At 73.3% G+C, this 95,585-nt stretch carries 79 protein-coding genes, 1 tRNA gene and 2 pseudogenes; 46 read left to right on the forward strand and 36 right to left on the reverse strand.

Going from position 1 to position 95,585, the window contains the following annotated elements; all coding sequences use genetic code 11:
- Positions 1–43: 43 nt before the first annotated feature.
- From LPA54_RS22300 to LPA54_RS22310, 3 genes are read right to left on the reverse strand one after another with little or no spacing between them, the layout of a single operon-like run.
- Positions 44–805, reverse strand: coding sequence for an amino acid ABC transporter ATP-binding protein (locus LPA54_RS22300; protein WP_306806522.1), 762 nt, complete (start codon positions 803–805; stop codon positions 44–46).
- A complete protein-coding gene (locus LPA54_RS22305; protein ID WP_228980555.1) occupies positions 802–1,728 on the reverse strand; it encodes an amino acid ABC transporter permease in 927 nt (308 codons plus the stop codon). The genes LPA54_RS22300 and LPA54_RS22305 overlap by 4 nt, the downstream gene beginning before the upstream one ends.
- Positions 1,729–1,782: 54 nt before the next feature.
- Complete coding sequence (locus LPA54_RS22310) at positions 1,783–2,772, reverse strand: ABC transporter substrate-binding protein (RefSeq protein ID WP_228980556.1); 990 nt, start codon at positions 2,770–2,772, stop codon at positions 1,783–1,785.
- Between the two features lie 716 nt (positions 2,773–3,488).
- Between LPA54_RS22310 and LPA54_RS22315 the strand changes: the two genes are divergently transcribed.
- The 8 genes from LPA54_RS22315 (at position 3,489) to LPA54_RS22350 (ending at position 11,009) form a co-directional block, all read left to right on the forward strand.
- A complete protein-coding gene (locus tag LPA54_RS22315) occupies positions 3,489–4,712 on the forward strand; it encodes an NADP-dependent malic enzyme (RefSeq protein WP_228980559.1) in 1,224 nt (407 codons plus the stop codon).
- 227 nt (positions 4,713–4,939) lie between these two features.
- Positions 4,940–5,518 (forward strand): phosphoesterase, encoded by a 579-nt coding sequence (locus LPA54_RS22320; protein ID WP_228980679.1) that lies wholly within the window; start codon positions 4,940–4,942, stop codon positions 5,516–5,518.
- The gene (locus LPA54_RS22325; protein ID WP_228980561.1) at positions 5,515–7,071 is read left to right on the forward strand and encodes an alkaline phosphatase; all 1,557 of its coding nucleotides are present in this window, start codon (positions 5,515–5,517) and stop codon (positions 7,069–7,071) included. The genes LPA54_RS22320 and LPA54_RS22325 overlap by 4 nt, the downstream gene beginning before the upstream one ends.
- A gap of 199 nt (positions 7,072–7,270) precedes the next feature.
- Complete coding sequence (locus tag LPA54_RS22330; protein WP_228980564.1) at positions 7,271–8,239, forward strand: zinc-binding dehydrogenase; 969 nt, start codon at positions 7,271–7,273, stop codon at positions 8,237–8,239.
- Between the two features lie 83 nt (positions 8,240–8,322).
- A complete protein-coding gene (locus LPA54_RS22335) occupies positions 8,323–9,729 on the forward strand; it encodes a glycoside hydrolase family 5 protein (RefSeq protein ID WP_228980566.1) in 1,407 nt (468 codons plus the stop codon).
- An 84-nt stretch (positions 9,730–9,813) separates the two neighbouring features.
- On the forward strand, positions 9,814–10,023 hold the full coding sequence (locus tag LPA54_RS22340; RefSeq protein ID WP_228980568.1) for a helix-turn-helix domain-containing protein: 210 nt from the start codon (positions 9,814–9,816) through the stop codon (positions 10,021–10,023).
- Positions 10,023–10,589 carry a Clp protease N-terminal domain-containing protein gene (locus LPA54_RS22345; RefSeq protein WP_228980569.1) on the forward strand — a complete coding sequence of 189 codons (567 nt, stop codon included), beginning with the start codon at positions 10,023–10,025 and terminating at the stop codon, positions 10,587–10,589. Before LPA54_RS22340 ends, LPA54_RS22345 begins: the two co-directional genes overlap by 1 nt.
- A 54-nt stretch (positions 10,590–10,643) precedes the next feature.
- Complete coding sequence (locus LPA54_RS22350; RefSeq protein WP_228980570.1) at positions 10,644–11,009, forward strand: hypothetical protein; 366 nt, start codon at positions 10,644–10,646, stop codon at positions 11,007–11,009.
- A gap of 130 nt (positions 11,010–11,139) precedes the next feature.
- Here LPA54_RS22350 and LPA54_RS22355 read toward each other — a convergent pair whose 3' ends face one another.
- A complete protein-coding gene (locus LPA54_RS22355) occupies positions 11,140–12,054 on the reverse strand; it encodes a PadR family transcriptional regulator (protein ID WP_228980571.1) in 915 nt (304 codons plus the stop codon).
- 147 nt (positions 12,055–12,201) lie between these two features.
- Here LPA54_RS22355 and LPA54_RS22360 point away from each other — a divergent pair, with 147 nt between their 5' ends.
- Entirely contained in the window at positions 12,202–13,050 is an 849-nt protein-coding gene (locus LPA54_RS22360) for a hypothetical protein (protein WP_228980573.1), read from the forward strand.
- On the opposite strand, the gene LPA54_RS22365 is transcribed toward LPA54_RS22360, so the two are convergent.
- From LPA54_RS22365 to LPA54_RS22385, 5 genes are all read right to left on the reverse strand, one after another.
- Positions 13,051–13,230, reverse strand: coding sequence for a DUF6104 family protein (locus LPA54_RS22365; protein WP_058943427.1), 180 nt, complete (start codon positions 13,228–13,230; stop codon positions 13,051–13,053).
- 196 nt (positions 13,231–13,426) lie between these two features.
- Positions 13,427–17,257 (reverse strand): multifunctional oxoglutarate decarboxylase/oxoglutarate dehydrogenase thiamine pyrophosphate-binding subunit/dihydrolipoyllysine-residue succinyltransferase subunit, encoded by a 3,831-nt coding sequence (locus LPA54_RS22370; protein WP_228980575.1) that lies wholly within the window; start codon positions 17,255–17,257, stop codon positions 13,427–13,429.
- A 301-nt stretch (positions 17,258–17,558) separates the two neighbouring features.
- On the reverse strand, positions 17,559–18,851 hold the full coding sequence (locus LPA54_RS22375; RefSeq protein WP_228980577.1) for a HAMP domain-containing sensor histidine kinase: 1,293 nt from the start codon (positions 18,849–18,851) through the stop codon (positions 17,559–17,561).
- The gene (locus LPA54_RS22380) at positions 18,848–19,585 is read right to left on the reverse strand and encodes a response regulator transcription factor (RefSeq protein ID WP_228980578.1); all 738 of its coding nucleotides are present in this window, start codon (positions 19,583–19,585) and stop codon (positions 18,848–18,850) included. Before LPA54_RS22380 ends, LPA54_RS22375 begins: the two co-directional genes overlap by 4 nt.
- A gap of 80 nt (positions 19,586–19,665) precedes the next feature.
- Positions 19,666–20,403, reverse strand: a complete 738-nt coding sequence (locus tag LPA54_RS22385; protein ID WP_228980581.1) for a spermidine synthase — start codon at positions 20,401–20,403, stop codon at positions 19,666–19,668.
- A 148-nt stretch (positions 20,404–20,551) separates the two neighbouring features.
- Between LPA54_RS22385 and LPA54_RS22390 the strand changes: the two genes are divergently transcribed.
- Positions 20,552–21,421, forward strand: a complete 870-nt coding sequence (locus tag LPA54_RS22390) for a rhomboid-like protein (protein WP_308112886.1) — start codon at positions 20,552–20,554, stop codon at positions 21,419–21,421.
- Between the two features lie 9 nt (positions 21,422–21,430).
- Here the strand turns inward: LPA54_RS22390 and LPA54_RS22395 are convergent, their stop codons facing one another.
- From LPA54_RS22395 to LPA54_RS22405, 3 genes are all read right to left on the reverse strand, one after another.
- Entirely contained in the window at positions 21,431–22,075 is a 645-nt protein-coding gene (locus tag LPA54_RS22395) for a GNAT family N-acetyltransferase (RefSeq protein WP_228980582.1), read from the reverse strand.
- A 112-nt stretch (positions 22,076–22,187) separates the two neighbouring features.
- Entirely contained in the window at positions 22,188–22,691 is a 504-nt protein-coding gene (locus LPA54_RS22400; protein WP_228980583.1) for a YfbM family protein, read from the reverse strand.
- Positions 22,692–22,975: 284 nt separating this feature from the next.
- Positions 22,976–23,170 carry a hypothetical protein gene (locus LPA54_RS22405; protein WP_228980584.1) on the reverse strand — a complete coding sequence of 65 codons (195 nt, stop codon included), beginning with the start codon at positions 23,168–23,170 and terminating at the stop codon, positions 22,976–22,978.
- Between the two features lie 330 nt (positions 23,171–23,500).
- On the opposite strand from LPA54_RS22405, the gene lon reads away from it, so the two are divergent.
- Positions 23,501–25,903 carry an endopeptidase La gene (lon, locus tag LPA54_RS22410; RefSeq protein WP_228980586.1) on the forward strand — a complete coding sequence of 801 codons (2,403 nt, stop codon included), beginning with the start codon at positions 23,501–23,503 and terminating at the stop codon, positions 25,901–25,903.
- A 117-nt stretch (positions 25,904–26,020) separates the two neighbouring features.
- Here the strand turns inward: lon and LPA54_RS22415 are convergent, their stop codons facing one another.
- On the reverse strand, positions 26,021–27,235 hold the full coding sequence (locus tag LPA54_RS22415) for a LuxR family transcriptional regulator (protein ID WP_228980587.1): 1,215 nt from the start codon (positions 27,233–27,235) through the stop codon (positions 26,021–26,023).
- A 223-nt stretch (positions 27,236–27,458) separates the two neighbouring features.
- Here LPA54_RS22415 and LPA54_RS22420 point away from each other — a divergent pair, with 223 nt between their 5' ends.
- The 4 genes from LPA54_RS22420 to LPA54_RS22435 all read left to right on the forward strand — a co-directional run bounded on the left by LPA54_RS22420 (position 27,459) and on the right by LPA54_RS22435 (position 33,416).
- Positions 27,459–30,314 (forward strand): M4 family metallopeptidase, encoded by a 2,856-nt coding sequence (locus LPA54_RS22420; RefSeq protein ID WP_228980588.1) that lies wholly within the window; start codon positions 27,459–27,461, stop codon positions 30,312–30,314.
- Positions 30,315–30,477: 163 nt separating this feature from the next.
- Positions 30,478–31,155, forward strand: a complete 678-nt coding sequence (locus tag LPA54_RS22425) for a response regulator transcription factor (protein WP_228980589.1) — start codon at positions 30,478–30,480, stop codon at positions 31,153–31,155.
- Positions 31,152–32,387 (forward strand): histidine kinase, encoded by a 1,236-nt coding sequence (locus tag LPA54_RS22430; protein WP_228980591.1) that lies wholly within the window; start codon positions 31,152–31,154, stop codon positions 32,385–32,387. The genes LPA54_RS22425 and LPA54_RS22430 overlap by 4 nt, the downstream gene beginning before the upstream one ends.
- A gap of 507 nt (positions 32,388–32,894) precedes the next feature.
- On the forward strand, positions 32,895–33,416 hold the full coding sequence (locus LPA54_RS22435; RefSeq protein ID WP_228980592.1) for a MarR family transcriptional regulator: 522 nt from the start codon (positions 32,895–32,897) through the stop codon (positions 33,414–33,416).
- On the opposite strand, the gene LPA54_RS22440 is transcribed toward LPA54_RS22435, so the two are convergent.
- Entirely contained in the window at positions 33,401–34,183 is a 783-nt protein-coding gene (locus LPA54_RS22440; RefSeq protein WP_228980594.1) for a protein phosphatase 2C domain-containing protein, read from the reverse strand. The two genes, LPA54_RS22435 and LPA54_RS22440, sit on opposite strands and share 16 nt — an antisense overlap.
- Positions 34,184–34,563: 380 nt before the next feature.
- On the opposite strand from LPA54_RS22440, the gene LPA54_RS22445 reads away from it, so the two are divergent.
- From LPA54_RS22445 to LPA54_RS22465, 5 genes are all read left to right on the forward strand, one after another.
- Complete coding sequence (locus LPA54_RS22445; RefSeq protein WP_228980596.1) at positions 34,564–37,374, forward strand: nitrate- and nitrite sensing domain-containing protein; 2,811 nt, start codon at positions 34,564–34,566, stop codon at positions 37,372–37,374.
- On the forward strand, positions 37,371–37,865 hold the full coding sequence (locus tag LPA54_RS22450; RefSeq protein WP_228980598.1) for a roadblock/LC7 domain-containing protein: 495 nt from the start codon (positions 37,371–37,373) through the stop codon (positions 37,863–37,865). Before LPA54_RS22445 ends, LPA54_RS22450 begins: the two co-directional genes overlap by 4 nt.
- On the forward strand, positions 37,862–38,281 hold the full coding sequence (locus LPA54_RS22455) for a DUF742 domain-containing protein (RefSeq protein ID WP_228980600.1): 420 nt from the start codon (positions 37,862–37,864) through the stop codon (positions 38,279–38,281). The genes LPA54_RS22450 and LPA54_RS22455 overlap by 4 nt, the downstream gene beginning before the upstream one ends.
- Positions 38,262–38,876 (forward strand): ATP/GTP-binding protein, encoded by a 615-nt coding sequence (locus tag LPA54_RS22460; RefSeq protein WP_228980602.1) that lies wholly within the window; start codon positions 38,262–38,264, stop codon positions 38,874–38,876. Before LPA54_RS22455 ends, LPA54_RS22460 begins: the two co-directional genes overlap by 20 nt.
- 116 nt (positions 38,877–38,992) lie before the next feature.
- The gene (locus LPA54_RS22465; protein WP_228980604.1) at positions 38,993–40,228 is read left to right on the forward strand and encodes a styrene monooxygenase/indole monooxygenase family protein; all 1,236 of its coding nucleotides are present in this window, start codon (positions 38,993–38,995) and stop codon (positions 40,226–40,228) included.
- 64 nt (positions 40,229–40,292) lie between these two features.
- Here LPA54_RS22465 and LPA54_RS22470 read toward each other — a convergent pair whose 3' ends face one another.
- From LPA54_RS22470 to LPA54_RS22485, 4 genes are all read right to left on the reverse strand, one after another.
- Complete coding sequence (locus LPA54_RS22470) at positions 40,293–41,480, reverse strand: C40 family peptidase (RefSeq protein ID WP_228980605.1); 1,188 nt, start codon at positions 41,478–41,480, stop codon at positions 40,293–40,295.
- Between the two features lie 186 nt (positions 41,481–41,666).
- Positions 41,667–41,945, reverse strand: coding sequence for a hypothetical protein (locus LPA54_RS22475; RefSeq protein WP_228980606.1), 279 nt, complete (start codon positions 41,943–41,945; stop codon positions 41,667–41,669).
- A gap of 10 nt (positions 41,946–41,955) precedes the next feature.
- The gene (locus LPA54_RS22480) at positions 41,956–42,690 is read right to left on the reverse strand and encodes a TetR/AcrR family transcriptional regulator (RefSeq protein WP_228980608.1); all 735 of its coding nucleotides are present in this window, start codon (positions 42,688–42,690) and stop codon (positions 41,956–41,958) included.
- A gap of 64 nt (positions 42,691–42,754) precedes the next feature.
- Positions 42,755–43,690, reverse strand: a complete 936-nt coding sequence (locus LPA54_RS22485) for a diiron oxygenase (protein ID WP_228980610.1) — start codon at positions 43,688–43,690, stop codon at positions 42,755–42,757.
- 283 nt (positions 43,691–43,973) lie between these two features.
- Between LPA54_RS22485 and LPA54_RS22490 the strand changes: the two genes are divergently transcribed.
- A complete protein-coding gene (locus tag LPA54_RS22490; RefSeq protein ID WP_228980612.1) occupies positions 43,974–45,191 on the forward strand; it encodes a ferritin-like domain-containing protein in 1,218 nt (405 codons plus the stop codon).
- 108 nt (positions 45,192–45,299) lie between these two features.
- On the opposite strand, the gene LPA54_RS22495 is transcribed toward LPA54_RS22490, so the two are convergent.
- From LPA54_RS22495 to ligD, 8 genes are all read right to left on the reverse strand, one after another.
- Complete coding sequence (locus LPA54_RS22495; RefSeq protein WP_228980614.1) at positions 45,300–46,808, reverse strand: penicillin-binding transpeptidase domain-containing protein; 1,509 nt, start codon at positions 46,806–46,808, stop codon at positions 45,300–45,302.
- Positions 46,805–48,217 carry an FtsW/RodA/SpoVE family cell cycle protein gene (locus tag LPA54_RS22500; RefSeq protein WP_228980616.1) on the reverse strand — a complete coding sequence of 471 codons (1,413 nt, stop codon included), beginning with the start codon at positions 48,215–48,217 and terminating at the stop codon, positions 46,805–46,807. Before LPA54_RS22500 ends, LPA54_RS22495 begins: the two co-directional genes overlap by 4 nt.
- Before the next feature lie 60 nt (positions 48,218–48,277).
- The gene (locus tag LPA54_RS22505; RefSeq protein ID WP_228980685.1) at positions 48,278–49,564 is read right to left on the reverse strand and encodes a HAMP domain-containing sensor histidine kinase; all 1,287 of its coding nucleotides are present in this window, start codon (positions 49,562–49,564) and stop codon (positions 48,278–48,280) included.
- A gap of 32 nt (positions 49,565–49,596) precedes the next feature.
- Positions 49,597–50,418, reverse strand: coding sequence for a hypothetical protein (locus LPA54_RS22510; RefSeq protein WP_228980687.1), 822 nt, complete (start codon positions 50,416–50,418; stop codon positions 49,597–49,599).
- Positions 50,419–50,758: 340 nt separating this feature from the next.
- Positions 50,759–51,022 carry a zinc ribbon domain-containing protein gene (locus LPA54_RS22515; protein ID WP_228980618.1) on the reverse strand — a complete coding sequence of 88 codons (264 nt, stop codon included), beginning with the start codon at positions 51,020–51,022 and terminating at the stop codon, positions 50,759–50,761.
- Entirely contained in the window at positions 51,019–53,307 is a 2,289-nt protein-coding gene (locus LPA54_RS22520) for a HEAT repeat domain-containing protein (protein ID WP_228980620.1), read from the reverse strand. Before LPA54_RS22520 ends, LPA54_RS22515 begins: the two co-directional genes overlap by 4 nt.
- Before the next feature lie 290 nt (positions 53,308–53,597).
- Positions 53,598–54,584 (reverse strand): ATP-dependent DNA ligase, encoded by a 987-nt coding sequence (locus tag LPA54_RS22525; RefSeq protein ID WP_228980622.1) that lies wholly within the window; start codon positions 54,582–54,584, stop codon positions 53,598–53,600.
- Positions 54,581–55,471, reverse strand: a complete 891-nt coding sequence (gene ligD, locus LPA54_RS22530; RefSeq protein ID WP_228980623.1) for a non-homologous end-joining DNA ligase — start codon at positions 55,469–55,471, stop codon at positions 54,581–54,583. The genes LPA54_RS22525 and ligD overlap by 4 nt, the downstream gene beginning before the upstream one ends.
- A 41-nt stretch (positions 55,472–55,512) precedes the next feature.
- Between ligD and LPA54_RS22535 the strand changes: the two genes are divergently transcribed.
- The 3 genes from LPA54_RS22535 to LPA54_RS22545 all read left to right on the forward strand — a co-directional run bounded on the left by LPA54_RS22535 (position 55,513) and on the right by LPA54_RS22545 (position 58,302).
- A complete protein-coding gene (locus tag LPA54_RS22535) occupies positions 55,513–56,742 on the forward strand; it encodes a Ku protein (protein ID WP_228980624.1) in 1,230 nt (409 codons plus the stop codon).
- A 117-nt stretch (positions 56,743–56,859) separates the two neighbouring features.
- Positions 56,860–57,600 carry a VOC family protein gene (locus tag LPA54_RS22540; RefSeq protein ID WP_228980626.1) on the forward strand — a complete coding sequence of 247 codons (741 nt, stop codon included), beginning with the start codon at positions 56,860–56,862 and terminating at the stop codon, positions 57,598–57,600.
- A 159-nt stretch (positions 57,601–57,759) separates the two neighbouring features.
- Complete coding sequence (locus tag LPA54_RS22545) at positions 57,760–58,302, forward strand: GNAT family N-acetyltransferase (RefSeq protein WP_228980627.1); 543 nt, start codon at positions 57,760–57,762, stop codon at positions 58,300–58,302.
- A 44-nt stretch (positions 58,303–58,346) separates the two neighbouring features.
- On the opposite strand, the gene LPA54_RS22550 is transcribed toward LPA54_RS22545, so the two are convergent.
- Positions 58,347–58,667, reverse strand: coding sequence for a trypco2 family protein (locus LPA54_RS22550; protein ID WP_228980628.1), 321 nt, complete (start codon positions 58,665–58,667; stop codon positions 58,347–58,349).
- Positions 58,668–58,789: 122 nt separating this feature from the next.
- Here LPA54_RS22550 and LPA54_RS22555 point away from each other — a divergent pair, with 122 nt between their 5' ends.
- From LPA54_RS22555 to LPA54_RS22575, 5 genes are all read left to right on the forward strand, one after another.
- Positions 58,790–60,508, forward strand: coding sequence for a serine protease (locus LPA54_RS22555; protein WP_228980629.1), 1,719 nt, complete (start codon positions 58,790–58,792; stop codon positions 60,506–60,508).
- Positions 60,505–63,159 carry a serine/threonine-protein kinase gene (locus LPA54_RS22560; RefSeq protein ID WP_228980630.1) on the forward strand — a complete coding sequence of 885 codons (2,655 nt, stop codon included), beginning with the start codon at positions 60,505–60,507 and terminating at the stop codon, positions 63,157–63,159. The genes LPA54_RS22555 and LPA54_RS22560 overlap by 4 nt, the downstream gene beginning before the upstream one ends.
- A gap of 154 nt (positions 63,160–63,313) precedes the next feature.
- Positions 63,314–64,933, forward strand: coding sequence for a VWA domain-containing protein (locus LPA54_RS22565; RefSeq protein WP_228980631.1), 1,620 nt, complete (start codon positions 63,314–63,316; stop codon positions 64,931–64,933).
- Positions 64,930–65,856 carry a hypothetical protein gene (locus LPA54_RS22570; RefSeq protein WP_228980632.1) on the forward strand — a complete coding sequence of 309 codons (927 nt, stop codon included), beginning with the start codon at positions 64,930–64,932 and terminating at the stop codon, positions 65,854–65,856. The genes LPA54_RS22565 and LPA54_RS22570 overlap by 4 nt, the downstream gene beginning before the upstream one ends.
- Positions 65,853–67,085, forward strand: a complete 1,233-nt coding sequence (locus LPA54_RS22575; RefSeq protein ID WP_228980633.1) for an ABC transporter substrate-binding protein — start codon at positions 65,853–65,855, stop codon at positions 67,083–67,085. The genes LPA54_RS22570 and LPA54_RS22575 overlap by 4 nt, the downstream gene beginning before the upstream one ends.
- Before the next feature lie 86 nt (positions 67,086–67,171).
- Here LPA54_RS22575 and LPA54_RS22580 read toward each other — a convergent pair whose 3' ends face one another.
- Positions 67,172–68,137, reverse strand: a complete 966-nt coding sequence (locus LPA54_RS22580) for a type VII secretion protein (protein WP_228980635.1) — start codon at positions 68,135–68,137, stop codon at positions 67,172–67,174.
- Positions 68,138–68,564: 427 nt separating this feature from the next.
- A complete protein-coding gene (locus tag LPA54_RS22585) occupies positions 68,565–69,197 on the reverse strand; it encodes a hemerythrin domain-containing protein (RefSeq protein ID WP_228980638.1) in 633 nt (210 codons plus the stop codon).
- Between the two features lie 150 nt (positions 69,198–69,347).
- On the opposite strand from LPA54_RS22585, the gene LPA54_RS22590 reads away from it, so the two are divergent.
- On the forward strand, positions 69,348–69,629 hold the full coding sequence (locus LPA54_RS22590; protein ID WP_228980639.1) for a hypothetical protein: 282 nt from the start codon (positions 69,348–69,350) through the stop codon (positions 69,627–69,629).
- A gap of 392 nt (positions 69,630–70,021) precedes the next feature.
- On the opposite strand, the gene LPA54_RS22595 is transcribed toward LPA54_RS22590, so the two are convergent.
- The 3 genes from LPA54_RS22595 to LPA54_RS22605 all read right to left on the reverse strand — a co-directional run bounded on the left by LPA54_RS22595 (position 70,022) and on the right by LPA54_RS22605 (position 71,313).
- Positions 70,022–70,243: a CarD family transcriptional regulator gene (locus LPA54_RS22595; RefSeq protein WP_228980642.1), complete on the reverse strand. Its 222-nt coding sequence runs from the start codon at positions 70,241–70,243 to the stop codon at positions 70,022–70,024.
- 396 nt (positions 70,244–70,639) lie between these two features.
- Positions 70,640–71,053, reverse strand: coding sequence for a DNA-binding protein (locus LPA54_RS22600; protein WP_228980643.1), 414 nt, complete (start codon positions 71,051–71,053; stop codon positions 70,640–70,642).
- Positions 71,050–71,313 carry a CopG family transcriptional regulator gene (locus LPA54_RS22605; protein ID WP_228980644.1) on the reverse strand — a complete coding sequence of 88 codons (264 nt, stop codon included), beginning with the start codon at positions 71,311–71,313 and terminating at the stop codon, positions 71,050–71,052. Before LPA54_RS22605 ends, LPA54_RS22600 begins: the two co-directional genes overlap by 4 nt.
- Before the next feature lie 1,006 nt (positions 71,314–72,319).
- On the opposite strand from LPA54_RS22605, the gene LPA54_RS22610 reads away from it, so the two are divergent.
- Genes LPA54_RS22610 through LPA54_RS22625 form a run of 4 tightly spaced genes read left to right on the forward strand, consistent with a single transcriptional unit; the run spans position 72,320 to position 79,438 of the window.
- Positions 72,320–73,813: a class I SAM-dependent DNA methyltransferase gene (locus LPA54_RS22610; RefSeq protein WP_228980645.1), complete on the forward strand. Its 1,494-nt coding sequence runs from the start codon at positions 72,320–72,322 to the stop codon at positions 73,811–73,813.
- Positions 73,810–75,318, forward strand: a complete 1,509-nt coding sequence (locus LPA54_RS22615; protein WP_228980646.1) for a class I SAM-dependent DNA methyltransferase — start codon at positions 73,810–73,812, stop codon at positions 75,316–75,318. The genes LPA54_RS22610 and LPA54_RS22615 overlap by 4 nt, the downstream gene beginning before the upstream one ends.
- On the forward strand, positions 75,315–76,502 hold the full coding sequence (locus LPA54_RS22620; protein WP_228980648.1) for a restriction endonuclease subunit S: 1,188 nt from the start codon (positions 75,315–75,317) through the stop codon (positions 76,500–76,502). Before LPA54_RS22615 ends, LPA54_RS22620 begins: the two co-directional genes overlap by 4 nt.
- A complete protein-coding gene (locus tag LPA54_RS22625; RefSeq protein WP_228980652.1) occupies positions 76,499–79,438 on the forward strand; it encodes a type I restriction endonuclease subunit R in 2,940 nt (979 codons plus the stop codon). The genes LPA54_RS22620 and LPA54_RS22625 overlap by 4 nt, the downstream gene beginning before the upstream one ends.
- On the opposite strand, the gene LPA54_RS22630 is transcribed toward LPA54_RS22625, so the two are convergent.
- A complete protein-coding gene (locus LPA54_RS22630) occupies positions 79,377–80,246 on the reverse strand; it encodes a creatininase family protein (RefSeq protein ID WP_308112887.1) in 870 nt (289 codons plus the stop codon). The two genes, LPA54_RS22625 and LPA54_RS22630, sit on opposite strands and share 62 nt — an antisense overlap.
- 138 nt (positions 80,247–80,384) lie before the next feature.
- Here LPA54_RS22630 and LPA54_RS22635 point away from each other — a divergent pair, with 138 nt between their 5' ends.
- Positions 80,385–80,948, forward strand: coding sequence for an HD domain-containing protein (locus LPA54_RS22635; protein ID WP_228980653.1), 564 nt, complete (start codon positions 80,385–80,387; stop codon positions 80,946–80,948).
- Here the strand turns inward: LPA54_RS22635 and LPA54_RS22640 are convergent.
- Positions 80,936–81,403: an NUDIX hydrolase gene (locus LPA54_RS22640; RefSeq protein WP_228980654.1), complete on the reverse strand. Its 468-nt coding sequence runs from the start codon at positions 81,401–81,403 to the stop codon at positions 80,936–80,938. The genes LPA54_RS22635 and LPA54_RS22640 overlap by 13 nt on opposite strands.
- Positions 81,396–82,091 carry an XRE family transcriptional regulator gene (locus LPA54_RS22645; RefSeq protein ID WP_228980658.1) on the reverse strand — a complete coding sequence of 232 codons (696 nt, stop codon included), beginning with the start codon at positions 82,089–82,091 and terminating at the stop codon, positions 81,396–81,398. The genes LPA54_RS22640 and LPA54_RS22645 overlap by 8 nt, the downstream gene beginning before the upstream one ends.
- A 169-nt stretch (positions 82,092–82,260) precedes the next feature.
- Here LPA54_RS22645 and LPA54_RS22650 point away from each other — a divergent pair, with 169 nt between their 5' ends.
- From LPA54_RS22650 to LPA54_RS22675, 6 genes and pseudogenes are all read left to right on the forward strand, one after another.
- Positions 82,261–82,953, forward strand: coding sequence for an HAD family hydrolase (locus tag LPA54_RS22650; RefSeq protein ID WP_228980659.1), 693 nt, complete (start codon positions 82,261–82,263; stop codon positions 82,951–82,953).
- A gap of 108 nt (positions 82,954–83,061) precedes the next feature.
- Positions 83,062–83,963 (forward strand): annotated as a pseudogene (locus LPA54_RS22655) (radical SAM protein).
- 61 nt (positions 83,964–84,024) lie between these two features.
- Positions 84,025–84,594, forward strand: a complete 570-nt coding sequence (locus LPA54_RS22660; protein WP_228980663.1) for a hypothetical protein — start codon at positions 84,025–84,027, stop codon at positions 84,592–84,594.
- Positions 84,512–85,159, forward strand: coding sequence for a bifunctional 2-polyprenyl-6-hydroxyphenol methylase/3-demethylubiquinol 3-O-methyltransferase UbiG (locus tag LPA54_RS22665; RefSeq protein ID WP_228980664.1), 648 nt, complete (start codon positions 84,512–84,514; stop codon positions 85,157–85,159). The genes LPA54_RS22660 and LPA54_RS22665 overlap by 83 nt, the downstream gene beginning before the upstream one ends.
- 50 nt (positions 85,160–85,209) lie before the next feature.
- Positions 85,210–85,770 (forward strand): class IV adenylate cyclase, encoded by a 561-nt coding sequence (locus LPA54_RS22670; protein WP_228980690.1) that lies wholly within the window; start codon positions 85,210–85,212, stop codon positions 85,768–85,770.
- Between the two features lie 2,388 nt (positions 85,771–88,158).
- Positions 88,159–88,377, forward strand: a pseudogene (locus tag LPA54_RS22675) (recombinase family protein); the annotation flags it as partial.
- A gap of 962 nt (positions 88,378–89,339) precedes the next feature.
- On the opposite strand, the gene LPA54_RS22680 reads toward LPA54_RS22675, so the two are convergent.
- Positions 89,340–89,411: transfer RNA gene (locus LPA54_RS22680), tRNA-Arg, on the reverse strand.
- A 110-nt stretch (positions 89,412–89,521) separates the two neighbouring features.
- Between LPA54_RS22680 and LPA54_RS22685 the strand changes: the two genes are divergently transcribed.
- The 5 genes from LPA54_RS22685 to thrC all read left to right on the forward strand — a co-directional run bounded on the left by LPA54_RS22685 (position 89,522) and on the right by thrC (position 95,232).
- Positions 89,522–89,992, forward strand: coding sequence for a response regulator (locus tag LPA54_RS22685; protein ID WP_308112888.1), 471 nt, complete (start codon positions 89,522–89,524; stop codon positions 89,990–89,992).
- A 267-nt stretch (positions 89,993–90,259) separates the two neighbouring features.
- Positions 90,260–91,342 carry an ArgS-related anticodon-binding protein NrtL gene (gene nrtL / locus LPA54_RS22690; RefSeq protein WP_228980666.1) on the forward strand — a complete coding sequence of 361 codons (1,083 nt, stop codon included), beginning with the start codon at positions 90,260–90,262 and terminating at the stop codon, positions 91,340–91,342.
- Positions 91,343–91,358: 16 nt separating this feature from the next.
- Positions 91,359–92,750 (forward strand): diaminopimelate decarboxylase, encoded by a 1,392-nt coding sequence (gene lysA / locus LPA54_RS22695; RefSeq protein ID WP_228980670.1) that lies wholly within the window; start codon positions 91,359–91,361, stop codon positions 92,748–92,750.
- A gap of 104 nt (positions 92,751–92,854) precedes the next feature.
- Positions 92,855–94,156: a homoserine dehydrogenase gene (locus LPA54_RS22700; protein ID WP_228980673.1), complete on the forward strand. Its 1,302-nt coding sequence runs from the start codon at positions 92,855–92,857 to the stop codon at positions 94,154–94,156.
- A gap of 5 nt (positions 94,157–94,161) precedes the next feature.
- Positions 94,162–95,232, forward strand: coding sequence for a threonine synthase (gene thrC / locus LPA54_RS22705; protein WP_228980674.1), 1,071 nt, complete (start codon positions 94,162–94,164; stop codon positions 95,230–95,232).
- Positions 95,233–95,585: the final 353 nt, after the last annotated feature.

The following is a 95,585-nucleotide window of genomic DNA, read 5'->3' on the forward strand; positions in this document are numbered from 1 at the left end:
GCGCAATCCGGCGACCGGCCCCGTTTCCGGGCATCCGCCCCTTTTACAGCACCTTCGACAGGAACGCCTTCGTCCGCTCGTGCTGCGGGTCGGTGAGCACGTCGCGCGGGTTGCCCGACTCGACGACCACGCCGCCGTCCATGAAGACGAGCGAGTCGCCCACCTCGCGGGCGAAGCCCATCTCGTGCGTGACGACGACCATCGTCATGCCCGACTCGGCCAGGTCCCGCATGACGTCCAGGACGTCACCCACGAGCTCCGGGTCGAGCGCCGACGTCGGCTCGTCGAAGAGCATCAGCTTGGGCTCCATCGCCAGCGCCCGGGCGATGGCCACGCGCTGCTGCTGGCCGCCGGAGAGCTGCGAGGGGTAGTGGCCCGCGCGGTCGCCCAGGCCGACCCGGTCCAACAGCTTCAGCGCACGCTCCCGCGCCACCGCCTTGGACTCGCCCTTCACCTGGACCGGCGCCTCCATGACGTTCTCGACGGCCGTCATGTGGGGGAAGAGGTTGAAGCGCTGGAAGACCATGCCGATGTCCCGCCGCTTCAGCGCGACCTCGTTGTCCTTCAGCTCGTACAGCTTGTCGCCCTTCTGGCGGTAGCCGACCAACTCGCCGTCGACGTACAGCCGGCCGGCGTTGACCTTCTCCAGGTGGTTGATGCACCGCAGGAAGGTCGACTTGCCGGAGCCGGACGGGCCGATCAGGCAGAAGACCTCGCCGGGCGCCACCTCCAGGTCGATGCCCTTGAGGATGTGCGCGGCGCCGTAGGACTTGTGGACGCCCTCGGCCTTCACCATGGCGGTCATGCGGTGCCTCCCTGCCGGCTGGAGAACGACATCAGGTGCGTCTTCACCTTCTGCCAGGGCGTGTCCGGCAGCGCGCGGGAGCTGCCGCGCGCGTAGTACCTCTCCAGGTAGTACTGCCCGACGCTGAGGATCGAGGTCATGATCAGGTACCAGGTGGCCGCGAGGAAGAGCATCTCCACCGGGGCGCCGGACGACTGGCCGATGTCCTGCGCGTTGCGGAGGAGCTCGTAGTACTGCACCGCCGCCACCAGCGAGGTCGTCTTCAGCATGTTGATGACCTCGTTGCCCGTCGGGGGCACGATGACGCGCATCGCCTGCGGGATCACGATGCGGCGCAGCGTCTTGCCGTGGGTCATGCCCAGGGCGTGGGACGCCTCGGTCTGGCCCTCGTCGACCGCGAGGAGGCCAGCGCGGCAGATCTCGGCCATGTAGGCGGCCTCGTTCAGCCCGAGCCCCAGGAGCGCCGTGAGGAACGGCGTCATGAAGTCGGACCACTCGTCCTTGTAGACCGGGCCGAGGTTGATGTACTCGAAGACCAGGCCCAGGTTGAACCAGACGAAGAGCTGGACCAGGACCGGGGTGCCGCGGAAGAACCAGATGTAGAACCAGGCGATCGACGACGTCACCGGGTTCCTCGACAGGCGCATCACCGCGAGGAGGATGCCGCCGACGATGCCGATGGCCATGGACAGGACGGTCAGCAGCAGGGTCTGCCCGACGCCCTCGATGATGCGGTCGTCGAAGAAGTAGTCCGGGATGGCGTCCCAGTTGATCTGGCCCTGCGCGAACGCGTACACGATCGCGGCGAAGGCCGCCAGGGCGAGGACGGCGGTGACGTACCGGCCGTAGTGGCGGACCGGGACGGCCTTGATCGCTTCGGGGCCGGCGGGCGGGACGTCGTCCTCCGGGCCCTTCTTCTTCATGTCAGTTGTCACAGTGGTGGTGCCTTTCAGTGGCCTGTCGGTGCCGGCCGGGAATCAGGAACCGCCGTTGATCTTGGCCTCGGTGACGGCGCCCTGGGCGACGCCCCACTTCTCGAGGACCTTCTTGTACTCGCCGTTGGCGATGACCGCGTCCATGGCGGCCTTGATCGCGTCACGCAGCTGCGTGTTCTTCTTGGCGACCGCGATGCCGTACGGGGCGGCCTCGACCTGCTCGCCGACGATCTGGAAGTCCTTGCCGCCGCCCGAGGTCTTCACGGTGTACGCGGCGACGGGGAAGTCCGAGGAGCCGGCGTCCGCGCCACCCGCGCGCAGCCGGGTCTGCGCCTGCTGGTCGGTGTCGAAGGCCTCGATCGCGATCGCGGGCTTCTTGCCGTCCACGCACTTCTTCGACTCGGCCTTGGCCAGGTCCTCCGAGACGGTGCCGCGCTGGACGACGATCTTCTTGCCGCAGAGGTCGGCCCAGGTCTTGATGCCCTTGTCGACGCCCTTCTTGGTGTAGATGGAGACGCCCGCGTTGAAGTAGTCGACGAAGTCGACGCCCTCGCCGACCTTCTTCCCGGTCTCCGAGTCGATGCCCTGCTGGCGGTCCTTCGTGTCCGTCATGGCCGACATGGCGATGTCGTACCGCTTGGACCGCAGGCCCGTGATGAGGGTGTCGAAGGTGCCGTTCTCGAACTGGAACGTCACGCCCAGCTGCTTGCCCATGGCCTCGGCGAGGTCCGGGTCGATGCCGACCGTCTTGCCCGACGCGTCCTTGAACTCGACCGGGGCGTAGGCGATGTCCGAACCGACCTTGATGACGCCCTTGTCGCGGATGTCCTTCGGCAGCTTGTCCGCCAGGGGGGCGGAGACCGCGGCCGACCCCTTCGTCTCGTTGCCGGAGGCCCCGCTCTGCGTCTGGTCGCCACAGGCGCTGAGCAGCATGGCGCCGGCGACCGCGGTCGCTGCGACCGCGGCGGTCCGGGACGTCCGCGGCGTCCGGGTCTTCGCGGCGGTCGAGCGGGTGGTGGTGCTTGCGGTCATGGTCGGTTTCCTCCGGCGGGTGAAAGGAATGCCAATGGGTCGGGCACGCACCTTCGGGTGTCGCGACCTCGTGTGATTACGGCATCTTGCCATTCGGACCACCCGTAACAAGGGCCTCAGCATGTCAAAATCGGGTAACGGGTGACCCCCGATGCTCATGACACCGGCCCACCACGGCCGCACCTTCTGCGGGATCCCTGCCGCCACGCCGGAAAATCTCCCGTGGATCTCGGCATCCGGACATCATTGCGGCCGCATTCCGGGGCCCAGTCGACTTGTCCAGACATTCGCCTATGAGTCATGTCACCGGGGTGGCGAAGGCCCTGGGCGAATGGCCGGATATGCGGCCCCCCGGCGTGAGCCCCGCGGGCCCGTGCCGGACCCCCTGCCGCGCCGCGATCGGACCCCCGGGCGGACCCGCCTCCGGGTGCCGGGGCGGACCCGGTCGCCCGCGACGATCAGCCGTCCGGGACACTTTCCGTGTGAGGGGTGTCGCGGCGAAACGGACTCGTCGGGGGTGCCCTCCGTCCGGTAAGAAGGATCCTTACACCCCTCATCCGGGGCTCAGGGCGCGTTGTGCGGCGCGCCCGCGCGTACGACCGACTCCCCGCAGGGGCGGGCCAACCGCCCGGGCGGGGGACGTACGCGGTGCCCGCCCACCCCTCCTCACCAGGAGTGGCCACCCTCAGACAATGAAGACTAAAGGGGTCATCCCAATGGCAGCGGAGATCGTCAACCCTCGTAGCGACAGCGATACCGCCAGCGGTACGCAGAACGCTTCGGACGAGCCCTTCGATCCGGCTTTCGCCCTCCACCGGGGCGGGAAGATGGCGGTGCAGGCCACCGTCCCCGTGCGCGACAAGGACGACCTGTCCCTCGCGTACACCCCCGGCGTCGCCAAGGTGTGCAGCGCCATCGCCGAGCGTCCGGAGCTCGTGCACGACTACACCTGGAAGTCGCAGGTCGTCGCCGTCGTCACGGACGGCACAGCCGTCCTGGGCCTCGGCGACATCGGCCCGGAGGCCTCCCTCCCCGTGATGGAGGGCAAGGCCATCCTGTTCAAGCAGTTCGGCGGCGTGGACGCGGTGCCCATCGCGCTCGCCACGACCGACACCGACGAGATCATCGACACCGTGGTCCGGCTCGCCCCGTCCTTCGGCGGGGTCAACCTGGAGGACATCTCGGCGCCCCGGTGCTTCGAGATCGAGCGCAGGCTCCAGGAGCGGCTCGACATCCCGGTCTTCCACGACGACCAGCACGGCACCGCGATCGTCACCCTGGCCGCCCTGCGCAACGCCGCCAAGCTGACCGGCCGCGGCCTGGGCGACCTGCGCGCGGTCATCTCCGGCGCGGGCGCGGCGGGCGTCGCCATCGCGAAGTTCCTGCTGGAAGCCGGGATCGGCGACGTCGCGGTCGCGGACCGCAAGGGCGTCGTCAGCCGCGACCGGGAGGACCTCACGCCGGTCAAGCGCGAGCTCGCCGAGCTCACCAACAAGGCCGGCCTGTCCGGCTCGCTGGAGTCCGCCCTCGCCGGCGCCGACGTGTTCATCGGCGTCTCCGGCGGTACGGTCCCCGAGCCGGCGGTCGCCTCGATGGCGCCGGACTCGTTCGTGTTCGCCATGGCCAACCCGAACCCGGAGGTCCACCCCGAGATCGCGCACAAGTACGCGGCGGTCGTGGCCACCGGCCGGTCGGACTTCCCGAACCAGATCAACAACGTGCTGGCCTTCCCCGGCATCTTCGCGGGCGCGCTCCAGGTGCGGGCCTCCCGCATCACGGAGGGCATGAAGATCGCGGCGGCCGAGGCGCTGGCGGGTGTCGTCGGCGACGAGCTCGCCGCCGACTACGTCATCCCCTCCCCGTTCGACGAGCGGGTGGCCCCGGCGGTCACCGCGGCCGTCGCGGCGGCGGCGCGCGCCGAGGGGGTAGCCCGGCGCTGAGCCGGGAAGCCCGCCCGGCGCCGAGCCGGTGCGCAGTGCGTGACGAGGGCCGTGTCGCATCCCGTGCGGGGGTGCGGCGCGGCCCTCGCGTGCGTCCCGGGCCCGCCGGCCCCCGACGCACGCCAGGGTGCGGGCGGGCACCGGCCGGTCACGCGGAGGTCTTCCTTCCGTCACCGCCGGGTGCTCTGATGCGCACGCCCACCCCCTACCCGCCCCGGGAGGCGCGAGTGAACCTGGTCGTCAACGGAGACGCCGAGAGCGGACCCGGCGGAAGCCCCGACCCCGTCGGCACCCTCACGGGCTGGCAGATCGTCGAGGGCGCCCCGGCGCTCGTCGCGTACGCCCACGGCGGGGGCTACCCCACCGCCAAGGACCCCGGCCCCCCGCGCCGCGGCAGCCGCTTCTTCTCCGGCGGCACCGCCCCCCGCACGATCCTCCTCCAGGACGTCGCCCTGCCCGCCGACGGCGCCACCGGGCACGCCGCCGTCGACGCCGGCCGGGTGCGGTACACCCTCGGCGCCTGGCTCGGCGGGTACGCGGCCCAGGAGGACGGCGCCCGGCTGTCCGTCGAGTTCCGCGACGCCGCCGGCACGCCCGTCGCGCTCAGCGTCCTCGGCCCCGTCACCTCCCGCGAGCGGCAGGGCCGTACCGGACTGGTGGAGCGCGCCGCCACCGCCGCCCTCCCGCCCGGAGCGCGCCGCGCCCGCCTCCTCCTGGTCCTCACCCGGACCGGCGGCGGCACCTCCAACGACGGCTACGCCGACGCGATCACCCTCACCCTGACCGCCACCGGGAGCGCCCTGTGAGCCTCGACCGACGGACCCTGCTGAAGGCCGCGGCCGCCGCGGGCGCCCTCCACACCGTCTGGCCGCTCGGCCCGGGGCTGTCGCCCGCGGGGGCCCGGGAGGCGGCGGAGGCGCTGGGCGCCGTGTACGAGGCCGCGCCGTTCACCCTCGGCGTGGCCTCCGGCGACCCGACCGCCACCGGCGTGCTGCTGTGGACGCGGCTCGCGCCCGAACCGCTCGCCGCCGAGCAGCCGCTGCCCGAGGTCGTCGAGGTCGGGTGGGTGGTCGCCGAGGACGCGGCGCTGACCCGGGTCGTCGCGCGCGGCACCGCCCCGGCCTCCGCGACGCTCGGCCACAGCGTGCACGTACCGGTCGGCGGACTCGCCCCGGGCCGCACCTACTGGTACGCCTTCACCGCCCTCGGCCGCACCAGCCGCGTCGGCCGCACCCGCACCGCGCCGGCCGGGCCGGTGCCCCGGGTCCGCTTCGCCGCGGCCAACTGCCAGGCGTTCCACGACGGGTACTACGCCGCGCACCGCGGCATCGCCCGCGAGGACGTCGACTTCGTCGTCCACCTCGGCGACTACGTGTACGAGCACGGCCCCGTCGGCGGCGACCACGTCCGCGACCACGAGGGCCCGGCCGTCCTGAGCCTCGCCGACTACCGCCGCCGCCACGCCCTGTACAAGGGCGACCCGTCCCTGCGCGACGCCCACGCCGCCCACCCGTGGTTCCTGACCTGGGACGACCACGAGGTCGTCAACGACTACAGCGGCACGGGCGGCGGGGCGCCGTTCCTCCAGCGCCGGGCGGCCGCGTACCAGGCGTGGTACGAGAACATGCCGCACCGCGACCGGTCGGCGACCTCCGCCCTCCCCGACCCGGAGATCCACCGCGTCCGCCGCTGGGGCGACCTGCTGGAGCTGACCGTCCTGGACCTGCGCTCGCACCGCTCGGCGCAGAACCTGCCCGACGGCACCATCCTGGGGCCCGCGCAGAAGGGCTGGCTCAAGGACACGGTCGACCGGGCACCCGAGGGGTGGCACGTCTGGGCCAACTCGATCATGCTGAGCCAGCTGCGGGCCCGGCCGGGCGGCCCGTACATGTTCACCGACCAGTGGGACGGCTTCACCGCGGAGCGGAAGGAAGTCCTCGGCCACGTCCACCGCAGCGGCCTGGAGGACCTCGTCGTCATCACGGGCGACTGGCACTCGGCCTTCGTCGACGACGTGCGCGCCGACTTCGACGACCCGTCGTCGCCGCTGCTGGGTACGGAGTTCACGGCGCACTCGGTCACCTCGGGGGCGTACTCCGCCGACTGGAACGCCGCGAACGGCCCCGTCATGGGCCGCGCCAACCCGCACCTGAAGTACTTCGAGGGCAACCGCTACGGCTACGACGTCTACGAGGCCACCCCCGAGCGGTTCACCGCCCACCTGCGGGTGATCGCCGACCGGCGGGACCCGGCCTCGCCGGTCACCACGCTGACCAGGTTCCACGTCGACCGGGGCAGGCCGGGCTCCTACGAGGACCCCGCCACGAAGGGCTCCCCCGCCCAGTGGCGGCGCGACTGACGGACCGGGACTGACGGACCGGGACTGACCGGACCGGGACTGACGGTCCCGGACCGACGGACCCGGACCGCGACGGCCGGGGCGGTACGCGCGCGGGGCGCCGGACGGTACGCGGGGGCGCGGGGCGGCGGGCGGAGGGACGTGCGTCACACCGGCGCGTGGTTCCGCCGCGTACCGGCCCGCGCCTAGTCTCGGGGCCATGTTCGCTGCCTATGCCGCACGTATCGACCGCGATCAGCCCCTCAACGGCCTGGAGCTGGGCGACCGCCCCGAGCCCGAGGTACGGCCGGGCTGGACCACCGTCACCGTCCGGGCCGCCTCCCTCAACCACCACGACCTCTGGTCCCTGCGCGGGGTCGGCCTCCCCGAGGACAAGCTGCCGATGATCCTCGGGTGCGACGCCGCCGGCGTCGACGAGGACGGCAACGAGGTCGTCATCCACTCCGTCATCGGCCAGACCGGGCACGGTGTCGGACCGCGCGAGCCCCGCTCGATCCTCACCGAGCGCTACCAGGGCACGTTCGCCGAACGGGTCGCCGTGCCCGTCTGGAACGTGCTGCCGAAGCCCAAGGAGCTCAGCTTCGAGGAGGCGGCCTGCCTCCCCACCGCCTGGCTCACCGCCTACCGCATGCTCTTCACCAACGCCGGCGTCCGCCCGGGCGACTCCGTCCTCGTGCAGGGCGCGGGCGGCGGCGTGGCCACCGCCGCGATCGTCCTCGGCAAGGCCGCCGGCCTGCGGGTCTTCGCCACCAGCCGCGACGAGGCCAAGCGGAAGCGGGCCGTCGACCTCGGCGCCGTCGACGCGTTCGAGCCGGGCGCCCGGCTGCCGCAGCGCGTGGACGCGGTGATCGAGACGGTGGGCGCGGCCACCTGGTCGCACTCGGTCAAGTCGCTGAAGCCGGGCGGGACGCTCGTCATCTCCGGCGCGACCAGCGGCGACCGGCCCTCGCACGCCGAACTGACCCGGATCTTCTTCCTGGAGCTGAAGGTCGTCGGCTCGACGATGGGTTCGAAGGACGAGTTGGAGGACCTGCTGTCCTTCTGCGCGGCCACCGGGGTCCGGCCGGTCATCGACGAGGTCCTCCCCCTCGACCGGGCGCGGGAGGGCTTCGCGAAGATGGAGTCCGGCGACCTCTTCGGGAAGGTGGTCCTGACGCCCGTTTCCTGACGAGCCTCTTGATGGACCGCCAGTCCGGCTGATGGGATCTCCGGCATCGCGCGCACGACCACGACGCCATGCCGGAGGTCCTCATGCGAACCACCGTCAGCGCCCTCCTCCTCGCCGCCCTGCTGGCCGCGGCAGCCCCGGCCCCGCAGGGGGCCGCCGGGGCGCCCCCGGGCCCGACCGCCGCGGCCACCGCGCCGGCGGCGGGCATCCCGCCCCTCACCGACGAGCGCGGCCGGACCCTGACCCTGCGCGGCTGGAACGTCGAGGACAAGACCCACCGCGGTGACGCGGCCCTGTCGGCCGTCACCGAGCGCCACTTCCGCGACCTGCGGGCCCGCGGCTTCAACTTCGCGCGCCTGCTGGTCTTCTGGGACGACCTGGAGCCGCGGCGCGGCCGGTACAGCGAGGCGTACCTGGGGAAGATCGAGCGGATCCTCGACTGGGCGCACCGGTACGACATCCGGGTCGTCGTCGACGCCCACCAGGACGTCTTCGGCCCCGCCTTCGGCCACCGCGGCATCCCGGAGTGGGCCACCCGCACCGACGGCCTGCCCTTCACCCCGCACCCGGACGACTGGTTCGCCGAGTATTTCGAACCCGCCGTGCAGCGCGCCTTCACCCATCTGTACGAGGACCGGGACCTGCGGCGCGCCCAGGCGGCGATGTGGCGGGTCCTCGCCGGCCGCCTCGCGGGCCACCCGGCGCTGCTCGGCTACGACCTGATCAACGAGCCGATGGGCGAGCTGCGCGAGGGCGAGGACCTGCCGACGGCCGCCCGCCGGATCGAGCGCGACCACCTGACGCCGCTGTACGACCGCCTCGCGGACGCCGTCCGCTCCGTCGACCGCGACAGCTGGCTCTTCGTCGAGCCCACCCCGATCGTCGGCGAGGGCGTCCCGACGGGGCTGGGCCGCGTCGACGACCCGAAGGTCGTCTACGCCCCGCACTTCTACGACACGGCGATGGAGGCGGGCGCCGACTACGACCCGTCGGCGGGGTGGATCGAGGCGTACGAGGCGGCCGTGACGCGGTACCCGAGGACGTACCGGGTGCCGGTCGTGGTGGGGGAGTGGGGCCCGCTGAACAACGCCCTGCCCAACATGGGCCGCTTCTACCGCGACGCCCTCGCCTCCCTGGACCGCTACAGCTCGGGCTGGGCCGGGTACGTGTGGTGCTACGGCGGGGGGTACTGCGCCGTCGACGAGACGGGCGCCTTCCGGACGAACAAGGAGCGGACGGCCGCGCCCTACGCGGAGGCGGTGGCGGGCCGGGTGCTTTCCCGGAGCCCGGAGCGGCTCGCCTACGTCGCCGGGCGCGGCGGCGCGACGGTCCTCTCGCTCCCCCCGTCGGCGCACGGGTGGCGCGTCACCGTGGAGGGCCGGGCGTGGCCCCGCGCGCAGAGCGTGCCGCCGGGCCCGTCGGTGCGGGTGCGGGTGCACGCCGTCCCGGGTGCGCGGGTGACGGTCGCCGTCACGCCGTCGGGCAGCTGAGCCCCCGCCGACCGGCGCGCCCCCACCCCCCTCCGTCGTCAACTGTGGTTGACGTCGGAGGGGGTGTCAACGTATGTTGACGCCATGAGCGAAGCAACCGATCTCGCCGCACGCGCCGGCGACCGCGACCCCCGGGTGGGGCTGCGGGCGGTGGCCGCGCTGCGGCGGCTGCTGGAGCAACTGGAGGCCGTCCAGGTCCGCGGCGCCCGCGCCCAGGGCTGGTCGTGGCAGGAGATCGCGGCCGAACTGGGCGTCAGCCGCCAGGCCGTCCACAAGAAGCACGGGAGGCGTTGATGTTCGAACGGTTCACGAAGAACGCCCGGAGCACCGTCAAGGGCGCCGTCGCCCACGCGGAGCGGGCGGACGCCGACGGCGTCACCGAGGAGCACCTGCTGCTCGCCCTGCTCGACCTGGACGCCGGCCCGTCCGCAGCCGCCCTCACCGCCCTCGGCGTCGACGGCCGGCGCGCCTCGGTGGAGGCGGCCCTGGCGGAGGCCCGGCGGCGAGGCGGCCTCACCAGGGCGGACACGGACGCCCTGGCCGACCTCGGCATCGACGTCACGGAGATCGTCGCCAAGGTCGAGGCGACCCACGGGGCGGGCGCCCTGGCGGGCGGCCGGAAGGCCGTACGCCCGCGCTCCCGTCGCCGGCCCTTCACCCGCCCGGCGAAGGACGTCCTGGAACGGTCCCTGCGCGTCGCCCTCGGCCGCGGGGACCGCCACATCGGCGACGAGCACCTCCTCCTCGCCCTGGCCGCCCGCCCGGGCGTCGTCGCCGACGTCCTCGCGGACCACGGGGCGACGTACGCCGCCCTGGCAGAGGCGCTGCCCACCGGGAGCGGCGCCGCCCGGCCGAGCTGACCGGGACCGCACGACCGCGGCCGCCACCGACCGAGAGTCCGAGGAAACACCCGCATGCCGACGTCCACGATCCTCCCCGCGCTGCCCTGGTTCCTGGCGGCGGCCCTCTTCCTCGCCTCCGAGGTCCGCGACCGGGCCTCCCGCGGGGGCGGGCGGCGGGGAGGCGTCCCCGCGCCGGCCGGGGTCCGCTGGCCCCGGGCGGGCGCCTTCACCGGCGCCGCCCTGGCCGGAGCGGTCCTCGGCGGCCTGGTCGGTCCGGGGCTCCACCCGGCGTGGGCCGCGCTCCACGCCATCGCCTCGCTGGTGGTGTTCATCGCGCTGACGAGGTTCCTGGGCCGCTCGCCCGGCGCCGGGGCGACCACGGCGCTGTCCGCCCCCGCCGCCGCCTTCTCCTTCCTCCTCCCGGGCTGCCTCGCGTAGGCCGGGGCGCGCCCGCCCGCGGCGTGTCCCGCTGATCCGGCCTGATCGACGAGACACCCCCTGGGTCGGGGCCGCGCCCCCTAGGTCCTGTCCGGAAAGTCCGGCCCAGGCGGGACTTCCCGGACAGGGCCTAGTGGCCCGGGCCGCGCAGCAGGGCCGTGAGGTGGTGGGCCGCCGCCGCGAGGTGGTGGCGGGCCTCGGTCAGCTGCGCGGGCGTCATGCCGTGGTCGCGGGCCGCGTCCCGGACGTCGTCGCGGAAGCGGTCCAGCAGCCGCTCCAGGTCCCGGGCGGGGTCGCCGGCCGTACCGGTGTCCGCGGCCCGCCACCGCTCCGGCTCCCCGTGCCGCTCCCGCCCCTCCGGCTCCCCGTGTCGCTGCGGCCCCGGGTCCTGGGCGGGTGGGAAAAGGCCGCCCAGGCCCTTGGTGAGCTCCGTGAGGCCCTCGCGGACCCCCGCGGGCCAGTCGCCCCGCGAGACGCGCTCCTGCACCCGCTGGGCGACCCGCAGCACCTCCTCGCGGGCTCGTTCCCGGGCCTCGGCCGCCTGGCGCCGCGCGGCCCGCGCCTCCTCACGCGCGCGGCGCGACTCGTCGCGGGCCCGCCGCGTCTGCTCCCGCCACTCCTGCCGGGCCCGCCGCAGCTCCTCCTCGGCGCCGCGCCACGCCTCCCCGTCCGCCGCCGCCCGCGGCCCGCCCGCCGCGCCCCGCACGTCGGTGCGCGGCCCCGCCCTGAGCCCGGCGGCCAGTTCGGCGACCGACGCGCGGATCTCCCGCTCCAGGTCGGCCAGCTCGCCACCGCGCGCCGCCAGTTCGGCGCGCCCCGCCCCGGTGATCGAGTAGACCTTGCGGCCGCCTTCCGAGGCGTGCCGGACCAGCCCCTCCGCCTCCAGCTTCGCCAGGCGCGGGTAGACGGTGCCCGCCGACGGCGCGTACAGGCCCTGGAAGCGCTCCTCCAGCAGCCGGATCACCTCGTAACCGTGGCGCGGGGCCTCGTCGAGGAGCCTCAGCAGGTACAGCCGCAGACGGCCGTGGGCGAAGACGGAGGGCATGGCGCGGGACCTTTCCGGAAGGGGGCGTCGCCGACCGGTCCCGACGCCGCCGGAACGCGGCATATCGCGTCGACCCGCACCACGATATGTCGCGGGACGGGCACGTCAAGGCCGCCGGAATGCGCGAATTGTCCTAGCGTGGGGCGCATGGACGCGACAACGACGGGCGCGCTGCTGCTGTGCCGGGCCGACATCGGCGCGGTCGCCGCCCCGGCGCACCTGCTGGGCGAAGACGTGGTGCTCACCCCCGCGGGCCCCGGCTGGAGCGCCGTCGTCCCCGAGGGGCGCCCCTGGCGCCACGGGGCGGCACCCGTCGAACGCGTCGCCACCGGCTGGGCCACCGCCCTCGCGGTGGGCGCCCCCTGGCCGGTGGTCGCCCTGTGGTGGGACGGCGACCGCGCGGGCTGCACCCTCGCCGCCGGCTTCCGCAGGCCCGTCGACTACACCTGGCTCGCCGACGGCACCCCCGCGGGCGAGGACGAGGCCGTGCTCACCTTCGCCGAACGCCTCGGCCTCGACCCGGTCCTCGACGTCCAGGACCTCCAGGCCCTCACCCGCGACGACCCGGACGCCGACGCCCGGGCCCGCCTGGTGGGCCTCCTCGCCGTCCTCGGCCGCCTCGGGGTGCGGCTCCCGCCGGGCGTCCAGCCCGGCGAGCCCTCGGCCCGCCTGCGTGCCGCCGCCCGCGCCCGCCCCGACGCCCGCACGGCCGAGGGCCGCGGCCTGCGCGACGCCGTACGGGCCGAACTGGACGCCGCCGAGCACGGCAGGCTCGGCCCCTGGCTGCGCGGCCCGCGCGCCCGCGCCCTGGCCGCGGCCCAGCTGGCCGCGGGGCTGCCCCTCACCGCCTGGGCCCTCACCCGCCGCCCGCCCGGCGTCGGCTGGGCCTGCGCGGGGGCGCTGCTCGCCCTCCAGGGCGCGTTGGGGCTCGCGTACGACCGGATGCGCGCGACCGGCCCGCCGGCGGCACCGCCGCGGCGTCCGCCCGGCGGCTGACTACTCGTCGTCCTCGTCGTCCAGCCGCGCCAGCCAGGTCGCCAGCCGCTCGACCGGCACCTCGAAGTCGGGGTTCAGGTCGACGAAGGTCCGCAGCTGCTCGGCGAGCCAGGCGAAGCTGACCTCCTCCTCGCCACGCCGGCTCTCCAGCTCCTCGATGCCACGATCGGTGAAGTACAAGACGGTGCTCCTGATTTGCCCGCGGCCGGTCGGCCGACACTGCCTCCCAGCCTAGGACGGACCACCGGCGGCGCGTGTCGAAGGGTCCCTCCGAGTACGCCGGTACGCCGGCAGGCCCGCACGCCGTACGCCGGAGGGCCCGGCACCCGTGACCAACGGGTGCCGGGCCCTCCGGCCGTGCGTGCGGTGCCGCCGGTCAGACCTCGAAGACCTCGGACACCAGCTGCGCCTGCTCCGCCTGGTGGCGCTTGGCCGAGCCGACCGCCGGGGAGGAGCTGTGCGGCCGCGAGATGCGGCGCAGGCGCTCGCCCTGCGGGATGTCCGCGCCGACCGCCAGGTCCAGGTGGTCGATGAGGTTCAGCGCGATGAACGGCCACGCGCCCTGGTTCGCCGGCTCCTCCTGCGCCCAGATGTACTTCTCGGCGTTGGAGTACTTGGCGATCTCCGCCTGGAGTTCGGCGCCCGGCAGCGGGTACAGCCGCTCCAGCCGGATGATCGCCGTGTCCGTGGCGCCGCGCTTCTGCCGCTCGGCCTCCAGGTCGTAGTAGACCTTGCCGGCGCAGAAGACGACCCGGCGGACGGCGGCCGGGTCGGCCGACGCGTCACCGATGACCGGGCGGAACGAGCCCTGCGTGAACTCCTCCATCTTCGACGCGGCGGCCTTCAGGCGCAGCATCGACTTCGGGGTGAAGACCACCAGCGGCTTGTGGTGCGGGTTGTGCACCTGCCACCGCAGGAGGTGGAAGTAGTTCGACGGCAGCGTCGGCATGGCGACCGTCATGTTGTTCTGCGCGCACATCTGGAGGAAGCGCTCCGGGCGGGCGGACGAGTGGTCCGGGCCCTGGCCCTCGTAGCCGTGCGGCAGGAGCAGCGTGACGCCGGAGGTCTGGCCCCACTTCTGCTCGGCGGAGGAGATGAACTCGTCGACGACCGTCTGCGCGCCGTTGACGAAGTCGCCGAACTGCGCCTCCCACATGACCAGCGCGTCCGGGCGGGCCAGGGAGTAGCCGTACTCGAAGCCCATCGCCGCGTACTCGCTGAGCAGCGAGTCGTAGACGTTGTACCGGGCCTGCTCGTCCGCGAGGTAGAGCAGCGGCGTGTAGTCCTCGTTGGTCTCCTGGTCGACCAGGACCGCGTGGCGCTGGCCGAACGTGCCGCGGCGGGAGTCCTGGCCGGCGAGGCGGACCGGGGTGCCCTCCATCAGCAGCGAGCCGATGGCCAGCGTCTCGCCCATGCCCCAGTCGATCGTGCCGTCGTAGATCGACTGCGCGCGGCGCTGGAGCTGCGGCAGCAGCCGCGGGTGGACGGTGACGTGGTCGGGGATGTTGACCTGGGACTCGGCGATCCGCTTGACGACCTCCTGCGTGACGGCCGTGTTCAGGCCCTCCGCGGGGAAGCCGGCCTGCGGGTCGACGGCCATGCCGCCACCGGGCTGCCCGGTGGCCTCGCGCACCTCGGTGAAGACCTTCTCCAGCTGGCCCTGGAAGTCCTGGAGCGCCTGCTCCGCCTCCTCCAGGGTGATGTCGCCGCGACCGATCAGGGACTCGGTGTACAGCTTGCGCACCGAGCGCTTCTTGTCGATCAGCGAGACCATCGCCGGGTTGGTGAACTGCGGGTTGTCGCCCTCGTTGTGCCCGCGGCGGCGGTAGCAGATGAGGTCGATCACGACGTCCTTGTTGAACGTCTGGCGGAACTCGAAGGCGAGCCGCGCCACGCGGACGCACGCCTCCGGGTCGTCGCCGTTCACGTGGAAGATCGGCGCCTCGATCATGCGGGCCACGTCGGTGGCGTACATCGAGGAGCGCGACGACTCCGGCGCGGCGGTGAAGCCGACCTGGTTGTTGATGACGACGTGCACCGTGCCGCCGGTGCGGTAGCCGCGCAGCTGCGACATGTTCAGCGTCTCGGCGACGACGCCCTGGCCCGCGAAGGCCGCGTCGCCGTGGAGGGCGATGGGCAGGACGGTGAAGTCCGTGCCGGCCTTGCCGATGATGTCCTGCTTGGCGCGGACGACGCCCTCCAGGACCGGGTCGACGGCCTCCAGGTGGGAGGGGTTGGCGACCAGGCTGACCTTGATCTGCTCGCCGTCGAGGCCGGTGAAGGTCCCCTCGGCGCCCAGGTGGTACTTCACGTCGCCGGAGCCGTGCATCGACTTCGGGTCGAGGTTGCCCTCGAACTCGCGGAAGATCTGCGCGTACGACTTGCCGACGATGTTCGCGAGGACGTTCAGCCGGCCGCGGTGGGCCATGCCGATGACGACCTCGTCCAGGCGGGACTCGGCCGCCGAGTCGATCACCGCGTCGAGCAGCGGGATGACGGACTCGCCGCCCTCCAGGCTGAAGCGCTTCTGGCCGACGTACTTGGTCTGCAGGAACGTCTCGAACGCCTCGGCGGCGTTCAGCCGGCGCAGGATGCGCAGCTGCTCCTCGCGCTCCGGCTTGGAGTGCGGGCGCTCGACGCGGTCCTGGATCCACTTGCGCTGCTTCGGGTCCTGGATGTGCATGAACTCGATGCCGGTGGTGCGGCAGTACGAGTCGCGCAGGACGCCGAGGATGTCCCGCAGCTTCATCATCGACCGGCCGCCGAAGCCGCCGACCGCGAACTCCCGCTCCAGGTCCCACAGGGTGAGGCCGTGCTCGGTGATGTCCAGGTCGGGGTGCTTGCGCTGGCGGTACTCCAGCGGGTCGGTGTCGGCCATCACGTGGCCGCGGACCCGGTAGGAGTGGATCAGCTCGAAGACGCGCGCGGCCTTCGTGACGTCGTCGTCGTGCGAGGCGTCGATGTCCTTGAGCCAGCGGACCGGCTCGTAGGGGATGCGCAGCGACTTGAAGACATCGTCGTAGAAGTCGTTCTCGCCGAGGAGGAGGCTCGCCACGATCCGCAGGAACTCGCCGGAGGCGGCGCCCTGGATGACCCGGTGGTCGTACGTCGAGGTGAGGGTCATCACCTTCGAGATGCCCAGCTTGTTCAGGGTGTCCTGCGAGGTGCCCTGGAACTCGGCCGGGTAGTCCATCGAGCCGACACCCATGATCACCGACTGGCCGGGCATCAGGCGCGGCACGGAGTGGACCGTGCCGAGGCCGCCCGGGTTGGTCAGCGAGACGGTGACGCCGGTGAAGTCGTCCATCGTCAGCTTGTTGGCGCGGGCGCGCCGGACGATGTCCTCGTACGCCTGCCAGAACTCGAAGAAGCCGAGCGTCTCGGCCTTCTTGATGGCCGCGACGACGAGCTGGCGGTCGCCGTTGGGCTTGACCAGGTCGATGGCGAGGCCGAGATTGACGTGCTCCGGCTTCACCAGCGTGGGCTTGCCGTCCTTGATCTGGTACGACCAGTTCATGGAGGGCATGGCCTTGATCGCCTGCACCATGGCGTAGCCGATGATGTGCGTGAAGGAGATCTTCCCGCCGCGGGCCCGCTTCAGGTGGTTGTTGATGACGATGCGGTTGTCGAACAGCAGCTTCACCGGGACCGCGCGCACCGAGGTGGCGGTCGGCATCTCCAGCGAGGCGTCCATGTTCTTCGCCACGGCGCCGGCGGGGCCGCGCAGCGTCACGAACTCCGGACCCGCCGCGGACTCCGCGGGCGGGGCGGCCTTCGCGGGCGCCGGCTTGGCGGGCGCCGGCTTGGCGGCGGGGGCCGCGGCGGCGGGCTTCGGCTGGGCCGGAGCCGGAGCCGGGGCCTGCGCGGGCGCGGACGGCGCCGGCTGCGCGGCGGGTGCGGGCTGCGCGGGGGCGGCGGGGGCCTGTGCGGTGGGCGCCTCCGCCGCCGGGGCCGGCGTCACCGTGCCCGCGGCCCCCGAGGCCGCGGGGGTGTCGCCGGCGGGCTCGTCCGCCGAGCCGGACGCGCCCGGCTTGTAGTCGGCGAAGAAGTCCCACCAGGCGCGGTCGACCGAATTTGGGTCCTGGAGGTACTGCTGGTAGATCTCGTCGACGAGCCACTCGTTGGCGCCGAAGGCGGCCGCAGGGTTTTGGCCCTGGCCGTCTTGGTCGGTCGAGATGCTCGAGTTACTGGGGGACTGAGACGACACGGCGGCAACCGCCCTCTTCCGCTTCACAAGGTGATGGACAGCGGGAATCAAGGCTACGCCTCTCCCGGCGGGAGGTGCAGGCCGGGCGTGCCATCGTCGCGCACATCACATCGAACGACGAGTTTCGCGGGAAGAAATGGCGGGAAACAAGCGTGGTTCGGTGATGACCCGCTGTGACCGGGTAGCGCGCGTCGGAGCTGCGGTCACCTGCGGTCCGCACCCCTGACCGGCTCCGTCCCCCTCCGCGCCGGTACGCCGTACTGGTACACGGACGGAGAACGGTTCCGGTTCGAACCCTATGTCAACCGCGCGGTCGGGGAATCCCCGGAAGGGTGACGAGGATGCGGCAGCCGCGCGCCGATTCGGCCACACCGATACGGCCACCGTGCAGATCGACCGCCCAGCGGGCGATGGCCAGGCCCAGCCCCGTACCGCCGTCGCTGCCCGGCCCGTGCGGTGCGGGGACGCTGCCCCGGTTGAACCGCTCGAAGACCTTGTGCCGCTCCGACGGAGGGATGCCGGGCCCGTCGTCCAGGACCTCCAGGTCCAGCGAACCGGGGGAGGAGCCGCGGCGGGCCCGCACCGTGACGCGGCCGTGCGGCGGCGAGTGCTTCACGGCGTTGTCGACGAGGTTCGCCACCACCTGGTGGAGCCGCTCGACGTCGGCGTGGGCGGTCAGCTCGGGCGGGGACACGTCCAGGTGCAGGTGCACGTCCGTACGGGTATGGGGGCGGCCGCCGGCGCCGACGGCGCGCTGCGACGCGGCGAGGCTGGCCTCCTTGAGGACGCCCGACAGATAGGGCCACACCTCGAAGGGGCGGCGGCGCAGCGGGACGACGCCGTTGTCCAGGCGGGACAGGTCCAGCAGCGTCTCCACCAGGCGGCCCAGCCGCTCGGTCTGCGCCAGGGCCGTGCGCATGGTCTCCGGGTCGGCCGCCGAGACGCCGTCCACGACGTTCTCCAGGACGGCCCGCAGCGCGGCGATGGGCGTGCGCAGCTCGTGCGACACGTTGGCGACCAGCTCCTTGCGGTGCCGGTCGACCGCCTCCAGGTCGTCCGCCATGCGGTTGATCGTCTCGGCGAGGTCGCCCAGCTCGTCCCGGCGCCCCGCGCCGCGCACCCGGCGGGTGTAGTCGCCGTGCGATATGCCCTTGGCGACGGTGTTCATCTCGTCCAGCGGCGCGGTGAGGCCGTGCGCCACGAACTGGGTGAGCAGCAGCGTGGCGATCACCGAGAAGACGGTGATGAACCGCAGCTCGGTCTCCGTCCGCAGGGCCACCAGGAGCAGGCCGGTGGTGATGAAGACGGAGACCACGACGAGCGTGCCGAGCTTCGTCTTGATGGAGATGGTGACCGGGCCGAGCCGCCCGCGCCGCCGGGCGCGGCCGCCCGCCCGGCAGCGGCCGCCCGACGGCCGCCCCGCCCCGTGGTCCGCGCCTCGGGGCGTCCCGTGGTCCGTCGCGCGCTCCGTCCCGTGGCCTGACCCGGGGTCCGGCGCCGGGTCGGTCGTCCCGTCGGGTGCCGGGTCCGTCGTGCGGTCCGGCTCAGGGTCCGGGGCCCGGTCCGCGCGAGCCCGCGGGCGGCCTCGGCTCATGGCGCCGGGGTCTCCAGGGCGTATCCCACCCCGTGCACCGTGCGGATCCGCTCGGCGCCGATCTTCCGGCGCAGCGCCTTGATGTGGCTGTCCACGGTGCGGGTGCCCGAGGCGTCCGCCCAGTCCCACACCTCCGCGAGCAGCTGCTCGCGGGAGAGGACCGCGCGCGGGGTGTTGGCCAGGCAGACCAGCAGGTCGAACTCGGTCGGCGTCAGGTGCACGTCGTCGTTCCTGACGCGCACACGGCGCTGGGCGTGGTCGATCTCCAGCTCGCCGAGGCGCAGGATGCCGCTGCGCGGGGTGACCGCGGCCAGGGCGGCCCGCTCGACGCGCCGCAGCAGCACGTGGACCCGGGCCACCAGCTCCCGCATGGAGAACGGCTTGGTCATGTAGTCGTCGGCGCCGACGCCGAGACCGACCAGCATGTCCGTCTCGTCGTCCCGCGCGGTGAGCATCAGGACCGGTACGGGCCGCTGGGCCTGGACCCGGCGGCAGACCTCCAGGCCGTCGAAGCCGGGCAGCATGACGTCCAGGACCATCAGGTCCGGCTGCCACGCCTCGGCGGCGTCGACCGCCGCCGGACCGTCCGACGCGGTCTGGACCAGGAACCCCTCCGCCCGCAGCCGGGCGGAGATGGCCTCCACGATGGTCGCGTCGTCCTCGACGACGAGGACCCGGCGCTGCGTACCCGGCGTGACCGCGCTGCCGGTGTGGCTGGTGTGTGCGTGCTCCATGCCCCGCCCCCGTCGCGTCCTGCGCGAGCTGTAGATCCGTGCGTTCCGGCAACAACATAAAGGCAGCGACCGCGTCCAGGCTACGCGGGGCGAACCCCGAGGTGGACGACGTCCGGTACGCCCCGGGCAACCGCGACCTCTTCGGTCCTTACCCCGCTGAATCCGGCATTCCGCAAGGACGTTTCGAAATCGGCGGACGGGCGGGCGGACCACACGGCGAGGACGCCCCCGGGTCTGAGCCGGCGCGCGCAGGCGGCGAGGCCGGACGGCGAGTACAGGCCGTCGTTGCCCTCCGTGACCGTCCAGTCGGGGCCGTTGTCGATGTCGAGGCAGAGCGCGTCGTAGGCGTCGGTGACCTCCGGGTCGCGCACGTAGGCCACGAGGTCGGTGTGGAGCAGGACGGTCCGGGGGTCGGCGAGCGCCGCGGCGGAGAGGGCGCGGAGCGGGCCCTCGCGGTGCCAGTCGACGATGGCCTGCTCCCGCTCCACGACGGCGATGCGGCCCCAGGCGGGGTCGGCGGCGGCGTGGGCCAGGGAGAAGCCCACACCGAGGCCGCCGATGAGCACGGAGGGCCGGTCTCCGGTGCCACCGGTGCTCCCCGGGTCGCGGCCGCCGTCGGGGGTCCCGCCGGCGGCGCCGTCGGCGGCCGGCGTCCCGCCCAGGGCCCGGAGCGCGGCGTCGACGAGCAGCCGCTCGGAGCGGCCGTCGGAAGTGTCCATGAGGAAGGTGCCGTTGGCGATGATCTCGAAGTGGTCGTCGCGCCTCCGCAGCACGACTTCACCGTACGGTCCTTCACGTCGGTCGAGCGTCACTGGCATGCGCCAAGCCTATGCGGCGCGTGAGGGCCCGCCCTGACCCCGTGTGACCTGCGTCATGGACCGCGGTGCGGTCGGCCGCACGGGGTAAGGGGCCCCGGTGGGCCGGGGCGTTGACGGATGCCGGCGGCCGGGAGGAAGGGGGGTCGCCGTGCGCCTCGACGTGGAGACCCGCGGTACGCCGGACGGAGCCGAGGCCGCGGGGCGGCCACCGGGCCGCGTGCCCCGCCCGCGCGCGCCCGAGCGCACCACCGGCGAGCCGACGGCGGCGCCGACCCGCCCCGCCGCTTCGGTCGCGCCGGTCCCGCCCGCCGTGCCGGTCCCGCCCGCCGTGCCGGTGGCCGCCGCCGTGCCGGTCCGGGCCGCCGCTCCGGTGCGGTGGCCGCGGGGCGGGGCCCGGTGGTGGGGGGCGCTGCTGCCGACACCGACCGGCACGCCGTTCACCTTCGGGTACGCCCTCGTCCTCCTCGCGACCTCGCTCTACGCTGAGTTCGGCGACCCGCGGACCGTCGGCGCGCTGCTGCACGCCTCCAGTACCGACGTCGCCCACCTGTCCCGCGCCCCGGTGGCGGTCCTCCTGGCGAGCGCGCTGTGGGTGGCGGGCGGCCTGTCCTCCCCGTACGCCGTCGGTCTCGTCGTCGTCCTCACGGCGCTGGAGCGGCGGATCGGGGCGTGGCGGGCGGCGGGCGTGTTCGCCCTGGGGCACGTCGGGGCCACGCTGGTGACGCAGGTCCCGGTGGCGGTGTCCGTGGTCGCGGGGCACCTGCCGGTGACGTCCCTGCACCGCCTCGACTACGGGATCAGCTTCGGCGTGCTCGCCTGCGTGGGCGCGCTGTCCGGGCTGCTCGGGCCGGTGGCGCGCGGTGCGGTCCTGGCCTGGGTGGGACTGATGCTGCTGTGGGACCTGGTGGCCTTCGAGGACCCGCCGACGGCCTGGGGCCACGTGCTCGCGCTGCTGATCGGCGTCGCCGGGTGGCCGCTGCTGCGGCGCGCCGCCGGACGGGCCGCGGCGGCGCGGTGACCGGCCGCCCTACGGGGCGGAGCCGTCGCGTACGACACCGGTGAGCGGCCCCTGGTGGTGCCACCCCAGCGAGGCGTACAGGGCGCGGCCGTCGACGGTGGCGCCGAGCACGCCGGTCGCGGCGCCGGCCCGGGCGGCCGCCGTCTGGAGGTTCCGCATGACCAGGCTGCCGAGGCCGCGCCGCTGGTGGCCGTCGAACGTCTCGATCTGGTCGAACACCGCGGTGGGGCCCGTCGGGGCGACCTGCCCGCGGGCGGCGAGCTCCCCGTCACCGGTGAGGACGCGGACGTGGTGGACGCCCTCGTGGAACTCGGTGCGCAGCGTGTACCCGGCCGGCGGCGCGGCCTCGGGGGCGGGGGTCAGCGCGGTGTACATCATGAAGCCCGGGTCGTCCGGGACGGTCCACTGCGGGGTGAGCCACCCGGCGACGTCCTCCGGCTCGGCGAGCACCTTCAGCCAGGCGTACGGCTGGGTGACCGTCTCGCAGAGCTCGCGGACGGCGGCCTCGTCCGGCTCCGGCAGCACATGGCGGAAGACGTGCCGGCTGAGGCCCACGTCGATGCGGTAGCCCCAGGGCTCGACGGCCGCCGGCGGCGTACCGCGCGAGACGGTCCAGCCGCGGACCCACGCCGCGGTAATGGCTGCGTTCTGCATCAGGCCATTACACCGCAGGTGGCGCGCCTCCCACCAGCGGGTTACGGATCGAGAGGATGCCGGCACTCCGTGTGGGCGCGGGCAGGGGCGCGGACGGGGAGGCGTCCGCGCGTCAGTCCAGCCAGACCAGCACCGCGTCCCCCTCCCGCGCCGCGGAGGTGAGGAACGGGACCAGCTCGCCGTAGTGGTGCGTCACGTAGTCGAGGGACTCGCCGCGCTCCCACACCACGCTCGGATACACGTCCGCCCGGGCCAGGTCCTCCGGCCCGACGCCCTCCACCAGCCGGGCCTCGGGCACGGCCGCCAGCGCCTCCGCGGCGGCGCGGACCCGCTCGGGGGTGAGGTAGCGCGGCGGCGCGTACCCCCAGTCGCCGGCCTCCGGAAGCGCCGCCTCGCCGAAGACGACGTCGACCGGGAAGTCGAGCCGCGACAGCAGGAAGTCCAGCGCGTGCCACGCCTTGTCGGTGCTCAGGCAGCGGGCGGCGGCCGCGCCCGGCTCCTCGTCCAGCTCCGCCTCGACCAGCTCGTCGACGAGCCCCCGGGCCCACTCGGGGTCCCCGAGCGCCCGCTCGAACTGCGCCGGTGTCAGCCGTACGTACTCTCCGATCATGCTCATGGACGGATCGTAGGAGCCCCCACTGACAACGGCCCGGGGCCGCGGGCCCGCCGGTCGGCCGGACCGCCCGCGTCACCAACGGTCGATGTCAGGTTCATCCGAATTCTGCACGGCTCGTGTCCGGTGACCGGGGCCGCGCGAAGTAGGTGTGGCCACTTGGCACCCGCAGCCGGTCGGACCGACTCTGCATCCTCGACGGTCACCGTCCATGCCGTCTGCGGGTGTGCGCCACGACGCACGCCCGCAGACGCCGCTTCCCGACTCGGTTGCGAGGGCCGTTCCCCTTACTCGGCCCCCTCGATGACCCCGTGGACGGCTACGCAGTAGTAGATCCCTTCGATGTCCTGCACCACGCCGTTCTTGGCGCGGCAGTCCGCCTCCGAGATGGGACCTGGGTCTGCCATGGACGGTGTCCCACCGATGACGGTGAGCGCCAGAGCGGTGCAGGTCATGACGATGATGGACGCGGTTCGTCGCATGGGCGCCTCCTCCTGGATCACGAGTTGCGCCGAACGTTTCACAGCCTCGACGTCGCTCGGTTTGCCGACGCACCCCCGAAAGAGTGAGTACCTGCGCGCGAGACCCGAGGGTCCTTGATCCCGGTGATCACCCCGACCTGGGGAACCGCTTCACGCACGACCCAACAGACCTGTGCAGCCTCGGACGCACGATTGATCTGACTTCTGCAAGGTCCAGCACTACGAGACAGTCGACAGGTGATCGCTGTGGGCGAACAGCCATCGGGGAACACCCGGGCGCTCACAAGCATTGAGTCGGTACAGCTCAACTTGACTGCCGAAGGGGAGATCATGGCTTCGACGTCCGTACCGCTCACCCTGCCCGTGCTGCCGCTCGACGACGAGGTCGTCCTGCCGGGCATGGTCGTGCCGCTGGACCTGTCCGACAACGACGTGCGGGCCGCCGTGGAGGCCGCCCAGGCCGCCGCCCGGGACGGGAACGACAAGCCGCGGGTGCTGCTCGTGCCGCGGGTCGACGGCACGTACGCCGCGATCGGCGTCCTCGGCACCGTCGAGCAGGTCGGACGGCTCTCCGACGGCGACCCCGGGGCGCTCATCCGCGGCCGGGCGCGCGTGCGGATCGGAGCCGGTACGACCGGACCCGGCGCGGCGCTGTGGGTGCAGGGCACCCGCGTGGAGGAGGCCGTGCCGGAGCCGCTGCCGGGGGCCGTGGCCGAGCTCGTCACGGAGTACAAGGCCCTCGCCACCAGCTGGCTGCGCAAGCGCGGGGCCTGGCAGGTGGTCGACCGGGTCCAGCAGATCGACGGTGTCGCCGCGCTCGCCGACAACTCGGGGTACTCGCCGTTCCTCACCACCGCCCAGAAGGTGGCCCTGCTGGAGACCGTCGAGCCCGTCGCGCGGCTCCGGCTCGCCACCGAGCAGCTGCGCGAGCACCTCGCCGAGCAGGACGTCGCCGAGTCCATCGCCAAGGACGTGCAGGAGGGCGTCGACCGCCAGCAGCGCGAGTTCCTCCTGCGCCGCCAGCTGGAGGCCGTCCGCAAGGAGCTCCGCGAGCTCAACGGCGAGGACGACGAGGGCGGCACGGACGACTACCGGGCCCGCGTCGAGGCCGCAGACCTGCCCGCGAAGGTGCGCGAGGCCGCCCTCAAGGAGGTCGACAAGCTGGAGCGCGCCAGCGACCAGTCCCCCGAGGGCGCCTGGATCCGCACCTGGCTCGACACCGTCCTGGAGCTCCCGTGGAACGAGCGCACCGAGGACCGGTACGACATCCGGGGCGCCAAGGAGGTCCTCGACGCCGAGCACGCCGGGCTCGACGACGTGAAGGAGCGCATCACCGAGTACCTGGCCGTGCGCAAGCGCCGCGCCGACCGCGGGCTCGGCGTCGTCGGCGGGCGCCGCGGCGGGGCCGTGCTCGCCCTCGTCGGCCCGCCCGGCGTCGGCAAGACCAGCCTCGGCGAGTCCGTCGCCCACGCGATGGGGCGGAAGTTCGTCCGCGTCGCCCTCGGCGGGGTACGGGACGAGGCCGAGATCCGCGGCCACCGCCGCACCTACGTCGGCGCCCTGCCCGGCCGGATCGTCCGCGCCGTCAAGGAGGCCGGGTCCATGAACCCCGTCGTCCTCCTCGACGAGATCGACAAGCTCGGCTCCGACTTCCGCGGCGACCCCGCGGCCGCCCTGCTGGAGGTGCTGGACCCCGCGCAGAACCACACCTTCCGCGACCACTACCTCGAAGTCGAACTCGACCTGAGCGACGTCGTCTTCCTCGCCACCGCCAACGTCCTCGAAGCCATCCCCGAAGCCCTGCTGGACCGCATGGAACTGGTCCGCCTCGACGGTTACACCGAGGACGAGAAGGTCGTCATCGCCCGCGACCACCTGCTGCCCCGGCAGCTGGAGCGGGCCGGGCTCGACCGGGACGAGGTCGTGGTCGAGGAGGCCGCCCTGCGCAGGCTGGCCGGCGAGTACACCCGTGAGGCGGGCGTGCGGAACCTGGAGCGCTCCCTGGCCCGGCTGCTCCGCAAGGTCGCCGCCCGGGCCGAACTGGGCGACGGCGAGCTGCCCGCCACGATCGGCGCGGACGACCTGCGCGGGCTCATCGGGCGGCCCCACCACGTACCGGAGTCCGCGCAGGACCCGGCCGAGCGCCGCACCGCCGTGCCGGGCGTGGCCACCGGACTGGCCGTCACAGGCGCGGGGGGCGACGTCCTGTTCGTGGAGGCGTCGCTCGCCGACCCGGAGACGGGGGCGGCGGGGCTCACCCTCACGGGGCAGCTCGGCGACGTCATGCAGGAGTCCGCCCGGATCGCGCTCTCCTTCCTCCGCTCCCACGGCGCGGAGCTCGAACTGCCCGTGACCGGGCTGAAGGACCGCGGCGTCCACATCCACTTCCCGGCCGGGGCCGTGCCCAAGGACGGGCCGAGCGCCGGCGTCACCATGACCACCGCGCTCGCCTCGCTGCTCAGCGGCCGGCTGGTGCGCACGGACGTGGCGATGACCGGGGAGGTGTCCCTGACCGGCCGGGTGCTGCCGATCGGCGGGGTGAAGCAGAAGCTGCTCGCCGCCCACCGGGCGGGGATCACCACCGTGGTCATCCCCAAGCGGAACGAGCCCGACCTCGACGACGTGCCCGCCGAGGTCCTGGACACGCTGGAGGTCCACACGGTGACGGACGTCCGGCAGGTGCTCGACATCGCCCTGGCCCCGGCGACCACCGCCGTGGTGGCGGCGGCCTGACGCCCCGCGCCCGGCACGGGCGGCGACCACCGCCGCCCGTGCCGGCCTGCCGCCCGTGCCGGCCTGCCGCCCGTGCCGGCCTGCCGCCCGTGCCGGCACGGGCGGGGCCGGCTCGCGTCAGGGCTCCAGCCAGCCCCGTGCGGTGGCCCGCGCGCCCGCCTGGAAGCGCGTGCGCGCGTCCAGCGCCTCCAGCAGCCGACTGATCCGGCGCCGCGCGGTGTGGACGTGCACGCCGAGCCGCCGCGCTATGGCCTCGTCCTTCAGCCCGGCGGCGAGCAGCCGCAGCAACTCCCGCTGCTCCGCCCCGCCCCCGGCCCCGCCGTCCCGCCGCAACCCCGCGGCTGCGCCGCCCGCGGACGCCCCGCCCACGACGGCCACCGGAGCCGGACCCGGGCCCCCGGCGGGCGCCCCCGCCGCCCCGGCGCCCGTACCCGCCACCCCGGCCACGCCCGTGTCCGCGGTACCGCCCCCCTCCGGTCCCGTACGCGCGACGCCCGCACCGGCCCCGACCGGCCCCGCCCCCGCCGGCCCGGTGCCCGGACCGGCCGCCGCGCCGGCCCCGGCGCACTCCAGCGGTACCGCCCGTTCCCACACCGCCTCGAAGAGCGGCACCAGCGCCTCCCGCAGCCGCGCGTCGGCGACGACCAGGGCGTACGCCCGCGGGTCGGCCGGGTCCGCCGGGGGCAGCAGCGTCACCCGCCGGTCCACGGCCACCAGCCGCGTCGGCACCCCCGCCGCGACCCGCACCCGCAGCCCCCGCCGCGCCAGCGCCGCCACCGCCCGGGCCCGGCCGGGAGCGGCGAACCCCGCCCGGTCCAGCACCGCCCGCACCTCGACGCCCCGCGCGAGCAGCCCGCCGACGTCCAGGCACGCGTACGGCGGCCGGTCCATCAGCAGCACCTCCCGCTCGGCCCCGGCGATGAGCCGCCCGACCCGCTCGTCGACCGCCCGCCGACCGGTCACCGCCTCCACGCCGCCGGCCCCCGTCCGCGCCGCGGCCGCCCGCTCCGCCGCGAGCCGCTCGGCGGTCGACCGGAGCCGCTCCAACTCCGCCGACCTGCGGTGCAGTTCCTCCTGCCGCCGGTCGATCAGCGTGCGGATGGCGGTCGCCGGCGCGGCGGGGTGGGGCAGCCCGCCCTTCTCCGCGGGGTCCGCGGGCCGGGCGAACCCGTGCTCCACCAGCCGGTCCAGCGCGGTGTGCACCCGCTCACTCGGAAGGTCGAGGAGCAGCGCCAACTCCTCGACTCGTTCGGCCCGTTCCAACAGCAATGCCTCATACGCCCGCTCCTCGGCCTCCCCCAGGCCAAGTGGGGGCATTCCCCCCTTGATCATGGGTCGGATTCTCTTCGGGCCTCCGCCGGACACACAAGTGTGCATGTCCACTTCTCCGCACGCTTGGCTCATTGCCCACCGGTGAGGCGCGCCGCTTGCATGTCCCCACACCACCCGAACGGCTCTGACCAAGCACGTAGGAGGGGTACGAACAGTGCGCGAACCCAGGACGACCTCGGCGAGATCCGGCATACGGAAGGGGGCTGCCGCGAGTGGGGGAGCGGTGCTCGTCGCCGCCGGTCTGCTCGTCACGGCGGTCCCCGCCGCCCACGCCGCCGACACCACCCGGACGGCGAACCCGCAGGCCACCGCGGCGGCACCGGGCGACCCCCGGCCGACCGCGCCGGGGGCCGACCTCATCCCGCTCCCCGAGACCGACACCCCATCCCTCGTCGAGGGCATCCGCGAGCCGGTCGACGCCGGCGCCGCGCCCGCCGACGCGGCGCGCGGCCACCTCGCCGCGAAGGAGAGCCGGTACAAGATCCCCGACCCGCGGCGCGATCTCGCCCCCGTGCGGACCCTGCGGCGCGGCGGTGACGAGACGGTACGGCTCCAGCAGAAGCACCGCGGGGTGCCGGTCCTCGGCGGCCAGTACGTCGTCCGCATGGAGACCGGCGACGGACGCCGCGCCGTGACCGGCACCTCGGGCCGGTACTTCACCGGCCTGACGGTCGGCACCACGCCGGCGGTCAGCGCGGAGACCGCCGTCCGCCGGGCCGTCGGCGCGGCGCTCGACCGGTTCGGCGGCGACCGGCTCACCCGGCCGGGCACCGGCCCGGCCCGGCGCGAGGCGACCGGCGGCCCGGCGCTGCGGGGCAGCTCGGCCGGGCTCGTCGTCATCCCGCGCGGCACGGGCGTCCTCGCCTACCACGTGACCGTGCGCGGCACGAGCCCGGCGACCGGCGAACCGGTCCTCCAGCACGTCTACGTCGACGCGAGGGCCGGCTACCCGCTCCTCCAGCACACCGGCATCAAGACCTTCACCGCCCCCGGCACCACCCCCCGGACCGCCCCCGGCGCGGCCCCCGGGGCCGCCGGCGCGGGCACCCGGCAGCGGGCCGCGGACACGGCGGACGGCGCCGGCGCCGCCACCGGCAGCGGCGTGCGCCTCGACGGGACGAAGGTGCCGCTGAACCTCCACCGGCCGGCCGCCGACGGGCCGTACCTGATGACCGACCTCGCCCGCATGGCCGACGGCAGCAAGAACGCGCTCACCACCTGGGACGCCCGCGACAAGGACGTCCTGGAGGTCCTCGGCGGCTGGCCGGAGGGCATGAAGCCGTTCTCCTCGCCGACCCCCGCGTTCGGGCGGGACGCCACCGACGCCGGCGCGGTCGACGCGCACTGGGCGGCGGGCCAGGTCCACGACTACTACAAGGAGCGGCACGGCCGGTCCGGGCTCGACGGGCGCGGCTCCGCCGTCAACTCCCTCGTCGGCGTCACCCTCTTCGGGATGCCGTACGCCAACGCGTTCTGGGACGGCACCAAGATGGTGTACGGCTCCGGTGACGAGGAGTTCCGCCCGCTCTCCGCCGACCTCGACGTCGTCGGCCACGAGATGACGCACGGCGTCGTCGAGAACACCGCCGACCTCGTCTACGCGGGCCAGTCCGGCGCCCTCAACGAGGCCGTCGCCGACTACTTCGGCAACGCCGTCGACGTCGACCGGTCGGGCCTGTCCATGGACGACCCCGACGCCGGGCTCATCGGCGAGGACCTGTGCCGCACGGCGAAGCCCCGCGAGTGCGCCCTGCGCGACCTGGACGACGGCGCCACCACGTCGGGGAACTTCCTCGGCGTGACCTTCGGCATCGACAACGGCGGGGTCCACCTCAACTCCACGATCTTCTCCGGCGCCCTGTGGGACATCCGCCAGGACCTCGGCGCCGAACCGGCCGACCGGATCGTCTACAAGGCGCTCACCGAGTACCTCACCCCGCTCGACGGCTTCACCGAGGGCCGTGAGGCGGTCGTCGCGGCCGCCCGGGACCTCGGCCTCACCGCCCGGCAGGTCGACACCGTCAAGCGGTCCTTCACCGCGCACGGCATCGTGCGCGGCTGGGAGAGCGCCCTCGGCGTGGACTCGGAGGCCCTGCTCACCAAGGTGAACACCGACGGCACCGAGGTCCAGGCGGGCGGCGGCTGGTGGACGGCGGCCCGGTCCGACGAGGACGGCTCCGAGCCGTACTCCGTCTACGCCGGCCGCGTCGACGGCAAGGGCGCCCCCCGGTTGATGAGCCCCAACGACGGCCGGTACCACGTCAACCCGGCGACCGACGGCCGCACGGTGGTGTGGGCCGCGTACGGCCCCGACAGCGTCGACGTCCTCTCCCGGCCCCTCGCCGGCGGCCCGGTGAAGAAGCTGCTGTCCACCCAGGGCGACGTCCTCAGCCTGCGCGTCGACCGCGGCACGACCGTCTTCGACCTGTACGACGTCCTCGGCGACGGCCGCCACGTCGGCTACCTGCGGCCCGGCGACCCGCGGCCCACGTACGTCGACGGCGCCCGCGACGACACCCTCACCGGCCTGCCCTCCGTCGGCCACGGGAAGATCGCCTACGCCAAGCTGTACCCGGCCGACGGCGACCACCGGCTCGGCGTCGAGATCCTCGACCCGGCGACGGGCCGGACCGTCCTCGCCGAGCAGCTGGGCGAGCCGCAGTCCCTGGGCCGCACCGGGATCAACGCCACCCACGTCTTCTGGCTCAACGACGAGAACCTCGACGACGAGGGCCGGATGACCATCCGCAGGACCGGGCACGACGGCACGGGCACGTACGACATCAGCAGCGAGTACAAGCCGGGCGCGCTCGTCGCCTCGGACCTCACCGTCTCGGACACGGCGGTCACCGTCAGCGCCACCCCGCCCGGCGACGGCTCGCAGGCGCTCGACAACGCGGCCCTGCCGAAGGTCTGGCAGCTCACCACGGACGGCTCGCGCACCCAGCGGGTCTCCTGCAACCGCGGCATGCAGCTCTCCCCGGCGGCCGACACCGGCACCCGGGTGGTCTGGCTGGACGGGACGACCGGCTGGACCGACCTCGTCACCCGTGCCCGCCCGGCGGGCCGCTGCGGCTGACACGGCGACCGGCCCCGGGCCCGCCCCGGTCGACCGGGACGGGCCCCGAGCCCCCGGCACCCCGGGTGCCGGGGGCTCCCCCGCTGTCCGCGACGGCTCCTCGCCCGCGCGGGCAGCGCCTATGCTGAGGGCGCTCCAGAACGCCTGAGTGGGGTCCGTCCGTATGAACCGTTCAGCAGTGCACGTGATGATCGTCGACGACGAGGACCTGATCAGAGAGGGACTCCGGCGGATCGTCGACGGCTTCGACGGCACCCGTGCCGTCGCCGCCTGCACGGGGTCGGAGGCGCTCGGCGAGGCCGTACGGCACCGGCCGGACGTGGTCCTGCTGGACGTGCGGATGCCCGACCGGGACGGACTGAGCGTCCTCGCCGACCTGCGGGCCCTGCCCGAGCCGCCGGTCGTCGCCATGCTGACCACGTTCGACGCCGACGAGCACCTGTCGGCGGCGCTGCGCGGCGGCGCGGCCGGCTTCCTCCTCAAGGACACCGCCCCCGAGCAGCTGGAGTACCTCATCAAGGAGTTGGCGGCGGGCGGCAGCGTCATCGCCCCGAAGGTGGCCCGCACCGTGGTCGACGGCTTCCTGCGCGCCCAGGGCGACGGCTTCGGGGACCGGCCGCCCACCGCCGGGGAGCAGGCCCTCGCGCTGGAGCTGACGGCCCGGGAGCGCGAGGTGCTCGCGCTCCTCGCCGAAGGGCTGTCGAACACGGAGATCGCGCAGCGCCTGTTCATCGGCACGACCACCGTGAAGGACCACGTCAGCACGCTCCTGGCCAAGCTCGGCGTCACCAACCGGGTGCAGGCGGCGGTCCGCGCCCACCAGCTGCGGCTCGTGCGGTGACGACCCGCGCGACCGCCGAGCGGGTCCTCGTGGTCGCCGCGGTGGCCGAGCTCCTCACGGTCGCCGACGCCTTCAGCGCCGTACCCCTCGCCGTCTGCACGGTCGCGCTGCTCGCGCTGCCCCTTCGGCGCCGGCTGCCGATGGCCACCCTCTGCGCGACCCTCCCCTCGATCCTCACCGGGCACCTGTGGCTGCCGGCGATGCTCGCGATGTTCACCGTCGCGTGCGACCGGCCGAGGCCGCGCGTCGCCGCCGGCTGCGGGCTGCTCTTCGCCGCGGCGGCCTGCCCGTGGCCGCCGGGCGAGTTCGCGGCGATGACCCGCGAGGAGGTCCTCACCACGGTGGAGGCGGCCGCGCTGCTGAGCGTGGGCCCCGCCGCGCTGGGGCTGCTGGCCGCGACCCGGGCCGAGCTGCGGGCCCGTCTCGTGGACCTCACGGCCACGCAGCGGCGCGAGCGGGAGCTGGAGTCGGAGCGGGCCGTCGTCCGCGAACGCGCCCGGCTCGCCCGCGAGATGCACGACACGGTCGCCCACCACGTGGGCATCATCGCCGTCCAGTCGGGCGCCCTGCGGGCCGCCGAGGGCGCGGCGGGGGACGCCTGGAAGCGCGACACCGCCGAGAGCATCCGCCGCCACAGCGTCCGGGCGCTGGAGGAGCTGCGCGACATGGTCGGCGTACTGCGCACCTCCGACACCGCGGCCGCCTCCGCCGCGGGCCGCACCGGCCTCGACACCCTCCGGGACCTGGCCGCCGACAGCCTCCTGGACGTGACGGCCGACGTGACCGCCCCCGAGGCGGGGCGGCTGCGGCCGGAGGTGGAGAGCGCGGCTTTCCGCATCGTGCAGGAGTCGCTCAACAACGTCCGCAAGCACGCCCCGGGCGCCCGCGTCACCGTCGTGGTGGCGCCCGCGCCGGACGGGCGCTCCCTGGCGGTGGAGGTGCGCAACGCCCCGCCGCCCCCCTCGGCCGCGACCGGTCCGGCGGCCTCCCCGGCGCAGGGCGGGGCGCAGGTGGCGGCACCGGGGGAGTCCGGGGATCCGGAGCCGGTACCGGGCGGGCCGGGGGAGCGGGAGCCGCTGCCCGAAGGGGCCGGGGAGGCGGTCGCGGAGCTGCCGGGAGGCGGGTACGGCCTGGCGGGGCTGCGGGAGCGGGCCGAGCTGCTGGGCGGCTGCCTGTCGGCACACCCCTGCCCGGCAGGCGGCTTCACGGTCCGCGCCGTGCTGCCCCTCTGAGCAGGCCCGGCACCGGCACGCGACCCGCCCCGGCACGCCCCGCCCCGGTGACCGGCCCGTCGGCCGGTCGGAGGGGGCCGACCGGAGGTTACCCGTCCGCTACGTCGCCCGGCAGGATGGGTCGGCCGGGCTCCGGTGGGGCCGACCACCCCGGCGGAGTCGAGGGGGAGCTTCCACGGGCACGCGCCCGTGGAACGGCACCGGCCGGTGGGGTTCCGGCGCGACGCGGCACCGGGGCAGCGGTGCCGCGCCGCGCCGGAACCGCTCCGCCCCGCCCGGCCCGCCACCGGGCCGCCGCCCCGCCGGCGAGCGCCCCCGGGCCGCACCGCCCGCCATCCCGCCGCGCCGCCGGCCACCGCCCCGCGCCGCCGCCCGGACCGCCCCGGTCCCCCCCGCGCCGCGCCGACCTGCGTGGACGGGTCACCCGTTGCGAAATACTGGCCGGCCGCGGGCACCGACCCCGCGGACGGCAGCAGCACGGCACGACAGCGCGCGAGGGGTGCGGACATGCACACAGGCCCGACGGGGAACGGACCGGAACGCACCGGGAGCGGCGGCGCCGACCCGGAGTTCCTCGCCCTCGAACGCGAACTGGCGGTCTTCCTGCGCCGCGCCCGCGCCTCGTCCGGCGAGATGGCCCGCGAGGTCCACCCCGAGCTGGAGCCCGCCGCGTACGGCCTGCTCGCCCGGCTCGACGACGCGGGCGGCCAGCGCGCGACCGACCTCGCCGGGTACTTCGGCGTCGGCAAGGCCACGATGAGCCGGCAGCTGCGCGCCCTGGAGGAGCTGGGGTTCGTCGCCCGGGAACCCGACCCGGCCGACGGCCGCGCCTGGCTCGTACGCCTCACCGACGAGGGCCGGGACCGCTTCCGCCGGGTCCGCGACGCCCGCCGGGCCCGCTACGTCCGCAAGCTCGCCGGCTGGGACCGCGCCGAGGTCGCCGAACTCGCCCGCCTCCTCCACCAGCTCAACACCCGGGCGGAGGGCGGCGAGCCGGGCGCCCGGCGCGGACCTCAGAGCTCCGCGTAGACCGCCGTCGCGTCGTCGTGGAGCTTCCAGCGCCGCACCCCGCCGGCTTCCGCGTCCCGCTCCTCCAGCGCCCGTACCCGGTCGAGCAGGCCCCGCGGGCCCTCCTTGCGGAGCACGCCCAGGCACTGCGTCCAGTCGCCCTCCCGGAACAGCTCCACCCACCGCGCCGCGCCGTCCGTCAGCGCCGCCAGCGCGCGCACCTCGCTGCGCGGCGTCACGCCGGTCACGGCCCGCGCCGCCACCGACGGGTCGGCGGCGGCCGTGAAGAAGCCGCCGTCGGCGTTGCGGAGCAGGTCCGTCGCCGCGTGGGAGCGCAGCACCTCCGGCGGCACCGCGTCCAACCGGTCGTCCAGGACGGCCCGGACCCCGCCCTCCGGCGACTCCAGCAGCAGGACGGAGTCGGAGAGGACGAGGTGTTCCACCGCCCGGTCGTCCCAGCGCGCCAGGACCACCGTCGCCTGGGGCGTGCGGACGTGAGAAAGGTCACACGTACCGCGGTGGGCGTCCGCGGTGCGCCGGATTGCCTCGGCGAGGACCTCCGTCAGCGTCAGGTCGGTCCGCGAAGTGGACAGTTCGGTCAGCGCGCCGCCCAGGCGCGCGGTGAACCAGTGCACCGAGTGCACACAGCCGTCACCCCCGGAGGGGGGCGTCACACCGTCCAGGACCACCACCGCGCCGCCCCGACCGGACGCGGGGACGGCCGCGGCCGCCCAGTCCTCGTTGGGGCGTTCGGGGTGGCCGGGCAGCGAAGCGGTCCCACTGTGCATGCGCCTCAGTCTGCATGACTCCTCCACACCGCGCACACGGCCCGGCGGGGGAGCGGTACCCGCAGGTCAGGGGGGCGGCGGCGGCCCCGCTCCGGCCCGGGCGCCGCCGAGGGGCCGACATGCGGGCGCGCATACTGCCAAAGCCCGCGCGGAAGGTCCAACCCGGCCCCCGCCCGCGGCCCGCCGACCGCCGGTGCGCGAGTTGTTCGCCAACTCGGGAGTGTTGTTCACTCGTTCGGGTGGCGGAGCGGCCGACGGGTGCTCGCTGCCCAAAAGGGCTGGAATGGTCGGAAGCCGTACCAGGGGTGGGAGCGCTCTCCATGTGTGACCGGTCGTCACCTCTGCTTCAAGGGCGAACGAGTTCAAGAATGTGAGCACCGGTGCAGAAGCGCAGTGACACTCCGGGCGATCCCCACGTTCCGGGCGGCCGCCGCGTACGGGTCCGCAGCCGGCTCGTCGCCGGCGTCGCCCTCGTCGGCGTCACCGTCATCGGCGCCGGGGTCCCGGGGCTGCTCACCACCTCCGCGGACCTGACGGAATCCCAGGGCCTGGTCACCTTCGCCGAGCTGAACCGCCAGGCCGTCACCCTCGCGCACTCCCTCGCCGACGAGCGCGACGAGGTCACGGCGTACGTCGCCGCGGGCCGCGCCGGCACGGAGGGCGACGGCAGCGGCGGCGGCGCGGGTGGCGCGGGTGGCGCGAAGCCGACCCTGTCGAAGACCTCCACCGCCCGCGTGGACCGCCAGATCGAGGAGATCCGCGGCGCCGCCCCCGAGGACCTGCGCCGCGCCCTCGCCGAGGTGCCCGCCCTCCGCCGCACCGCCGTCACCGGCGACGGCACCGCGCTCGCCGCCCACCGCGCGTACACCGAGGTGATCGACCGGCTGCGGGCCCTCGCCGCCCGGCTCGCCGACCGCACCCCCGCCCGCGCCACCGACGGCCCCGGCCGCGCCCCCGCCGAACTGGGCCGCGCTGTCGAACAGGCGTCCGCCACCCGCGGCCTCCTCCTCGCCGCGCTCGCCCTGCCCGAGCCGAGCGGCGGCGACCGCACCGTGTACGACCCGGTCACCGGCCGGTACGTCACCGAGGAGGACCCCGACGCCGCGTCCGCCGCCCGGGCCCGGGACGAACTGGCCGCCGCCGCCCACCGCGCCCGCGTCCGCGAGCAGGTCGCCCTCGCCGACTTCGAGGCCGACGCCGACGCGCCCGCCCGCCAGTCGCTCGCCGCGACCGTCACCGGCCCCGAGGTCAAGGCGGCCGAGGGCCACCTCGCCAAGCTCGCCGACGGCCGCGAGCTGACCCGCGCCGAGCGCAGGACCGACCCCGAGCAGCTGTCCGCCGCGCTCACCGCCCGCATCGAGCAGATGCGCGGCGTCGAGTCGGCCCTCGCCACCCGCCAGATCGAGCGCATGGAGGGGCTGCGGGACGCGGACGTCACCGCCCTGGAGCTGCGCGTCGCGATGCTCGGCGGCTGCCTGCTCCTCGCGATCGGCGTGTCGACGGCCGTCGCCCGCACCCTCACCCGGCCGCTCGCCGTGCTGCGCATCGGCGCCGCCCGGATCGCCGCCGCGCCGGAGGCGGAGGAGCCGATCCGCTTCACCGGCCGCAACGACGAGTTCGCCCAGGTCGTCCGCTCGCTCAACACCCTCCACGGCCACCTCCTGGGCCTCGCCGACCGCGCCGGACGCGACGGCGGGCGCGAGGCCGCGGCCGCCGAGCTGTCCGCCCGCCACGCGGAGCTGCGCGAGGAGACCGAGCGGCTCACGGCCGAGCTGCGGACGCTGCGGCACACCGTCCACCACACCTTCGTCAACCTCTCCCTGCGCACCCTCGGCCTCGTCGAGCGCCAGCTCACCGTGATCGAGAAGCTGGAGGAGCGCGAGCAGGAGCCCGAGCGGCTCGCGACGCTCTTCAAGCTCGACCACATGGCCACGGTCATGCGCCGGCACAGCGAGAACCTGCTGATCCTCGCCGGGCACGAGCACAGCCACGCCCACCAGGGGCCCGTCCCGCTGGTGGACGTCCTGCGCGCGGCCGTCAGCGAGATCGAGCGGTACGAGCGGGTCGCCATCCAGTCCCTGCCGCCGCACGCGTACGTCGCCGGGTTCGCCGCCGACGACGTCAGCCACCTCCTCGCCGAGCTGCTGGAGAACGCCACGTCGTTCTCGCCCCCGGAGGCCCGGGTCCAGCTCTCCGGCTGGCTGCTGGACACCGGTGACGTGATGCTGTCCGTACGCGACAAGGGCATCGGGATCACCCCGGCGCGGCTCGTCGAGCTCAACGCCCGCCTCGCCGACCCCGCCCAGGCCCGCGCGGTCGCGGAGGGCACCGGCGCCGGGGAGGCCGGGGGCGAGCCCGAGGGAGAGGGGCTCGGCCTGCGGGTCGCCGCGCTGCTCGCGGCGCGCCACGGGGCGCGCGTCGAGCTGCGGACCGAGGAGGACGGCGGTGTGACGGCCCTGGTCGTCCTGCCGCAGGCGCTCCTGCCGGACGCCCCCGCCACGGCGGCGTCGCCGGCCGAGGCGCTCGCCGAGGGCATGCCGGTGATGAGCCTGCCCGCGCCGCTGGCGGAGGCCGACTCCGCCGCGCCGCAGCACCGCAGGACCCCCGACGACACCCCGGTGGCCCGGACGGGACACGAGGCGGACTCCACCGCGACCGGGACGACCGGCGAGGCGGCCGCCGAGGACCGGCCCGCCGGGCCGGAGGCGGACTCCACCGCGACGGCCGCCGAGCCGGCGACAGCCCCGCCCACCGAGGCACCCGAGCCCGCCGGGGCCACGGAGCCCACCGAGCCGGCGACGACCCCGCCCGCCGAACCCGCCGAGCCGACGCCCCCGCCCACCCGTCCCACCCCGCCCGCCGAGACCGGTGGCGAGACGACCCTCCAGGTGCGGCTGCCCGCGCCCGGCGGGGAGGGGCACGAGCGGGACACCGAGGACGCCGCGCCGAAGTGGGAGCGGGTCGGGCGGGTCACCGACAAGGGCCTGCCGAAGCGGACGCCGCGGATCGTCGAGACGGCGCCGCCCCCGGCGGAGCGCACCGGCGGCGTGAACGCCGACGAACTGCGCCGCAGGCTCGGCGGGTTCCAGCAGGGTTCGCGGGACGGCCGGCGTGACGTGGAGGCCGAGATCGCGGGTACGGAAGAAGCGGGACCAGGAACGGGGGACACAGTCGAGGAGGCACAAAGGTGAGTGCGACGGCCGGCACCGGAACCCGAGGACTGAGCAGCGGGGCGCAGAACCTGCAGTGGCTCCTGGGCAACCTCGTGGAGGAGGTGCCCGGCGTCCGGTCCGTCGCCGTCGTCTCGTCGGACGGACTGCTCCTGCTGTCATCCGACCCCGACGCGGCACGCGGCCCGGACGACGGCGCTGAACGGCCGCGCGGCCCCCGCGGGTCGAGCGCCGACCTCGCGACGATCGTCTCCGGCATCGGCAGCCTCACCGCCGGGGCGGCCGGCCTCATGGACGGCGGCGGCGTCAAGCAGACCATGGTCGCCATGGAGCAGGGCAGCGTCTTCGTCACGGCGATCAGCGACGGCTCCCTCCTCGGCGTGCACGCCGCCCCCGACTGCGACATGAGCGTCGTCGCCTACCACATGGCCCTCTTCGTGGGCCGGGCCGGACACGTGCTCACCCCCGAACTCCGCAGCGAGCTGCGCCGGTCGCTGGAGGGCGACCGGTGACCGCCCTGTCGGCGGGGCTTCCGGTACGGGGCGAGGGGCGCAGGCCCGCCCGCGTACGGCCCTACTCCCTCACGGGCGGCCGCACCCGCTTCGGGTACGTCCTGCTCGTCGAGACGTTCGTCGCCGCCCTGGAGGCCCCCGACCCGAACGGGACGGCCCCCGCCCGGGAGGACCGGCCGGCCAGGCCCGCCGGGCGGCTCATGCCCGAGATGCGGGCCATCGTGCAGGTCTGCCGCAGGATGCGGACGGTCGCCGAGATATCCGCGCTGCTGCGGATACCGCTGGGCGTGGTCCGGGTGCTCGTCAGCGACCTCGCCGACCAGGGCCGGCTGCGCGTGTACGGGACCGGGCACGGGACGGGGCAGCCCGACCGCGCGCTGCTGGAAAGGGTGCTCCATGGTCTTCGCCGTCTGTGACCTGCCGGAGGAGGAGGCGCCGGCGCCCTGGCAGCTCGACCGCGACCGGGCCCCCATCGCGACGAAGGTCGTCGTCGCGGGCGGCTTCGGGGTCGGCAAGACCACCTTCGTCGGCTCCGTCTCCGAGATCACCCCGCTGCGCACCGAGGCGCTGATGACGCAGGCCGCCGCCGACACCGACGACCTGTCGGCGACGCCGGACAAGGCCACCACCACCGTCGCGATGGACTTCGGCCGCGTCACGCTCGACGACGACCTGGTCCTCTACGTCTTCGGCACGCCCGGCCAGCAGCGCTTCTGGTTCATGTGGGACGACCTGGTGCGCGGGGCGATCGGCGCCGTCGTCATGGCCGACACCCGGCGCCTCACCGACTGCTTCGCCGCGCTCGACTACTTCGAGAGCTGCCGCCTGCCGTACGTGGTCGCCGTCAACCACTTCGAGGGCACGCCGCGGTACGAGGTGGAGGACGTGCGCGACGCGCTCACCGTCCCGCCCGACGTACCCGTCGTGATCATGGACGCGCGGGAGCGTCCCACCGTCGTCGAGTCGCTGCTCGCGCTCGTCGCCCGCGCCCTGGAGCAGACCCCCGCCTGAGCGGCCGGTCCGGCGCCGCGCACACCGCCCGCCACTCCCGGCGCCCCCGCACACCGACACCCCCCGCACCGGCCGCCCCCGGCATCCCGTCACACCAGGAAAGAGGCCCCCTCTCGATGCGCCAGATACTCATCGTCGGAGCCGGCCAGTCCGGGCTCCAGCTCGCCCTCGGCCTCCAGGCCCGCGGCTACGACGTCACCCTGATGTCCAACCGCACGGCCGACGAAATCCGCCACGGACGCGTCATGTCGACGCAGGTCATGTTCACCACGGCGCTGCGGCACGAACGCGATCTGGACCTCGCCTTCTGGGAGGCGCAGGCGCCGCGCATCGAGGGCCTCGGCGTCTCGGTCGCGGGCCCGGAGGGGGCCCGCGCCGTCGACTGGGTCGGCCGGCTCGACGGCTTCGCCCAGTCCGTGGACCAGCGCGTGAAGATGGCCGGCTGGATGGACGCCTTCGCCTCGCGCGGCGGCCGGCTCGTCATCCACGGCGCCGCCGTCTCGGACCTGGACTACTTCTCCCGCGCCTACGACCTCGTCCTCGTCGCCGCGGGCAAGGGCGAGCTGGTGTCGATGTTCGAGCGCGACGCCGCCCGCTCCGCCTTCGCCGAGCCGCAGCGGGCGCTCGCCGTGTCGTACGTCCACGGCCTCGGGCCCCGGCCCGAGCACCCGGAGTTCGACGCGGTCCGCTGCAACCTGGTGCCCGGTGTCGGCGAGCTGTTCGTGATGCCGACGTTCACCACCGGCGGCCGCGCGGACATCCTCTTCTGGGAGGGCGTCCCGGGCGGGCCCCTCGACGTCTTCAAGGACGTCAAGGACCCCGGCGAGCACCTGGCGCTCACCCTGGAGCTGATGGAGCGGTACACGCCCTGGGAGTACGCCCGCGCCACCCGGGTGGAGCTGACCGACGCCGGGGGGACCCTCGCCGGCCGCTACGCGCCCACCGTCCGCAAGCCCGTCGGGCGGCTGCCCGGCGGCGGCCTCGTCCTCGGCGTCGCGGACGTCGTCGTCGCGAACGACCCGATCACCGGCCAGGGGTCGAACTCCGCGGCGAAGTGCGCCGCGAGCTATCTGGCGTCCATCGTCGAGCACGGCGACCGGCCGTTCGACGAGGCGTGGATGCGGGGCGCGTTCGACCGCTACTGGCAGACCGCCCAGCACGTGACGAAGTGGACGAACGCCATGCTGGGCGCCCCGCCGGAGCACGTGCTCGGCCTGATCGCCGCCGGTGAGCGGAGCCAGGCCGTCGCCGACCGCTTCGCGAACGGCTTCGACGACCCGGCCGACTTCGAGGAGTACCTGTACGACCCGGCGGCGACGGCCGCCTACCTGGACTCCGTCGGCGCGGCCTGACACCGCGCCGCACACCGGCGGCGGCCCCGACCCCACCCACCCGCCCGCCGCGGCCGGTGGCGGATCACTCCCCGGCGTCCGGCAGCGGCGGCGGGTCGTAGGAGGGCAGCGGCCGGGCGTCCGCGTCGGGGCGTACGGCGCCCAGCACCGGGTGCGCCGACAGCGGCGACACCCCCACCGGGGCGCCGGGGCGCGGCGCGTGCAGGACTTGGCCGCCGCCCACGTAGAGCGCGACGTGCGTGGCGTCCGGGAAGTACACGACCAGGTCGCCGGGGCGCAGCGAGCGCAGCGGGACCCGCGGCAGGGCCCGCCACTGCTCGGCGCTGGTGCGCGGCACGGTTCGGCCCGCCGCCTCCCAGGCCCGCGAGGCCAGCCCCGAGTCGTCGAAGGACTCGGGGCCCCGGGCGCCGGGCGCGTACGGCTTGCCGAGCTGCTCCGCCGCGTACGCCACGGCGTCGGCGCCCTCCCGGGAGGGCACGCCCTCCGCGGCCGGCACGCCCTCCTCGTCCAGCGCGCCGCCGGCGGTCAGCTCCTGCCGGGCCCCGTCCGTGCGGTCGCGCTCCAGCGCGGCAAGCTCCGCGAGCTGCTCGGCCGACAGGCCCGCGAGGGCCTCCTCAACCTCCCGGAGCCGGGCCCGTGCCTCGTCGTGGGCCCGCTGCCGTGCGGCGATCAGGGCCTGGTGGGCGTCGAGTGCCCGGCGTGCCGCGGTGGCGACGGCGTCGGCACGCTTCTCGCCGCCTTCCAGCCGGGCGACGGTCGCCGCCTGCTCACGGGCCGCGCGCCGCACCACCTGGCCCTGGTCCAGGGCCTGGCGCGGGTCGCGGGTGAAGAGCAGCCGCAGCGCCAGGGGCAGGTCGGCACCTCCCCGGTACTGGGCGCGGGCCAGCTGCCCGGCGGCGGCGCGGGCGCGGGCCAGGGCGTCCCGGGTGCGGGTGAGGTCGCCGCCGAGCCGGTGCGTCTCGGCGGCCTGGGCGGTCAGCCGCTCCTGGGCGGCCGTGTACGTCTCGCCCGCCGCCTCGGCCTCCCGGTACAGCGTCCGCAGACGGGTCAGCAGCTCGGAGACGGGCTCGGTGCCGGGCCCCGAGACGGGTCCCGGGGCGGCCGCCGCGGGCGGAGCGGGGGAGGCGAGGGCGAGGGACGAGGCGAGCGCGAGGACGGACGCCGCCCGCCGGAGCGCCACCCCCCGCCGGAGCGCCACCCCCCGCCGCCGCGCGCTCCTCGCGCGGTACGGCGCCATCCTGCTGATCGACATGTCACCACCTCCGGTCACGGACGCAGTGATGATGGTTCGTCAGATGGGGCGATGAAACGACTATGGGGCCGCCCGGGTCAACGCGTTGACCCCCTCGGGGTAGGACACCGGGCTCTTCCCGCTACGAGCCGTCCCGCCGCCCCGAGCCGGAACGCTCAGCCGTCCCGCCGTCCCGAGCCGAAACGCTCAGCCATCCGCCCGTCGCGGCTTCGACCAGGGCCACCGCACACCGCGCCGCTCGCGACCGGCCGGCTCGTAGGCGTACCGCCAGCCGCGCTGGAGACCGAGCCGGGGCGTGTGGCCGGCGGGCTCGCGCCGGTAGGCGTGGACGGTGGGCGGGCCGCCGCCCTCGTCGGGGACGGGGACCTCGTACCACTTCGGCGGGTGGCCGGTGGGGCCGGTCAGTACCGGCAGGACCCGGCCGTCCAGGGGGCCGCCGTGGAAGGGGGTGTTCTCGGTTCGCACGGCACCAGTGTCACAGCAGGTGGGCCGCCCCGCCCACCACAGGCACCACCCGGCGGGCGAGGGTGCCGACCGGGCCCTCGGCGGTCTCCAGGGCGAGCAGCCCCGCTACCACCCGCTCGGTCTGCGCGTCGGTCGCGGCGGTGGCCGTCAGCAGGGCCACGAGGTGGTCGACGAGCCAGCCGCGCAGCTCGGCCGCGGGCGGGTGCTTGTCCTCGTCGAGCCAGATCAGGGAGGCCGCCTCGACGGCGGCGATCCAGGTGCGCACCATCATCCGCAGCCGCGGCCCGGGGTCCGGCACGCCGAGGTGGACGAGGATCTGCTCGGCGGCGGCGCGCCGCACCTCGTCCACGATCGCCGTCGTCCGGGACGTCTCCGCGACGCTCCCGCCCTGGAGGAGGGCGCTGAACCCGGCGTCGTGCTCGTCGACGAAGCGCAGGTACCGGTCGAGGACCCGGGCGAGCCGCTCGGTGGGCGGGCCCTCGGCCGGCTCGGCGAAGCACAGCTCCAGCCGGTCCGCCGCCGAGCGCAGCGCGGCCTCGTACAGCTGCTGCTTGCCGCCGGGGAAGTAGCGGTAGACCAGCGGCCGGGAGACCCCGGCCGCCTCCGCGACGTCGTCCAACGACACCTCCTCGGGCGCGTGGTGCGCGAAGAGCGACAACGCGGCGGTGAGGAGCTGCGTACGCCGCTGCTCGACGCTCAGCCGTCGGTACGCGGGTGTGGCGGGCGTGGTGGCGGCACGGGTCATGCCCGCAGCGTAACCCCGGTGGCGCGCTGGGTGTCAGGGCGCCGGGGACGGCCGCCCGCCGCGCTCACGCGAGGAGTCCGGAGCTCTGCCATAGCCGCCGCCCGACGCCGCGGAGCACGCCGATGTCGTCGAGGAAGTCGGTCAGGCGGCGGGCGCCGGACTGCATGACCTCGCGGCGGTGGCCGCTCGCCCTGACCTGGGCGACGGCCTCGCGGCGGTCGAGGCCGACGTTCTCGTAGACCTGCGGGTTGACGAAGCAGACGGAGAAGACCCGGGCGGCCTCGCCGCAGCTGACGCGGGTGAACTCCTGCTCCCAGCGGGGCGCCGTGACCATCTGGCGGCGCAGCTCCTCGCGGGCGTATCGGACGTGGCGGGCCTCCTCGACGACGTGGATGCGGGTCACGCCGCGCACCAGCGGCTGGACGCGCTCGTCGGGGAAGGTCAGGCGCTGCATCCAGTCGAGGATCTCCTCGCCGAGCAGCGTCGCCGCGAACGACCCCGGGGTCGTCGAGACCGTCTTCAGCACGCGCGCCATGTTGTGGTAGACGCGCGGCACCGGGTACGCCGGGGCCTCACCCTTCTGGATGAGCCGGGCGAACATCATCGAGTGGCGGCACTCGTCCGCTATCTCGGTGAGCGCGTAGCGGACGTGGTTGCTGGTCACGGACTTGTCGTAGATGTGCCGCACGAGCAGCTGCATGAGGATGATCTCGAACCAGATCCCCAGGGACGCGAGGGACGCCGCCTCGTGGCGGGCGAGGTCCATCCGCTGCTCCTCCGGCATCCGCCGCCACAGCGGGGTGTCGTAGAGGGAGACCAGCTCCGGCGGCCAGAACCACTTGCCGTCCTCGAAGGGCGCGTCCCAGTCGAGTTCGGTGTCGGGGTCGAAGGAGTGCTTGGCGGAGGACTCCAGCAGCCGCGCGGCGACCTGCTCGCGGTCCCGCAGCGGGCCCAGCGCGTCGCGCAGCAGGCGCAGATCGGGTTCGGACACGGTCGTCATGGTCTCGGCCACCTCGCAGTCGGCTTCGGGTTCTGCGGTCGCACCCTTATGAGACTGCCTGTCAGCAAGCCCGTCAATCCCCCCGGCGAGACTTGTTGACCCGACGTCTAGCAAGATGGACGCTGCCCTTGGCACCATCCGAACCCGGGCCCCGGCCCGGCACCCGCACCGCACCCGCACCGCCCGAGCCGCACCCGCCCCGAACCCGCATCGCCCCGAACCCGCACCGCATCCGCACCCCGCCCGCAGCCCGCACCCCGGGGCCGACGCGAAGGAGCCGCCTGTGTCGACGCACGACCTGTACGCCAACGACCCGGGGTCCCCCGTCTGGCAGATCCCCGCCTCCGGCGCCGCCCGCTTCTCCTGGGAGTACGACGAGGGGCGCGCCCGCCTCCTCGCCCTCTACCAGAAGGGCAAGGACAAGCAGTGGGACAGCACCCGCCGCATCGACTGGGAGCTGGAGGTCGACCCGTACGACCCGCTCGGCACGCCCGACGAGGCGATGACGGTCCACGGCACCCGCCACTGGTCGCGGATGACCGAGAAGGACCGCGGCGACCTGCGCCGCCACTACGCGGCGTGGCAGTTCAGCCAGTTCCTCCACGGCGAGCAGGGCGCCATGGTGTGCGCGGCCCGGATCATCGAGGCGGTCCCCGACCTGGACGCCAAGCTGTACTCCGCCACCCAGGCGATGGACGAGGCCCGCCACGCCGAGGTGTACGGCCGCTTCCTCCACGAGAAGATCGGGATGCTGTACCCGATCAACGACAACCTCAAGTCGCTGCTCGGCGACACCCTGCGCGACTCCCGCTGGGACATGCCCTATCTCGGGATGCAGGTCCTCATCGAGGGGCTCGCGCTCGCCGCGTTCGGAATGATCCGCGACACGACGAAGAAGCCGCTGCCCAAGCAGATCCTGGCCTACGTCATGCAGGACGAGGCCCGCCACGTGGCCTTCGGCCGGATGGCGCTGCGCGACTACTACCGGCAGCTCACCGACGCGGAGCGGCGCGAGCGCGAGGACTTCGTCATCGAGGGCTGCTACCTCATGCGCGACCGGCTGCGCGGCGTGGAGGTGCTGGAGAACTTCGGCATCCCCAAGCGGGAGGCCGAGGAGATGTCGGAGCGGTCGGAGTTCCTCCAGCTCTTCCGCAAGCTGCTGTTCAGCCGGATCGTGCCGTGCGTGAAGGACATCGGCCTGTGGGGCGAGCGGCTGCAGAGGGCGTACCTGGACATGGGCGTCTTCGAGCTCGGCGACACCAACCTCGACCGGCTGATGGCGGAGGACGAGGAGATCGCGGAGCGGCTCGACGCCGAACGGTTCGCGGCGGAGGAGGCCGAGCGGGTCGCCGAGGTCGCGCAGGCCGTGGCGGACGGCGCGGAGGCGGAGGGCGGCACGGCGGAGCGCGCCCTCGCCGGAAGCGTCCTGGCGGGAGGCGTCCTCGCGGAGGGCGCCGACGGGGCGGGCGCGACCGCCCGGGGTGCCGGCCCGCGGGAGTGAGCCGGGGGACGCCGCCCGCGCCCGCCCCGAGACGTCGCCGCCCGCGCCCGGCCCCGGACGCGTCGCCGCCCGCGCCCGCCGCGGGGACGGGCGCCGCCGCCCGCCCGGTCAGTCGCGGGCGGCGGACGCCAGCGCCGCCTCCATCACCGTCCGGGCGATGGGCGCCGCGCTGCCGCCCCCGCTGATGTCCTCCCGCCGGGCCGACGCGTCCTCCACGACGACCGCCACCGCCACCGCCGGCCGGGCCGCGCCGTCGGCCCGCGCCCAGCCGATGAACCAGGCGTACGGCGTGCCCAGGTTGCCCACGCCGTGCTGGGCGGTGCCCGTCTTGCCGCCGACCTCCGCGCCCTCGATGGCGGCGTTGCTGCCCGAGCCGCGCTCGACCACGTCCACCATCAGCTGCCGCAGCACCCGCGCCGTGGCCGGCTCCATGGCGCGCGCGTAGGTGCGGTGCGGCGTCCGCCCGACGAGCCCGCCGCCTGCCGTCGTCGTCGACTCCACCAGGTGCGGGTGGGCCAGCTCGCCGCCGTTGGCGACCGCCGCCGCGACCATCGCCATCTGCAGCGGCGTCGCCGTCGTGTCGTACTGGCCGATGGCGGACAGGGCCAGCTGGTCGGGGGTCATGCCGGAGTCGAAGTTGGAGCGGGCCACCCGGGACGGCACGCGCAGGCCCCCGTCGTTGAAGCCGAACCTGCGGACCGCCGCCAGCATGCCCGGCTGCCCGACCCGCACCCCGAGCCGCGCCATCACCGTGTTGCACGACCAGCGGATGGCGTACGCGAGGGAGGCGTCGCCGCAGCCGGTGGCGTCGTTCGGCAGCACCGTGCGGGTGCCGGGGAGCACGTACGGGTCGGGGGTGCCGGTCGGGGCGTCGACGTCCGTGACGACCCCGGCGTCCAGGGCCGCCGCCGCCGTGACGATCTTGAAGGTGGAGCCGGGCGGGTACGTCTGCCGCAGCGCCCGGTTGAGCATCGGCCGGCTCGGCGCGGTGTTGAGCCGCGCCCACGCGGTGGCGACCTCGCTGCCGGTGCCGGAGAGCCGGCCGGGGTCGTACGACGGGCTCGACACCAGGGCCAGGACGCGGCCGCTGGACGGCTCCAGGGCGACGACCGCGCCGCGCCGCCCCGACAGGCCCCGGAACGCGGCCTGCTGGAGCGCGCCGACGATGGTGGTGGACACGTGGCCGCCGGGCGGGCGCTCGCGGCTGATGTCGCTCCACAGGGGGAGCGGGGAGAGGCGCGGGCTGGTGCCGGAGAGGACGGCGTCCTCGGCGTGCTCGACCAGCGTGGTGCCGTACGTCTGCGAGGCGTAGCCGGTGACGGGGGCGTACAGCGGCCCGTCGGTGTAGGTGCGTTCGTAGCGCAGCAGCTGGCCGGTGTCCTTGGAGCCGGTGACCGGCCGCCCGTCGACGAGGATGTCGCCGCGCGGTGCGGCGTACCGGGACAGCACGGTGCGCCGGTTCGCCGGGTCGTCGTCCAGCCGGTCGGCCTGGAGGACCTGGACGCGGGCGGCGTTCGCCAGCAGCGCCACCAGCAGCAGCAGGCACAGCGCGGCGGCCCGCCGCACGGTGCGGGTGCTGCCGGGGCGGGCCAGGTCGAGGTCGCGGGGGAGGGTCACCGGGCGTCCTCCGGTTGTACGGGCGGCGGCGCGGCCCCGGCGGTACCGCCCCCGCCGCCCGCCGCGGCGCCGGCCGGGGCGGCGCCGGGGGCGCGGGCGGAGTCGCTGACGCGGATGAGCAGCGCCACCATGATCCAGTTGGTGACGACGGAGGAGCCGCCCTGCGCGAGGAACGGCATCGCCATCCCCGTCAGCGGGATCAGCCCCGTCACGCCCCCCGCGATGACGAACACCTGGAGCGCCAGGATGGACGCCAGCCCGATCGCCAGCAGCCGCCCGAACGGGTCGCGCAGCGCCAGCCCCCAGCGGTAGCCGCGGGCGACGAGCAGCGTGTACAGCAGGAAGAGCGCGGTCAGGCCGACGTACCCCAGCTCCTCGCCCGCGGTGGCGAGGATGAAGTCGGACTTGGCGGCGAAGCCGATGAGCGCCGAGTGCCCGAGGCCGAGGCCCGCGCCGAACATCCCGCCCGCGGCGAACGCGAAGAGCGACTGCGCGAGCTGGCCGGGCCCGCGGCCCGCCTCGATGGAGGCGAAGGGGTGCAGCCAGTCCTCCACCCGCCCGTGCACGTGCGGTTCGAGCGTCCCCACCACGAACGCCCCGACGCACGCGAGCAGCAGGCCGACGGCGATCCACCCGGTGCGGCCGGTCGCGACGTACAGCAGGATGACGAACAGGCCGAAGAAGAGCAGCGACGTGCCGAGGTCCCGTTCCAGGACGAGCACGCCGACGCTGGTCAGCCAGATCGCCACGACCGGGCCGAGCACCCGCCCGGCCGGCAGCCGCACGCGGCCGAGGGTGCGGCCGGTGTGTGTCAGCGCGGTGCGGTTGGCGGCGAGGTAGGCGGCGAAGAAGACGGCGAGGAGGATCTTCGCGAACTCGCCCGGCTGGAAGGACAGTCCGCCGACCCGGATCCAGATGCGGGCGCCGTTCACGGCGGGGAAGAGGATCGGCACGGTCAGCAGGGCGAGCGCGGCGGCCACCGACACGTACGCGTACCGCTGGAGGAGCCGGTGGTCGCGCAGGAACACCACCACGGCCGCGAAGAGCGCGAAGCCGAGCGCCGACCAGACCAGCTGCGTCGGCGCGGCCCGGTCGGCCGGGGTCTCCAGGTCGAGCCGGTAGATGAGGACGAGGCCGAGCCCGTTCAGCAGGACGGCGATGGGCAGCAGGAGCGGGTCGGCGTACGGGGCGGTGAACCGCACCGCCAGGTGCGCGAGCAGCGCCAGCAGCCCGAGCCCGGCGCCGTACCCGGCGACGTCGGGCGGTACGGCGCCGCTGTGGGCCAGGCCGACGTCGGCGTAGCCGAGGACGGAGCACAGCACGGCGCAGACCAGCAGGGAGAGCTCGACACCGCGGCGCTTGGGCAGACGCACTCCGGGCGGCGCGGGGTCCGGGGTCGCTGCGGTCATGGAGGGCAACGTAGCAAGATAAAAGTGCTATGTCCCTTATGTCGTGTTGTGGCATGCCGGTCAGGTGCCGGCGGGCGCGTCCTCGCCGTCCGCGTCGAAGTCCGTGTACTCCGGCAGTGTCAGCCGGGCCACCGCGCCGCCGTCCGGCGCGTTCGCGAAGACCAGCTCCGCGCCGATCACGGCCGCCTGCCCCCGGGCGATGGTCAGCCCCAGTCCGTGGCCCTTGCTCCCGCTCTCCGTGCGGAACCGCTGCGGCCCGTGCTCCAGGAGGTACGCCGGGTACCCCTCGCCGTGGTCGCGGACCGTCACCACCGGCCCGTCGACGGCCACCTCCACCGGGTCGCGCCCGTGCTTGTGGGCGTTGGCCAGCAGATTGCCGAGGACCCGCTCCAGCCGCCGCCGGTCGGTCTCCACCCGGGCGTCGCGCACGACCCGCACCGTCGCCCCCGCGCCCGCCGCCCGCACCGCGCGCTCGGCGAGCGGACCCAGCGCGTACACGTCGAGGTCCACCGTCTCGCTGCGCGTGTCGAGCCGCGAGATCTCCAGCAGGTCCTCCGTCAGCGCCCGCATCGCCCGCACCCGGTCCCGCACCAGCTCCGACGGCCGGCCCGGCGGCAGCAGCTCGGCCGCCGCCGACAGGCCAGTGAGCGGGGTGCGCAGCTCGTGCGCCACGTCCGCGGTGAACCGCTGCTCGCTCAGCAGCTTCCCCTGGAGCGACGAGGCCATGGTGTCCAGCGCCCCCGACACCGTCGCCACCTCGTCCTGCGGCCGCGTCGGGTCCTTGGTGCGCGGGTCGTTGACGCGCGCGTCCAGGTCGCCGGCGCTGATCCGCCGCGCCACCTGCGCGGTGAGGTGCAGCCGCCGCGTCACCCGGGTCACCGCGAACCAGCCGACGAGCAGGGTCGCCCCGATGGCCAGCACCGAGGACCCGAGGATCGCCTGGTCCAGGCCGCTGATGGTGCGCGCGCTCAGCGAGTAGTCGACGCGTACGGCCAGGGCCCGCCCGTCCGCCGGGCCCGCCGCCCACATCGTGGGCCGGCCCCGGTGGTCGGCGACCATCGTGCCGCGCTGGCCCCGCGCCGCGAGGTCCCGCAGCGACGGCGGCAGCCCGACCGGGTCGACGGACGCGAACGGCGGCAGCGGCTCGCCCGCCTCGTACGCCCGCGTCACGTCCTCCAGCCGGGACAGCGCCTTCTCCCGGGAGGTGTCCACCGTCTGCCGCGTCACCGACACGTGCACCAGCGCGCCGAGCAGCGCCGCCAGCGCGCAGCACATGAGCGTGATGAACACGGCGGCCTTCCACGTCAGGGTCGCCGTCCACGCCGGTCGCCGCGGCACGGCCCGCACCCGCCCGGCCCGCGCCCGGCGCACGCCGCCGCTCACCGGCCGGCCGCCGGGTCGCCGGCCGCCGGGTCGCCGGCGTGCGGCGTCGGCCCGGGGGTGGCCGCCGGACCCGGCGCCGTCTCCCGCTCGGCTTCCGGGTCGGCCTCCGCGGCCCGCTCCGGATCGGGGTCCGGCGGGGCGGCGGGCTTCGGCGGGTTCGGCTTCACCCGGACGATCTCGTCGCGCGTCGGCAGCATCGTCCGCTGCTGCGCGTCCCACGACCAGGCCGTGCGGTACTCGTAACCGGGGATGCCCGCCGACACCGCCCGCAGGATCAGGTCCCGGCCCGCCAGCTCCACGCTCACCAGCTGCTCGACGGTGGCCATGATCCGGGTGAGCCCGCCGTTCTCCGGCAGGTAGCAGCGCACCGCGACCAGCTGGTCGGGCATCGTGATGCCGACGATCAGCTCGTCCCTGCCGTCGCCGGTCAGGTCGCGGTAGTAGGGCTTGAGGACCGGGCAGGCCTCCGGCGCGCTGCCGCACCGGCGGATCGCGCGGGCCGTCTCCTCGTAGATGCCGTCGGAGCCGCTGTACTGGTCGGGGCGGGCGTCCACCTCGGCGCGGACCACCGCCACCGGGTCGACCGCGCGGACGTCGCCGTCCGACACCCGCACCCCGGGGACCCGCTGGGTGTCGCTCTCGCCGTAGTCGATCGGCGGGGCCGTCACCGGCGGCAGGTCGGGCCACAGCCGTACCGGCCCGACGGCCGTCGGGGTGGCGCCCGCGCTCCGCAGCTCGCCGGCGTTCCCGCACCCCGCCAGCGGCACGAGCAGTGCGGCGGCCGCGGCGAGGGGCAGCAGGCGGGTGGCGGCGCGCACGGCGGTGCGGCGGCTGCGGTGCGGGGTCACGGTGGTTCCGGTGCTCCAGTCGACGGTCCTGCCCCGACCCTATTTCGTCCGCGACACGGCCGCCGTCCGCCGGGGGCGGAGGGGGCCGTCGGGGCGCGGGGCCCACGGTAGGCGGCGGGCGTTGCGATGGGCCCTCGACCGTGTAACAGCCGCCCCACACCCGTACCGCCACCCCGGCGCCCGGGGTGCGGCCCCGCGCCGCAACGGAGCCAGGGCGCCAGGGCGCCACGGGCCCCAGGGCGCCACGGGTGCCACCGCGGTACGGGCGTCACCGCCTCACGGGTGCCACCGCGGTACGGGCGCCACCGCCTCACCGCGGGTGTGAGCTGCCTCCGCGGACGCCGCCGTTCCCGGCGAGCCGCTCCGCCTCCGCGGCGGTGATCTTCCGCTCGACGCCGCAGAACGCGCACTGCGTCCGGTACGAGGTGGAGACGGGGAACAGCGGCACGAAGAAGAGCGTGAACTTCGTGACCCGGCGGCGCACCGCGTGCGCCGCCGGGGTGCCGCACCCGCCGCACACCAGGGTCACCGTCGCCAGGTGGTACAGGTACCCCTTGGTACCGAAGACGATCACTCGGGTGCCTCCGTCGCCGGCTCGCCCAGCGCCCGCCGGCACAGTTCCAGCAGCCGTTCGTCCTGGTGGATGTCGTGGTCGCCGGAGACGCCAGCCGAGACGTTGTGCCGCCGGGTACGGGCCAGCTCGGCGCGCAGCAGCGGCTCGGCCTCCGCCGCCGCCCGGCCCGCGGGCCCCAGTTCGGCGAGGCACTCGGCGACGTCGATCCGGGTGTGGCGGTTCTCCCGCCAGGCGGCCAGCAGCACCGGCAGCGTCTCGCCGAGGCCCCCGGTCACCCGGCTCAGCGCCGTCGCCGCGTCGACGCGCAGCCAGACGTCCCGCGCGGTCAGGCAGGCGCGCAGCTCGGGCGCGGCCGCGCGGGCCGACCCGCCGAACGCCCCGAGCACCCACGCCGCCGCCCGCCGGTCGTGCGCGTCCGGCGCCGACAGCAGCGACCGCAGCCGCGGCAGGACGGCGCCGGCGTCGCCCTCGACGGCCCACAGCGCCCGCGCGGCGGCCGTCGCCGTCCCCGCGCGGGGGTCGTCCAGCAGCGGCCGTACGTCCGCGACCGCCTCCCGGGCCGCCGGGCCGAACGCGGCGACCGCCCGCAGCGCCGACTCCTGCACCCACTCGCGGCGGACCGCCGGCGCCCCGCGCAGCACGCGCAGCACCTCCGGCAGCGCCTCCACCGCTCTCCACCCGGCCAGCGCCAGCAGCAGTGGCGCCGACCGCTCGCCGAGGTCGTCGTCGAGCGGCAGCGCGCCGAGCCGCCGGCGCAGCGCCGGCACCAGCGCGGCGCCCGCCTCGCCCAGGTGGGGGAGCGCGTACAGCAGCCGGCCGTCCGTCTCGGGCCGTTCCAGGGCGCGGGCGAGCACCGGCACGGCGCGGGCGTCGCCGGCCCGGGTCAGCGCGAGCAGGGCGCCCGCCGAGCCGGGCCGGCCGCCCATCCACTCCGTGGCCCAGGGCGCGGGGTCCTCGGCGACGCGCGCGGCCAGGTCGTCCGTGGCGGGCCCGGCCAGCGCGAACAGCCCCTCCAGCCAGCTCGCCGCCGCCGCCCGCAGCCGGGGCTCCGGGTCGTGCAGCTGCTCACCCACGAGCCGCACCACCTCGTCGTACCCGCCGCGCCAGGTGCGCACGAGGCCGCCGCACATCCACACGGCGTCGGTCCGCTGGGCGCCGTCGGGGCTGCGCAATTGGGCGGTGATCAGGGCGATGCGGTCGTCGACCCGGTCGTCGAGGGCGCTGTGCAGCGTACGGAGCAGGTCGTCCGCCCACGCCGCGCCGCGGCCCGCCCGCTGCTCCTCGCGCTCCTCGCGCAGCTGCCCCACGAGGGTCGGCGCGGCGGGGCGCAGATCGGTGGACTCCGCCGGCTGGGCGGGGTGCACGGGGTGCGACGTGCCCAACGCGTCCCGTACACCCGGCACGGCCCAGGAGTTGGCCGAATTAAACGCGTTGGCAGGCAAGTTGAGTGGGGTGCGGCCGGGGCCTCCGGCCGCCCCGGGCGGTCCGCCCGGTCCGCAGGGGCAGCCGCCCCCGGGGCCGTCCGCGCCCGTGCACCGGCCGGGCCCGGCCTGCCGCAGCTCGGTGAGGAGGGCGGTGACGGTCGGTACGACGTCCCCCGGGAGCCGCCCGGGAGCGCAGCGGGCCAGCTGGGCCAGGGCCGCCAGCCGCAGCGCGGGGTCCTGCGCCGCCCCGGACAGCCAGCTCAGCCAGCCGGCCGTCTCGTCGCGCAGCGACTCGTACCGCAGGGCGATCCGGCCGACCGCCTCGACCAGCGCCAGGCGCACCTCGGTGTCCGTCTCGACCGTCAGCCGCTCCCGCAGCAGGTCGAGGACCCGGACGGGGTCGCCGTGCAGCGAGGCCAGCGCGCCCGGGACGGCGAGGCGGACCTCCCGGTCCGCGTCCCCGACCAGCGCCAGGAAGACGTCCGCGCCCGCGGCGACCGCGGCGGCGGCCATGGCGTAGTTGGCGGCGTCCTCGAACTCCTCGTCCTCGGGGTCGAGTTCCTCCAGCTCGTCGTCGCCCGACAGGTCGATGCCGCCGATGCTGGCGAGCAGTTCGACCACGCAGCCGCGGTCCTGCACCTCGGGGCAGGCCACGAGTTCCAGCAGGAACGGGATGCACGCCAGCGTCGAGTCGTACACGTCGCCCTGGTGGTGCACCGAGCCGTAGATCCCGTCCAGCGCCGCCTCGCGCTCCGCCGGGTCGTCGGACGCCAGTCCGCGCAGCAGCGCGGGCACGTCGTCGGCCGGGCCGTAGGCATGACCCAGCGAGGCCCAGTCGACTTCGTCGATCCCCGTGAACATGCCTTCCCTCCCCGTGAACCCTGCACTTGGGGGCAATAGTGCACCACACCGCGGATGGCGATGCCCCGGCAATCGGACACGCCTCGGACACGCTCCGGACACGTCTCCACGCCCCTTTTCCTCTGTTCTCTGCCCGGTTATCGCCCGGCCAGCCCTCCGCCCGGCGGCCGCCCCGGCCGCCCCCGCCGACGGCCCGGCGGGCGCCCCGCGGAGGGCGCCCCGCCTCCCCGCGGGGCCCCGCGCCGACACCCGGCGGCCACTCGTGCGGGCGACCGCCGGACGGCCGTCGCCTACCCGCCGCCCCCGCCACCACCCCCGTCGCCACCGGTCCCGTCACCCCCACGCTCGCCGCGCCCGCCGCCGGCGCCGTCCCCCCTCCCCTCCTTGAGGCGCAGCACCGTGGTGACCGTGTGGCGGGTGGTGCCCTGGGCGACCTCCACCTCCAGCGCGGGCGGCACCGACCGGTACGCCACCTCGCCCAGCCCCACCGCCGTCGCCGTGCCGCCCTCACCGGCGGGGAGGGCGCGCAGCACCGCGCCCGCGCGGGCGCGCAGGGGCGGGGGGAGCGGGCTGGACACGACCGGGGTGTCGTCGTCGGGGAGGACCAGCACGAGGGCGGCCGGGCGCTGCGCCGGACCGGTGAAGCCGACCACCACCGCGTCGCGCGTGTCGGTGTGCCGCAGCTTGCGCCACGCGCGCGTACCGCCCTTGTACGGCTCGTCGAGCCGCTTGACGACCAGCCCCTCGACGCCGATGCCGGGCAGCGTGTCGAACCAGTCGCGGGCGGTGTCCGGGTCGGTCGTCATCGGCACCGCCTGGAGCGGCGGGCCGAGCGCGGCCAGCAGGGCGACCAGCCGCTCGCGCCGCCGGGCGTACGGGCGGGGGCGCAGGTCGGCGCCGTCCGCCGCCAGCACGTCGAAGGCGGCGTACGAGGCGGGCAGCCGCCTCGCCAGCGCGGGCGCCCGGCCCGGGGTCGCCGCGGCCCGGCCCTGCACGGCGGCGAAGTCGGTGCGGCCGTCGGTCCAGACGACGACCTCCCCGTCGAGGACGGTCCCCTCCGGCAGCGCCAGCGCCGCCGCCGCCAGGTCGGGGAAGGCGGCCGTGACCAGGCGGTGCGAGCGCGCCTGGAGGACGACCTCGTCGCCCGCGCCCCGGAACAGCACCATCCGGTGGCCGTCGAACTTCGGTTCGTACGCCAGTCGGCCCGGGTCGCGCGGCAGGGTGCCCACCGTCCGGGCGAGCGCCACCCGGACGGGTGGGAGGACCGGCGTCCTCACGGCTCGGGCACCGGCCCCGCGCCCACGTGCTCGACGAGCGGGCGCAGCAGGTCGCCGTACCGCCGGACGCGGGGCGCCAGGTCGCCGAGGAGGAAGACCAGGGCGCCCGGCTCGTCGCACGCCTCGACCTCCTCCCAGGTCACGGGGGTGGAGACGGTCGGGGTGGGGCGGGCGCGCAGGGTGTAGGGGGCGGCGGTGGTCTTGGCGGCGGCGTTCTGGCTGTGGTCGACGAAGACCTTGCCGGGGCGCAGCGCCTTCGCCATCCGGTGCACCACGTGCCGCGGGTGCTCGGCCTCGGCCTCCACCGCGAGCCTGCGGGCGTAGGCGGAGACCGCCTCGGAGGGGGTCGGCTCGACCGGCACGTACAGGTGCAGTCCCTTGGCGCCGGAGGTCTTCGCGTACGCGGTCAGGCCGTCCCGGGCGAGGCGCTCGCGCAGCCACCGCGCGACCCGGCAGCACTCGACGACGGTGGCCGGGGCGCCCGGGTCGAGGTCGAAGACCATCCGGTCGGCGACGGCCGGCTCCCGGGCCCGCCACTGCGGGGTGTGGAACTCGACCACCAGGTTCGCCGCCCACATCAGCGACGGGAGGTCCTCGACGACCACCTGGCGGGCGCCGGGGTCCTCCGACCGGGGGACCGGCGCGGTCCTCACCCAGTCGGGCGTGCCGGGCGGCGGGTTCTTGGTGAAGAAGAGCTGTCCTTCGGGACCGTCCGGGTAGCGCAGGAAGGACAGCGGCCGGTCCCGCAGGTGCGGCAGCAGCGCCTCGGCGACGGTCGCGTAGTAGTGCAGGAGCTCGCCCTTGGTGGTGCCCGTGGCGGGGTGGATGACCTTGTCCAGGTTGCTCAGCGGGAGGCGCCGCCCCTCCACCTCCGTGATCGGCGTCATAGGATGAGAATCCCACGATTCCGGTACGAAAGGGACGAACCGTGCGATCCATCTGGAACGGCGCGATCTCCTTCGGGCTGGTCAGCATCCCCATCAAGCTGGTGAACGCGACGGAGAACCGGTCGGTCTCCTTCCGGCAGGTCCACACCGAGGACGGCGGCCGCATCCGCTACCGCAAGGTGTGCGAGCTGGACGGCGAGGAGGTCCCCTCGGCGGAGATCGGCAAGGCGTACGAAGAGGCCGACGGCACCATGATCCCGATCACCGACGAGGACCTGGCCTCACTGCCGCTGCCCACGGCGAAGACGATCGAGATCGTCGCGTTCGTACCGGCCTCCCAGATCGACCCGCTCCAGATGGACGCCGCCTACTACCTCGCCGCGAACGGCGTCCCCGCCGCCAAGCCGTACACGCTGCTGCGCGAGGCGCTCAAGCGCAGCGACCGGGTCGCCATCGCGAAGTTCGCGCTGCGCGGGCGCGAACGGCTCGGCATGCTCCGCGTGGTCGACGACGTGATCGCCATGCACGGCCTGCTGTGGCCGGACGAGATCCGCCACCCGGAGGGCGTCGCGCCGGACACGTCCGTCACCGTCCGCGACGCCGAACTCGACCTGGCCGACGCCCTGATGGACACCCTCGGCGAGGTGGACATCGAGACCCTGCACGACGACTACCGGTCGGCCGTCGAGGAGCTGATCGCCGCCAAGGCGGAGGGCGGCGTGGACCTCCCGCGCGAGACGCCGCCGGAGAAGGGCGCCCAGGTGATCGACCTGATGGCGGCGCTGGAGAGCAGCGTGCGGGCGGCCCGCGAGGCGCGCGGCGAGGAGTCGGGCGCGGACGCGGGGTCCGACACGGACGCCGGGTCGGACGGGGGCGGGGACGACGGGGAGTCGGCGTCCGTCACCGAACTGCCGGCCCGCGGGACCCCGCCCCGGGCCCGGACCGCGCCCAAGCAGGGCGGCGCGCGGAAGTCGACGGCGAGGACGGCCAAGGAGTCGGAGGAGCCGCCGGCGCGCAAGTCGACGGCGAGGACGGGCCGGACGGCGGCGAAGAAGACCACCGAGCGGAAGGCGACCGGCGGCACGGCGAAGAAGGCCACCGCCAGGACGAGCGCCAGGTCGGCCTCGGCGGAGAAGGCGGGCGGCAAGGCGGGCGACAAGGCGGGCGGCAGGTCGACGGCCGGGGCGGCCGGCGGGAAGGCCGGGACGGACGGCAAGGCGTCGGGCAAGACGGCCGCCAAGAAGACCACCGGCCGCAAGCGCTCCGCCTGAGCTCCCACCGGGCGGCCAGGACCGGTCCCGGGCCACCGGTGCCGTCCCGTGCCCCCGGGGCCGCCGGAGGGCTCTCTTCCGTGAGAGCCGCCCGGCGGGGTGCCTAGGATCACCGGCATGGCACTGCGACCCGTCCAGGTGAACGTGAAGGCCCTCGACAGCCGGGCGGTCGGCCGGTTCTGGGCGGAGGCACTCGGCTGGAGCGCCTACAGCCCCGGCGTGACGACCTACGTCGGGCCCGCCGGCGGCCTGGTGTGGCCGGACCCGGTCTTCGTCGGCATCGACGTCGTCCCCGTCCCGCAACCCGGGACGGCGACGAAGAACCGTGTGCATCTCGACCTCGCCACCACCTCGGCGGCCCACCACGCGGAGTCGGTCGCCCGCCTCCGGGCTCTCGGCGCGACACCCGTCGACGTGGGCCAGGGCGCGGTGCCGTGGACGGTCCTCGCCGATCCGGAGGGCAACGAGTTCTGCGTGCTGGAACCCCGCGACGTCTACCGGGACACCGGGCCCGTCGCCGCGGTGGTCGTCGACTGCGCCGACCCGCGGGCCATGGCCGGGTTCTGGGGCGAGGCGATCGACTGGACGCTGCACGAGGTGACCGACGACCGTGCCGTGATGCGCTCCGCCGGGGGTGTCGGCCCGTTCCTCGAGTTCCTGCGCACGCCCGGCGCGAAGAGCGTGCCGGACCGCGTCCACCTCGACCTGCTGCCCCGCCCCGGTGACGACAGCGCGGCGGAGGCGGCCCGCCTGCGGGCACTGGGCGCCACCGACCTCGACCTCGGCCAGGGCGACGTGACGTGGACGTGCCTGGCCGACCCGGAGGGCCACGAGTTCTGCGTCCTCGCCCCGTCCTGACGCCCCGCCGAGACGACCGGGCCCCGACGCTTCGGCCCGTCCCGTACGCCCCGGGCTCGCGCGCCGTGACAGCGGGACACGTAACCGAAGCCTGGCGAACGGCCCTTGTCCCGTCATATTCGTTTGCCGCGCGCCGACCCGGTCCGATAGGAAGCCTGCATGCTCAGGGGCAACAAGGTCGGGCTCAGGGCCCGGCACGACGAGGACATCCCGATCCTGCGGGCCGAACTCTACGACGACGTGGTCAACGGCTCGCGGGCCGAGGGCGGGCCGTGGCGGCCCCTGACGCCCGGCACGAAGGACCCGCGGCTCGTGGTGGACGAGAAGGAGCAGCGGCACGTCCCGTTCTCCGTGGTGGAGCTGGACGGCGGCACGCTGGTCGGCATGGCGAACCTGTGGGGCATCGACACCCACAACCGCTCCGCCCACATCGGTCTGGGCCTGCTCCCGGCCTCCCGCGGGAAGGGCTACGGCACCGACGTGGTCGCCGTGCTGTGCCACTACGGCTTCGTCGTGCGCGGCCTCCAGCGGCTGCAGACAGAGACGCTGGCGGACAACACCGCGATGCTCCGCTCCGCCGAGCGCAACGGCTTCGTCCGCGAGGGCGTGCTGCGCTCCTCGGCCTGGGTGCTGGGCGAGTTCCTGGACGAGGTCCTGCTGGGGCTCCTCGCCCGGGACTGGAAGCCGGACGCGCGGGCCTAGGGGGTGTCTTGTCGATCAGGCCGGATCGGCCGGCGGCGGCACCTTCAGGAGCCGGACGACGGGCGCGGCGGAGCGCCCCGGGCGACCCGGACGCGTCCGCCCTCGTACTCGGGGACCAGCTCGACCTGCACCTGATGGGTGGTCTGGCGGTCGACCTGCCCGCCCAGCTCGGCCGTGACCACGCCGATGCGCAGCCCGCCGCGCCCGGCTGCCGACCGGTGCACCTGCACGGTGAACTCCAGGTTCACCTTCTCCACCGTGAACCCCAGGGGGCGGCCCTGAGCCTCGTCGCGGGCCTTCTCCAACTCCCCGCGGATCTGCCGGATCACCTCGGCGAGTCCCACGAAGTCCTGACCGTCCGACATCCCGCACCCCCGTACGTCGCCGTCCCCGCCCCCGCCGTGACCGTCCCCGCCGTCGCCGTCGCGAGGGTCACCGTCCGTCAAGTATGGGGCAGGAGAGGGCCCCGCGCGTATAGTTTCGCACCATGGTGGCCGCCGGGGGTGTCAGCACCGATCCTTCCTCGAACCCGTCCTCGAAGACCCCGCCCTGGGCCGTCCGCATCCGCTGGGGGAACGGCGAGATCGCGGGCGCGGGCGTCCTGTTGAGCCCCGATCGGGTCCTCACCTGCGCCCATGTCGTCGACCCCGGGGCGCCCGTGACCGCCGAGTTCGTCGGCGCTCCCGGCGGCGCCGTCCCCGCCGTGACCGCCTGGGCCGACCCGGACGCGTACGTACCGGAGACCCGGGACGCCGACGGCGACCCCAGCGGCGACGTGGCCCTGCTGCGGCTCGAACACCCCAGGCCCGCCCACGAGACGGTCCCCCTCCACCGGCTGTCCGCGCCCCACCGCACCGTGCGGATGTACGGCTTCCCGTACGAGCACAACGGCGGCATCTGGTTCCGCGCGACCATCATCGGCGGCTGCGGGCGCGACGGACAGGTCCAGTTGGGCCCGCAGACCCCGGGCGAACTGGCCAGTCCCGGGTGCAGCGGCGCCGGAGTGGTCGACGACCTGACCGGCAAGGTCATCGGCATCGTCCTCACCGGGATGCGCGACCGGCACGGCAACTCCTTCTCCTTCATGAGCCCCGCCGAGACCATCGTCCGGCACCTGCCCGGCGTCGCCGCCCGGACCCTGGGCCGCACCGCCGTCGACGACCGGCTCCGCTCCCGTACGGGCGGGTCCGCCGAGCCCGCGCTCGATGAGCCGTTCGCGCAGCGCCTCGCCGGCTGGCTGCGCGGCGACGGCGAGCAGGTGAAGATCAGCCTGGTACGCCCCGGCGACCACGCCAGGGCCGCCACCCTGCGCCGCGCCATCACCCTCGCCGACCGGGAGTTACGCACCACCGCCTCCGTCGACCGGGCGTCCCTCGACCCGCCCGGGACCGTCCCCTCCGCCGGCGGCCACGACCTCGCCCTGGACGCCACCGACTCCACCGCCGAGCGCGTCGCCGAGCGGATCGCCGAACGCATGGGCCTGTGGCAGCACCCGGCCGACCCCGCGACCGACCGGATCAGGGCCGGCGGCGTCCCGCTGACCCTCGTCGTCGTCGGCGTCGACCAGGCCGTCGACCCACCCGCCCTGCTCGACCTCCTCGCCGTCCTCAGGGCACGCGGCAGCCGCCTCCTGCTGGTCTTCCGCGAGAGCGGCGCCTGCTACGAACGCGCCAGGGTCGACCTCGTCGTCCGCCCCGAACAGGAGCGCTGCGCCCGCCTCGTCGCCCGGCTGCGCCGGCTCACCGGGCCGCTCGCCGAGAGCCTCGGCGACGCCATGGCGACCGTACGGGCCGACGACCCGCAGGCCGTCCACGACGCCCTGTACCGGGCGGACGGCGCCCTGCACATCCTCGGCTGCTCCCAGCAGCTCGTCGGCACGGCCGACGGCCCCGACCTCGCCGCGTTCGAGCGGCTCACCGACCGGCTGGCCGCCCGGCTGGCCGCGGCCGCCGACCGGCTCGACGCCCTGCGCCGCCGCCGCGGTGAGCTGGTCGGCCGCCTCGACGGCTACCGCGCCCTGCACCAGGGGGTCACCGAGGGGGCGGAGGACCTGGAGGTGGACGAGCTGCACCGCCGGGCACACCGGCTGCTGCACGCCAGGCCGTGCGACGTCCCGGCGGCGCAGGAGGCGGTCGAGGCGTACACGCGGCTCGTCGAGGGCCGTGACCGGGAGAGACGCGAGCGGGGAGGTGCCGCGCCCGCATGACCGGCCCCCGCCCCGTGCCCTGCCCGCGCGCCGGCTGCTCCGGCGCGGTGATGGTCACCGGCTTCTGCGACACCTGCCACCGCCGCCCGCCCGCGGCGCCGACGCCCACCCCGCCACGGTCTGCCGCGCCTCGGCCGCCCGCGGCGCCGCCCACCGCGCCGGCGACCATGCCGACGCCGCCCACCGTGCCGGACCCGACGGCCCCCGACCGGGCCGCGCCGGGCCGGACCGCCACCCGCCCGGACCCGGCCGGCCCGGACCCGGCCGGCCCGCACCCCGCAGGTCCGGGCGCCGCGGCCGGCGCGGGTACCGAGGCGGGGCCGGGGCCGGAGCCGTACGCGCCCGGGGGGAACGCCGCCGCCCTCGACCGGGACGGCCTCGTCCTGCTCCCGCACGTCCCCGCGCCCGACCCGGCCGCCGCCGCCGGCACCACCGCCCGCCCGCCCACCGGCGGCCGCCGCTGCGGCTTCCAGAACTGCGCCGGCACCATCGGCATCGGCTACGACGGCGAACCCGCCCCCGACCACGGCTTCTGCCCGGAGTGCGGACGGCCCTACTCCTTCGAGCCCCGGCTGCGCCCCGGCGACGAGGTCGGCGGCCACTACCGCGTCCTCGGCTACCTCGCGGCGGGCGGACTCGGCTGGGTCTACCTCGCCGAGGACACCGAGGTCCCCGACCACCTCGTCGTCCTCAAGGGCCTGATCAACACCAGCGACGCCGTCGCCCGCCGCGCGGCCGTCGAGGAACGGCGCTCGCTCACCACGCTCCACCACCGCGACATCGTCCGCATCATCACCTTCGTCCAGCACCAGGCTCCCGGCGAGGACGAGCCCACCGGCTACATCGTCATGGAGTACATCGCCGGCCGCTCCCTCGCCTGGATCCGCTACGCCCCCGAAGAGGAGCTGACCGCCGTCTTCGGACGGCCCTTCGGCATCGACCACGTCGTCACCTACGGCTGCAAGATCCTCGGCGCCCTGGAGTACCTCCACGAACAGGGCCTGCTGTACTGCGACATGAAGCCGGACAACGTCATCCACTACGGCCGTGACATCAAGGTCATCGACCTCGGTGCCGTCCGCCGCGTCGACGACCGCACCTCCGGGCTGGTCTACACGCGCGACTACGCCCCGCCCAAGCGGGAGCGCGACCAGCGCGGCTTCCGGATCGACACCGACCTGTACACCGTCGGCCGGACCCTCCAGGCCCTCGCCACCCGCACCGCCCCCGCCCCCGGGCTCGCCGCCCGCTCCTTCGACGCGCTCGTGCGGCGCGCGACCCACCCCGACCCGGCGGCCCGCTTCACCTCCGCGGCCGAGATGTCCCGCCAGCTGTGGGAGGTCCTGCGCGAACACCAGGCGCTCACCTGGCACGAGCCGTACCCCGAGCGGTCGACCCGGTTCACCCCCACCGCCGTGCTCTTCGGCGCGGCGCTCGGCACCGTCCCGGCCCTGGAGCACTGGACGGCGGACCGCGGCGCCCCGACCACCCGCCCGCACCCCGCGCCGCATCCCACACCGGGACCCGCGTCCGGACCCGCGCCCGGCGGCCCGTCCGGCGTCGGGCCCGGCCGTGCGCCAGGGGCCGTCCCCGGCGGTACGGGGAGCGCGGCCGATGATCCGCCGCCCCCGCCACCCCTGCCCCTGGCGCCGCCCGACCCCCGCGAGGCCGCCCGCGGCCTGCCCGTCCCGATCCCGGACCCGGGCGATCCGGCCGCCGTACTCCTCGCCGGACTCGCCGCCGACAGCCCCGCGCGCATCGCCGAACAGGCCCGCCGGGACCCGGCCTTGGCCACCGCCGAGACGGCGCTGTGGCTGTGCCGCGCGTACGCCCGCGCCGGCGACCCCGCCGAGGCCGGCCGGTGGCTGCGCACCGCCCGGGGGCTGGGCGCGGGGGAGTACGACTGGCGCGTCTCCTGGCACCGCGGCCTGCTCCGCCTGACCGAGGGGCGGGTGCGGGAGGCGGAGGAGGAGTTCGCCGCCGTGTACGCCGCCCTGCCCGGCGAGTGGGCGCCCAAGCTGGCGCTCGGCCACTGCGCCGAGTACCTCACCGCCGACGAGCCGGGGACCGGCGGGCACGAGGACTACTACGAGGCCGTCTGGCAGCGGGACCGCACCCAGGGGAGCGCGGCGTTCGGACTCGTCCGCGCCCGTCTGCGGCGGGGTGACCGGCAGGGTGCCCTCGCCGTGCTCGACCGGGTGCCCACGACGTCCCGCCACCACGACGCCGCCCGCGTCGCCGCCGTACGGGTGCTCGCCGGCCGCCTGCCCGACGGGGGGCCCACGGCGGACACCCTGCGCGAGGCGGTCGTCCGGCTCGACGCGCTGGGCCGGGCGGGGGAGCGGGACGGCGCCTGGGACCGGCTCGTCACGGAGGTGCGGGAGAACGCCCTGGCGTTCCGTCCGCCGGGCGGCTGGGGGCCCGGGTTCCCCGCGGGTGAGCTGCTCGGGCCGCGGGACGACGAGCGGGCCCTGCGCGACCTGCTCTCCCGTTCCCTGCGGAACCTCGCGGACCAGGCCCAGGACGGGGACACCCGCGGCGACCTGCTGGACCGCGCCTACGCGGCCCTGCCGGAGCCCCGCCTGCGGCTCGTACCGACGAGGTGGCGGAGGAGGAGAACCCCGACGACGAGGACCCCGACGGCGACATGACGACGGGGACACGGCGACGGCACCGTGACGGCGGCGACGCCACGGAGCCGCCGCACCACGGAAGGCACCGCACCGGGGAGGAACCCCACACGGAGGACACCGCACCACGGGAACGACGCCACCACGGGGACGCGACGAGGGGGACGCGACGGCGATGAAGCCGGGGGAGACAGCGGAACACGACGGCACGGCGCGGGCCGGCCTGGAGATCAGCCAGTGGAAGTACCTGACCGCCGAGGCGCGCGAGCACGAGATGCACGTGGTGCTGACCGTCCGCGTCGACGGCACGTCCGGCACGCGCGGCGCCGGCGGCACGTCCGACCCGGGCGCCGGGGAGGAGGGCGCGCCGAGCCGCGGCCCGCTGCTCGCGGAAGTGCTGGTCGTCGACTGCTCCAGCTCGATGACGTGGCCGCCGGAGAAGTTCCGGGCCGCCCGCCAGGCCGCCGCCGCGGCGATCGGGATGCTGCCGGCCGGCACGCCGTTCGCCGTCGTGCAGGGCACCGAGACCGCCGCCATGGCCTACCCGCCGACGGAGGGGATGCCGGAGGCGTCCGACGGCCACCGCCGCCGCGCGGACCTGGCTCTCCACGGCCTGGTCGCCGCCGGGGGCACCTGCATCGGCGCCTGGTTGGACCTCGCCCGCCGGCTGCTCGCCGCACGGAACGCCCCGATCGGACACGTCCTGCTGCTGACCGACGGCCGCAACCAGCACGACGAACTGCTCCCGCTCGACGAGGTGCTGGACGCCTGCGAAGGCCGCTTCGTCTGTGACGCCTGGGGCATCGGCGACGGTTGGGACGCCCGGGAGTTGCTGAAGATCACCCGCCGGCTCCACGGCGGAGTCGGCGCCGTCCGCGAGGAGTCGGCCCTGCCCGCCGAGTACGAGAAGCTGACCGCCCGCCTGCTCACGAAGAGCCTCCCCGAGCTGACCATCGAGGTCATGCCCGCACCCGGTACGACGGTCCGCTACCTCAAGCAGGTCTTCCCCACGGAGACCGACCTGGAGCCCACCACCGCCCCCACCAGCCACACCCACCCAACCGCTCAGGCCAGTCCCACCGACCCCACCGCCCGAGCCGTCCCGGCCGGCACGTACCGCTACACCACGCGCGCCTGGGGCGACGAGACCCGCCGCTACCACCTGTGCCTCGCCGCCGACCCCGCCGGCCGGCCCCGCCGCGAGGACCTGCAACTCGCCGTCGTCTCCCTCGCCCTGCCCGGCGCCGCCACCGCCCGGGACGTGGCCCTGCCGCCGCCGCAGCCGTGCGTCGTCCACTGGACGGAGGACCCCGCCCTGTCCCGGCGCACGGACACCCAGGTCGCCCACTTCCAGTTGTACGGGCAGCTCGGCCAGGCCGTCGCGGCCGCCGCCGACGCCTACCGGCGGGGCGAGCGCGACCGGGCCGAGCAGCACCTCGGCCACGGCGTCCGCCTCGCCCACACGGTCGGCGCGGCCCGCCCCCTGGCCGACTTCGCACGGCTCGTGGAGATCGTGGACGCGGCCGCCGGGCAGGTCAGGCTCCGCCCGGATCTCGCGCCCATCGACTTCGAGCACCTCATCACGGCCAGCAGCCACAGCACGTACGGCCCTGACGGGGACGACGAAGCGGCCCTCCCGGACGGTCCCGCCTCCCCCGCCGGCGCGGGTACGGGCGCCCGGCCCACCGCCCACCCGGCCTCCGCCACCGCCCCCTGCCCGGCGTGCGGCGGGCGGTCGCCGGTCGCGGCCCGCTTCTGCCCCCGCTGCGGCCACCGCCTCCAGGAGCGGCCGTGAGCACCACCGCGCGGGACCTCACCCGCAGGCTGCGGCGGCTGCTCCTGCTCGGCACCGCCACGACGCTGGTCCTCTTCGGCGCCTTCCGGGCGGTGCACCACGACGCGGTCGGCCTCGCCACGGCCAGCGCCCCCGGCGTCCTCGCCGTCGACACCGCCAAGCACGCCCTCGTCCAGGCCGGCGACTCCGTACCGGAGGACGGCCTTCAGGACGCCGGCACGGGCGGCTTCCACACCCGGATATCCGTCGCCCACCAGGCCCTCGCGCTCGCCGCGTCCGAGAACGTCACCGGGCTCTCCGGCCGCCGCACCCTGCAGACCGTCACCGGGCTCATCTCCGTCTACTCCGGCTGGGTCGAGCAGGCCAACCGCGAGCCCGACGGCTCCCCGCTGCGCGGCGCCTACCTGCTCTACGCCCACCAGGTCCTCGACGACCCCGAAAGCGAGGAGGACATCATGGGCCGCCTGGACGCCCTGCGCGGGGAGCAACTGGCCGTCGCCGAACGGCAGGCCGCGTTCGGCTGGCCCATGCGGCTGACCTGGGCCGCCGCCGCCGTCCTGACCGCCGCGCTGCTCGGCGCGCTGCTGGAGGCCCAGCGCTTCGCCCGCCGCCGCTTCCGCCGCCCGGTGAACCCGCCGCTGCTCGCCGCGACGGCCCTCTGGACGGTCGGTGCGGTGGCGCTGGCCCGGATCGTGCTCGGCACGCACGGCGACACGGCCGCGTCGGTGGAGCTGCTGCGCGACGGGCCGACGGGCGGCGGCATCGCGGTGGCCGCGTCCGGCGTCGAGGGGCGCCTCGCCGACGCCGGGCTGTGGGCGGCCCTGTCCGACGGCGTCCTCGTCGCCGGGGCCGCCCTGGTGGCGCTGTCCGCGGCCGGCCTGCTGCCGCGCATCGCCGAGTACCGCCACCGGGAGCGCCGATGACCCGCCGTACGTACACCGTCCTCGCCCTGTGCCTGGCCCTCGTCGCGACCGGCGTCGTCGCCGGCGTGTGGTGGACGCACCGCTGGAAGGGCACGGTGACCGTCCTCGGCAACTGGACCGGCGGCGACCGGGACCGGTTCCGCTCCGCGGTCCTCGACCCGTTCGAGCGCGAGCACCGCATCCGGGTCATCTACCAGGGCAGCTCCGCCGAGAGCCAGGTGCTCGCCGCCGACGTGGAGGCCGGCACCCCGCCCGACGTGGTCATCATGCCGGGGCCGGGGGAGCTCGCCGCGTACGCGGCCGCCGGCCGGCTCAAGCCCCTGGACGGGTTGTTCGACCCGGACGACTACGCCCCCATGTGGGCGCCCCGGGTGGCGGGCGGCGTCCACTGGGTCCCGGTGAAGGCCGACCTGAAGAGCATGGTGTGGCACCCGGGCACCCTCGCGGGGGCCGACGTCGCCCGGATCGCGCGGGACCCGGGGGAGTGGTGCCTGGCCATGGAGTCGGGCGCCACCTCCGGCTGGCCCGGCACGGACTGGGTGGAGGACGTCCTGCTCCAGCAGGCCGGCTGGGAGGTGTACGAGAAGTGGGCCACCGGCGTCCTGCCCTGGACCGACCCGCGGGTGCGCGAGGCGTGGACCACCTGGGGCGGCCTGGTGGGCGCCGGCGACGAGCGGCGCGTCGTCCCGGCGCTGCGAGGCGGCTTCCAGGACCCGTGGGACGGACCGGACGCCGCGTGCGACGACGAGCGGTTGGAGCACCAGGCGACGTTCGTCCGCGACGGCGACCACTGGACCGAGGCGCGCGGCCGGTACGTCCACTCCCGCACCGTCGTCCCCGACGCCCGCACCGGCCCGCCCGCCTGGGAGGTCTCCGCCGACCTCGCCGCCATGCTGCGCGACACCCCGGAGGCGCGGGCGCTGATCCGCCACCTCGCCGACCCGGCGACGGAGCAGCCCGGTTTCACCGCCAACCGGTCCGTACCGCAGAGCGCGTACGACGGCGACCGCACCACGGCGCGCATCGACGCGACCCTGCGCGGCCGGGGCACCATGCGGTGCTGGGACGCCTCGGACGCCATGCCCCCGGCGATGCGCGACGCCTTCCACCAGGCCGTGCTGCGCTACCTGGCCGAGCCCCGCGCGCTGGACGGGCAACTCGCCCTGCTGGACCGGGTCCGCGTCCGCCTGACCGTGCCGTGGCTCCCCCCGGTCTGCGGCAACGGCTGACAGGCCCGCGGGAACGGCGGTCACCGGCCGGCCGGCCCCGCACACCCCAGTGCACACCCCCAGCGCACACCCCGGGGTCCGTCCCGTCAGCGCATGCCGACGGACCGCCGCAACGCCTCCCCGGCGAGGGTGACGGCCGCGTCGTGCGTGGCCCGCGCCAGCATGTCCGTACGGATGGGCCCGCCCTGCGCGAGGTGCCGGTCGTAGGGCAGCGGCAGCACCGTCACACCCGGCTCCCGCAGGTGCGCGACGGCCGTCTTCAGGTCCAGCGTCATGTCCGGCGCGTTCGACGTCAGGGCGACGACCGTGCTGTCGATCGCCCGGTGCGGCAGCCGGGACAGCCAGTCCAGCACCACCCGCGTACCGTTCACGCCCTCGGCGGTGCGCGGCGCCACGATCACCCGGGCGTGCGCGGTGTCCATCGCGGTACGGGCGACCTCCCCCGGCAGGGTCTCGCAGTCGACGACCGTCACCGCGAAGTGCCGGCGCAGCGCCAGCGACACGGTCCGGTACGTCGGCACGTCCAGCGGCGGGCCCACGCGCCCCTGGCTCGCCGGGAGCAGCCACCCGCCGCCGGGCACGGGGACGAGGTAGCCGGTGATGTCGTTCAGGTCCATCGAGGGGGTGAGGATCCGTGCCAGCTCCGGGCACGACCAGCGCACCGACGGGGCGCCCATCCGCACGGCCAGCGTGCCGAGCGCGGCGTCCGCCTCCAGCGTCAGCACGGGGTCGGGCCGCAACTGCGTGAAGGTACGCCCCAGCAGCGCGGCCACGGTGGACTTCCCGACCCCGCCGCGGATGGACGTCACGGCGATGACCCGCCCCGCCGGCACGGGCAGCCGCGCCTCGCGCCCGCCGCGGCCCTGCGCGACGACCTCCTTCGCGGCGGGCGACGCCAGCCCGCGCAGCGACTGCCCGACGCGCCGCACCGCGGAGTCACCGTGCTGCGGGCGGCCGAGCGCGGACGCGAGCCGCGCGTCGACGGTCGGCACCGACTCCGGCGCCGGCAGCGCCACATAGGGCCTGCGCGTCAGATGGTCGCCGTGGGTCATGCCGCACTCCTAAGCGAAGGTGCCGGGGCCACCGGGGCGAGCGGGAACGCGCAGCCGCGCACAGCCCACGTCGACACCCCCACCGCACTCACGCGTTCGAACCTACCACCGGCCCAACACGCCCGGCCCGAGGCCCGCCTGGCCCGAAGCCCGGCCTGACCCGGGGCCCGCCCGGCCCCCACGGAGTACGCAGCCCCACCCACCGCCCACGGCGACCCACCGCCCACGGCGACCCACCGCCCACGGCGGCCCACCGCCCACGGCGGCCCACCGCCTACGGCGGCCCACCGCCTACGGCGACCCACCGCCTACGGTGACCCACCGCCCACGGCGGCCCACCGCCTACGGCGGCCCACCGCCTACGGCGGCCCACCGCCCACGGCGGCCCACCGCCCACGGCGGCCCACCGCCCACGGCGACCCGGCGGTCACCCGGCGGCAGCGCCCTCGGCTTCCTGCACTTGCTCCAGCAGCTCGTCCTTCTTCATCGAGGACCGCCCCTCGACGCCCAACTGCCGGGCACGCTCGTACAACTCGTCCCGGGTGAGCCCGGCGAGGTCCTCACGCCCCGCCCCCTCACCCCCGGAACCACCGGAGCCCCCCGCGTCACCGGCGTCACCCGACCCGCCGGCGAGCTCCTCCGCCCGCTGCCCGGCGAACTCCTCGCCCATCCGCCGCAGCCGCTCCTCGTCGAACGCCTCCCCCAGCGCGGGCAGCAGGTCCTGCTCCTCCTCCTCGACGTGGTGGCGCACGGCCTCCACCCACTTGCCGAGTTCCCGGTCGAACTCCTCGCTCTCCCAGTCGAGTCCCAGCAGCCGACGGCCGAGCTCCTCCGCCTCGTGGTGCTCCTCGGTGGCGTGCTCCACCTCGTCCTTCTCCCCGGCCTCCTTCACGAGCGCCGGGTACACGTGCTTCTCCTCGGCGCGACTGTGCGCCTCCAGCATGGCCACCGCCAACGGCAACGCGAGCGGCCGCACGCTCCGCTCCTGCTCCATCATCGTGAAGAGCCGCTCCAGCTCACGGTGATCGGTCTTGATCATGGTGACGACGTCCTCGGCCACGACAGGCCCCTTTCGTCCGCGACGAACAACCACCCTCCGCATGTCCCGAACCCCCCGATCAATGCCGCCCTTCACCCCACCGCCGAAACACCGGGGCCGCCGAGCCCGGCTACCCCACCTGCCTCGGACGAGCGCATAGGCTGCCGAACCATGGACGTGCTCGCGGTACTGGACGAAGCGGTGGCCGCGCTGAAGGCCCCGCTGGGAGAGGACGACCGGGCGCAGGGCTGGACCGACGATCTCCGCCGAGAGGTCCAGGAGGAGATCTCGGTCGACCGCTCGGCGCTGCGCCGCCACGGCCCGGACACGGCACGGCATCTGCGGCCGCGCTTCGACGAGTGGCTGGAGCACGAGGGCGTCCGGCCGGGCCGCCTCCGGGCGCTGGTCATCGACGTACAGCGCACGCTGCTGGAGGCCCGGACCACGACGTGAGCCCCACCGCCCGACCCGGCAGGCACACAGCCCGCAGCCGACCCACTGCAACACCCGACAGGAAGACGGAAGCGCGACCGGACCGAACCCAAAACCCCCTACCGGCCCCAGCCGGAATGGAAGCCACCCACCCGGGCGCACGCCGCCGGCGTCAGACGCCCGGCGTCAGGCGCCCCGCACCACCCGCCCGGCATCAAGCCTCAGGCATGCTCCTGCGGGTCTTCACACACGGCGGCCTCGTCCTCTCCGAACTCCGGAGCCCGGAAAGGGTCCCTCGTCGGAGGCGGCAGGGCCGTGGCGGAACGGTGGGACGCCCCTTCCGGGGCGGAGAACAGCGGGGTCAGATCGATGAGAGGTCTCTTCTCTGGTCAGGGGGCCCGGACGCACCGGTGCTACAGCTTGGTCACCTTGGCGTACGGGCTCAGGATCCGCTTCTGCGCCGACCCGAAGTCGACGAGTGCCGCGATCCCCTCCTCGACACCGATCACCCGGCCGAGGCCGTACATGTCGTGCGTCACCTGGTCCCCCACGGCCAGGTGCGGCGGAACCGGCGTGGCCCGGGCCTTGAAGGGGCTGGTGGGCAGATGGCGCTTGAGTGCAGGAGGCTTTGTCATCTTCCTCAGTATGCGCCAGCTAAAGCCCCCCGCGCTCCCGTCGTCCGCGTCGGTTTGGACACAACATCCCGACCGCGGCCGACCGCAGCGATGCTCGGACTCGGCCGAACAGACCGCCGGCAATGCTCTCGTCGACCGTTCTCGACGATCAGCCGATGGTCGTACCGCCAGGCCGCTCAAGGCACTGCGCGAACTCGCCGCTGCGTCGAAGAGGGGCCCCGACGCGACCACTGATCCCACCAGGTGGCGCCGGTCGTGACCGCCGGGTGTGAGACGACCTTGACGTGGGCTACGACGCGGTCGCCGGCAGATCACCGAGGTCGAACGTGGGCTCCGTACGTGTGCCCCGTCCGAGCGTTCGTCGGCGCTTCGGCCGGCCGGCCGGTTGCAGCAGCATCAGACCTTGATGACGGTGGCGCTGCCGCCACAGAGCGTGATAAGGCCCTCGGGGTCGGAGGTGAGGATCGTGACCGGACCCGGGGCGGTCAGGGCAGTTGCGGCGAGCATGGCGTCGATGGCGCATTCGTGGCCGTGCAGGGCGGCTTCGGCGAGCAGAGTGGCGGCGCGGCGGGCGATCGGTTCGGTGATCGGTTCGATGATCAGTCGGGAGAGCGTCCACTCCAGGGCCGGGCGGTTGATTCGGGGGTGGACCACTTCGACGAGGGTGGCTGCCGAGGTGATCACGCGCAGGTCGTCGGCGCGGGCCAAGGCGAGCCAGGCGGTGACCGTTCGGTCGCGCAGCACGGCCTTGGCCAGTCCTTCGCTGTCCAGGACGAGGGTGCCGCCGGGGACCGCGGGGGAGCGGGTCACGCTGCGCCCGCCCCGTGCTGTGCCTGTTCGCTTCGCGCCTCGGCGAGCTGGTCGCGCAGGGACTGGACCTCTTCGTCCGTGACGAGTCCGTGCTCGGCCTCGGCGACGGTGATGAGTTCGTTGAGGTTGTCGCGTTCGATCTGGCGGGCCACGGCCGCGGCCACGTAGGCGGACAGGCCGGAGGGGCCGCTGCGGGCCTTGGCAGCCTCGGCGATGTCGCGCGGCATGGTGATCGAGTACTTGCCGGTAGGGTCACTCATGCTACCTATCCTACCTGCTATCCCACCCTTGGTGCGGAGCTCTCCGGCCGACGCGGCCGGCCCCGGCGACGCGTCGACCTGGAGGGAGACGGTGGATGTCGTGCGGAGTTCGGCAGGCCGGGTACGCGTGGCGGCAAGAGGGGGGCGCGGGCCGAGCAAGGGTTGTGATTGCCGCGCAGCCCCGCCGAGAACGTGCAACGGGGCGGACGCCGGATGCGGCCCTCGAACGGGCAGGCAGCGGCGTCGAGGTCCTCATGAACTGATACGGGAGGCGCCTCTACCGGCGTCGGACCCTCGCCGACAGGGCGCTTCGACATCCTTCTGACTGCGTACAACTGAAGGCTCGTCACGATCCTCGCGGCGAACCGGGCGGCCCCCATGAACCTCGCGTCCCGCAGATGTCCCGCAGTCCACAGAGAGCTTCATACACAAAGAAACCCCTGACCCACATTTCGGCAGGTCAGGGGATCGTTTAGCACTTCTTGCGAAGCGCCCCCGGCGGGGGACCCGGAACCTGGGAACGGGGAGAGCCGCCGGCGCCGGGTGGAGAGCTGGTCCTCCAGGAGATCATCCAGCTACAGCGATGGCCCTGGTCGCAGAGTTCGAGTCCTGGGTAGAAGCCGCAAACGTGGCTGGTGGCGTGGGGCGGCTGGATCTGCCGGTTGGTGCCACCGTGCGAGTGGTGAGTCGATCCCGGCTCGCACTGGTTGATCGGTGGGCGCACCGTTGGCGGCGTGACTACGGCCCTGGGTGGGGGCGGGATTTCAAGAGAGTGGAAGATCAGAATGTGGCGATTTATCCGGGTGGTGTGCACCGCTGGCCCATGGAGGAGCTGTAGGGCTAGACTGCGAGGTCAAAAATTGTCATGTATTCGGTACAGACCTGGCGGATCACGCTAGGCTCCGGCACGTGCTCGCCGGGATGGTGAGCTGAGCAAGCTGAGTGTGGAAGCGGGCAGGATCGAGTGAGGTCGAATGCGGTCGGCATTGGGGAGCAGGAGCTTCCGATGCCGTTGACGCTGGGGGAGCTGGAGGGGTATCTGGCGAAGGCGGCTGATCTGCTGCGGGGCAGCATCGATCAGGCGGACTTCAAGGCGTACATCTTCCCGTTGATGTTCTTCAAGCGGATCAGCGATGTGTACGACGAGGAGTACGCCCGCGCGCTGAGCGAGTCCGGCGGCGACCATACGTATGCGGCGTTCGAGGAGAACCACCGGTTCACCATCCCCGATGGTTGCCACTGGGCAAACGTGCGCGAACGCACCGAAAATGTCGGTGAGGCTCTCAAGGCCGCCTTCCGCGGGATCGAGCAGGCGAACCAGGGCACGCTGTACGGCATCTTCGGAGGCGCGACCTGGACCAATAAGGACAAGCTGCCGGACAACAAGCTGATCGACTTGATCGAGCACTTCTCGACCAAGACCCTTTCGATCTCCCAGGCCGCCCCCGACGTGCTGGGACAGGCGTACGAGTACCTGATCAAGCGGTTCGCCGACCAGTCCAACAAGAAGGCCGGCGAGTACTACACCCCGCGCGAGGTGGTCTCGCTGCTGGTCAACATCCTGGACCCCCAGGAGGGCGAGACGGTCTACGACCCGGCCTGTGGCACCGGTGGCATGCTGATCGAGGTCATCCAGCACATCAAGGCCCGTGGCGGTGACCCGAAAACTGTCCTCGGCAAGCTGTACGGCCAGGAGAAGGTGCTCACCACCTCCGCGATCGCCCGGATGAACCTGCTACTGCATGGCATGGAGGACTTCCACGTCGAGCGCGGCGACACGCTGCGCGACCCGGCCTACTTCGACCACGGTCGGCTGGCCAGGTTCGACTGCGTGGTCGCCAACCCGCCGTTCTCATTGAAGAACTGGGGCCACGAGCAGTGGACCTCCGATCCGTGGGGTCGTAATGAGTTGGGCGGAGTCCCACCGAAGGGGTACGCCGACTGGGCCTGGGTCCAGCACATGCTCACCTCCGCCGCACCCGCCGGAGGAAGGGTCGCGGTCGTTCTCCCGCAGGGCGCCTTGTTCCGCCAGGGCGCCGAGGGCCGCGTCCGCGAGCACATCCTCAAAGCCGGCTACGTGGAAGCCGTCATCGGCCTGGCGCCCAACCTGTTTTACGGCACAGGCCTGGCGGCCTGCGTGCTGATCCTGCGTCGCCAGCGCCCCACCGAGCAACAGGACAAGGTGGTCTTCATCAATGGAGAGTCGCTCTTCAAGCGCGGCCGCAACCAGAACACCCTCGAGCCCGACCACGCCGAGACCCTCCTGAAGGCCTATCAGCAGTACGCCGACCAGCTCGGCCTGGCCGCCGTTGCAACCCTGGACGACATCAAGGCCAACGGCTGGAACCTGAACATCCCGCTGTATGTCGAACCGGCCCAGGACGGCGAGCAGATGACCCTGGAGCAGGCCTTGGCTGACCTGGAGACCGCGCATACGAAGGTCCGCGAGACCCGCGCAGCGTTGGAGACCGAGCTGGCGAAATGGGGGCTGGGCGCATGACCGCAACGAGCCCGAAGCGGATCACCCAACGGGATCTGGAGTCCTACCTATGGGGCGCCGCAGTGCTGCTGAGGGGGCTGATCGACGCCGGCGACTACAAGCAGTACATCTTCCCGCTGGTCTTCCTCAAGCGCCTCTCCGATGTCTACGACGAGGAGCACGCCGCCGCGCTGGAGGCGTACGGCGACGAGAAGCTTGCCGACCTCCCGGAGAACCACCGCTTCGCCATTCCTGACGGCGCCCACTGGGCCGACCTGCGCAAGGTCACGAGCAACGTCGGCACCGCACTCAAAGCCGCGATGCGGGCCATCGAGTCCGCCAACCCCGACACGCTCCCCGGCGTTTTCGGCGACGGGGAGTGGACCAACAAGGACCTGCTCCCCGACGCGACCCTCTCGGACCTGATCGAGCACTTCTCGACCAAGACGCTGTCGGTGGCGAACCTCCCCGAGGACGAGCTCGGCCAAGGCTACGAGTACCTGATCAAGAAGTTCGCCGACGACTCCGGCCACACCGCCCAGGAGTTCTACACTAACCGCACTTTGGTGCACTTGATGACGATGATGCTCCAGCCTGAGCCGGGGGAGTCGGTCTACGACCCCACCTGCGGCACCGGCGGCATGCTCATCTCCACCGTCGCCGAGCTAAAGCGCCAGGGCAAGGAGTGGCGCAACCTGCGCCTGTACGGCCAGGAGCTCAACTACGGCACCTCGGCGATCGCGAAGATGAACCTCTTCCTCCACGGCATCGCCGACGGCCACATCACCCACGGCGACACCCTCGCGAAGCCGGCCTTCCTCGATGCCCGCGGTCGGCTGCGGACCTTCGACGTCGTCTTGGCCAACCCGCCCTACTCCATCAAGACCTGGAACAGGACCGCCTTCACGAAGGATCCCTACGGCCGCAACATGTGGGGCGTACCGCCCCAGAATGCTGCGGACTACGCCTTCATCCAGCACATCGAGGCAAGCCTCGATCCCAAGACCGGTCGTGCCGCGATCCTGCTGCCTCACGGCGTCTTGAACCGGATCGGGGAGGCGACAGTTCGCAGGGCCATGATCGACGCCGACTCCGTGGAGGCAGTGATCGGCCTGGCGCACGGGCTCTTCTACAACTCGGGCATGGAAGCGGTCGTCTTGATCCTGCGAAAGCAGAAGCCGGCTGACCGCAAACACAAGGTCCTCTTCATCGACGCGAAGAAGGAGTTCTACCGAGCAGGCGTCCAGTCCTTCCTTTCTGAGACGCATCAGAAGAAGATCCTGCGCACCTATCAAGACTTCGCTGACGTGCCGGGCTTCGCCCGAGTCGCCACCCTTGACGAGATCCGCTCCAACAACGGCAACATGGCCATCCCGCAGTACGTCACACCTGCTGCGCAAAATGGTGCCCCGGCACCAATTGATTCGGTTGCAGCGGCGCTCATGGGATTGCGCGAGGCTGCGGCAGCGGTGGACAACACGGTCGAGGACGTTCTTCGTTTCCTGCGTGCGGAGGTTGCCCGATGAGCCTCAACCTGGACAAGACCGCCTGGAAGCGAGTGCGACTCGGTGATGTCATCCGCCGCTCGCGCACCCAGGCTGACCCGGTGAACGGCGACGTCGACCGCTACGTCGGCGGCGGGCACATCGACAGCGACAGCCTCACCATCGAGCGATTCGGCGACGTCAATGACGGCCAGATGGGCTCGACCTTTACCTACCTTTTCGAGCCCGGTCAGATTCTCTTCGTCTCGGCACGTCCCTACCTTCGCAAGTCCGGCGTCGTGAACTTCTCGGGCGTCGTCGCCGACAAGACTTATGTTCTTGATGCCATTCCCGAGAACGGCCTCCTGCAAGACTTCCTGCCCTTCGTCCTCGCCTCCGCCCACTTCATTGCCTACGCGACCGCTGAAGCCACCGGCTCGATGAACCCGCGCCTGCTCTGGGGGCAGATGCAACGCTACGAGTTCGACCTCCCACCTCTCGATGAACAGCAGCGCCTCGCCGACCTCCTCTGGGCGCTTGAGAGTCATCGCCAAGCCCTCGCCTCGATGGCAGAAAGTTTGGAAGGCGCCGTAACTGCTAAGCGCGAGAGTGAACTCGCCAGCGCCTCATGGGAGCTAACGCTAGGCGACGCGCTTCTTGCAATCACGGCTGGGAAGAGCCTGTCTGGCAAATCGACCCCCGCTGCGGCGACAACCTGTGGGGTTCTGAGAGTCAGCGCCGTGAGTGAACGAGGCTTCATGGCACTGGAGAACAAGGAGCTTGTTGAGCAGTCTGCGTTCATGCCAGAGTACGCGCTCAGGAACGGTGATCTGCTCATCACGCGCGCCAATACGGCTGCTTACGTAGGGCGACCGGCAATTGTAGACGCGGACTATCCGAATCTCATGTTGAGCGATAAGACGCTTCGGCTGGATGTCGATGAGGCAGTCGCGTCCACCAGCTTCGTATACGAGTGTCTTTTGAGCCAGCGGATCCGTCAGAGAGTTGCCGACACAGCCACCGGCACAGGTGCTGCCATGAAGAACATCTCGCAGAAGGAGATGCGTGCGTTCCCGCTGCCGAAGATGGCGAAGGAAGCACAGAAGAAGCTGGTTGTCCAGATCGGTTGGATCCGATCAGCGGCGAAGGCGAGCCGCCAAGAAGGTGAGGCGGCACTCACACTTCGAGGCCAGCTACTCGCTACGATCTTCGGAGGTGCCGAGTGAGCTTCAACGAGGCGAACACCGTCCGCGACTTCGTCCGAGATCTGGTCGAGTCGGTGGATGTGCGCTTCGTGTCAGGGAGTCATCTGCCGCGCCGCACTAATGAGGTGTTGCTGGAGCAGCAGGTGCGGGAGGCGTTGGTCCGACTCAATCCGACCATCAAAGCGGATCCGCGCCTGGCCGATGAGGTGATCTACCGGCTGCGCGCGATCCTTGTCTCCGCGCGCAACACGCCGAATCCAGTGGTGGCGAACGAGGAGTTCGCGGCATGGCTCACGGGGCAGAAGACCATGCCGTTCGGTCCTGACGGCGAGCATGTGCCCGTCAAACTTATCGACTTCGACCACCCCGGCGAGCACAGTGCGAACAACTGGATCGTCTCCACCGAGGTGGCCTATGGGGCCGGGCGGCTGGAGCGGCGCTTCGACCTGGTGATCTGGTGCAACGGCTTCCCGTTGGTCGTGGGCGAGGCGAAGTCGCCGGTGCGGCCGGCTTACTCCTGGATCGATGCGGCCGCGCAGGTCAAGGAGGACTACGAGGTCAACGTCCCGGCGTTCTTCGTGCCGAACGTGCTCAACTTCGCCACCGAAGGCAAGGACTTCCGCTACGGGTCGGTCGGTATGCCGGTGGAGCTGTGGGGGCCTTGGCGGGCAGAAGAGTCTGGTGATGACCGCGCGCCGGCGAGGGTGGGTCTCGCGGCGGTCAAGGAAGCGGTCGAGGGCGTTCTGGATCCGGATACGATCTTGGACTTCTTGCGGTTCTTCACGCTGTTCGCAACCGACAAGAAGCACCGCAAGATCAAGGTGATCGCGCGGTTCCAGCAGTTCCAGGCATCCAACCTGATAGTCGAGCGGGTGCTGCATGGGCAGATCAAGCAGGGATTGATCTGGCATTTCCAGGGGTCCGGGAAGTCGCTGCTCATGGTGTTCACCGCGCAGAAGCTGCGTGCGATGGCGGGACTGACCTCCCCAACGGTGATCATCGTGGTGGACCGGATTGACCTGGACACCCAGATCACCGCGACGTTCAACGCCTCCGACGTACCGAACATGGTCTCAACGGAGTCGCGCAAGGAGCTTCAAGAGCTCCTTGCGGCAGGGGCGCGGAAGGTCATCATCACCACAATTCACAAGTTCGGCGAAGCGCCCGGCGTGCTGGATGCGCGCGACAACGTCATCGTGATGGTCGATGAGGCCCACCGCTCCCAGGAGGGTGACTTCGGCCGCAAGATGCGCGAGGCGCTGCCCAATGCGTTCTTGTTCGGGCTGACCGGGACGCCGATCAACAAGCGCGACCGCAACACGTTCATATGGTTTGGGTCCGAGGTCGACGAGCACGGGTATCTCTCGCGCTACTCCTTCTCTGATTCCATCCGCGACGGCGCCACTCTGCCTCTGCACTTCGAGCCACGACTCTCGGAGATCCACCTGGATGAGGAGTCGATCGACGCGGCCTTCGACGAGCTCGCCGACCGTCACGGACTTACTGAGGAGGACCGCACCACTCTCTCCAAGAAGGCCGCCTCACTGGAAGTGCTGATCAAGGCGGACGACCGGGTTCGCAAGATTGCCGCCGACATTGCCGAGCACTTCACAACGAAGGTCGAGCCGCAGGGTCTCAAGGCGCAGGTCGTGGTCTACGACAAGGCCACCTGCGTGGCGTACAAGAGAGAGCTTGACGGCCTGCTCGGCCCAGACGTGTCCACGATCGTGATGTCCGTCGGCCGCGGTGACAAGCTGGCATGGAAGCACTGGACCCCCGGTCGGGAGGAGCTGGAGCGGATTACCGCTCGCTTCAACGACCCGGCCGATCCATTGAAGATCATCATTGTGACCGCAAAACTGCTCACCGGCTTCGACGCCCCGATCCTCTACGCCCAGTACATCGACAAGCCCCTGCGCGAGCACACCCTGCTCCAGGCCATCTGCCGTACGAACCGGGTCTACCCGCCCGCGAAGACCCACGGCCTGATAGTCGACTACCTCGGCATCTTCGACGATGTCGCCAAGGCTTTCGAGTTCGACGACAAGTCCGTCCAGCAGGTCATCTCCAACATCGCTGTACTCCGCGAGCAGCTCGGCCCCGCGATTGCGGCTGCTCTGGCGTTCTTCCCGGGCGTCGACCGTACCGTCGGCGGCTATGAGGGCCTGATCCAGGCGCAGACCGCGATCGACTCCGACGAGTCCCGCGATGCTTTCGGAGCCGCGTACAGCGTCGTCGCCCAGCTGTGGGAGACCCTCTCCCCGGACCCGGTCCTGTCCGAGTACGAGTCGGACTACCGCTGGCTGACCGACGTCTACCAGTCCGTGCAACCCACCGACACCACCGGCCGGCTGGTGTGGCACGCGCTGGGCGCCAAGACTCTGGAGCTCATAAACGAGCACATCACTGTCGAAGTCCCCCGGACCGACTTAGAGACCATCGTCCTCGACGCTCAGGTCATCGAGGACCTGATGACCGGCAGGCGCAAGGACATCGACCCGATGGAGGTCGAGAAGTGGATCACCGCCCGCATCGCCAAGCACGTCGGAAACCCGGCGTTCGTCGAGCTTGGCCAGCGGTTGAATGCTCTGCGGGAGAAGTACGCCCACTCCCAGCAGGCATCGCTCGAGTTCCTCAAGGAGCTCTTCGCGCTGGCGCGGGACACGGTGGCAGCGGAAAGAGCCGCCGCCGAAGTGCCACGCGAGGAGCGGGGCAAGGCGGCCCTGACCGAACTCTTCGAATCCCTCAAGGGTGAAGAAACACCGATCATTGCTGAGAAGGTCGTCGACGAGGTCGACTCCGTCGTCCGTACGGTCCGTTTTGACGGCTGGCAGGACACCAACGAAGGGGATCGCCTCGTCCAGCAGGCGCTCCGTAAGGCGCTCTACATAAAGTTCAAGATTCGCGATCAGGAGGTCTTCCGGAAGTCACTCGGATACATTCGGGAATACTACTAAAGGCACCCGCAGCCTGACACCCACCCCGCGCGGGACGGGATATGTACCTGCTGCCGGATTGCCCTGTACTCGATCCATCCAAGGTCTTCCTTCTCTCGGCGCTCTCGCCGAGAGCGCCGAGGTGCGCGGCGAAGCTTTCGGAGAGGCTTACGAGGACAGCCTTGCCCTTCTCGGCCGTGGCCTGGGAGGGGTAGCCGATCACGCCGGAGTCGGTGTAGGGCGTCATTCCCTGGACTAGGAGGAAGGGTCGCGGGCCGCTGTCGTGGTCCGCGTCGGCGTAGCCGTCCCGCACCAAGTCGGGGGCCGCGTGCAGCAGAATCGACGTCTCGATTTCGCCGGCGTGCATGTCCGCGTGCCGGTCGGAGACCAGGCCGCCGTGGTCGCGGGCGCGGTCCCAGTCCGGGCCGAGGGGGAACAGAGACACTGCCGGGCCGTCGACGTTGGCTTCCTGCACCACGTTGGACAGCACGTAGTTCCCGCCGTGGCCGTTGATGATCACTAGTTTGTGGATGCCGGAGCGCGCGAGGGAGGCACGGATGTCGTCGATCACGGCGTACAGGGTCCGGGCGCTGATGCTGACCGTGCCTGGGAAGGCCGCGTGCTCGTGGCTGCACGAGATGGTGAGGGGCGGGAGGAGGTGTACGGGGTACGCGTCTGCGATCTCCTGGGCGATGATGCAGGCGATCGCGGTGTCCGTGATCAGTGGGAGGTACTTGCCGTGCTGCTCGAAGGAGCCGACTGGGAGCACTGCGACGCGGGGCTGTAGCTCTTGGACGTCGGCGCTCGTAGCGGTCGGCAGCAGGTTCACGGCGCTCCCTCGGTTCGAGTAGTGGGCGGTCTGCCTGGTCAGGTCCAGAGCCCTGTTGAGTTCCGAAACTTCCACCAGTCTGCGCCAGCGCAGGACGGTGCTGAGTACTGGCTCGCCTCCATGGGCAAAGAGCAGTCCATGGACGAATCGACGGCTGCGTGGGCCCTGCGTGTTGGGGAAGCGGAACTCGCGGTGAAGCTTCCCCGGCGGTGGGCTCATTCGCGAGGGGTTGCGGCTCGCGCCGCCGGACTGGGACGTGTCCTTCGGGAGGACGCTGACCTGTTGGGATCCGCCGCCACGCTGCACGATGTGGGGTACGCGCCTCGCTTGGCCACCACAGGGTTCCATCCGCTCGACGGGGCGCGGTTCCTTCGAGATGAGCACCGGGCCGATGAGCGGCTGGTGCGGCTGGTGGCGAACCACTCCTTCGCGTTGCTGGAGGCCGAGGAGCGTGGGCTGCGCGAGGTGCTGGAAGCGGAGTTTCCGTTGCTGGAGGAGCCGCTGCTGGTGGATGCGCTCGTGTACTGCGACATGACGACGACGCCCGACGGTACGCGTACGACCGCACAGGACCGGGTCGCGGAGATTCTGGGGCGCTATGGGGCGGACAGCCTAGTGGGGCGGTTCATCCGTCGGGCTTCGGCGGAGATCTTCGCCGCGGTGGAGCGGGTGGAGGCGGCATTGGCGGGTCAGCCGAGGTAGGGATACGTGCCGGCAAGGTAGTCGCCGATCTGCTGGCGCATGCTGAGGTGGATGTCGTACCTGTCCAGGTCGGTGGGTTGGACGAAGCGGACGCCGTCAGCCTCGTCATTGATGGTGGGCTGTCCGCCGATGGGGCGGCCGATGTAGGTGTTCTCGTACTGCTGGCGGATCTCGCCGTCGGTGTAGGCGACGATGTGGCGGGGGTTGGTGTAGATGCCGAGGAAACCGGTGATCTCGGCGACGATGCCGGTCTCCTCCAGGCATTCGCGCACCGCGCACTCGGCGGCGGTCTCGCCGATGTCCTGGGCGCCGCCGGGGAGGGCCCACTGGCCGGTGTCGCGGCGGCGCTGCAGGAGGATGGCGCCGCTGTCGTCGACGACGAGCAGGTTGCTGGCGGGGATGAGGGTGTTCGCCTTGGGGGCGTCGGGGTCGTTGTAGTACTCAGTCCTACCCATGCGTGGCGGTCCCCTCCTGGTCGGGTGTCCAGGGCCGCGCGTCGGCCCAGACTGCGTCGAAGCTTTGAGCGTAGTTGTCGAACCAGCCGGCGGCATCCACCCGCCGGAGGTGCAAGAGCGGGTTGGCGCTGGCTGGTTGACCCCACACATGCGGGTTCACCAGCAGGTTGTCGTCGTAGCGGAAGAGGGAGTTGTAGAGAGTGCTGTCGTGGAGCCTCACCTCACATCCGGCCTCGGACAGCAGCGGCCGGTAGTACGTGAGGGAGGCGCGGATCTTGGCGGCGAGCGTGTCGCCGATGCCTTCCTCGCGGCCCCGGAGGGCGGCGGCCTGGCCGGTTGGATCGCCGAAGCAGAGGCGGACTTGGGCGCCGTCGGCCGCGCGCTCGGCGAGCATCTTGGCGACGTGCGGGTTGGTCTGCGCGAAGAATGTGCCGGACAGGACCAGGACGTCGATCTGCCGCCGTGCGCCCTGGAGCAGGGCGAGCCATGTGTCGCGGGGGACGCTGGCCCGGTTCTGGTAGGCCCCGATGATCTCGCTGCCTAACCCGGTGCCTGACCGTCCGCGCTGGGAAGGCGGTGTCGGCCATAGGAAGGTCTCCTCGACCCGTAGGTGCTGAGCGGCACGGAAGCGGTGCCGCGGATGGGGCACGCGTCCGCCGAGCCAGCGGCTGACGGTCTTCGGGTCCACCTCACAGGCTTCGGCGAGCGAATCGGGAGTTACGCCCCGCTGGGCGAGTCGGAGTGAAGTCGCTCGTTCACAGAGGTCATACAAGCCCAGTCGGGCGATGACGAGCAAGGACGTTGTGGGACGTTCACGGGTTGGCGGACGGCCGGGCAGTGGTGCTTACGCTGGCGGTATGCACCTCATCGTCCTGTGGGACATCGACCACACACTGATTGACAACGCGGGGGTGAGCAAGGAGATCTACGCTGCTGCCTTCATGGCACTCGTCGGCTTCCCGCCTGCCCGGGCGGCGCGGACCGAGGGACGTACCGATCGCTCGATCATGAGGGACATGTTCCTCCGGCACGGCGTGCCTGAGCCGGGTTGGACGGATGTCGAGGCGGCCCTCGCCCAGGCGGGGCAGGAGAGGTTCGGGGAACTCCAGAAGCGAGGCATGGCTCTCCCCGGTGCACGGGACGTGCTCAAGAGGGTGGCTGGGCAGGACACTTGGGTGTCCTCGGTATTGGCGGGCAACATCGCGCCGAACGCTCAGGTCAAGCTGGGCGCGTTCGACCTCGACTCCCTGGTGGATCTCACCGTAGGCGCTTATGGGGCCGATGCCCTTCAGCGGCCCGACCTCGTAGACGTATCGCGCGAGCGGGTGCGCCGCAGGTACGGGGCAGCGGAGGACGTGCCCGTCGTCCTGGTGGGCGACACCCCGCGAGACGTCGAAGCGGCATTGGCGACGGGTTGCCACGTGGTCGCGGTGGCCTCGGGAATTCACAGCAGGGACGAGTTGTCTGCTGCCGGTGCGCCGGTCGTGCTGCCGGATCTGTCGGACACGGCGGAAGTCCTCGTCCACCTGGAAGCGTCAGCCGCGAGCTGAAAACGTCCCCGGACGTCCTCGTACCGTCCGATTACGCGGTGATGGTGTCCGCACCCATCCCGACACTATCGGGTTCTCCCCACCAGACCACTGGCTCAGGAGGCCCACGTGATCCGGGACGTCACCGGCATCCGCAGGATTCGGATGCTGTACCTGCAGCTTCTGTACCGCTGCAACTTCAACTGCCTGCACTGCTTCCACGGCAAGCGCCTGAAGCAGGGCGACGCGTTCAGCGCCGACGAGGCGATCGCCCTCATCCGGCTCATGCACGACCAGTACGGCACGGAGGCGGTGACCCTGCTCGGTGGCGAGCCCTTCCTCCACCGGGACCTGCTGCAGATCGTCCGGTACGCCAGGCAGGAGCTGGGCATGCAGGTCGAGATCTGCACCAACGGCTACCGCATCGAGAGCCGCCTCACCGAGGTCGCCCCCTACCTCGACCTGCTGCGTGTCTCGCTGGAGGGGCTCGGGGAGACCAACGACGCCATCCGCAGGTCCGGTAGCTACCTCGCCGCCCTCAGCACCCTGAACCTTGCTCGCGACCTCGGCGTCATGACCGGCGCGACGATGACCGTGACCTCCCGGAACATCGACGAGGTCCTGCCCCTGGCCCGCACCATGCAGCGGTTCGGCGTCCGCCAGCTCAAGCTCCACTGCCTCCGCCCGGTCGGCAACGCCGCCGAACACCCGAGCTGCTGGTCACCGAGCCGACCGCCTACACGCGCCTCCGCGAGGACCTCCAGCAGGCCGGGCTCTCCATCGAGGTGATCGTCGACGAGGACCTGTCCGAGAACGGCGCCCCGGAGATCTGCGCCCCGGCCGACGGCCCGCGCGAGATCGACCGCATCGAGGCCGATCCCCGAGGAGCCCTGACCATGTCTTGCAAGGCCGTGGGCAAGGACTCGCACGCCTTCTGGTACGAGAAGACCGCGAACTGCATCGTCCACCAGCCCTCCGCCACCGACGAGCTCACCCTCGCCGTGCCGGACGTGGTGTACGCCCGTGCCTGATCGGCCCCTGTTCGAAAGCCTCGAAGGACTCCGCGGGACCGGCAAGTCGACCATCGCGCCGATGCTCGCAGCAGCGAGAGGAGCCGTGCTGGTCCCCACCGTTCCCCTCTTCTACCAGGCCATGAGAAGACAGGTGGACGCGCGCGGGAACATCGAGGCCCGCATGTGCTTCTACCTCTCGGCCCTCTTCACCGCCGCCGAGGAGATCCGGCGCTACCTCACCGCCGACATCCCCGTCGTCGTGGAGAGCTACTTCCCCAGGTGCATCGCCAACCACCGGGCCTTCGGGGCCCGGCTCGGTGTCACGCTCCCGGCCGACCTACCGCAACCGACCACGTACCACCTGCTGTGCGCGGAGGACGAACGGCAGCGGCGGCTCGCCGAGAGGTCCAAGCCTGCCAGCCGGTGGGACGCCCTCAGCGAGGAAGCGGCGGACCGGATCACCGAGGCGTACAGCGAGTTCCCCATGCACCAGGTGGACACCACGGGCCTCGCACCGGACCGCGTCCTCGACGCCATCCTCACCATCGAAAGGGAAGGACACCACCGTGCAGACGCAGAGCCTGTGGGAGCACACCCTCACGTTCTTCCCCCAGTTCCTCGCCGCCCTGAAAGAGCACGCCTCCGGTAGGGCGACGGTCGCCGTCATCGGTGCAAGCGACGGCAAGTTCGTCCTGCCGCTCGCCGCCGCCGGCCACCGCGTCATCGCCATCGAGAAGGACCCGTTCGCCCTCCACGGCGGCGACGTCAGCCTTCCGGGTGACATCACGGCCCACGCCCTCGGCCTGACCGATCGCCTCAAGCGCGAAGACCTCGACAACCAAGTACAGGTCATCGAGCAGGACTTCCTTCAGGCCGACCTTCCGAAGGCACGCTGCGACGCCGTCTGGACGAGCTGTTCCTGGCACTATAGTGCCAATCACCACATCCCGGTCGCCGACTTCGTCACGCGCATGCAATCACTCGTACGCGTCGGCGGCCTGTTCGGCGCGGAGTTCATGATGCCCGTCGAACGGCGCCACCACCTGATCGAGCACTACACCTCCCCCGAGAAACTCGGCGGCCACTTCACGGCCGGCTGGAACGTCCTGCTCACGCTGCGAACCAGCCAGTTAACCGAACGCCCCCACATCGGCCAGCCCCACGACCACACGCACCGCATGGGCCTGCTGCTCGCAGCCCGCACCGGCACGTAACCGCCACCTCAAGGAAGAAGATCATGAAGCACGAATAGGAGGCCAAGTTACTGTCCGTGGACGTCGCCGCGCTCCAGGCCAAGCTCACCGCACTGGGAGCCACCCAGGCCTTCCCCCGCACCCTGCTCACGCGCAAGATCTTCGAGAACGACGCCCTCGACAACGGCCAGTGGATCCGCCTCCGCGACGAGGGCACCCGCTCCACGCTCACCCTCAAGCACGTCACCGACTCGACCACGATCGACGGCACCACCGAGATCGAGACCGAGGTCACCGACCTGCACGCGATGGCGGACATCCTCCGGCACATCGGACTGCGCGAGGTGCGGTACCAGGAGAACTACCGCGAGGAGTGGCGCCTCGGCGAGGTGGCGTTCGACTTCGACACCTGGCCCGACCTCCCCACGTTCGTCGAGATCGAAGGCCCCGACGAGGTGTCGGTCCGCAAGGCCGCCGCCCTGCTCGACCTCGACTACACCGAGGCAAGGTTCGGCAGCGTCGACGAGATCTACAAGAGCGAGGCCGGCCGCGACATCCTTGCCGAGCCCACCCTCCTCTTCTCCGACGCGGAGAAGAAGGAGACGAGCCCTGCGACGGTCGAGGCCCGGTGACCCCAGGGGCAGGAGCGGCGCTCACCCGGCTCGCCCTGCGGCCGCGGGTGATTCCCGGAATCGCCGAGTTCGCCCGCGGCGGTGTCCCCGCTCCAGCGGCCACGGACGACAGCAACGAGTGGGTGGACGGCTTCTGCTGGCTCTACTGCGGTCAACGCTGGACGCGTGTCCTCTGGATCGGCCCCGCCAGCGTCGCCGGCGCCCAGGCACCGATGTATGCATGCGGCCCCTGCATCAAGACGCTGCATGAGCTGGTCTGGCAGGCCATCCTCCTCGGCGACGCCCCGGCCGCGCGGACACGGCAAGAGGAGCCGCGCGACACGGAGACGCCAGCTACAAGGCGTACTGGCAGGCACCGGGGCCAAGCCAGAATCCTCCGCCGCCGATAGACACCCGCCCCAGACACAGGAGAGGCCACGCGTCCCCTAGTGGCACGAGCCTGTGCCTGGGGCGGGCCCAAGCCGCGCTCGTCGGCAGGCACAACCAGCGGTAATCAGATGGGGCGCTGATCGCCCATTCCAGTGGTCAGCGTCTGCCGCTCCATGTCGTTTCCCCCGTCGTTTCGGGCGTCGGATCCCCTGTCGCTTCCATGTACGTGCTTGGATGCGACGCCCCACGGGGCGTTAGAGGTACAGGTCAGAGCCAGTACGAGCCACTACAGTCCGGGGCCGACTGTATATCGGTGCAGCTATGCATCCCGATCTACTCGGATGGTCGGCGGGCCCCGAACTGCACTGCGCCCTTGGTGCCGCCCCTGGATGCCTTGCTGCCCCTCTCCTGCGCTTCCCGTGGGGCAACGCTCGTACCGCAGCCCATGCACCGGCATGTTCGCCGACCACCTGAATGACTGCCGCTGGTCCCGTCCAGCGCCCCAGTCGTGTCACGGACGGGCCGTAGCAGCGAGCAGCACAACGCCCCCGGAATCCGCCGTGCTGGTGGTTCCCCGGTGTTGGAACCGTCCGCCGGGCCGATCGGTGAGCGATCTGTGCCCGTGAGGCTGGAGTGCTCGATCGGTCTTCCGATCGACGCCGCTGCCGTAGGTCAGCAACCTCTGAGCCGCACGCCCCTCTCGGGCCGGCCCACCAGCGTGGCGGCAGGGGCTGCCGATCGTCGGCATGACTCCTCAGAGCCGTGCGCTCCACCACGTCTCAATGTCTCTGCGCCGATCGTGAGCCACATGCTCGGGGGTGGCTCGCGACTGGCTCCCCACTGGCTCGCTGTTCCTGAGGTCTGGGCGTACAGGGGGCTGCATGCCGAGGGGCAGGCGATGGCAAATCTGCCGTGCCAAGTCTCTATTACGTCATGTGAGCAGCGATGCAACTCCAACTCTGGACGGCGCCGAGCCCGGTCGCGATCTAGGTTCCCACGAGACGAGAGCTACCCGAGATGGAGCGTCCATGGTCGACGACCACCCGCGCCGCCCCGCAAAGGCCCTGCTCAGGCACGGGGCTGCGGGTGGTCGTGGAGTACGTCGTCGTCGATGGCGCGGACGCCAACGCGCTGGCTCAGCGTCAGGGAGCCGCGATCCGCGAGGTGCTGGAGTGGGCATGCGCCCGCCAGAGCGCCTCTCGGGGGAGCGGTCCCGCGTGAGCGCCTCGGCCGAGAGTCGTGGAGGGACAGACATGCCAGGCACCCCGCCCAACGCCCCACCCTGGGCGCCGCCCGTACCCGGCCGCCCCTGGTCGCCGACAGGCATTCCGGACACCACGGCGCTTCCGGTGACGGTCCCGGTGGCATGGCTCGGGAGGACCTCCACCGAAGACGCCCAGGACCCCACGCTCTCCCTGCCCCGGCAGCTCCGCAACGCCCGCGCTGCACTGCCCCCGGGCTGGGTGATCGTGGCGCACTTCTACGACGTCGAGTCCGGGCGCAAGGAGCTGCGCGAGCGCGGCACGTCTCAGGCGCACCAGCAGTTCAACATCCCGATCCCGCGCGACGGGAGCGTTGCCGATCTCCTGACCGAGGCCCAGCGTCCGGACCGTCGCTTCGCGGCCGTCATCTGCGAGTCCATCGAGCGCGTCGCCCGCCGCACCTACTTCGGTACGAAGATCGAGTACGAGCTGGAGCAGGCCGGGGTCACCCTGTGCGCCGCCGACGAGCCGATCGTCACCGGTCCGCGGGCCAAGCGGGCCACGCCGACACTCACGCGCCGCGTCAAGCAGGCCGTCTCCGAGTGGTACGTGCTCCAGATGCTGGAGCTGTCCTGGGACGGCTTCGTCGAGCACGTCTCCCAGGGCTGGAACGTCGGCAAGCCCCCGTACGGCTACCTCGCGGAGAAGGTGCCGCACCCGGTCCCGGCGCGACGAGCCGAGGGGCGTACCGAAGCACCGCCTTGTCCCCGATCCGCCTCGGGCGCCGGCGGTCACCCGGATCTTCCAGCTCCGTGGGCTGGACAAGCTCGGGTACGACGCGATCGCCGATCGCCTCAATCTGGATCTCGTCGCATACCCACCGCCGGAACCGACCCGCGCCGAGATGGCGCTGGGCCGCTGGAGCGGGTCCGCCGTACGGGAGATCCTGCGTAATCCGAAGTACACCGGCTACCAGGTCTGGAACCGCCGCGCGACGAAGAAGGGCGGCCGGAACAACGATCCGAAGGACTGGGTGTCGTCCCCGCAGCCCACCCACGAGCCGCTCGTGACCAGGGAGCTGTTCGACGCCGTGTCGGTCATGGGCAAGAGGTGCCAGGGCTCGCGGAGCACCGACGCGCCCAACACCCATCCGGCCACCAAGCGCTCCTACGTACTCCGGTCGTACGTCACCTGCGACATCTGCGACCGCCGCATGTTCGGCAAGGCCCGCCACCAGATCTCGTACTACGCCTGCCAGCTCGATCCGAACGAACACCGCGATCGGCCCTGGTTCCCCGACCATCCCAAGAGTCTGTGGATCCGCGAAGAGACCTTGGTCAATGCTATCTCCCGCTTCTTCGCGACACGGATCTTCGGCCCCGGCCGACACAGCTACCTCAGCGCCGCACTCGAAGCCGCCCAGCCCGGGCACGACGCCGGTGCCCGCGTCGCCAAGGAGCGCGCCGCCCTGGAGCAGGCCATCAGCGCCATCAGCCAGCGCCAAGCCCGCCTCATCCGCGCGCTCGCCGACGGCACCGGACACGACGACCAGGACGCCGTCTTCGACCCGGCGCAGGAGCAGGAGTTCCGCGACGCCATCCGTCAGGAACACGCGACGCTGGGTGCCCAACGCAAAGCCCTCGCCGAGCAGTTGGCCTGCCTCAACGCCCAGCCAACGACGGGCAACGCTGTCGACCCCTCAGCCCTGTTGGACGCCCTACCGCACCTCGACGTCGATCTCTCCCTCGTCCCGGAGAAGGTCCAACGCCGCCTCTACAGCGCCTTCAGCCTGGCAGTCCGCTACAGCCGCCCCCGCGAAGAGCTCACCCTCCGGGTGACCATCCCGGGGCACATGGTGGACGGACTGGTGTCCGTCACCCGCGAGCTGGAGCCGTGGAACAAAAAATCGGGTTCCCGCACCGAAGTGCTGGAACCCGATCATGGCACTCGGAGTGGACAATCGCGGCAAAGCCGACGCGTCCGTTCTCATCTTTCGAGTGCCCCCGGCAGGATTCGAACCTGCGCACACGGCTCCGGAGGCCGTTGCTCTATCCCCTGAGCTACGGGGGCGTGCGCCGTGTTTCTCGGCGACGGGTAGAACCCTACCAGCTCCCGACGGGTGGCTGTGAACAGGTATTTCGGGGGGCCGCGTGGCGTGTGGTCGCCCGCTGGGGGCGGAAGTGGCGAAAAGCCGGACGCGGGGGGCGGGCGGCACCTACGCTCGAGTTGTGTCAGGCGTCTCCGGTCGGGTGCTGGTTGTGGACGACAACCGGGTCATCCGGCAGCTGATCAGGGTCAACCTCGAGCTGGAGGGCTTCGAGGTGGTGACCGCGGCCGACGGTGCCGAGTGTCTGGAAGTCGTCCATCGCTTCCGGCCCGACGTGGTGACGCTCGACGTGGTCATGCCCCGGCTGGACGGGCTGCGGACGGCCGCCCTGCTGCGCGGTGACCCGCGGACGCGGCACGTGCCGGTCGCGATCATCAGCGCGTGCGACCAGGCCGAGGTCGAGAGCGGTCTCGACGCGGGCGTCGACGCCTTCCTCGCCAAGCCCTTCGAGCCCGCCGATCTCGTACGGCTCGTGCGGCGGTTGATGCCGCCGCCGATGGACGGGCACCACGGCGCCGGCCACGCGGGCAGCTCCTGCGGTTGAGTTCCCGGGGGAGCAGGAGGAGCAAGGGGAGCAGAGGTCAGGCGGGGCGGCGCCCGTCGGGGTGGGGACTCTGTTCGTCAGGGGTTCGCCCTCGCGTCACCTGGCCTGATCGCGCTGCGGTGCGGGTGGCGGGTGGGGTGTTTTCGCTGGTCAGCCGGGTGTGGGGGAGGGTTGGGGGATCGGTGTGGCCGGGATTGATCGGGGCTCGGTGACCAGATCGCGAAACCGGTTCGCGTACCCACCCCCCTCCTCGCCTACGCTTGTCCCGTGACCCCCGCGGACCTCTCCCTCACCGTGCTGCGCGCCGTGCGTCGTGCGGTGGGTGACGGTGCGCTGCGCGTGGCCGACGTCCCCGCGCGGGTCGTCGTCGAGCGGCCCCGGCCCGGGGGGCGCGGCGACTGGGCGACGAACGCCGCCCTCCAGCTCGCCGGGCCCGCGGCGCTGCCGCCCCGGCAGGTCGCCGAGGTGCTGCGGGAGCGGCTCCTCGACGCGCCCGGCATCGCGGCCGTCGACATCACGGGCCCCGGGTTCCTCAACCTCACCCTGCGGGCCGGCGCCCGCGCCGACGCCGACCGGCTGCTCCTGCGCCGCGTCCTCGACGAGGGTCGGCGGTACGGGTACGGGGACGCCCTCGCCGGGCTCCCCGCCGACGAGGTCGTCTTCCGGAACGACGCCGGCCGTACCGGACACCGGGGTGCCGCTCCCGGCGCCCCGGAGGCCCCCTTCCGTACCTCCCGTGTCGCCGTGCTGGCCGAGGCCGTCGTCGCCCTGCTCCGCTCGCAGGGTGCCCCCGCGCGCATCGCCCCCGGCGGCCGGCGGCCGGCCGCCGTGCCCGCGCACTACGACGTCGACGCCGTCCTCGGTCCCGACGCCCGCCGCTGGGCCCTGCTGCGGCCCGCGCCCCACGACCGGGTGCTCGACCCGGGGCCGCTGCTGCGCCAGGTCGAGGCGCCCGGCGCGCTGTTCACCGTCCAGTACGCGCACGCCCGCGCCCGCGCGCTCGTGCGCAACGCCGCCGACCTGGGGTTCGACGGGGGGAGGGGGGCGGAGTGGGCAGCCGGCCGTGACCTCCGCGCCGAGGACCCCCACGCCGCCGCCCTGCTCACCGCGCTCGCCGACCACCCCGCCGTGCTCCTCGCCGCCGCCCGGCAGCACGCGCCGGACCGGTTCGCCCGGCAGCTGGAGGCCGTAGCCGACGCGCTCCTGGGGTTCCAGCACACCGTGCTGCCCCGCGGGGACGAGAAACCCTCGGCCGCCCACCGCTGCCGGCTCGCCCTCGCCGAGGCCGCCGGAGCGGTGCTCGCCGGCGGCCTGTCCCTGCTCGGCATCAGCGCCCCCGAACACCTGTGAGAGCTGTGAGAGTGACATGAGCCGTTCCGCACACCCCGCCGGGCCCCGCCACGCGGACGTCCTCCCCGAAGGGCACTACACCGCGCCCCCCGCGGACCTGAACCACCTCGACGCCAAGGTGTGGTCGCGTACCGTGCGGCGCGGCGACGACGGCGTCGTGACCGTCGGCGGCCTGCGGGTCACCGACCTCGCCGAGGAGTACGGCACCCCCGCCTACGTCCTCGACGAAGCCGACTTCCGGGCGCGCTGCCGCGCCTGGTCCGACGCCTTCGGCGCGGACGCCGACGTGTTCTACGCGGGCAAGGCGTTCCTCTCCCGGGCCGTCGTGCGCTGGCTGACCGAGGAGGGGCTCAACCTCGACGTCTGCTCCGGCGGCGAACTGGCCACCGCGCTCTCCGCCGGCATGCCCGCCGACCGGATCGCCTTCCACGGCAACAACAAGACCCCCGACGAGATCCGGCGGGCCGTCGAGGCGGGCGTCGGGCGGATCGTCCTCGACTCCTTCCAGGAGATCGCCCGCGTCGCGCACGTCGCCCGCTCCCTCGACCGGCGCCAGCGCGTGCAGATCCGGGTGACCGTCGGAGTCGAGGCCCACACGCACGAGTTCATCGCCACCGCCCACGAGGACCAGAAGTTCGGCATCGCCCTCGCCGGCGGTCAGGCAGCGGAGGCCGTGCGCCGCGTCCTCGGCCTCGACTCGCTCGAACTGGTCGGCATCCACTCGCACATCGGGTCGCAGATCTTCGACATGGCCGGGTTCGAGGTCGCCGCGCGGCGCGTCGTGTCGCTGCTCGCCGCGGTCCGCGACGAGCACGGCGTCGAGCTGCCGGAGATCGACCTCGGCGGTGGGCTCGGCATCGCGTACACCCCCGACGACGACCCGCGCGAGCCGCACGAGATCGCCAAGGCGCTCGGTGAGATCGTCACCCGCGAGTGCGAGGCCGCCGGGCTGGCCACGCCCCGCATCTCCGTCGAGCCGGGGCGCGCGATCGTCGGCCCGACCGCGTTCACCCTGTACGAGGTCGGCACGGTCAAGGTGCTGGAGGGGCTGCGCACGTACGTCTCCGTCGACGGCGGCATGTCCGACAACATCAGGACCGCCCTGTACGACGCCGAGTACAGCGTCTCGCTCGTCTCCCGCGCCTCCGACGCCGAGCCGGTGCTCTGCCGGGTCGTCGGCAAGCACTGTGAGAGTGGCGACATCGTCGTCAAGGACGCGTTCCTCCCCGCCGACCTCGCGCCCGGCGACCTGATCGCCGTCCCGGCCACCGGCGCGTACTGCCGCTCCATGGCCAGCAACTACAACCACGCACTGCGCCCGCCCGTCGTCGCCGTCTCCGACGGTGCCGCGCGGGTGGTCGTCCGGCGCGAGACGGAGGAAGATCTCCTGCGTCTCGATGTCGGTTGATGAAATAGATGTCTCAGGATCCGGACGGGTGGGGAGAAACTCCCGTCCGGTGAGTGAGACTGGAACACCGTAGAAATACGTAGAAGGACAGGAAACGAGGTCGGATGATGCGTACGCGTCCGCTGAAGGTGGCGCTGCTGGGCTGTGGAGTGGTCGGCTCAGAGGTGGCGCGCATCATGACGACGCACGCCGACGACCTCGCCGCGCGCATCGGCGCGCCGGTCGAGCTCGCCGGCGTGGCCGTCCGCCGGCCGTCCAAGGTCCGCGAGGGCATCGACCCCGAACTGATCACCACCGACGCGACGGCCCTGGTGAAACGGGGCGACATCGACGTCGTCGTCGAGGTCATCGGCGGGGTCGAGCCGGCCCGCACGCTCATCACCACCGCCTTCGAGCACGGCGCCTCCGTCGTCTCGGCGAACAAGGCGCTCCTCGCCCAGGACGGCGCCGCGCTGCACGCCACCGCCGAGGAGCACGGCCGCGACCTCTACTACGAGGCCGCCGTCGCCGGCGCCATCCCGCTGATCCGGCCGCTGCGCGAGTCCCTCGCCGGCGACAAGGTCAACCGCGTCCTCGGCATCGTCAACGGCACCACCAACTTCATCCTCGACAAGATGGACACCTCCGGGGCCGGGTACTCCGAGGCGCTCGACGAGGCCACCGCCCTCGGGTACGCCGAGGCCGACCCGACCGCCGACGTCGAGGGCTTCGACGCCGCCGCCAAGGCCGCGATCCTCGCCGGCATCGCCTTCCACACCCGGGTGCGCCTCGACGACGTGTACCGCGAGGGGATGACCGAGGTCACCGCCGCCGACTTCGCGTCCGCGAAGCGCATGGGGTGCACCATCAAACTCCTCGCCATCTGCGAGCGCGCCGCCGACGGCGGGTCCGTCACCGCGCGCGTCCACCCGGCGATGATCCCGCTCAGCCACCCGCTCGCCTCCGTCCGCGGCGCGTACAACGCCGTGTTCGTCGAGTCCGAGGCGGCCGGGCAGCTCATGTTCTACGGTCCGGGCGCCGGCGGTTCGCCGACCGCGTCCGCCGTGCTCGGCGACCTCGTCGCCGTCTGCCGCAACCGCCTCAACGACGCGACGGGCCCCGGCGACTCCGCGTACACGCAGCTGCCCGTGGGCTCCATGGGCGAGGTCGTGACGCGGTACCACATCAGCCTCGACGTGGCCGACAAGCCGGGTGTCCTCGCCCAGGTCGCGACGGTCTTCGCCGAGCACGGCGTATCCATCGACACGGTGCGCCAGCAAGGTCGACCAGACACGGACGGCGAGGCGTCCCTCGTCGTCGTCACCCACCGCGCGCCGGACGCCGCCCTCAACGGGACCGTCGAGGCGCTGCGCAAGCTCGACACCGTGCGCGGTGTCGCCAGCATCATGCGGGTTGAAGGGGAGTAGGACCCATGACCACCAAGGGCACCCACCAGTGGCGCGGCATCATCGAGGAGTACCGGGACCGCCTCCCGGTCACGGACGCGACGCCCGTCGTCTCGCTCCGTGAGGGTGGTACGCCGCTCGTCCCGGCTCAGGTCCTCTCCGAGCGCACGGGCTGCGAGGTGCACCTGAAGGTCGAGGGGGCCAACCCGACCGGCTCCTTCAAGGACCGCGGCATGACGATGGCCATCACCCGTGCCAAGGAGGAGGGCGCCAAGGCGGTCATCTGCGCCTCCACCGGCAACACCTCCGCCTCCGCCGCCGCCTACGCGGTGCGCGCCGGCATGGTGTGCGCGGTGCTCGTCCCGCAGGGCAAGATCGCCCTCGGCAAGATGGGCCAGGCGCTCGTCCACGGGGCGCGGATCCTCCAGGTCGACGGCAACTTCGACGACTGCCTGACGCTCGCCCGGGGCCTCTCCGACAACTACCCCGTCGCGCTCGTCAACTCGGTCAACCCCGTGCGGATCGAGGGGCAGAAGACCGCCGCGTTCGAGATCGTGGACATGCTCGGCGACGCCCCCGACATCCACGTCCTGCCCGTCGGCAACGCCGGCAACATCACCGCGTACTGGAAGGGGTACGGCGAGTACGCCAAGGACGGCGTCGCCGGCCGCACCCCGCGCATGTGGGGCTTCCAGGCGTCCGGTTCCGCCCCGCTGGTGCGCGGCGAGGTCGTCAAGGACCCGTCGACCATCGCCACCGCGATCCGCATCGGCAACCCGGCCTCCTGGGACTTCGCGCTCGCCGCGCGCGACGAGTCGGGCGGCTTCATCGACGAGGTGACGGACCGTGAGATCCTGCGCGCCTACCGGCTGTTGGCGGCGCAGGAGGGCGTGTTCGTCGAGCCGGCGTCCGCCGCCTCCGTGGCCGGCCTGCTGAAGGCCGCCGAGCAGGGCAAGGTCGACCCGGGCCAGACCATCGTCTGCACCGTCACCGGCAACGGCCTCAAGGACCCGGACTGGGCGGTCGCCGGCGCGCCGCAGCCCGTCACCGTCCCGGTCGACGCCGCGGCGGCGGCGGAGCGCCTCGGCCTCGCCTGACCCCGCCCCGCGGGCCCCGGCGACCCGGGGCCCGCGGGCCGCACCGCCCCCGGCGGGGCGGGGCGGCCCGGCCGCACCGGCACCCGGTCCGGTCCCGGTCCGGCGGAGCACACCGGCGGCGCGACACGCACCGTGCGCCTCCCGTGCGCCCTATGTCGCGGCAGAACCTTCCTTCGATAGGCTGTACCGAACCCGCCCGCCGCATATGCCGCGGCAGTGCGTCGTCCCCAGGGTCCCGCCAGTGACCCGGGACGGCCCGGAAGCGGCCGGCCAGCCCGGTCGGCGGCGGTTCCAGGGTTCTCGTACGTCATCGAATGTCCATCGAACGTCATTCGACAGTCCACGCAGCTCAA

Origin of the sequence: Streptomyces sp. DH12 (assembly GCF_020873895.1) — a bacterium.
Classification (GTDB): domain Bacteria; phylum Actinomycetota; class Actinomycetes; order Streptomycetales; family Streptomycetaceae; genus Streptomyces.

Excerpts from the sequence above, each read along its gene's own strand:
- LPA54_RS22340 (WP_228980568.1), top strand. The coding sequence starts at position 9,814 with ATGAGCGAAGCAACCGATCTCGCCGCACGCGCCGGCGACCGCGACCCC.
- LPA54_RS22520 (WP_228980620.1), bottom strand. The coding sequence starts at position 53,307 with ATGTTCACGGGGATCGACGAAGTCGACTGGGCCTCGCTGGGTCATGCC.
- LPA54_RS22400 (WP_228980583.1), bottom strand. The coding sequence starts at position 22,691 with ATGAGCATGATCGGAGAGTACGTACGGCTGACACCGGCGCAGTTCGAG.
- LPA54_RS22330 (WP_228980564.1), top strand. The coding sequence starts at position 7,271 with ATGTTCGCTGCCTATGCCGCACGTATCGACCGCGATCAGCCCCTCAAC.
- LPA54_RS22465 (WP_228980604.1), top strand. The coding sequence starts at position 38,993 with ATGCGCCAGATACTCATCGTCGGAGCCGGCCAGTCCGGGCTCCAGCTC.
- lon (WP_228980586.1), top strand. The coding sequence starts at position 23,501 with ATGGCTTCGACGTCCGTACCGCTCACCCTGCCCGTGCTGCCGCTCGAC.
- LPA54_RS22555 (WP_228980629.1), top strand. The coding sequence starts at position 58,790 with ATGGTGGCCGCCGGGGGTGTCAGCACCGATCCTTCCTCGAACCCGTCC.
- ligD (WP_228980623.1), bottom strand. The coding sequence starts at position 55,471 with ATGACGCCGATCACGGAGGTGGAGGGGCGGCGCCTCCCGCTGAGCAAC.
- LPA54_RS22345 (WP_228980569.1), top strand. The coding sequence starts at position 10,023 with ATGTTCGAACGGTTCACGAAGAACGCCCGGAGCACCGTCAAGGGCGCC.
- LPA54_RS22550 (WP_228980628.1), bottom strand. The coding sequence starts at position 58,667 with ATGTCGGACGGTCAGGACTTCGTGGGACTCGCCGAGGTGATCCGGCAG.
- LPA54_RS22650 (WP_228980659.1), top strand. The coding sequence starts at position 82,261 with ATGCACCTCATCGTCCTGTGGGACATCGACCACACACTGATTGACAAC.
- LPA54_RS22605 (WP_228980644.1), bottom strand. The coding sequence starts at position 71,313 with ATGAGTGACCCTACCGGCAAGTACTCGATCACCATGCCGCGCGACATC.
- LPA54_RS22660 (WP_228980663.1), top strand. The coding sequence starts at position 84,025 with ATGCTCGCAGCAGCGAGAGGAGCCGTGCTGGTCCCCACCGTTCCCCTC.
- LPA54_RS22590 (WP_228980639.1), top strand. The coding sequence starts at position 69,348 with ATGGACGTGCTCGCGGTACTGGACGAAGCGGTGGCCGCGCTGAAGGCC.
- LPA54_RS22315 (WP_228980559.1), top strand. The coding sequence starts at position 3,489 with ATGGCAGCGGAGATCGTCAACCCTCGTAGCGACAGCGATACCGCCAGC.
- LPA54_RS22440 (WP_228980594.1), bottom strand. The coding sequence starts at position 34,183 with ATGCACAGTGGGACCGCTTCGCTGCCCGGCCACCCCGAACGCCCCAAC.
- LPA54_RS22355 (WP_228980571.1), bottom strand. The coding sequence starts at position 12,054 with ATGCCCTCCGTCTTCGCCCACGGCCGTCTGCGGCTGTACCTGCTGAGG.
- LPA54_RS22405 (WP_228980584.1), bottom strand. The coding sequence starts at position 23,170 with ATGCGACGAACCGCGTCCATCATCGTCATGACCTGCACCGCTCTGGCG.
- thrC (WP_228980674.1), top strand. The coding sequence starts at position 94,162 with ATGACCACCAAGGGCACCCACCAGTGGCGCGGCATCATCGAGGAGTAC.
- LPA54_RS22395 (WP_228980582.1), bottom strand. The coding sequence starts at position 22,075 with ATGCAGAACGCAGCCATTACCGCGGCGTGGGTCCGCGGCTGGACCGTC.
- LPA54_RS22545 (WP_228980627.1), top strand. The coding sequence starts at position 57,760 with ATGCTCAGGGGCAACAAGGTCGGGCTCAGGGCCCGGCACGACGAGGAC.
- LPA54_RS22360 (WP_228980573.1), top strand. The coding sequence starts at position 12,202 with ATGGACGCGACAACGACGGGCGCGCTGCTGCTGTGCCGGGCCGACATC.
- LPA54_RS22415 (WP_228980587.1), bottom strand. The coding sequence starts at position 27,235 with ATGATCAAGGGGGGAATGCCCCCACTTGGCCTGGGGGAGGCCGAGGAG.
- LPA54_RS22435 (WP_228980592.1), top strand. The coding sequence starts at position 32,895 with ATGCACACAGGCCCGACGGGGAACGGACCGGAACGCACCGGGAGCGGC.
- LPA54_RS22595 (WP_228980642.1), bottom strand. The coding sequence starts at position 70,243 with ATGACAAAGCCTCCTGCACTCAAGCGCCATCTGCCCACCAGCCCCTTC.
- lysA (WP_228980670.1), top strand. The coding sequence starts at position 91,359 with ATGAGCCGTTCCGCACACCCCGCCGGGCCCCGCCACGCGGACGTCCTC.
- LPA54_RS22500 (WP_228980616.1), bottom strand. The coding sequence starts at position 48,217 with ATGACCGCAGCGACCCCGGACCCCGCGCCGCCCGGAGTGCGTCTGCCC.
- LPA54_RS22575 (WP_228980633.1), top strand. The coding sequence starts at position 65,853 with ATGACCCGCCGTACGTACACCGTCCTCGCCCTGTGCCTGGCCCTCGTC.
- LPA54_RS22335 (WP_228980566.1), top strand. The coding sequence starts at position 8,323 with ATGCGAACCACCGTCAGCGCCCTCCTCCTCGCCGCCCTGCTGGCCGCG.
- LPA54_RS22540 (WP_228980626.1), top strand. The coding sequence starts at position 56,860 with ATGGCACTGCGACCCGTCCAGGTGAACGTGAAGGCCCTCGACAGCCGG.
- LPA54_RS22470 (WP_228980605.1), bottom strand. The coding sequence starts at position 41,480 with ATGTCGATCAGCAGGATGGCGCCGTACCGCGCGAGGAGCGCGCGGCGG.
- LPA54_RS22565 (WP_228980631.1), top strand. The coding sequence starts at position 63,314 with ATGAAGCCGGGGGAGACAGCGGAACACGACGGCACGGCGCGGGCCGGC.
- LPA54_RS22560 (WP_228980630.1), top strand. The coding sequence starts at position 60,505 with ATGACCGGCCCCCGCCCCGTGCCCTGCCCGCGCGCCGGCTGCTCCGGC.
- LPA54_RS22635 (WP_228980653.1), top strand. The coding sequence starts at position 80,385 with ATGGACGAATCGACGGCTGCGTGGGCCCTGCGTGTTGGGGAAGCGGAA.
- LPA54_RS22380 (WP_228980578.1), bottom strand. The coding sequence starts at position 19,585 with ATGGAGCACGCACACACCAGCCACACCGGCAGCGCGGTCACGCCGGGT.
- LPA54_RS22310 (WP_228980556.1), bottom strand. The coding sequence starts at position 2,772 with ATGACCGCAAGCACCACCACCCGCTCGACCGCCGCGAAGACCCGGACG.
- LPA54_RS22385 (WP_228980581.1), bottom strand. The coding sequence starts at position 20,403 with ATGCCAGTGACGCTCGACCGACGTGAAGGACCGTACGGTGAAGTCGTG.
- LPA54_RS22480 (WP_228980608.1), bottom strand. The coding sequence starts at position 42,690 with ATGACCCGTGCCGCCACCACGCCCGCCACACCCGCGTACCGACGGCTG.
- LPA54_RS22485 (WP_228980610.1), bottom strand. The coding sequence starts at position 43,690 with ATGACGACCGTGTCCGAACCCGATCTGCGCCTGCTGCGCGACGCGCTG.
- LPA54_RS22615 (WP_228980646.1), top strand. The coding sequence starts at position 73,810 with ATGACCGCAACGAGCCCGAAGCGGATCACCCAACGGGATCTGGAGTCC.
- LPA54_RS22375 (WP_228980577.1), bottom strand. The coding sequence starts at position 18,851 with ATGAGCCGAGGCCGCCCGCGGGCTCGCGCGGACCGGGCCCCGGACCCT.
- LPA54_RS22350 (WP_228980570.1), top strand. The coding sequence starts at position 10,644 with ATGCCGACGTCCACGATCCTCCCCGCGCTGCCCTGGTTCCTGGCGGCG.
- LPA54_RS22700 (WP_228980673.1), top strand. The coding sequence starts at position 92,855 with ATGATGCGTACGCGTCCGCTGAAGGTGGCGCTGCTGGGCTGTGGAGTG.
- LPA54_RS22460 (WP_228980602.1), top strand. The coding sequence starts at position 38,262 with ATGGTCTTCGCCGTCTGTGACCTGCCGGAGGAGGAGGCGCCGGCGCCC.
- LPA54_RS22300 (WP_306806522.1), bottom strand. The coding sequence starts at position 805 with ATGACCGCCATGGTGAAGGCCGAGGGCGTCCACAAGTCCTACGGCGCC.
- LPA54_RS22580 (WP_228980635.1), bottom strand. The coding sequence starts at position 68,137 with ATGACCCACGGCGACCATCTGACGCGCAGGCCCTATGTGGCGCTGCCG.
- LPA54_RS22425 (WP_228980589.1), top strand. The coding sequence starts at position 30,478 with ATGAACCGTTCAGCAGTGCACGTGATGATCGTCGACGACGAGGACCTG.
- LPA54_RS22640 (WP_228980654.1), bottom strand. The coding sequence starts at position 81,403 with ATGGGTAGGACTGAGTACTACAACGACCCCGACGCCCCCAAGGCGAAC.
- LPA54_RS22620 (WP_228980648.1), top strand. The coding sequence starts at position 75,315 with ATGAGCCTCAACCTGGACAAGACCGCCTGGAAGCGAGTGCGACTCGGT.
- LPA54_RS22610 (WP_228980645.1), top strand. The coding sequence starts at position 72,320 with ATGCCGTTGACGCTGGGGGAGCTGGAGGGGTATCTGGCGAAGGCGGCT.
- LPA54_RS22305 (WP_228980555.1), bottom strand. The coding sequence starts at position 1,728 with ATGAAGAAGAAGGGCCCGGAGGACGACGTCCCGCCCGCCGGCCCCGAA.